The following is a 112,458-nucleotide window of genomic DNA, read 5'->3' on the forward strand; positions in this document are numbered from 1 at the left end:
CACCGGGAACGGTGCGGGGTCTTTTTGCGTTTAGGGTCGGTGTATGCGCTACGACCTGGTTGTCTTCGACAACGACGGTGTTCTCGTCGACAGTGAGCCGATTTCCAATCGATTGCTCGCCGGTTTTCTCACCGAGCTGGGGCACCCGACGTCGTACGAGGACTCCTTGCGGGACTACATGGGGGGCGCCATGCACCGCGTGCACGATCTCGTGCTGGAGCGGACCGGGCGGCGGCTGCCGGACGACTTCGACGAGGTCTTCCACCAGCGGGTGTTCGCGGCCTTCGAGCGGGAGCTGGAGCCCGTTCCCGGCGTCGTGGGTGTGCTGGAGAAGCTCGCCGGGGACGAGATGGCGTACTGCGTGGCGTCCTCCGGGAGCCACGAGCGGATTCGGGTGGGGCACCGGAGGACGGGGCTCGACCGGTGGTTCGACGACGGGCGGATCTTCAGTTCCCAGGACGTGGGGCGGGGCAAGCCGGCGCCGGACCTGTTCCTGCACGCGGCCGCACGGATGGGTGTGGCACCCGAGCGGTGTGCCGTGGTCGAGGACAGTCCGCTCGGCGTCCAGGCCGCCGTCGCCGCCGGGATGGACGTGTACGGCTTCACCGCGATGACGCCGGCCGAGAGGCTCGCCGGGGCCACCCGACTCTTCGCGGGCATGGGGGAGTTGGCCGACCTGCTGCGCGGCTGACACCCTGACATTTGTCATGCGCGGCTCTGGACGGTTGTTCCTACTGCGGGACCCCGTCCGGCGGCGAAGCTGAGTGCATGACCAAGCCTCGTAAGTCTCGTGCCTTCGTGTCGCTGCTCCTGGACGTGGGAGTGCCCCTCGGGTCGTACTACCTGCTGAAGGGCGGGTTCGGGATGAGCGCGGTCGCGGCGCTCGGCTGGAGCAGCGTCGTGCCCGTGGTGCGGACCGGGTGGGGGGTGTGGCGGCAGCGGGAGGTGAACGCGCTTCCCTTGCTCATCCTGCTCGCCAACCTGGTCGGCCTGCTGCTGGGCGTCGGTACGGGTGACGCCCGGCTGATGCTGGTCAAGGACAGCGCGGTCGGGAGCCTGGTCGGGTTCGCACTGCTGGGTTCGGTGGTGGCCGGGCGGCCCATGATGACGGCGACGCTGAAGCCGTGGCTGGTGAAGGGGGACGGTGGCCGGGAGGCCGCCTGGGCGCGGCTGAGGGCGGAGTCGCCGGCGTTCCGGCGGGCGGAGCTGCGGTTCTCGGCGGTGTGGGGGGCGGCCTTCGTCGCCGAGTGCGCGCTGCGGGTCGTGGGGGTCTACACGTTCCCGGTGGACACGATGGTCTGGCTCGGGACGGTCGTCATGATCGTGACGATGGTGTGCGCGTTCGCGGTCAGCGGTGCGCTGGGGGCGGGGCCCATGGTCCACATGATCGGGGCCGCCGTGGCCTCGGACCGTGCTCCCGAGAGCGGCACGGTCGTCGTCGGGGCCCAGGAACCTGAGCAGAATTCATCTTTGGCTGGATCTACCCACCGGTAGGCCGGGGCCCTACGCTCGCCGCCATGACTGATGTGCTGCGGCGCGGCAGGGCCTCGCTCGCGTTCGGTTTCTTCGCCCAGGGCGTCGCCTTCGCGCTGCTGGTGACGCGTATCCCGGCCATCCAGGACCGGTACGGCGTCTCCGACGCGCTGCTGCCCGTCTTCCTCGCCGCCGTGCCGGTGCTGGCCGGGGTCGGGAGCGTGGCGAGCGAGCGCCTGGTGCGGCGGGTACGGCCGAGCCGGCTGCTGCGCTGGTCCCAGCCGGTGGTGCTCCTGGCGCTGCTCGGCGTCGGAGCGGGGGACCGGGTGGCGGTCCTGGCGGTCGCGCTGGGCGTCTTCGGGCTGTCCGTGGGGGCGCTGGACGCGTCGATGAACATGCTCGGGGTGAGCCTGCAACGGGCGTACGGGCGCAGCATCATGCTCGGGTTCCACGCGACGTACAGCCTCGGCGGGATCCTGGGGGCCTCGCTGGCGTGGGTGGGGGCGCACTGGGAGCTGGCGCTGTGGGTGTCGTACCTGCCGGTGGTCGTCCTCCTGCTGCCGGCGGCGCTGGTGGGGAGCCGGTGGTACGTCGACGGGGACGGCGGTGGTGCCGCGGACCCCGCGGACAAGGGGGCGGGCGGGGCCGGTGCGGGAATCGGCTTCAAGGTGCTGTTGCCGCTGTGCCTGGTGATGACGTTCGCGTACATCGGGGACTCGACGGTCTCCAACTGGAGCGCGAAGTACTTGCAGGACGTGCTGGGGAGTTCGGAGCAGCTCGCCACGGTGCCGTACAACGTGTACATGGTGACCACGCTGGTGGGGCGGGCCGTCGGGGACTTCGGGGTGCGGCGGCTCGGGGCCGTGACGGTGGTGCGGGGCGGCGCCGTGGTCGCGGCGGGCGGGTTCGCCGTGGTGGCGTCGGCTCCGGGGCCCTGGGCGGGCATGCTCGGGTTCACGCTGCTGGGGTTCGGGCTGTGTGTGCTGGTGCCGCAGACGTTCGCGGCGGCGGGGCGGCTGGCGGCGGAGCGGGACGGCCGTCCGGGCGCCTCCGACGCGGCGGTGGCGCGGCTCAACGTGTTCAACTACGTCGGTTTCCTGGTCGGTTCGCCGTTGGTGGGTGCGCTGGGGGACGCCTGGAGCTACCGGGGGGCGATGCTGGTGCCGATGGTGTTGGTGCTGGTGACGGTCGTCTACGCCAGGTCGTTCGGGGACCGGGGGGACCGATACGGTGGCGGGCATGAGCGGCCGCGCACAGCTGATGTGGGACGAGGCAGTAACGGGCTATGACTTCGGGCCCGAGCACCCGATGGATCCGGTCCGGCTCGCCCTGACGCGCAGCCTGGTCGGTGCCCTCGGCCTCGACCGGGAGGTGGAGGTCGTGGCGGCGCGGCCGGCCGGGGAGTCGACCCTGCGGCTCGTCCACCGCGAGGACTACATCGACGCGGTGAAGGCGGCGTCGGCGGATCCGGGCGCGGCCGACGGGTCGTACGGGCTCGGGACGGTCGACGATCCCGCCTTCGCGGGGATGCACGAGGTGTCCGCGCTGATCGCCGGGCAGTCGGTGGGCGCGGCGGAGGCGGTGTGGCGCGGGGACGCGCTGCACGCGGTGAACTTCGCGGGCGGGCTGCACCACGCGATGCCGGGCGCGGCGTCCGGGTTCTGCGTGTACAACGACGCGGCGCTGGCGATCGCGCGGCTGCTGGAACTGGGGGCCGAGCGGGTCGCGTACGTGGACGTCGACGTGCACCACGGGGACGGGGTGCAGGCCGCGTTCTGGGAGGACCCGCGGGTCCTGACGGTGTCGCTGCACGAGCATCCGCGGACGCTGTTCCCGCAGACCGGCTGGCCGCAGGAGACGGGCGCGGACTGCGCCGAGGGGTCGGCGGTGAACGTCGCCCTGCCGGCGGGGACCGGGGACGCGGGGTGGCTGCGGGCGTTCCACGCGGTGGTGCCGGAGGTCCTGGCGGAGTTCCGGCCGCAGGTGCTGGTGACGCAGCACGGGGCCGACACGCACTTCGAGGATCCGCTGGCGCACCTGGCGGTGTCGCTGGACGCGCAGCGGGCGGTGCAGGTGGCGTGTCACGCGTTCGCGCACGAGTACGCCGGGGGCCGGTGGGTGGCGCTGGGCGGCGGCGGTTACGCCGTGGTGGACGTGGTGCCGCGGTCGTGGTCACACCTGGTGGGGATCGCGGCGGGGCGGCCGGTGGAGCCGGAGACGGTGATCCCGCAGGGGTGGCGGCAGGAGGTGTACGCGCGGACCCGGCAGTTGGGGCCGATGCGGATGACTGACGGGCGGTGGCCGGTGTCGTGGGCCTCGTGGGAGGCGGGGTACGACCCCGCGGACCGGTTGGATCAGGCGGTGCGGGCGGCTCGGCGGGCGGTGTTTCCGTTGCGGGGGCTGTTGCCGTAGGGGGTCTCCCGGGGCGGTGTGGGGTGTTACGCCGACCGTGCGTAGTTCCCGCGGTTTCCGGGGTGGCCGCGTGGCGGATCCGTCAGCATCGGTCGTGTGCTGACCCGTGGAGCTCTTCGGGCTCATCTTCTTGATGTGCGGCTGGCCGGGGCGGTGGCGACCTCCCGGGAGGTGAGTCTGCGGAGCTACCGGCTGTTCGCCGCGCGGGATCCCCGGGTGCTGATCGGGATCGATCCGGAGCGGGAGTGGGGGCAGCGGGAGCTGCTCGCGCTGATGGCCCGCAGGTGTGGGGTTTCGGCCGATCCGCGCGACACCACCGGCCAGGACGTGATCGATCCCGACCGGACCCTCGCGGCCCTGGACGCTTTCGCCGCCCGGCTCGCGGCGGTCGCCGAGCGGCGTGCTCCGGTGCTGCTCGGCACCGGGCACCCGCACCGGCTGCTCGGTTTCTACGTCGCCTTGGCCGAGGCGCTGTCGGCGGCGGGATGTGCCGTCCTCACCCCGGCGCAGGGTCGCTCTGTCGACATAACGACCCGGTTCGGTCTACGCACGTACCGCCTCGGCTACGTCCGCGGCGTCGCGTTGGTGCGGGAGCCCGGCGCCGGGCGCGCCGGTGGTGAGCCGGGCGCGCACACGCACTCGCCGCTGCCGGTTCGTACCGCGCTGGCGGCCGCGGCCGAGGGTGGCGGGCCGCTGCCCGAGTTGGTGATCGGGGACCACGGGTGGGCCTGCGGGGCAGGTCAGCTGGGGTTCGAGGCCATCGGGCCGGCCGATACGGACGATCCCGCGCTCTTCGTCGGGGAGGCCGAGGGGTCCGTGTCCGTCGCCGTCCCCCTGGATGACGCCGTGCGACCCGAGTACTACCGACCGCTTACCCGCTACGTACTCAATCGGGCGTGTCTGTCACGGTAGGGAAGTGATGGGTGCACCTCTTCCCCACTCGCATCACCCGCCCCTACATTGGGGAGTGAGCACGCAGCGACGAAGAGTCACCGGAAGGGGAAGCCGGTGGCCGTCGAGTGCGGAAGGTTCAGGTGTGTCATGGCTGCAGATGGCGAAAGGCCTCTGAACGAGGTTCAGTTCCTTACCGTGGCGGAGGTCGCCGCGGTGATGCGCGTGTCCAAGATGACCGTGTACCGGCTGGTGCACAGCGGTCATCTGCCCGCGATCCGGGTGGGACGGTCGTTCCGCGTCCCGGAGCAAGCGGTTCACGAGTACCTCCGCGAGAGTTACGTGGGGGTGGAAACGGCCTGACGGCCCTCGATTACGACCTCGGCGCTCGGACCGGTAGGCTGGCCCCTCGTAGGTCGTGTGGGCCCATGGCGCTCACCAACCGAGTGATGAGAAGTGAGCGAGGGTAGTCGTGGGCTCTGTTATCAAGAAGCGGCGCAAGCGGATGGCCAAGAAGAAGCACCGCAAGCTGCTGAAGCGCACGCGCGTTCAGCGTCGCAACAAGAAGTAGGCGACGCTGCGCCGTCGGCGTGGTCCGTGGCCCCCCACCGCATCCGGTGGGGGGCCACGGTCGTTTCGCGGCCGTTTTCCGTCATCCGCCGTGTCCGTCGGTCATCACCGCGCAACACCTACCGGCTAAGTTGGCCCCAGCAGGGACGGGGGCAGGGCTGGAGCAGGCGGAAGGAAGGCGCTGATCTTGGGCAAGGTCGTGCTCGTGACCGGAGTGGCCCGTCACCTGGGCGGCCGGTTCGTCCGGCGCGTCCAGCGTGATCCCGACGTGGAGCGGGTCGTCGGGGTGGACGCCGTCGCGCCCGAGCACCATCTGGGCGGTGCGGACTTCGTCCAGGCGGACATCAGGCAGTCGGCCATCGGGCGGGTGCTCGCCGAGACGCGGGCGGACACGGTCGTCCACCTGGACGTGACGGGGACACCGCTGGGCAGCGGCAGCCGCACGTCGGTGAAGGAGACCAACGTCATCGGCACGATGCAGCTGCTCGGCGCCTGCCAGAAGTCGCCGACGGTGCGGCGGCTGGTGGTGAAGTCCAGTACGAACGTCTACGGGTCCGCGCCGCGCGATCCGGCGGTGTGCACCGAGACCACCGCGCCCAAGTCCCTGCCCAGCGGCGGCTTCGCCAAGGACGCGGTCGAGGTCGAGGGGTACGTGCGGGGCTTCGCGCGCCGGCGGCCGGACGTGTCGGTGACCGTGCTGCGGTTCGCCAACATCCTCGGTCCGGCCGCGGACACGCCGCTGGCCTCGTACTTCGCACTGCCGGTGCTGCCCACGGTGTTCGGCTACGACCCCCGGCTGCAGTTCGTGCACGAGGACGACGTGATCGAGGTGCTGCGGGTCTGCGCGCACGAGCCGCGGCGGGGCACGCTGAACAGCGGGACGTTCAACATCGCCGGGGACGGTGTGCTGCTGCTCTCCCAGTGCTCACGGCGGCTCGGCCGCCCCACGGTGCCGCTGCTGCTGCCCGCGGTCACCTGGGCCGGTTCGCTCGTGCGTACGCTGGGGATGACGGACTTCTCCCCCGAGCAGATCCGGCTGCTCACCCACGGCCGGGTGGTGGACACCACGCAGATGCGCGAGACCCTGGGCTTCACGCCGACGTACTCGACGGCCGGTGCGTTCGCGGACTTCGCGCGCGGCCGGGACGCCGGGCTGCTGCCGCCCGAGGCCCTCGCGGGGGCCGTCGACCGGATCGCGGAGCTGTCCCTGCGGGGCAGCGGCCACCTCCCGACGCAGAGCGCCAACTGAGGAGCGCAGCAACGATGGCGGACGCCAAGGTCATTCCGTTCGACGACGACCGGTCGCGGGGGAACCGGCGCAGGACGAAGGCGGAGTCCGCGCCGGCGGGCGAGGTGCAGCCGCTGCCCCTGCGGGGAGCCGCCGCGTCCGAGGACGACCGCGAGGACGACCGCGAGGAGGACCCCGTGACGCCGCCCGCGGCGCCCGGACCGCAGACGGCGGCCGGGGACGACGGAGACGGAGACGGGGCCGGAGACGGCGGCCTGGAGCGGCGCGTCGCGGCCGGACTGTCCTTCCTGCGCCGCCGGCTCACCGGGGACTACGAGGTCGACGACTTCGGCTACGACGCCGAGCTGACCGACCAGGTGCTGATGTCCCTGCTGCGCCCGGTGTACGAGAAGTACTTCCGGGTCGAGGTGAAGGGCGTGGAGAACATCCCCGCCGAGGGCGGTGCGCTGATCGTCGCCAACCACTCCGGGACCCTGCCGCTGGACGGACTGATGATGCAGGTCGCCGTGCACGACCACCATCCGGCCGACCGGCACCTGCGGCTGCTGGCGGCGGACCTGGTGTTCGTGCTGCCCGTCGTCAACGAGCTGGCCCGCAAGCTCGGGCACACGCTGGCCTGCGCCGAGGACGCCGAGCGGCTGCTCGCCCAGGGCGAGCTGGTCGGCGTGATGCCGGAGGGCTTCAAGGGCATCGGGAAGCCCTTCGGGGAGCGCTACAAGCTCCAGCGGTTCGGGCGGGGCGGGTTCGTGTCCACGGCGCTGCGGCAGCGGGCGCCGATCGTGCCGTGCTCGATCGTCGGGGCGGAGGAGATCTACCCGATGATCGGCAACTCCAAGACCCTGGCGCGGCTGCTGGGCTTCCCGTACTTCCCCCTCACGCCGACCTTCCCGTGGCTGGGACCGCTGGGGGCGGTGCCCCTGCCGACGAAGTGGACGATCCAGTTCGGCGAGCCGATCCCGACGGACGGCTACGCACCGGAGGCGGCCGAGGATCCGGTGCTGATGTTCAACCTGACCGACCAGGTACGGGAGCAGATCCAGCACACGCTCTACAAGTTGCTGGTGCAGCGGCGGTCGGTGTTCTTCTGAGACGGCGACGGGGCGCCCCCCGGAACCGGGTGGGCGCCCCGTCGTGCTCAGTCCGCGTCCTCCGCCTCGATGCCCAGGCCGGGCAGGAGGCCCGGGAGGAGGGGCGGGAGGGTGACGTCCGGCTTGGCGGGCGGGGTGTTGCCGCCCGTGGGCGGGGAGGCCGTGCCGCTGTCGTCCTTGGGCGGGTCGAGCAGGCCGCCGGTGCCGCCGCCGAGCAGCCCGTCGTTCTCCGCGCCGGAGTCGGCGGACTCGCTGGGCCGGTCGGAGTGGGAGCGACCGCGCTCGGACGTGCCCTCGTCACCGGTGCGGGGCGCCGAGGAGTGACCGGAGCCGGGGGTGTCGGTGGTCGTCGAGCCGGAACGGCCCGGCCGGCCACCGGCGCCGCCGTCCTGATCCCGCTCTGGCGACGGCGGCAGCATGGACTCCAGCGGAGCCACGTCGTCGTCTATGGCGTCGAACACCGACGACACCTGCTCACTGACGTCCCCGAGCTGCAGGGGCAGCCGGTCGCGCAGGGCTCCCCAGGTCTCCCGGTGGGACTGGGAGAAGGCCGAGAGGGCCTGCATGGGAGCCAGCGAGTCGGGGTCGTGGGCGTAGGCCGCGCTGAGCAGGCGGTGGCCCTCGGAGGCGTCGTGACGCATGCCGGACAGGGCGCGCCGGATCTCGCCGAGCGACTCGTGGTCGAGGGATCCGCCGCGGTCGCGCTCCATCAGCCGGCGTGCCTCGCTCAGCCGGGTGGAGGCGAGGTTCAGATAGGCCCGGCCCCGCTCGTCGTTGCCGTCGGCGAGGCCGAGGCGGAAGTCCTCTATGCCGCGCTTGAGGCCGTAAAGCGAGTCTCCGGGCAGGGCGTCGGAACTGGCGGCGGCGACTCCGCCGAAGGCTCCCGCGGCCACGCTCACGCTCAGTCCGCCGGCGGTGAGGCCCTTGGCCAGCCGCGAACGGGGCCGGAACCTGCTCAGCGGGGCCGCGCGGTGGGTGCCGCGCGCCCGGCGCTGCTCCGGTACCGACGCGTCCGCCGCCCCGCCGCTCGCGGTGCCCTCCTGCAGCATGGCCTCGAAGGCGGCCACGAGCTGGGCCCGCTGGACGACCTTGACCTCGGGATCCAGCTCGGGCCGGGGCAGCGACTCCAGACCGCGGGCGAGGGTCGTCAGACGCCCCTGCTCGGTCGGTTCCGCGGTGGCCCCGGCGGGTGCCGGTCCTCCGGACTGCTCGGCCGCCGCCCCGGGATCGGACTGCTCCTCCAGAGCCTGGGCGAAGGCGTTCGCCCGCCGGTGTGCCGATACGTTCGCGATCACTGGCGGCACCTCCTCTCGTCATCACGGTCGACTCCCCAGGGGGTCCTGAGGGTTGCACGCCCTGATCGAAATCCTCCGATCGGGTGATCGAAGTCGGCCAGGGAGTGACCACAGGGAGCCTGCATCCCGCACAACGAGCGGCGCGGCACTTGGGTTACGGACGGCGGATGATCGGACCGCGGACTCAACAGACCCTCACCGAAGGTGACTTGGGGAATGCGGGAAGTGAACGCCTCAGCGGGCGTCGTCCGGGAGCAGCCGGGCGAGGGTGCGCACGGCCCGGTACTGGAGCGTCTTGATGGCACCCTCGTTCTTGCCCATGACACGGGCGGTCTCGGCGACCGAGAGGCCCTGGAGGAAGCGCAGGGTCACGCACTCCTGCTGCTGCGGGTTGAGCCGGCGTACGGCCTCCAGCAGGGCGGCGTTGGAGAGGGACTCGAGGACGGAGTCCTCGGGGGAGCGCTCGACCTCGTTGGCGTCGAGCATCTCGCCGGTGGTGACCTCGAGGCGGAAGCGGCTGGACTTGAAGTGGTCGGCGACCAGGTTGCGGGCGATGGTCACGAGCCAGGCGCCGAAGTCGCGTCCCTGCCAGGTGAAGGTGCCGATGCGCCTGAGGGCCCGCAGAAAGGTCTCGCTGGTGAGGTCCTCGGCGGTGGCCTTGCCGCCCACGCGGTAGTAGATGTACCGGTACACGGTGTCGCTGTACTGGTCGTAGAGCCGGCCGAAGGCGTCGGCCTCGCCGGCCTGGGCCCGCTCGACCAGGTCCATCATGCGGGCGCTGTCGCTGTCCGCGGCGGGGCGGCGGTGGGTGGTGGCGGCTCCGGAGGAGCGCGCGCGTCTGCCGACGGCGGCGCTTCCTTCGGCCAGTGCGTAGCACGGGCCGGCGGGCACGGCGGCCGCGGCGAGGGCGGGGACGGCATACGCGGTGGGGACGAAGCCGCGCAACAGGTCTTGGGCTGATTTGACCGTTGCGCGCAGCGTAGCCAGGCCCGAGGCGTCAACCCCGACGTGTGGGTACACGGGACTCCCAGAGGCAGAGCTTCCATCACGTGCAGTACGGAACCATTCACCCGTCGTAGCGAAGGTGGGGCACCGGAATGCGTCTGAGGAGAATAACGCTTCGTACAGGTGCTGCTACGCCCAGTTGCTCAAATCATCGATTACGTCGCTTCCGTGCCCGATTGACGCCCGATCAGGTGCGCCAAATTGATCACTTGGCGACCGGAACGGTTCGGATTCCTGGTGGCTACAGAGCGTGTTGTGGCCGATGTGGGTTAAGGGGACTGGCGGGCCCGCGCCGGGGGTACGTCATCCCGATTGGGCCGGTGCCGGCGGCTCCCGGTCAACGGCGGCGCCGGTGCAGGGCGATGGCCGCCGCCGTGCCGCCCGCCACCGCGCCGACGCCCGCGGCCGCGGGGATGCCGACCTTGGCCGCCTTGCGGCCGGTGCGGTAGTCGCGCAGTCGCCACTCCAGCTCGCGGGCGTGCTTGCGCAGCTTGGAGTCCGGGTTGATCGCGTACGGGTGTCCGACCAGCGACAGCATCGGGATGTCGTTGTGGGAGTCGCTGTAGGCGGCGCAGCGGGACAGGTCCAGGCTCTCCGCCGCCGCCAGCGCGCGCACCGCCTCGGCCTTCGCGGGGCCGTGCAGCGGTTCGCCGACCAGCCGGCCGGTGTAGACGCCGCCGACCGACTCGGCCACCGTGCCGAGCGCACCGGTCAGGCCCAGGCGGCGGGCGATCACCTGGGCGATCTCCACCGGGGCGGCCGTGACCAGCCAGACCTTCTGCCCGGCGTCCAGGTGGGCCTGGGCGAGGGCGCGGGTGCCGGGCCAGATCCGCTCGGCCATGTACTCGTCGTAGATCTCCTCGCCGATCGACTTCAGCTCGGAGACGCGGTGGCCCTTGACGATCGAGAGCGCGGAGTCGCGGGCGTCCTGCATGTGCTCCGGGTCCTCGAACCCGGCCAGCCGGAACCACGCCTGCTGCCAGGCGAAGCGGGCGAGGTCGCGGGTCTCGAAGAACTTCCGCTTGTACAGGCCGCGGCCGAAGTGGAAGATCGCGGCGCCCTGCATGACGGTGTTGTCGAGGTCGAAGAAGGCGGCGGCCCGGTCGTCGCCGTGCACCGGGAACTCCGGCTCCGCGCCGGAGTCCGCTTCCTGAGCGGTCTCTGCGGTCTCTGCGGTCTCGGCGGCCTCCGCGGACTTGCGCGCCGCCTCCGCCGAGGCCTCGCCTGCCAACACGCTCCGCGCCGTGGCGGAGCGCCTACGGGGAGTGAGCCATCGAAGAGCGGCCATGCCCGTGAGCATAGCCAGTGTGTTCGGGTGTTCCGGAGCCGAGAGGTTTGCGGGCCGTGAACTCCGGGCGACCGTGCCGTGCGACCGCCTCCGGCCGAGGGGGCGCCGGGGCGCGCGAGAATGGCCGGCATGAGTCCCCTGTTCCGCCGCCAGCCCGCGCGGCCCCAGACCTCTGAGCACTCCGAGAACCATCTCGTCACCCTCATCCGCAAACCCGGCTGTCATCTGTGTGATGACGCACAGCTCGTCGTCGAGAAGGTCTGTGCCGAACTCGGCGTCCCCTGGGAGGGGAAGGACATCACCGAGGACCGCCAACTCCATGACCAGTACTGGGAGCAGATTCCGGTCGTGCTGGTCGACGGACGGCAGCACACCTTCTGGCGTGTGAACGAGGAACGGCTGCGCAAGGCACTGACCGATCAGTACAAGTAGTCCGTATGGTCGCTTAGGATCGATGGTGACCAGGTCTCGGGGGCGTTGATCGTGAGGAGCGTGTGCGGCTTTGCCCCCGATGAGTGAGGGACGAAGGTGTCTGTGCGCCGGTTCCCGTTCCGGGCGCCGGGGGCGCGTGACCCCGGTCACGTTGGCCGGGCAAATCGGACACCATCTTTGTGCACGCGTTCACAAAGACATAGCCTGCATTCGACGGGGCGGTCATGTAGGGACGTATGACCGCCTACAGCCCCGCTCTACCCGCAGGAGCACCGTGGCAACTGGCCGAACACACCGACCGGCGACCCGCAGCCGAGGGATTCCCGAGGCCACCGTCGCCAGGCTTCCGCTGTACCTCCGCGCGCTGACCGCGCTCTCCGAGCGCTCGGTGCCCACGGTCTCCTCCGAGGAGCTGGCCGCCGCCGCGGGAGTCAACTCCGCGAAGCTGCGCAAGGACTTCTCCTACCTCGGCTCCTACGGGACGCGTGGTGTCGGTTACGACGTCGAGTATCTCGTGTACCAGATCTCGCGCGAACTCGGCCTCACCCAGGACTGGCCGGTTGTGATCGTAGGAATCGGCAACCTCGGTGCCGCGCTCGCCAACTACGGCGGGTTCGCCTCCCGCGGTTTCCGGGTCGCCGCGCTCATCGACGCCGATCCGGCAATGGCCGGAAAGCCCGTCGCCGGCATCCCGGTGCAGCACACCGACGAGCTGGAGAAGATCATCCAGGACGACGGTGTCTCCATCGGTGTGATCGCGACCCCCGCCGGTGCCGCCCAGCAGGTCTGCGACCGTCTCGTGGCCGCCGGCGTCACCTCCATCCTCAACTTCGCGCCGACCGTGCTGAACGTCCCCGAGGGCGTCGACGTGCGCAAGGTCGACCTCTCCATCGAGCTGCAGATCCTCGCCTTCCACGAGCAGCGCAAGGCGGGCGAGGAGGCCGCGGCCGACACCGTGGTGCCGCCCGTCGCCGCCCGCAAGCAGCAGCCCTCCACCGACCAGGGACCCGACGGGGACGTACCCGCCGTGATGCCGGCATGAGCCTCCTCGTCGTCGGGCTGAGCCACCGCAGCGCCCCCGTCAGCGTGCTGGAGCGCGCGTCCCTGAACGCGGACGCGCAGCTCAAGCTGCTCCAGGACACGGTCGCCGCCGAACCGGCCGCCGAGGCCGCGGTGCTGGCCACCTGCAACCGCATCGAGCTGTACGCCGACGTGGACAAGTTCCACGCCGGTGTCGCCGAGCTGTCCACACTGCTCGCCCAGCACAGCGGGGTCGGCCTGGAGGAGCTCACTCCCCACCTCTACGTGCACTACGAGGACCGGGCCGTGCACCACCTGTTCTCGGTGGCGTGCGGGCTGGACTCGATGGTGGTCGGCGAGGGGCAGATCCTCGGCCAGATAAAGGACTCCCTCGCCCGCGCCCAGGACCTGCACACCGCGGGGCGGCTCCTGAACGACCTGTTCCAGCAGGCGCTGCGGGTCGGCAAGCGCGCCCACTCCGAGACGGGGATCGACCGCGCAGGACAGTCCCTGGTCACCTTCGGCCTGGAGCAGTTGTCCGCCGGGGCCGACGTCCAGGGGTGGGCCCGGGGCAAGAAGGCCCTGGTCATCGGCGCCGGTTCGATGTCCTCGCTGGCCGCCGCGACGCTGGCGCGGTCCGGGGTCGCCGAGATCGTGGTCGCCAACCGCACCTTCGAGCGCGCCGAGCGCCTCGCACGGATCCTGACCGAGGGCGACGACACGGACGTGCTGGCCCGCGCGGTACCGATGGACGCGGTGCCGGTCGAGCTGACACGTGCCGACGTGGCCGTCTCCTGCACGGGTGCGACCGGGCTGGTCCTCACGGCCGACGCCGTGGCCGCGGCGGTGCAGGGGCGCACCGGCGCGCCCGTCGAGGCCGCCGCCGTCGCCGTACCGGAGGATCGGCGGGGTGCGGAAACGCCACTGCCGGTGGCCGGCGGCGACGAGAACTGCCCGCTGGACCTGTCCTCCGTGCCCTCCGGCTTCTCCGTCCTGGGCGAGGCCGCCGTGGCCGGCATGGACGCGGCGACGCTGGAGCAGCACGGGGCCTGGGCCGCGGGCGGCACGGCGGTGGACCGGCCGCGCGAGACGGGCCGGCCGGGACCGGAGGCGGAGGCCGAGCTGATCGGCGCGCTCGCCGCGACGGCGACCCGCGTCGGCCGCATCCCCGAGCGCCGCCGCCCGGAGCCCGTCGCCGAGACGCCGCGCCCCGCGCCGGTGCTCTTCCTCCTCGACCTGGCGATGCCGCGCGACGTCGACGCCGCCGCGCACCGGCTGGCCGGGGTGCGCCTGGTGGACATCGAGTCGCTCGCCGACGCCTCCGCCGACGCCCCGATGGCCGCCGACGTCGACATGGTCCGCCGGATCGTCGCCGACGAGGTCGCCGCCTTCGGCGCCGCCCAGCGCGCCGCGCGGATCACGCCCACCGTGGTCGCGCTGCGCAGCATGGCCGCCGAGGTCGTGGCCGGCGAGATCGCGCGGCTGGAGGGGCGCCTGCCGGGGCTCGACGACAAGCACCGCGCCGAGATCACCCAGACCGTCAAGCGTGTGGTCGACAAGCTGCTGCACGCGCCGACGGTACGGGTCAAGCAGCTCGCCGCCGAACCCGGTGGCGCCGGGTACGCGGACGCGCTGCGCACCCTGTTCGACCTCGACCAGGAGACGGTGGCCTCCGTCTCCCGCGCCGAGAACAGCACCACTGAGAAGAACCGAGGGCCGGCATGACTGAGAAGGCACTGAGGCTGGGCACCAGGCGGAGCAAGCTCGCCATGGCCCAGTCCGGGCAGGTGGCGGACGCCGTGAGCCAGGTGACCGGTCGGCCCGTTGAGCTGGTCGAGATCACCACGTACGGGGACACGTCGCGCGAGCACCTGGCGCAGATCGGCGGCACGGGCGTGTTCGTCGCCGCGCTGCGCGAGGCGCTGCTGCGGGGAGAGGTGGACTTCGCGGTTCACTCGCTCAAGGACCTCCCCACCGCGCAGCACGAGGGCCTGGTCGTGGCCGCGATCCCGGTGCGCGAGGACCCGCGGGACGTGGTCGTCGCCCGGGACGCGCGCAAGCTGACCGACCTCCCGCGCGGGGCGCGCGTCGGCACGGGTGCGCCGCGCCGCATGGCGCAGCTGAACGCGTACGCCCGCACCCACGGCATGGAGATCGAGACGGTCCCGATCCGGGGCAACGTCGACACGCGCATCGGATACGTCCGCAGCGGCGAGCTGGACGCGGTCGTGCTGGCCGCCGCCGGCCTGAACCGGGTGGGACGCATCGACGAGGTGACCGACTTCCTGTCGGTCGACACGGTTCTGCCGGCCCCCGGCCAGGGGGCACTGGCGATCGAATGCCCCGCGGACAACGCGGAGTTGGTCGCCGCGCTCGCCGAGCTCGACGACCCGTTCACGCGGGCCGCCGTGACGGCCGAGCGGTCACTGCTCGCCGCCCTGGAGGCCGGCTGCAGCGCCCCCGTGGGCGCGCTGGCCGACCTTCTGGCCGACGGGCAGACTGTCAAGGAAATGCGCCTGCGCGGCGTCGTCGGCACGACCGACGGCTCGACGCTGGTGCAGTTGTCCACCACCGGTCCCGTGCCCGAGACGCACGAGGCGGCGATGGCACTCGGTCGCGACATGGCCACCGAGATGCTCGCCCAGGGCGCGGCCGGTCTGATGGGGGAGCGAGCACAGTGAGCCCCACCACCTTTCCCGCCGGTCCGGAACACGGGCACGTCACCTTCCTGGGTGCCGGACCCGGAGATCCGGGACTGCTGACTCTGCGCGCCGTGGAGGCGCTGGCCCACGCGGACGTCCTCGTCGCCGAGCACGAGGTGCTCGACGTCGTGCGTACGCACGCGAGGCAGGGCGTGTCGGAGGTGCACACGGACGCCGATCCGTCGGATCCGGGCACAGGCGCGCCCCAGCTCACGGTTGTTGACGGTGCGTCAACGACCCTGGGCGCCCCCGCTGTGCGGGATGCCGCACATCTTGTCATGGAGGCCGCGCGGGGCGGCAGGCGGGTCGTGCGTGCGGTCACCGGTGACCCCGGGCTCGACACGTACGCCGCCGAGGAGATGCTGGCCTGCGCCGCGGCCGGGGTGCCCTTCGAGGTCGTCCCCGGCATCGCGAACGCCGTCGGCGTGCCCGCGTACGCCGGTGTGCCGCTGCGGGACGCGGAGGGCGCGGACGTGCGGTTCGTGGACGCCCGTACGGCGTCGGACCGGTGCTGGACCGAGGTGGGCGCCTCCGACGGCACGGTGGTCGTGTCGACGACGCTGGACTCGGTGGCCGCGGCGGCCGGCGAGCTGGTGTCGGCGGGCCGCAAGCCGGACACCCCGCTGACGGTGACGATCGCCGGTACGACGACCAGGCAGCGCACCTGGTCCGCGACGCTCGGCACGGTCGCGCAGACCCTGAAGCAGGCGAAGGTGCTGCCGTCCCCGGACGGCGGCCGCCCGGTGATAGCCGTGGTCGGCGAGCGCAGCGCATCCGCCCGGCGTGACCAGCTCTCGTGGTTCGAGTCCAAGCCGCTGTTCGGCTGGAAGGTCCTCGTGCCGCGCACCAAGGAGCAGGCGGCGTCGCTCTCCGACCAGCTGAGGTCCTACGGCGCGGTCCCGCACGAGGTCCCGACCATCGCGGTGGAGCCGCCGCGCACCCCGCAGCAGATGGAGCGGGCGGTCAAGGGCCTGGTCACGGGCCGCTACGAGTGGATCGCGTTCACGTCGGTCAACGCGGTGAAGGCGGTCCGCGAGAAGTTCGAGGAGTACGGGCTGGACGCCCGTGCCTTCGCGGGCATCAAGGTCGCGGCGGTCGGCGAGCAGACGGCCAACGCCCTCATCGCCTTCGGCGTGAAGCCGGACCTGGTGCCGAGCGGTGAGCAGTCGGCGGCGGGCCTGCTGGAGGACTGGCCGCCGTACGACCCTGTTTTCGATCCCATCGACCGGGTGTTCCTGCCCCGTGCCGACATCGCCACGGAGACCCTGGTCGCCGGTCTGATCGAGCTGGGCTGGGAGGTCGACGACGTCACGGCCTACCGCACGGTGCGCGCCTCGCCGCCCCCCGCCACGACCCGGGAGGCCATCAAGGGCGGCGGCTTCGACGCGGTGCTCTTCACGTCGTCGTCCACGGTCCGCAACCTGGTGGGCATCGCGGGCAAGCCGCACAACGTCACGGTGATCGCGTGCATCGGCCCGGCGACGGCCAAGACGGCCGAGGAGCACGGCCTGCGCGTCGACGTCATGGCCCCCGAACCGTCCGTCCACAAACTGGCGGAGGCCCTGGCCGACTTCGGCCTGCGGCGCCGGGCGGCGGCGCTGGAGGCGGGGGACCCGGTGACGCGGCCGAGCGAACGGCGGCCGGGGTCGCGGAGACGGCGGTCTTCGACCTGAGGCGAGAGGGGGCGCTCCCGGTAGGGGGCGCCCCGTCGTCGTTCTCCCTCCGACTCCCCGTGCATTGGTCTGGACCTGTCGGTGCGGGGCGGTCTAGGATGCGAGCGACATCGCACCACCTCCCCTGACATCCGGCGTTTTGTCAGGATGTCCATGGACAAACGGAGTTGGCACATGAAGCGACGTATCGCCCTGGCCGCTGCCGCCGTTGCCGCGGCCATCGCCCTGCCACTGTCCAGCGCCACCGCGGCGGAGGCCAGTACGTGGCGCATCGCCGGGTACTACACGACCGCGGCCGAGTGCGACCGCGCCGGGCAGGCCGGGGCGGTCCTGTGGGGGCCGCTGTACATGTGCAAGTACACGGGGCAGCAGAACGGGCACGACTGGTACGAGCTCTGGGTGCACTGACCGGGGCGTGGGACGAGCGCGTTGACAGTCCTGCGGGTCGGTGCGTGTAATGAGGGTGGTGCCGCGTGGCGCCGGTCAAAGAGCAGTGGGCCGGCCGGCGATCGGGCGAGCGCCCTTCCTCCAAGGGGTACGTGATGCGTTCCTGCTCCGCGCCCTGATCCCGGGATTCCCGACGCAGCGCTTCCGCGCGTCCCTCTCGTGCTCGTCCCTCATTCCTCCGCAGGCCGCGGCACGTGCCGTCGCCGCGGCCTGCCGTCCTGGAGACACAGAACTTCATGCCCACGTCGTTCCATCAGTCCGTCATCGACGAGTTCCGCGCCAACGAAGGCAAGGTCGGTGGCCCCTTCGCAGGCGGTGACCTGCTTCTGCTGACCACCACCGGTGCCCGGTCGGGCATCTCGCGGACCGTGCCGCTCGGTTACGTCCGTCACGAGGGGGCCCTGCTCGTCGTCGGGTCCAACCTCGGTGGCCCGCGGCATCCCGGCTGGTACCACAACCTGCTCGCCCGTCCCGTCGTCCGCGTGGAGGTGGGCACCGCCGACTTCGAGGCGCTCGCGGTGCCCGCCGAAGGGGAGCGGCGCGAGCAACTGTTCGCGCACGCCGTGCGGGTGGCGCCCGGCTACGGGGACTACCAGGCCCGCACCAGCCGGCTGCTGCCGGTCGTGGTGCTGGAGCGGGCCGAGCCCGAGGCGTACTTCGCGTCCCCGGGGGCGGCGGCCGGCGCGGCGCCCGGGCTCGGGCTGCAGATCCGGCAGCGGTGCCTGGCGTTCTGCCAGGCGCTGGAGTTCCATCACGCGAGCGAGGACGGGCATCTGTTCCCCGGCATCGCCCGTCACCATCCGCACCTGGGCGGCGTCTTCGACCGGCTCGCCGGCGAACACCGCACCGTCGCCCGCATCCAGGGGGAGCTGGCCGCCCTGCTGGTGCGGGTCACCGTCACCGAGCCGGAACGTTTCCGGCAGGAACTGGCCGCCATGTCCACCGAGTTGAACGCACATCTCGACTACGAGGAGGAGGTTCTGCTGCCCCTGCTGGCCGACGTGCCGTGGCCGCCGGCCGCGCCGCGGGTCACCTGATCGTGCGGATGAGCTTCTTGTTGACGAACTCCTCGATGCCCGCGCGGCCCAGTTCACGGCCGAAGCCGGAGCGCTTGATGCCGCCGAAGGGGAGTTCCGCGCCCTCCGCGCCGACGCCGTTGACGAAGACCATGCCGGCCTCGATGCGGTCGGCGACGCGGTCGGCCTGGGCGGGGTCGGTGGTGAAGACGTAGGAGCCGAGGCCGTAGGGGGTGTCGTTGGCGATGCGTACGGCGTCGTCCTCGTCGGCCGCCGGGAAGACCGTCGCCACCGGGCCGAACAGTTCCTGGCGGGCGGCGGTGTGCTCGGTGGTCAGGCCGGTGAGGACGCCGGGCGGGAAGTACGCCCCGTGCCGTTCGCCCTCGCTGTGCAGGGTGGCGCCCTGGGCGACGGCCTCGTCGACCTGGCGGGCCAGGTGCTCGGCGGCGGCGACGGACGACAGCGGCGCCCCCGTCGCACCCGCGAGGAGGCGGGCGGTGAACCGCTCGGTGAACGCCTCGTACCACTCCTCGACGACGATGAACCGCTTGGCCGCGTTGCACGCCTGGCCCGTGTTGTCGAGGCGGGCGGCGACGGCCGCCTCGACGACCGCGTCCAGGTCGTCGGTGGAGAGCAGGAGGAAGGGGTCCGAGCCGCCGAGTTCCAGGACGACCTTCTTCAGGTGCCGTCCGGCGATCTCGGCGACGGCGGCACCGGCCCGCTCCGAGCCGGTGAGCGAGACGCCCCGCACGCGCGGATCGGCGATGACCGTCGCGACCTGATCGTTGGTGGCGTACACGTTGACGTAGGCGCCGGCCGGGAAGCCCGCCTGGGCGAAGAGCCGCTCCAGCAGGGCGGCGGTGGCGGGGCACTGGGGCGCGTGCTTGAGCACGACCGTGTTGCCCAGGGCCAGGTTGGGGGCGGCGAAGCGGGCGACCTGGTAGGCCGGAAAGTTCCACGGCATGATGCCGAGCAGCACGCCGACGGGGGCGCGCCGGACGACGGCGCTGCCGGGACCCGAGGTGACGGGCAGCGGCTCGTCGGCGAGGAACTCCGCGGCGTGGTCGGCGTAGTAGTGGTAGATGTCGGCGCAGAAGCCGACCTCGCCCTCGGCCTCCGCCAGGGGTTTGCCCATCTCGCGGACGATGCTCGCGGCCAGCCGGTCGCGGTGCTCGGTGTGCAGGTCGCCCAGGCGGCGCAGCAGCGCGGCGCGTTCGGCCACCGTGCTCGTGCGCCCCCAGGCGGCGGCCTCGTGGGCGGCGGTCACGGCGGCGGCGACGTCCGCGTCGGAGGCGGTGGGGCAGGTCTCGGTGACTTCGCCGGTGGTGGGGTCGGTTACGGCGTACATCGGGTCTCCGGGGTGGGGTGGGGGAGGGCGGACGGCGTGGGTCAGGGCTCCAGGATGGTGCGGACGCCGGTGTTGGCCCTGAGGTCGTCGAAGGCCTCGGCCGCCTCCGTGAGGGGGCGGACCTTGCCGATCAGGTCGTCCAGCGGGAGCCGGCCGGCCAGGTGGAGGCGGGCGAGCTTCGGGATGTCGATCTCCCCGACGCTGGAGCCGTAGTTGCAGCCGAGTATGCGTTTGCCCTGGTCGGCGAGGTCGAACAGGTTGAAGGAGCCGGTCGCGCCGGTGGCCGCCATGCCGACGAGTACGGCGGCCCCGCCCGGGGCGAGCATGGCGGGGAGGGTCTCGATGACCCGCGGGCTGCCGATCGCCTCGAAGGCGTGGTCGACGCCGCCGAGGTGCTCCTGGCACCAGGCGGCCACGTCGGTCTCCGCGCCGTCCAGGGTGTGGGTGGCGCCGAAGCGCCGGGCCACGGCGAGGCGTTCGGGGGAGAGGTCGACGGCGACGACGGGATCGGCGCCCACCAGGCGCAGGCCCATGACGACGCTCAGGCCCACGCCGCCCGTGCCGACGACGACCGCGGACTCGCCGGGGCGGACCCCCGCGGTGTTCATGACCGCGCCGACTCCGGTGGTGATCGAGCAGCCGAGCAGCGCGCCGATGCCGAACGGCAGCTCGGCCGGCACCTTGACCGCCGCCGTCTCGGGGACGACCAGCCGGTCGGTGAAGGCGCCCAGCCCGAGGTAGGGCCAGACCGGCTCGCCCCGGGCGTCGGAGAAGGGGGTGCTTCCGTCGGGCAGGGTGTTGGCGACGGCCTTGGTGCCGGTGCACAGCCACGCCTGTCCGGCCACGCACTTGCGGCAGCGCCGGCACGGGGCGAACCAGGAGAGGACGACGTGGTCGCCGGGGCTCAGGGCGGTGACCCCGGGGCCCGTGCCGGTGACGACGCCGGCCGCTTCGTGGCCGAGGACGAGGGGACGGTCGGTGGGCCAGTCGCCGGTCACGATGTGGAGGTCCGAGTGGCACACGCCGGCCGCGCGGACGTCGATCTCGACCTCGCCCGGTCCGGCGGGGCGCAGCGCCACCTCACGGGTGCGCAGGCCCGAGCCGGGCTCGAAGACGACGGCGGGGGAGAGTTGCGACGACATCAGGACGCGTTCACCTCTTCGGGGTTCGGCCGGGGGCCGGTGTGGTGCGGGAGCCGGGTGTGGGGCCTGGCGAGGACGACGTAGGCGGCGCCGACGACGAAGAGCACGGAGAAGACGAGGATCACGGCCCACGTCTGGACCCAGCCGCCGTCGGCCGGTGCCAGTTCGGCACGCGGCCAGGCGATGTTGACCGCTTCGAAGAGCAGCCAGAGGACGGCGAGCACGTTGACGGCCAGGCCGAGCCGGCCCAGTCGCACCTGCCCGGCCGCCGGGTTCCACCGGCCGCTCAGGCGGGCGGCGAGCGCCACGAGGGCGACGGTGAGGAAGATGAAGTAGAAGCCGCCCGAGCCGAACGAGATCAGGGTCGCGGCGGCGTTGCCGTTCAGCCCCAGCAGGAGCCCGAGGACGGCCAGCACGGCGGTCGCGATGAGGGAGACGTACGGGATCTGGCGGGGGCCGACGGTGGCCAGGGTCGCGGAGAAGGGCAGTTGCCGGTCGCGGGCGAAGGCGAAGACGGCGCGGCCGATGTACGTCTGGATCGAGATGGCGCACGCCAGGAACGCGATCAGGACGACGACGATGAACGGCTTCTCGCTCCACCCGCCCAGTCCGTCGGTCACGGCGGTGAAGACGGGGTCGGCGATCGCCCCCGCCACGGCGTCGCGGGGGCGGCCGAGCGCCAGCGTCACCGCGAGGCCGGTGAGCAGCACGGTGAAGGCGACGAACAGGTAGGCGCGCAGCAGGGCCCGCGGCACGCTGCGGCGCGGCTGCTCGGTCTCCTCCGCGACCTGCGTGGTCGCGTCGAAGCCCAGGAAGGCCCAGCCCGCCACGGCCAGGCAGGTCAAAAAGCCCGCCAGGACCGACCCGCCGGAGGCCCGGCCCGCTCCGAGGGTCTCGAAGAGGATGCCGAAGCCGTTGTTGCGGACGAACAGCAGGAGGATCAGGCTGACCGCGATGGAGGCGAGGCCCTCGGCGATGATGCCCGCGTTGAGGAAGTGCTTCACCGGGTTGACGCCGAGCAGGTTGATGCCGAGCGCCACGGCGACGAAGACCACGCCGAGCAGGACGTGGGTCAGCGGCGAGGGGGTGCCGTCGGCCACGAGCATGTGCAGCCAGCTCGCCCCCAGGTAGGCCACGGTGGTCAGGGAGGCGACGGCGGAGGCCAGGTAGAGCCAGCCGACCAGCCAGCCGAGCCGGGGACCGCCCAGCCGGCGCACCCACTGGTAGACGCCGCCCGTCATCGGGAACTGGGAGGACAGTTCGGCGTAGACGGTGGCCACCAGGAGCTGGCCGAGGAAGGCCACGACGACCGCCCAGATCCACGCGGGGCCGGCGAAGACGAAGCCGAGCTGGACGACGGCGTAGATCCCGACGACCGGTGAGATGGTCGCGAAGCCGATCGCGAACACCGCCCAGGCGGACAGGGTGCGCTTCAGTTCCTGCTGGTAGCCGTAGTCGGCGAGGTCACCGGCATCGGTGCGAGTGTCGTTCACGTGCGTCCCCTGACCGTGGTGCGTGCCGGAGCGGCGCTATTGGTCGCCTGACCAATTGCTTAATTGGTCGCACACTCAATAACATTCCCCCCATGACGTCAAGGGGTCCGGGAAAACGCGTGCGCAAAACGCCGGTCGAGCGCCGCCACGAGATCGTCACCACCGCGGCGCGGATCGGGCTCACGGAAGGGCTGGAATGCATCACGCTGCGCCGGGTCGCCGAGGAACTGGGCGTCCAGTCCGGCCTGGTCGGCCACTACTTCCCGGCGGCCGACAAACTCGTGGCCGAGGCCTTCACGAGCGCCACGATGACGGAGCTGGACGGGTTGCTCCCCGAGTGGCCCGCGCGGCCCGGGACGACCGGCGCGCAGGACGGCGCGGAGGACGGCGCGCAGGACGGCGCGGAGGACCCGGGCGGGGGCGCCGCGCGTGGTCCGCTGGGCGCCCTGCGGCGCTTCTTCGGCCTCATCTCCAGCGACGACTTCGACGACGTCAGCCGGCTGTGGCTGAACGCGCGGCACCTCTCCCGGTACCGCCCGGTGCTCCGCGAGCACGTGGTGGAGCAGGAACTGCTGTGGTGCCGGCGCATCGAGCGGGTCGTCGCGGCCGGGGTGGAAACGGCGGACTTCCGCTGCGGCGACCCCTGGGCGGCGGCCGTGCGCATCCTCGTCGCCATCGACGGCACCAGCGCGTACATCAACACCAGCGAGGGGCACCGGGCCGGCCCGCTGACCGGTGTGGCCCGCGCTGTCGCGGAGACGGAACTGGGGCTGCCGGCGGGGGCGCTGGAGGCGGCCGCCGGGTGACGGCCGGGAGCCCCCGCGGTGCCCTACGCGGACTCCAGCACCTCCTTCAGCCGGGTCAGGTCGGCGGTGACCATGGCCGCGTCGCGTTCGAAGTCCGCGTCGGCCGTGCCCGGTTGCCGGCGGAGCGTGAAGACGACCTCGCTCGCCGTGCCGTCGGCGATGACGCGGACCGGGTTGTGGACGGTCTCGCCGGAGGGGAGCGTGACGTCGTGGTCGAGGACGCCGAGGTCGTTGCGGGGGACGAAGGCGACCTTGACCCGGCCGAGGGGGGAGGAGTCCGCGATCCACTCGCCCCCGATCCTCTCGACGGTGGCGCCGAGGCCGTGGGCCCACGCGGGCAGGTTGGCCGGGTCCGAGGCGTAGGCGTAGACGTCGTCCACGCCGCGGTCGATGCGGATGCTCAGGTGGCGGGAGTCGCTGCCGGTGCTGTTCATGGCGGCGACGGTAGCGGGCCGTCGGCACCGTTCTCTTGAACGGATCGGACAGTCGCCGGGCCGACTCCCCGTCGGCAAAGGCACGGGCGGGGCGGGCGTAGCGTAGGTGGTATGACGACGTACGGATCCTTTCCCGGCACCCGGCCCCGGCGGCTGAGGACCACCCCCGTGATGCGTCGGATGGTCGCCGAGACCCGGCTGCACCCCGCCGACTTCATCCTCCCCGCCTTCGTCCGGGAGGGCGTGAGCGAGCCGGTGCCGATCGCGGCCATGCCCGGCGTCGTGCAGCACACCCGGGACACGCTGAAGAAGGCCGCCGCGGAGGCGGTGGAGGCCGGGATCTCCGGGATCATGCTCTTCGGGGTGCCGGAGGAGGGGAACAAGGACGCCCTCGGGACGGCCGGTACCGACCCCGACGGGATCCTCCAGGTCGCGCTGCGCGACGTACGGGCCGAGGTCGGGGACGAGCTGCTCGTCATGTCCGACCTCTGCCTCGACGAGTTCACCGACCACGGGCACTGCGGGGTCCTCGACGACCAGGGGCGGGTCGACAACGACGCCACCCTGGAGCGGTACGCCGAGATGGCGCAGGTCCAGGCCGACGCGGGCGCCCATGTCGTGGGGCCCAGCGGGATGATGGACGGGCAGATCGGTGTCGTCCGTGATGCCCTCGACCAGATCGGGCGGGAGGACGTCGCGATCCTCGCGTACACCGCCAAGTACGCCTCCGCCTTCTACGGGCCCTTCCGCGAGGCCGTCGGCTCGTCGCTCAAGGGCGACCGGAAGACCTACCAGCAGGACGCCGCCAACGTGCGCGAGTCGCTGCGGGAGCTGGCGCTGGATCTGGAGGAGGGCGCCGACATGGTGATGGTCAAGCCGGCCGGGCCCTACCTCGACATCCTCGCCAAGGTCGCCGAGGCCAGCGACGTGCCCGTCGCCGCCTACCAGATCTCCGGCGAGTACTCGATGATCGAGGCCGCCGCCGAGAAGGGCTGGATCGACCGCGACCGGGCCGTCCTGGAGAGCCTCACCGGGATCAAGCGGGCGGGCGCGCGCAACATCCTGACGTACTGGGCGACCGAGGTCGCCCGCACGCTGCGCTGAGCGACCTGTGCCGGCCCTTCGTGCAGGGGGTCCGGGTGCGCGGACCCCTTCAGTACTCGAGGGCGTTGGACACGTCGGTCTGCCAGTAGGTGACCATCAGCGCGGTGTCCACGTACACGCCGCCCGAGGGCAGCGTGACCCGGGCGATGGAGCCGTCCTCGAAGGGGACGGTGAGGGCGGTCGTCGTGTAGCCGTTCTCGCCGCTGCCGTCGCCGGACGACAGGCGCACGCCCGCGTACCCCGACTCGCCGGGGGCCAGCGTCGTCAGCGACTGCGGCTTGCTGGACTCCGCGACCGGCGGCACCGCCTGGGCCTCGCCGAAGCGTGCCGCCGGGTACTGCGGCAGCGCACACGTCTTCGAGCCGGTGTTCGTGGCGGTCAGCAGCAGGTGGTTGATCGGGCGGGGGGCCTTGGCCGCGGTGATGCGGACGTCGCTCGCGGAGCACTTGCCGGGGAGGGCCGCGTCGGAGCCGCCGGAGCCCTTGCCGGAGCCGGAGTCCGAGCCCGACGCGTTGCCCTGCTTCCCGGCGGAGCCGTTCGACCCGGAGCCCGTGGAGCCGGTCTTCCCCGTGTCGCCCGTGTCACCCGTGGCTCCCGTGTCGCCCGTCTGATGGGCGTCGCCCTTTGCGCCGCCCGCCGGCCGGCTGTCGTTCCCGTCCGCCGACGCGGAGGAGGAGGACTCGGGGGACGGGCTGCCCGTGAGTGCGTCGCCCTCGCAGGCCGTCAGGGAGAGCGCGGCCAGCGCGACCGTGGTCGCGGCGAACAGGCGGGTACGGGTGAGGCGGCGTGCGGACATGGAAGTTCTCCTTCGGAAAAGGGGAGTTGGGGCGAGCCGCTCGACCGTTCACCGGGAGCGGCTGCTTTGATGACCACAGCTTGCGGTCGTGCTCGTCCCGGCCGCCAGCACGGGGGGAACATGCGGGACGATGGGACGCCAGGAACGCCCTGACCTGCGGGAACGGTGTCCTTCTGGGACGCGGTACGGGGATGCGAGAAGAGGGAGGAACGGTGGCGGGGGACGACTTCGCGGGACTGCTTCGGGAGCTGAAGGAGCGGTCCGGGCTCAGTTACGGGGCACTCGGCAAGCGGCTGCACATGAGCGGCTCGACCCTGCACCGGTACGTCAGCGGGGAGGTGGTCCCGGTCGAGTTCGCCCCCGTCGAACGCCTCGCCCGCGTGTGCCGGGCGACGCCCGAGGAACTGCTCGAACTGCACCGCCGCTGGATCCGCGCGGACGCGCTGCGGGGAGTGAAGAAGGGCGGGCCGGAAGGCGGCGGCGCCGGTGCCGAGGGCGCCCGGGGTGACGGGGGCTCCGGGGAGTCCGGGGGCGCGGACGGTGCCGACGGTGCGGTCGCGGAGGGCGCCCCGCGGGTACCGTCGGCACATCCGGCTCCGGCCGCAGCCCCCGCACCGCGGACTCCGTCGGCACCGGAGATTCCGTCGGCGCCGGACGCCCCGTCGGCCCAGGAGGCGCCGCCCGTCCTCGACACCCCCGCCCCGCCCCGCCGCCGGGTCCCGCGCGCCGCGCTCTACGCCGCGTCCGGGGTCGTCGCCGTCAGTGCCGCCGTGGCGCTCGTGGCCAACCTCGTCTCCAGCCCGGACGACGACGGCGGGCGCGGTCCCGCCGGGGCCGTCGCGCAGACCTCCACGCGGGTGTCCGGCACCGCCACCGGGTCGCCCTCACCGAGCGCGAGCGCCTCCCGGTCCGCCACGGCCTCCCCGTCCGCGACCGCGTCGTCCCCGTCCGGGACCCCCTCCACGGCACCGTCGCGTCCGGGCACCGCCACGCCGGGCCGCAAGGCACCCGCCGACGGGCCGCCGCTCACCGTGTCGACCACCCCGTACTACTGGGACCTCCCCTGCGACCACGCCTTCCTGGTCGACCGCAGCCCCAAGAACGTGCCGGAGCCGCCCCCGCTGCAGGGCGCCGTGGGATGGGCCGTCCCGCTCAAGGCGGTCTCCGCGAACCGGCAGATGGCCGTCCTCACCGTGCAGGGCACCGGCCCGGAGACGGTCGTCCTGAACGACCTGCACGTCCGGGTGGTCAGCAGCGGGCAGCCGCTGGACTGGAACCAGTACGTGATGGGCAACGGCTGCGGCGGCCAGGTGGACACCAAGGCCTTCGACGTGTCGCTCGACCTGGGCACCCCGCCGGCGACGCCGATCGGCGGACAGCGCGACTTCCCCTACAGCGTCAGCGAGTCCGACCCCGAGGTGTTCTACGTCAACGCGCACACCAGCGGACACGACGTGAGCTGGTACCTGGAGCTGGAGTGGACCAGCGGCGGCCGGCACGGCACGACCCGCGTCGACGACCACGGAAAGCCCTTCCGCACCAGCGCCTCCCGGGACGACTCCTACTACGCGTACCCCCTCGGCGGCCACGGCTGGGAGCTGGTCGAGGGCGGCTGAGCCGAGCGGGGGGGGCGCCCGCGGTCCGCGCGGCCGTCCCCGCGTACGGCACCACCGCGCCTCGCACGGGTGTCCGGATCGCGGAAAGCCGTGTGTAGGCGGCACGTACTTCTTTACGCTGCGCGCATGACCGTGACTGAGACCGCGCCCGCCGCCCCCGCCGGGTCCGCCGCCGTGCCCGCTCCGCCGCCGTCCCTCGCCGCGCGGGTCCGCTCGGTCGGCGGTTCGCCCGTACGGGACATCCTCGCCGTCACCGCCCGCCCCGAGGTGATCAACTTCGCGGGCGGGCTGCCGGCCCCCGAGCTGTTCGACGCCGAGGGCATCGCCGCCGCGTACCGTGACGTGCTCGCGGAGGAGCCCGCGCGGGCCCTCCAGTACTCCACCACCGAGGGCGAGCCCACCCTGCGGGCCGCGCTCGCCGCCCGCACCTCGGAGCGCGGGCTGGCCACCGACGCCGACGACGTCCTCGTCACGACCGGTTCGCAGCAGGCCCTGTCGCTGCTGGCCACCGCCCTGCTCGAACCCGGCGACACGGTCCTCGTCGAACGTCCGTGCTATCTGGCCGCGCTCCAGGCCTTCGGGTTCGCGGGTGCGCGCGTGGTGGCCGTGCCCGGGGACGAGGACGGGATCGACCCCGGGGCCCTGGAGGAGCTGGTGGTGCGCGAACGCCCCAGGCTGCTCTACACGGTCCCCACCTTCTCCAACCCCACCGGCCGCACCATGCCCGCCGCCCGCCGTGCCGCCGTCGCCGAGGTCGCCGGGCGGTGCGGGCTGTGGATCGTCGAGGACGATCCGTACGGCGAGCTGCGCTTCGAGGGCGAACGGGTGCCGTGGATCGCCTCCTACGAGGGCGCCCGGGACCGGACCGTGCTGCTGGGCTCCTTCTCCAAGGTCATGGCGCCCGGCCTGCGCCTGGGCTGGCTGCGGGCGCCCGCCGCGCTGCTCCGGGCGTGCGCGGTCGCCAAGCAGGCCGCCGACCTGCACACCCCGACCGTCAACCAGCTCGCCGCCGCCCGCTACCTCGCCGACCGGGACCTGGACACCCACGTCGCCCGCGTCGCCGCCGCCTACGGCACCCGCCGGGACGCCATGCTCGCGGGCCTCGCGGACGCGCTGCCGCAGGGGTCGCGGTGGACCCGCCCCGAGGGCGGCATGTTCCTGTGGGTCCGGCTGCCGGACGGCTACGACACCACCGCCCTGCTCCCCGACGTCGTCCGGCACGACGTCGCCTACGTCCCCGGCGCGCCCTTCCACGCCGACGAGCCCGACCGCGCCACGCTGCGGCTCTGCTACGTGACGCAGACCCCGGACGAGATCGCGGAGGGGCTGCGGAGGCTGGCGGAGGGGCTGGGACAGGCGGTGCGCCCGAGGGCCTAGGACCCGCGCCGGAGCCCGGGGCAGGTCCAACGGACGAGGGCGCGGGCGTCGGTGCCGCACGTACGGTGAGGGCATGGCTGACAGCACACGGACGACGGCTCCCTTCTCCCTGGACGCCTACCTGGAACGCATCGGCTGGGAGGGCGCCCGCCGGCCCGACGCGGCCACGCTGGGCGGCGTGCAGCTCGCCCACCTGCGGGCCGTCCCCTTCGAGAACCTCGACGCCCTGGGCGGCCGTGCCCCCTCCCTCGACCTGGCCGACCTGACGGCGAAGCTGGTCCACGGCCGCCGGCGCGGCGGGTACTGCTACGAGCACAACACGCTGTTCGCGGCGGCCCTGGAGGCGCTCGGCGTCCGGGTGACCCGGCTGACCGCACGGGTCGTCCTCGGCGCCGACCGCTTCGAGGACCGGCCGCGCACGCACATGGCGCTGCTCGCCGAACTGCCCGGCGACCCGCGGCCGTACCTGGTCGACGTCGGCTTCGGCGCCCTCGGCTCGCTGCTGGCACCGGTGCCGCTGGTCGCGGACACCGAGTTCCACGACGCCGGACGCCGGCACCGGCTGGTGCACGCGCCGCAGCGGGGCCCCTTGGAGACATGGGTGCTGCAGGCGTACGCCGCGGACGGCTGGCAGGCGCAGTACGCGTTCACCGTGGAGCCGTTCGAGCCGGCCGACTACGAGGTGATCAACTGGCACGTCGCCACGAACCCGCGTTCCCCCTTCTCCCGCCGCCCCTACGTCCAGCGCCTCGCCCCGGACGCCCACCTGCTCCTGGACGGCGACCGGCTCACCGTGACGCACACCGCCGACGGCACGGTCACCGAGCGGAAGCTGTCCGACGAGGCGGAGGCCCGCCGGGTGCTGGCGGAGGAGTTCGGCATCGACGCCCCCGAGGGGCTGACGCTGCTCGGGGACTGACGCCGCCGGGGGCTCGCCGCTACCGGGGCGGGGACGACCGGGCGGCGCCGTGCACGCGGGCGTCGACGCACTCCCGCTCGGCGTGGGCCGACGCCGACCGGAAGCAGGCCCGGACGACGGCCCCGGGCCGGGCCGCGGTCATGACCGTGTAGACGTAGGACTCCGTGTCGACCTCGTCCTCGGTCTGCGCCCGCCGGGTCGGGCCGCCCGCCGTCATCTCCAGCCGGTCCCCGACCCGCGTCCCCCACATCCGGGCCCAGCCGGCCTCGCACCCGGGGCTGTAGCGCACCTCCACCCGGGCCCCCGTGGTGGTGCGCTCGGTGGTGAGGGTGTCGGGGCCGGCTCCGCAGTACATCTGCATCGGGTCCTGGCCCTCGCAGGCGGCGCCCCGGCAGCGGGGGCCGGGCGCGGCCGGTGCGGCGGAGGGCGACGCCTGGGCCTTCCGGTCGCCCTGCCGGTGCGGCAGCAGCAGGAACGCCGAGAGGGCGCTGCCGGCGGCGAGGGCGCACACCGAGGCGAGCACCGTCACCAGGCGCCCGTGGCGCAGGGGCGGCCGGGCCGGGAGCCCGGGAGGCCGTTGGGGCGGCCCCGGTTCCGGCGGCGGTGCCGCCGGCGCGGATGCGGGTCCTGGCGGTTCCGGTTCCGCGGGTGCCGGTTCCGTGCGGGGCGGGGCGGCCCGCGCCGCACGGTTGCTCCACTCCGCCTCCGCGATCTCCCACAGGGCCAGCAGCCGCCCCTCCGGTTCCCGGGCGAGCCGGCACAGGTCCCGCACGGCCCGGCGCGGCGGCACGGCCTTGCCGTTGAGGTAGCGCTCCCAGGACGACTTGCTGTACGGGGTGCGCTCCGCGAGCGCCGCCAGGCTCAGGCCCGTACGGGTGCGCAACTCCCGCAGTGCCGTGGTCAGCCGCTCGCGTTCCGGCGTCACGTCGGCGCCTTCCCCCGCAGCGCCCTCCAGGTGTGCGGACCGACGATGCCGTCCACGACGAGTCCGTTGCGCTTCTGGACGCGCTTGACCGCGCGCTGCGTCAACGGGCCGAAGATGCCGTCGATCTCCCCCGGGGACAGCCCCGCCCGCTGCAGCAGGCACTGCACCTCGGCCACCTCGGGACCGGCCTCGCCGTAGGCCACGATGGCCTCCCCGGTGCGGCTGTTGCCCGCGTACCAGCGGCCGTCGGTCTCCTCCATCCGGCAGGTGTACGCGGCCGGCGAGCCGGACGCCGACGCGGTGACCCGGGCCGGGCCCGCCGTCGTCGCACCGACCGCCCTGCCGTCGTCGTCGGAGCCGGAGGTGCCGGTGAACCGCACGGCCAGCAGGACGGCGGCGGCAAGGGCCAGGACCAGGACCGCCGCACCCGCCGTCACGGCGAAGCGCGGGAGACGCCCCTCGGGCTCCCCGCCACGGGGCGGCACGGGCGCGGCGCCGTCCGTCGCTCCCCCCGCGCCGTCCGCCCCGGTCGCCGCCGCCCCCGGCCGGTCGCCGACGCCGCCTCGGGTCCGCGCCCAGTGCGCGGCCGCGACCTCGTGCAGGGCGAGCAGCCGGGTCGGGTCCTCACCGGTGATCCGCGCCATCGCCTCGACGGCGTCCCGGGGCGGCAGCGACCGCCCGCCGAGATAGCGCTCCCACGACTTGGCGCTGTACCCCGTCTTCGCGGCCAGTTGCCGCATGCTCAGTCCGCCGTGGTCCTTCAGCCCCCGTAATCGCACGACCAACCGGGCCACGCGCGGGTCGAGTTCGGCGGGCAGCTCTTTCCAACGCGACATGTTCCCCCACTCGCGTCCGGGTTCGCCGGTCAAGGTCCCGTTCCCCGGGCCTCATTCTGCATCAGCGGCACGGCACCCACCCGGCCATGGTTCTCCTGTTCGTACGGAATCGGCCACCGTCCGCACCCCGGGGCGTCCCGCCGTGCCGTCTCCCCGCGCGGCATCCCCGCAGGTCGGAGGGCGGGACGTCCCGCGTGCACGTCAGGTGGGCGGCAACCGTCGCCAGGCGTGCCGCCCAGGCCGCAGGATCGTCGTCGACAGCACCGCGAACGCATCGGAGGGAAACCATGCGCGCTTTGACCAGGGCACTCGTGAGTGTGAGCACCGCGGCCGGGATCGCCGTCGGCTCACTGGCGGTGGCGGCCACCGCGACGGCCGCGCCCGCGCCGGCCCGGCAGCAGACGGTGAGCGCCGGGGCGGTGTCCGTGCTCGCCGTGAACAACCTGGGGCTGGACACCCGGCACGCCAAGAACTGGCAGTGCTACCTGAAGTTCATGGGCTACAACCCCGGCTCGTCCGACGGGCTGCTGGGCACCAACAGCTGGAAGGCGGGGCAGCGCCTGTTCGCGTCCGAGGGGTTCTACCCCAAGGACGAGATCGACGGAATCGTCGGCCCCAAGACGATCCGGGGACTGCAGCGCTACCTGAACGCCCACGGCTACAACGCCGGCACGGCCGACGGGATCGCCGGGCCGCAGACCAAGGCGGCGTTCTGGGAGTTCAACGAGACCTGCTGAGCCGGACCCCGGCACCGCACCACCGGGCGCGGCCCGTCCTCCCACGGGGGAGAGGACGGGCCGCGTGCCGTGGCGCGGCGGTGCTCAGAGCCGCTCGGGCGTCCGGATGCCCAGCAGGGCCATGCCCCGGTGCAGGGTGCGGGCCGTGACGTCGCACAGGAACAGGCGGTTCTCCACCTGCGCCGGCGTCTCGGCCTTCAGGACCGGGCACTTGTCGTAGAACGCCGTGTACAGCGACGCCAACTGGTACAGGTACGCGGCCAGCTTGTGCGGGGCGTACTCCGCGGCCGCCTCGAAGACCGTGTCCCCGAACGCGTCCAGGTGCAGGCCCAGCGCGCGCTCCGCCTCGTGCAGCTCCAGCTCCGGGTGGGCGGCGGGGCGGACCTCGCCGGACTTGCGGAGGATGGACTGGATCCGGGCGTAGGCGTACTGGAGGTACACGCTGGTGTCGCCGTTGAGCGAGACCATCTGGTCCAGGTCGAACTTGTAGTCGCGGTTGGGCGACGTCGACAGGTCCGCGTACTTCACGGCCCCGATGCCGACCTGCGCGGCCCGCTCCCGGATCTCGTCCTCGGTCAGGTCCCGCGCCTTCTCCCGCACGACCTCGGCGGCCCGCTGCACGGCCTCGTCCAGCAGGTCCTCGAGGCGTACGGAGGCGCCCGCGCGCGTCTTGAAGGGCTTGCCGTCGGCGCCGAGCACCGTGCCGTAGGCCATGTTGTGCGCGGTGACCTCGTCACCGAGCCAGCCGGCCCGGCGGGCGGTCTCGAAGACCATCTTGAAGTGCAGGGACTGGCGCACGTCGACGACGTACAGCAGCGTGGTGGCGTGCAGGTCCTGGACGCGGTTGCGGATCGCGGTCAGGTCGGAGGCCGCGTAGCCGAAGCCGCCGTCCGCCTTCTGCACGATCAGCGGGACCGGCTGGTCGTCCTTGCCGCGGATCTCGTCGAAGAACACCACGAGCGCGCCCTCGGAGCGCACCGCGACCCCCATCTCCTCCAGGAGGCGGGCGGTCTCCGGCATGCCGTCGTTGTACGCGGACTCGCCGACGATCTCCTCGTCGCGGATCTCCATGTCCAGCTTCTCGAAGACCGAGTAGAAGTAGACCTTCGACTCGTCCACGAAGTGCTGCCACAGCTCCAGCGTCTCCTTGTCGCCGGACTGCAGGGCGACGACCCGCTTGCGGGCCCGCTCCTTGAACTCCTCGTCCGAGTCGAAGAGGGCGCGGGAGGCCTTGTACACCCGGTTCAGGTTCGACATGGCCTGCTCGCCGTCGACGTCCTCGGCCGGGGCCAGCTCGCCGGGGTGCTCGAAGAGGTACTGGATGAGCATGCCGAACTGGGTGCCCCAGTCGCCGATGTGGTGCCGGCCGATCGTCTTCTCGCCCGTGAAGTCGAGCATGCCGCGCAGGGCGTCGCCGATCACCGCGGACCGCAGGTGGCCGACGTGCATCTCCTTCGCCACGTTCGGCTGGGCGTAGTCGACGACCGTGGTGCCCGCGTCCTGCTTCAGCGGCACGCCCAGGCGCTCGCCGTCCGCGAGGCGCGCGGCGAGGTTCGCGGTGATCGCCCGGTCGGCGACGGTGATGTTGAGGAAGCCCGGCCCGGAGACCTCGACGTCCTTGATCAGCTCGTCACCGGTGGTGATCCGCGCGACGACCTCGGCCGCCAGCTCCCGCGGATTGGCCTTCGCCTTCTTGGCCAGGGCGAGGATTCCGTTGGCCTGGTAGTCCGCCCGGTCGCTGCGTCGCAGCAGCGGGTCGGCGCCGGCGGCCTCCGGCCGGGTGGCCGTGAGGGCGGACGCGAGCTGCTGCTGGACGGAGTCGGTGAGGGACGTGACCGAGGCCATGGAGTGGCTGCCGTTCTGCTCGGGTTCGTGGAAGGAGTACAGAAACCGAGTATCCCATGCGGTGAAAAGCGGTTTTCGCGGATGCGGGCCGGGCTGGGAGAATGGAGCGGACAGCCGTGCGACCGCGCGGCTGTCTCCGGAACAGTTCCAGAGAAGTTTCAGGGAAGAGGACGTGCCGATCGTGGCTCAGAGCACAGAGACCACCGACTGGGTCTCCCGTTTCGCGGACGAGGTCATCGCCGAGTCGGAGCGTCGTGCCCCGGGCAAACCAGCGGTCGTCGTCGCGTCCGGACTCTCCCCCTCCGGCCCCATCCACCTGGGCAACCTGCGCGAGGTCATGACCCCGCACCTGGTCGCCGACGAGATCCGCCGCCGCGGGTACACGGTGCGGCACCTGATCTCCTGGGACGACTACGACCGCTACCGCAAGGTCCCGGCCGGTGTCCCCGGGGTGGACGAGAGCTGGGCCGAGCACATCGGCAAGCCCCTGACCTCGGTCCCGGCCCCCAAGGGCTCCCCGCACCCGAACTGGGCGGAGCACTTCAAGGCCGCGATGACCGCCTCCCTCGCCGAGCTGGGCGTGGAGTTCGACGGGATCAGCCAGACCGCGCAGTACACCTCCGGCGTCTACCGCGAGCAGATCCTGCACGCCATGAAGCACCGGCGGGACATCGACGCGATCCTCGCCCAGTACCGGACCAAGCCGAAGACCGCCGGCAAGAAGTCGCAGAAGCCCGTCGACGAGGCCGAGCTGGAGGCCGCCGAGGGCTCCGGTGCCGCCGCCGAGGACGACGGCAGCTCCGGCTCCGCCGGGTACTTCCCGTACAAGCCGTACTGCGGCAACTGCGAGAAGGACCTGACCACGGTCACCGCGTACGACGACGACTCCACCGAGCTGACGTACGCCTGCACCGACTGCGGCTTCTCCGAGACCGTGCGGCTGAGCGAGTTCAACCGCGGCAAGCTGGTCTGGAAGGTCGACTGGCCCATGCGCTGGGCCTACGAGGGCGTCGTCTTCGAGCCCAGCGGCGTGGACCACTCCTCGCCCGGCTCCTCGTTCCAGGTCGGCGGGCAGATCGTCGGCATCTTCGGCGGCAAGCAGCCGATCGGGCCGATGTACGCCTTCGTCGGCATCAGCGGCATGGCCAAGATGTCCTCGTCCAAGGGCGGGGTGCCCACCCCGGCCGACGCGCTGCAGATCATGGAGCCGCAGCTCCTGCGCTGGCTGTACGCCCGCCGCCGCCCCAACCAGTCCTTCAAGATCGCCTTCGACCAGGAGATCCAGCGGCTGTACGACGAGTGGGACCGCCTCGACGCCAAGGTCGCCGACGGCAGCGCCCTGCCCGCCGACGTCGCCGCCCACTCGCGCGCCGTCCGCACCGCCGCCGGTGAGCTGCCGGCGACGCCCAGGCCGCTGCCGTACCGCACGCTGGCCTCCGTGGCCGACATCACCGCCGGCCACGAGGACCAGGCGCTGCGCATCCTCGGCGAGCTGGACCCGGCGAACCCGATCGCGTCGCTGGACGAGGCCCGGCCGCGCTACGACAAGGCCGAGGCGTGGATCAACACCCACGTCCCCGCCGACCAGCGCACCATCGTCCGCCAGGAGCCCGACGCCGAGCTGCTGAAGTCCCTCGACGAGCCGAGCCGGCAGTCGCTGCGGCTGCTGCTCGACGGGCTGGCCGACCACTGGTCCCTGGACGGCCTCACCCACCACGTCTACGGCGTCCCCAAGGTCCAGGCGGGCTTCCCCGCCGACGCCACGCCCAAGGAACTGCCGCCGGAGATCAAGACCGCCCAGCGGACGTTCTTCGCCCTCCTCTACCACCTGCTCGTCGGCCGCGACACCGGCCCGCGCCTGCCCACGCTGCTCCTCGCGGTGGGCCAGGACCGGGTGCGGACCCTGCTCGGGGAGTAGGGCGGCGGCACGAGGTACGCGGAAGGGGGCGCCCGGTGTTCGCCGGGCGCCCCCTTCGCCGTACCGCCGTCAGGCGATGTGGTCCTCCTCCAGCTCCGCGCTGTGGCGGTTGGTGAACTGGGTGACCAGTCGCTTGGCCTCGTGGTCGGCCAGCGGCGTGCCGTAGGTCGCCTCCACGTTGTCGCCGAACTCGCGCGGCGTGGGATAGCTGCCGTTGATCGACTGCTTGAAGACCTGGTAGTACGCGTCCTCGTCCGGGCCCTGCGGCTGCTGCGCGGGCCCGCCGCCCTCGCCCAGCTCACGGGTGCGGCCCGGCACGACCGGTATGGGGAAGCTGCCCGTCTCCTCCGGCGAGGGCTCCTGGAGCGGCGGCTCCTCCTCGTACTGGTCCCGGTACTGGTCGGCCTGCCGCTGCTCCTCGTACCACTGCGCGTACTGCTCGGCCGGGTCGTAGGTGGGGTCGTAACCGCCCTGGTAGGCGACCTGGCGGGTGTTGAACCAGGGGCTCTGCTCGGGCTCGGGCTCGGGCTCCTCCTCGGGGGCCTGCCGCTGCCCGGCACGCCGCTGGGCCTCCAGCTCCAGGCGCTGCTCCCCGGCGGGCGCCTCCTTCCGCAGGGCGGGAGCCGCACCGGCGTCGGCCCGGCCCACCGCGGCCGTCTCCGGCTCGGGCGCCGGCGGGAGCAGGGCCGGTTCGATGCCCGCGGCCGCCAGGCCGGAGGGGGCGGTCTCGGCCAGCGGGACGCCGTAGCGGGCCAGCCGCAGGGGCATCAGGGACTCCACGGGCGCCTTGCGCCGCCAGGCGCGGCCGAAGCGGGAACGCAGCCGGGCCTGGTAGACCAGCCGCTCCTGCTCCAGCTTGATCACCTGCTCGTAGGAGCGCAGCTCCCACAGCTTCATGCGCCGCCACAGCAGGAACGTCGGCACCGGCGACAGCAGCCAGCGGGTGAGGCGGACGCCCTCCATGTGCTTGTCGGCGGTGATGTCGGCGATCCGGCCGATCGCGTGCCGGGCGGCCTCCACCGACACCACGAACAGGATCGGGATCACGCCGTGCATGCCCACGCCCAGCGGATCCGGCCAGGCGGCGGCGCCGTTGAACGCGATCGTCGCGGCCGTCAGCAGCCACGCCGTCTGCCGCAGCAACGGGAACGGGATGCGGATCCAGGTCAGCAGCAGGTCCAGCGCCAGCAGCACGCAGATGCCCGCGTCGATGCCGATCGGGAAGACGTAGCTGAAGTTGCCGAAGCCCTTCTGCAGGGCCAGCTCCCGCACCGCCGCGTACGACCCCGCGAACCCGATCCCGGCGATGACGACGGCACCGAAGACGACCATGCCGATGAGAACGCGATGCGCCCGTGTCAGCGGAAGTGGCGCGGCCACCCGTACTCCCCTCCCAGTGCGTGTTGTTGCGCGCAACAGAGTGGCACATGTGTACGGGGAACGGGTGGCCGGAGGGTCTAAGAGGCCGTCAGCCCGACTTCGCCGGGGACGCCGTGGCCGACTGGGAGGCCGCGTCGGAGGGGGACGTGGGGGCCGACGGACTGCCGCTCGACGTGCCGCCCTGCGCCGGGGCGTTGGCCTTCCTCACCGCGGCCACCGCCTCCTTGGCGGCCTTCTGCGCGTCCTTCGCCAGGTCGTCGGCGTCCGGGGTCTTGTCGCCCGCCAGGCCCGCGCCGTTGTAGTCGAGGGTGACGACGACGTTCTCGACGCGCGCCACGACCGTCTGCTGCTTGAAGGTGCCTTCCTTCTTCTTCAGGTCGTAGCGCACCACCGACGCCTCGTCGCCCGTGCCGCTCACCGGCGTCGTCTTGAGGTCCTTCGCGCCCTCGGCGGCCTGCGCGTCCTTGAGCTGCTTCTGGTAGTGGTCACGCGCCAGCTTGTCGCCCTCGCCGCGCGTCACGTCCGACTCGAACCGCAGCATCGACACGCTCAGCCAGCGGAACTGGGAACCCTTCACCCCGTTGTCGTCGAGGCTGTCCCAGGAGCAACTGGCCCGCACCGCCGTGTCGTTGGACGAGCCCTCCTTGCCGGAACCGGCCTTCGGCACCAGGTCGTCCAGCGTCTTCTTCGTCACGGCCGCGCACGGCTCGGGAAGCTTGCCGAACGCCGCCTCCCGCACCGTCGGGGACGGACTCGCGGACGTGGCCGCGGCGGACTCCTCCGCGGCCTTGTCCTTGCCGTCGCCCGAGCCGGAGTCCGAGGAGCAGCCGGCGGCCACCAGCATCACGGGTACGGCGGCCGCGCCCACAAGGACGCGGGTGAGTCGCTTCTCTCGCTTCGCTCGCTGGTCTCGCTGGTCACGCTGGGCTCGTAGCTGCATGGTTCCTTCACTCATGGCACTCGTGGTTCCTGCGTTCGGAACGGGTCCGAGGGGCCACCGTACGCGGTGGGGAAATCACCCGGCCCCGCTGCGGGCGCGCCGTGCGCGGGTGCGCCGGAGCCGCGGCGGGGCTCAGCCGCCGAGGGAATCCGCCAGCCGGGACGCCAGTTTCCGGGCCATGTCCTGCATTTCCTCGCTGTCCGGCACGACGCCGAGCGTCGCCGACTGCTCCGCGTACTCGACGGTCACCACGACGTTCGACGTGCGGAACGCCACAGTCACGGTGCGCCGCTTCGCCGTCGAACCGGAGCTGCTGAGCGCGTCGTCGACGAACGCCTCGTCGCCCAGGTCGTCCAGGAGCCGGGGCTGGACCTCCGCGGTCGACGAGGCCGAGGGCGAGGGGGAGGAGGACGAAGACGAGGAGGACGAGGAGGACGACGAAGACGGGGACGACGAAGACGCGGACGACGAGGCGGACGAGGGCGTGCCGCCCGCGCCGGCGGCGGGGGTGCCGGAGGACGGGGAGCCGTCGGCGGAACCGGACTCCGAGACGACCGGTTCGGGCAGGTCGGCCGCCTCGACCTGCTTCGCGAACAACTGCTCGGCCTCGCTGTCGTCGCTCACGGCGCCGTCGTACGACACCACCCGCTCGAAGTCGACGAAGAGGTGGTCGGTGGCCTCGGCCGACTCCACCTTCCAGCGGCAGCCCACCTTGCGGTCGGTGTCGTACGCGAGGGTCGGCTCACCCGCGTACGCCTTCTCGCGCTGCTCCTCGTCGGCGATCTCCTCGATGCCGGGCAGGAGGGAGTCGAGCATCTTGTGGCCGACCGCGTCGCACGGCTCGGGCAGGGTGCGGTACTTGCCGGGCTCGGCCGCCTCGGTCGCGACGCCGGGCTGCCCCGGGTTCGAGTCGTCCGCCGTGGCACCGCCGCCCGAGCCGCCGGTGCAGCCGGCCAGCACCGCCGCGAGGACGGCGGCGACGCCGGGTACGTAGGCCTTCCGCTGCACGGTGCGGCTCCTCTCGCCGGGGTGGCTGTGATGTCGGGACTCCAGTGTCCCCGCTGGTTATTCGCTTGCCGCACGGGGGCGCTGCCTGCAGACAATGTGTATCGCACGCGCTGCCGTGAACGCCGGTCGGTCGTCCCTTTGGCCGACGTCGGCGCCGGTTCTGCGCTTTGAGACTTCTGTGTGTTTTCCGGGGGAAAGAGGACGTTATGTCGTACGTGGAGATACCGGGCGCCAAGGTGCCGATCCGGATGTGGGCCGACCCGGCGACGGTCGAGGAGGGCGCGCTCCAGCAGTTGCGCAACGTCGCGACCCTGCCGTGGATCAAGGGCCTCGCGGTCATGCCGGACGTCCACTACGGCAAGGGGGCCACGGTCGGTTCCGTGATCGCGATGCGGGGCGCGGTGTGCCCGGCGGCGGTGGGGGTCGACATCGGCTGCGGCATGTCGGCGGTGAAGACGTCCCTGACGGCGAACGACCTCCCGGGCGACCTGTCCCGGCTGCGCTCGAAGATCGAGCAGGCGATTCCGGTGGGCCGGGGCATGCACGACAGCCCGGTCGACCCGGGCCGCTTCCACGGGCTGGCGACGGCCGGGTGGGACGACTTCTGGGGGCGGTTCGACGGGGTGGCGGAGGCGGTCAAGTTCCGTCACGAACGGGCCGGAAAGCAGATGGGAACGCTCGGGTCCGGCAATCATTTCGTCGAAGTGTGTACGGATACGACCGGTTCGGTATGGCTGATGCTCCACTCCGGATCCCGCAACATCGGCAAGGAACTGGCCGAGCACCACATCGGCGTCGCCCAGAAGCTCCCGCACAACCAGGGCCTGGTCGACCGCGACCTCGCGGTGTTCGTCGCGGACACCCCGCAGATGGCGGCGTACCGCAACGACCTGTTCTGGGCGCAGGAGTACGCCCGGTACAACCGCACCCTCATGATGGCGCTCCTGAAGGACGTGGTCCGCAAGGAGTTCAAGAAGGCCAGGCCGGTCTTCGAGGAGGAGATCAGCGCCCACCACAACTACGTGGCCGAGGAGCGGTACGAGGGGATGGACCTGCTCGTCACCCGCAAGGGCGCGATCCGGGCCGGCTCCGGCGAGTACGGCATCATCCCCGGCTCCATGGGCACGGGCTCGTACATCGTCAAGGGCCTCGGCAACGCGGCGTCCTTCAACTCCGCCTCCCACGGCGCGGGCCGGCGCATGAGCCGGAACGCCGCCAAGCGCCGCTTCTCCACCAAGGACCTGGAGGAGCAGACCCGGGGCGTGGAGTGCCGCAAGGACTCCGGTGTCGTGGACGAGATCCCAGGCGCCTACAAGCCGATCGAGCAGGTCATCGACCAGCAGCGCGACCTCGTGGAGGTCGTGGCGAAGCTGAAGCAGGTCGTCTGCGTGAAGGGCTGACGGGCCCGGCCCCCGTCCCGGGGCCTACGCCTCCCGGTGCACCTTGGTGTTCGACGCCTGGGCGCGGGGGCGGACGACCAGGAGGTCGATGTTGACGTGGGCGGGGCGGGTGACCGCCCAGGTGATGGTGTCGGCGACGTCGTCGGCGGTCAGCGGGGCGGCGACGCCCTGGTAGACCTTGGCCGCCTTGTCCCGGTCGCCGCCGAAGCGGGTCAGGGCGAACTCGTCGGTCTTGACCATGCCCGGCGCGATCTCGACGACGCGGACCGGGCGGCCGACGATCTCCAGGCGGAGGGTCTCGGCGAGGACGTGCTCGCCGTGCTTGGCGGCGACGTAGCCCGCCCCGCCCTCGTAGGTGGACAGGCCCGCGGTCGAGGAGACGACCACGACCGTGCCGTCGCCGCTCGCCTCCAGCTTGGGGAGCAGGGCCTGGGTGAGGTTGAGGGTGCCGATGACGTTCGTCTCGTACATGCGGCGCCAGTCGTCCGGGTCGCCGGTGGCCACCGGGTCGGCGCCGAGCGCGCCGCCCGCGTTGTTGACCAGGACGCCGACGGTCTTGAACGCGGTCGCGAACTCGTCGACCGCCTCGCGGTCCGTGACGTCCAGGGGGTAGGCCGTCGCCTGGTGGCCGGCCGCCCGGATCTCCTCCGTCAGCGCCTCGATGCGGTCCTTGCGGCGCGCGGTGAGGACGACGCGGTAACCGGCCGCGGCGAGCTGCCGGGCCGTGGCGGCGCCGATGCCGCTGCTCGCGCCGGTGACGACGGCGATGCGGGAGGCGGCGGACGGGGCGGCTGCGGGGGCCATGGGCTGCTCCTCGGTCGGTGGTGCGGGTCGCCGCCCAGGGTAGTCAGCGCGGTGGTCAGCCGCCGTTGCGCGGGGCCCACATGATCACGGCCATCCCGGCGAGGCAGACCAGGGCCCCGGTGACGTCCCAGCGGTCGGGGCGGTAGCCGTCGGCGGCCATGCCCCACAGGATCGAGCCGGCCACGAAGATCCCCCCGTACGCGGCGAGGATGCGGCCGAAGTGGGCGTCGGGCTGGAAGGTGGCGACGAAGCCGTAGGCGCCGAGGGCGAGGACCCCGCCCGCCGCCCACAGCCAGCCGCGCTGCTCGCGCACCCCCTGCCACACCAGCCAGGCGCCGCCGATCTCGAACAGGGCGGCGACGACGAAGAGGGCGGCGGAGCGGAGGACGAGCATGCGGGCAGCTTCCCACGCGCCGCGTGCGCGCCGGACGGCGGACCTGCGGAATAACGGCGGGGGGCGCTCCGTTCCAGGGTATAGTTGAAACGTAAACAACCTGGAGGTTGAGCGATCATGCAGTTCGGCATCTTCACCGTCGGCGACGTCACGCCCGACCCGACCACGGGCCGTACGCCGACCGAGCGTGAGCGCATCAAGGCCATGGTCGCCATCGCGCTCAAGGCCGAAGAGGTCGGGCTCGACGTCTTCGCGACCGGCGAGCACCACAACCCGCCCTTCGTGCCCTCGTCGCCGACGACCATGCTCGGCTACATCGCGGCCCGCACCGAGCGGCTGCTCCTCTCCACCTCCACCACCCTGATCACCACGAACGACCCGGTGAAGATCGCCGAGGACTTCGCGATGCTCCAGCACCTGGCCGACGGCCGGACGGACCTGATGATGGGCCGCGGCAACACCGGGCCGGTCTACCCCTGGTTCGGCAAGGACATCCGCGAGGGCATCAACCTGGCGATCGAGAACTACGCCCTGCTGCACCGCCTGTGGCGCGAGGACGTCGTGAACTGGGAGGGGAAGTTCCGCACGCCGCTGCAGGGCTTCACGTCCACCCCGCGCCCGCTGGACGGCGTCGCGCCGTTCGTGTGGCACGGCTCCATCCGTTCCCCGGAGATCGCGGAGCAGGCCGCGTACTACGGCGACGGCTTCTTCCACAACAACATCTTCTGGCCCGCCGACCACACCAAGCGCATGGTCGAGCTGTACCGGGCCCGGTACGCCCACTACGGGCACGGCACGCCCGAGCAGGCGATCGTCGGCCTCGGCGGCCAGGTGTTCATGCGGAAGAACAGCCAGGACGCGGTGCGCGAGTTCCGCCCGTACTTCGACGTCGCCCCGGTCTACGGGCACGGGCCGTCGCTGGAGGACTTCACCGCGCAGACGCCGCTCACCGTCGGCTCGCCGCAGCAGGTGATCGAGAAGACGCTCGCCTTCCGCGACTACGCCGGTGACTACCAGCGCCAGTTGTTCCTGATGGACCACGCCGGGCTGCCCCTGAAGACGGTGCTGGAGCAGCTCGACCTGCTCGGCGAGGAGGTCGTGCCGGTGCTGCGCGAGGAGTTCGCCAAGGGCCGTCCGGCGAACGTGCCGGACGCGCCGACCCACGCCTCGCTGCTGGCCGCGAAGAACGCCGGCCGTGAGGACCAGGAGAAGGAAGGAGCGCGCGCATGAAGCTCGTCGTCGTCTCCGCGGGGCTGAGCGTCCCGTCGTCCACCCGGCTGCTCGGCGACCGGCTGGCCGCGGTCGCCGCCCCGGCCGCCACCGCGCCCGAGCCCGCCCCGGCCGACGTCCGGGTGATCGAGCTGCGCGACCTCGCCGTGGAGATCGCGCACACCTTCACCAACGGCTTCCCGGCGCCCGCCCTCGCGGACGCGTTCGCCGAGGTCGCGTCGGCCGACGGGCTGATCGTCGTCACGCCGGTGTTCTCGGCGTCCTACAGCGGGCTGTTCAAGTCGTTCTTCGACGCGCTGAGCGTCACCGACGAGGACGCCCTCGCCGGGAAGCCGGTGCTGATCGCCGCGACCGGCGGCACCGCCCGGCACTCCCTGGTGCTGGACCACGCGCTGCGGCCGCTCTTCGCCTACCTGAAGGCCGTCGTCGTGCCCACCGGCGTGTACGCCGCCTCCGAGGACTGGGGCGCCGAGGGGCTCGACGCCCGGATCGGGCGGGCCGCGACCGAGCTGGCCGCGCTGGTGGCGGGGCCGGCGGGGACGGCGGGGCGCCCGGCGGGCCGTCCGCTGCCCAAGCGGGACTCCTTCGAGGAGGTCACGCCCTTCGCGGAGCGGCTGGCCGCGCTGAGCGTTCCGGGCCCGAGCCCGGCGCCCTGAGCGCCGTACCGCCGCACGACGCGCCGCCGTACCGCCGCGCAACACGCCGCCGCCCCAGGCACCGCCGTACAGCACGACGCACCGCCGTACAACCGCACAACGCACCGCCGTGGCGCCGCAGCGCACCGTGAGCCGTCGGCCGGGTCGTCCGAACCCGGTCGGCGGCTCACCGGCATTCAAGCCCTGGTGAACACTTCCGGAAACCGGCAATGCGCACCAGTGGCACCTGCACGCATCATGGGGACACGGGGAGCACTGCGGAAGGGGGCGGACGATGACGACGACGGTGACGAGGAACAGTCCCTTTGTCCGTCCGCTCCATCCGCTCCACCGGCTCCGACCGGACGAACCCGGCTCCGCCCCGCGCGTCGCCGGTGCCGCGGCACAGGACCGCCGCGCCGTCTGACATCCGCTTTCCGCCCCTGCCGGGGCCCCGGCGCGGGCGCGGCGAAGGACTGCCGCGCCCCCCGGAACCACGCCTGTCCGCACGGGCGTCACCACACCAACAGCCGCGGCGGCCGGCCGCGCTCGACCGGCCCTCGTGACAGCCGTCTCATTGCCGTAAGGACGTGTCCCATGGAAGTCATCGGTGTCCTCGCCGTCGTATGCCTGGTCCTGGTCGTCGTCGTGCTGTTCGGCGTCTCGCGCCTCTTCCGCAAGGTCGAGCAGGGCAAGGCGCTGATCGTCTCCAAGATGCGCAAGGTGGACGTGACCTTCACGGGTCAGGTGGTCCTGCCGGTGCTGCACAAGGCCGAGGTCATGGACATCTCGGTGAAGACGATCGAGATCACGCGGGCCGGGAAGGAGGGGCTGATCTGCCGCGACAACATCCGCGCGGACATCCGCATCTCCTTCTTCGTCAAGGTCAACAAGACCGTCGAGGACGTCGTCAAGGTCGCCCAGGCGGTCGGCACGGCCCGCGCCAGCGACCGGAACACGCTGCAGGAGCTGTTCCACGCGAAGTTCTCCGAGGCACTGAAGACCGTCGGCAAGCAGATGGACTTCACCGACCTCTACACCAAGCGCGAGGAGCTGCGGTACCGGATCATCGAGGTCATCGGCGTCGACCTCAGCGGGTACCACCTCGAGGACGCGGCCATCGACTACCTGGAGCAGACGCCGCTGACCCAGCTCGACCCGGCCAACGTCCTCGACGCCCAGGGCATCCGGAAGATCACCGAGCTGACGGCCGTGGAGCACGTGCGCACCAACGAGGCGCGGCGCACGGAGGAGAAGGAGATCACCCGGCAGAACGTCGACGCGCGCGAGGCCGTACTGGAGCTGGAGCGCCGGCAGGCCGACGCCGAGATCAAGCAGAAGCGCGAGATCGACACCACCCGTGCCCGCGAGGAGGCCGAGACGGCGCGGGTCGTGGAGGAGGAGCGGCTGCGGGCGCAGACGGCGTTCCTGCGCACCGAGGAGCAGCTCGGCGTGCAGCGCGAGAACCAGGCCCGTGAGGTCGCGGTCGCCGCGAAGAACCGCGAGCGGGTCATCGCCGTCGAGAACGAGCGCATCGAGAAGGACCGCATGCTGGAGGCCATCGGCCGCGAGCGGGAGACCCAGCTGACGCGGATCGCCGCCGAGAAGGAGGTCGAGGCGGAGAAGCGGAACATCGCCGAGGTCGTCCGCGAGCGCGTCGCCGTGGACCGGACGGTCGCCGAGCAGGAGGAGTCCATCAAGAAGCTGCGCGCGGTGGAGGAGGCCGAGCGGCAGCGGCAGGCCGTCATCATCGCCGCCGAGGCGGAGGCGCAGGAGCGGCTGGTCAAGGACATCAAGGCCGCCGAGGCCGCGGAGGCGGCGGCCACCCACCGTGCCGCCGAGGAACTCACCATGGCCGAGGCCCGGTTGAAGAGCGCCGACCTGGAGGCGCAGGCCAAGCTGCGGATGGCCGAGGGCATCCAGGCCGAGGCGGCCGCGGCGGGCCTGGCGGCGGTCCAGGTCCGCGACAAGGAGGCCGACGTCATCGAGAAGGCCGGCCGTGCCGAGGCGGAGGCCACGGAGGCCCGGATGCGTGCCGAGGCCGAGGGCGCGCGGGCCAAGGCGCTCGCCGAGGCCGAGGCGATCGGCGGCAAGCTGAAGGCGGAGGCCGCCGGGCTCACCGAGAAGGCCGCGGCGATGGCCGCCCTGGACGACGCCTCGCGCGGTCACGAGGAGTACCGGCTGCGCCTGGAGGCGGAGAAGGACATCCGGCTGGCCGGGCTCGACGTGCAGCGGCAGGTCGCCGAGGCCCAGGCCACGGTGCTCGCGACCGGTCTGGAGAACGCGGACATCGACATCGTGGGCGGCGACTCGGTCTTCTTCGACCGCCTGGTGTCCTCGGTCTCGCTCGGCAAGGGCGTCGACGGGTTCGTCAAGCACTCCGAGACGGCGCAGGCCCTCGCCGGGCCCTGGCTGGACGGCTCGTCTAGCTTCACCGACGACCTGACGCGGGTGCTCGGCTCGGTCTCCACCGGCGACGTGCAGAACCTGACGGTCTCGGCGCTGCTGATGAAGCTGATGAAGTCGGGCGGCCCGGACGCCGGGCAGGTGCAGCGGCTGCTGGACCGCGCCGGTGAACTGGGGCTCGCCGACACGCCGCTGACCGCGCTGAACGGCAAGACCAGGGTCTGACCGGCCACCACCACCGGCCATCACAGACCGGGTGCCGAGGCCGCCGCACGGGGGTCGGCGGCTTCGGCACCCCTCGCATCCTGGAAGGGACCAACCGCTCATGGCCACCGCTGCGGAGACGGCTACGACCAGCACGACGGGCACACCGGGTACGGCGACCACGGCGGACGGTGCGTACGACACCGCCGACGCCGGCGCGTACGAGGTACTGCGCGACCGCCTCGCAGCGCAGTCCGCCGACCTCGCCCACCGGGCCGGACTCCTCAACGCCCGCCGCATCGAGGAGTTCGGGTCGGCGCGGCTCGAACTGGCCTCCACCGAGCGGCTGCGCACCGAGCACCCGGTCGTGCCCTGCGACGTCGCCGCCGTCGGCGACGTCCTGCTGCTCGGTTCCACCGGCCGTCCGGGCCGGCGCGACCGGGTCGCCGTGGCCGACGTCTTCACCCTGTACGACCGCGACCTGAACCCGCTGCCGGAGTCGGCCGTGCCGGGCCTGCTCGACGACCCGGCCTTCGTGCGGGAGTTCACCGACCTGCACCGCTACTACCGGCAGGCCCGGCTGCTGCGGCTGCGCCCGGTGGACGGGCGGCTGCTGGCCGTCTTCCGCACCGGTGAGAAGGCCGACGACATCCGCGTCCTGCGCTGGGAACTGACCGAGGACGGACGGACCGCCTTCCTGGACGCACGGGGCGAACGCGACGACGTGTTCCCGCCGCCGCACGACTTCGAGTGGACCGCCGCCACCCGCGAGGACCACGTCCTGGGCCGCCACCCGCACGTGTCCGTGCGCGGCGAGTTCTACGTCAGCGCGGTGGGCGGCACCCTCACCGTCAAGCTGGAGGACGACACCGAGACGGCCGAGGGCATCCACTCCGAGCCCGTCGACGAACCCCTCCAGTCCCTGGCCGACGCGGACATCGCCCACGCCCGGGTCGGTGCCCTGATCCTGCTGCGCGTGCGCCCCTACAAGGAGGACACCGACCGCCACCTGGTCTTCAACACCCTCACCAAGTCGGTGGTCCGCCTGGACGGCATCGGCGCGGCCTGCCGCCGCCTGCCCGACGACCAGGGCATCGTCTTCCCCGGCGGCTACTGCCTGGCCACGGGTGCCCACAAGACGTACGAACTCGACGCGGGCGGCCTGGAGTTCGAGCGGGAGGTGCGCTCGCCCAACGGCGAGGACGTGCTGTACGCCTTCCACGCGCGCGGCGAGAGCCGGCGGCTGCTGCTGTCGTACAACACCATCCGCAAGGAGGTCGCCAACCCGCTGCCCTGCCGCGGCTGGGCCCTGTCCGGGGACGGCACCTTCGCGGTGCTGCGCGCGGACGGCGACGAACCGGCCCAGGTGCACCCGGTGCAGCTGTGGCACTCGCCGTACCTCTCCGACACCTTCGCCGCGGCCGCGCCCACGGGCAGCGGCCCGCTGGCCCGCGTCGGCAACGCCGACCTCGTGCGCGGCATCTCCGCCTGCCTGTCGGTCGCCTCCGCGGTCGGCGAGGGGATCACCACCGCCGAGGGCTACCAGGCGCTCGCCGCGTCCTGCGTGCGCGCCGCCGACGCCCACCACTGGCTGGACGAGGAGGACCTGGGCGACCTGGCCGGGGCGCTGGCCGCCGTACGGGAGACGGCCGAGCAGGTGCTGGCCGAGTTCGAGACGGTGCGGGACCTGACCCGGCGGGCGGCCGAGGCCCGCGACGAGGCCGCCGAGCGGATCGCCGCGGTGGTGCGGCGGCTGCGCGGCGAGGCGCCCAAGGAGGCCGCCGCCTGGGTGCGGGGCCTGACCGAACTGCGGCACGCCCACGGGCACCTGCTGAACGTCAAGGAGATGCGGTACGCCGACGTCCCCGGCATCGACGCCCTCGCCGAGGAGGCCGAGGCGTCCCTCGCCGGCCTCGGGCGGCGGGCCGTCGCCTTCCTCGCCCGCGAGGACGCCTTCGACGCCCAGCGCGAGGACGTCGAACGCCTCGTCGCCGACGCGGAGGCCATCGCCACCGTCGCCGAGGCGGAGCCCGTCGCCGCCCGGCTCGACGAACTCGCCGACGGGCTGCGCACGGTCACAGACGTCGTCGCCGAACTCGACATGGGCGACGCCACCGTCCGCACCGCCCTGCTGGAGCGCGTCGCCGGTGTCCTGGGCGGCGTCAACCGCGCCCGCGCCACCCTCGACGCCCGCCGCCGTGCCCTCCTCGACCACGAGGGCCGCGCCGAGTTCACCGCCGAGACGGCCCTGCTCGGCCAGGCGGTCACCGCCGCCCTCGCCGCCGCCGACACCCCCGAGCGCTGCGACGACCAACTGGCGCGGCTGCTGGCCCGCCTGGAGGACCTGGAGTCCCGCTTCGCGGAGTTCGACGGCTTCCTGACCGAACTCGCCGACAAGCGCACCGAGATCTACGACGCGCTCGCCGCCCGCAAGCAGGCCCTCTCCGACACCCGCGCCCGCCGTGCCGAGCAGCTCGCCGCCTCCGCCGCACGGATCCTGGAGACGATCACCCGCCGGTGCGCCGCCCTCGCCGACGCCGACGCGGTCAGCACGTACTTCGCCTCCGACCCGATGCCGGCCAAGGTCCGCCGCACCGCCGACGAACTGCGCGCCCTCGGCGACACCGTCCGCGCGGAGGAACTGGACGGGCGCCTCAAGTCGGCCCGCCAGGAGGCCGCCCGCGCCCTGCGCGACCGCACCGACCTGTACGCCGACGACGGCCGCACCCTGCGCCTGGGCGCCCACCGCTTCGCGGTCAACACCCAGCCCCTGGACCTCACTCTCGTCCCCGACGGCGACGGACTCGCCTTCGCCCTCACCGGCACCGACTACCGCTCGCCGGTCACCGACCCGGCCTTCGCGGCCACGCGCCCCTACTGGGACCGCACCCTGCCCTCGGAGTCCCCCGGCGTCTACCGCGCCGAGCACCTGGCCGCCCGCCTGCTCCGCGAGCACGGCGCGGGCGCCCTCGCCGCCGCCGACGACCTGTCCGCCCTCGTCCGCGAGGCCGCGCAGGAGGCGTACGACGAGGGCTACGAGCGGGGCGTGCACGACCATGACGCCACGGTCGTCCTGAGGGCCCTGCTGCCCCTGTACGAGAGCGCCGGGACGCTCGTACACGAGCCCGCCGCCCGGGCCGCCGCCCAGCTCTTCTGGGCCCACGGCACCACCTCCGGGGCCCGCGAGGCGTGGACCCGGCGCGCCCGCTCCCTGGCCCGCGCCCGGGACACCTTCGGCCTCTCCGGTGCGATCGCGGACCTGGAGGCGGAGCTCGCGGAGGCCGTGGGCGCGTGGACGCGGGCGGGCCGGGGGCCGGGGGCGACGGCGCCCGGCCGTGCGGACACCGGAACCGGCCTCGCGCGCACGGAGGCCGCCGCCCCGGCGGAGGACGGCCCCGCGGGCGGGGGGACGGGACCGGCCGGCGGGGGCGCCCGTCCGGCGACGGGCACGGCCGCCCCGACGGCGGACGCGGCCGGTTCGCCCGCGGGGGCGGGCGGCTCCGGCACCGGGGGAGCCGCCGGCCGGGCGGCGGGCGCGGCCCGGCCCGCCGAGGGCGTCGCCGACGCCGCCGGGAGCGCCCGCGCGGCCGCCGCCTACCTCTTCCACGAACTGACCTGCGCCCCCGACGGCTTCGTCCTCGGCGCGGGCACCCGCACGCTCCTGGACAAGTTCCGCCGCACCGTGGGCACCCCCGCCTACGACGAGGACCTGGCCGCGCTCGACGACCTGGCCGCCCGCGGACAGCTCGCCGAGGCGTGGATCTCGTCGTACGCCGCCGCCTCCGGCACCGACCTCACCCCCGGCGACCTGGCCGAGGCGGTCGCCGCCGAGCTCTGCCCGGACCTGCCCCGCTACGACGGGGACAACCCGCCCACGGCCACCGCGGAGGGCCTGCTCGGCACCCACCCGCGCGTCACGGGCGGGCGGCTGCCGCTGCGCCTGGACGAGTTCCTCGCCCGCACCGCCCGTTTCGCCGCCGAGGACGTTCCCGCGTTCCGCGCCTACCAGCGGCGCCGCACCCGTCTGGTGGACGCCGAGCGCGAGCGCCTGCGCCTGGACGACCACCGCCCGCGCGTCATGTCCGCCTTCGTCCGCAACCGGCTCGTGGACGAGGTCTACCTCCCGCTCGTCGGCGACAGCCTCGCCAAGCAGCTCGGCACCACCGGAGACGGCAAGCGCACCGACACCGGCGGCCTCCTGCTGCTCCTCTCCCCGCCCGGCTACGGCAAGACGACGCTGGTCGAGTACGTCGCCGAGCGCCTCGGCCTGATGCTGGTGAAGGTCAGCGGCCCCGCGCTCGGCCACACCGTCACCTCGCTCGACCCGGCCGACGCCCCCGACGCCACCGCACGCCGGGAGATCGAGAAGGTCAACTTCGCGCTGGCGTCCGCGAACAACACCCTGCTCTACCTGGACGACATCCAGCACACGTCCCCCGAACTCCTGCAGAAGTTCATCCCGCTGTGCGACGCCACCCGCCGCGTGGACGGCGTGTGGGACGGCCGCCCCCGCACCTACGACCTGCGCGGCAAGCGCTTCGCCGTCTGCATGGCCGGCAACCCCTACACCGAGTCCGGCGCCCGCTTCCAGGTCCCCGACATGCTCGCCAACCGGGCCGACGTGTGGAACCTGGGCGACGTCCTGACCGGCAAGGAGGAGGCCTTCGCGCTGAGCTTCCTGGAGAACGCGCTCACCGCGAACCCGGTCCTGGCCCCGCTCGCCGGCCGCGACCGGGCCGACCTGGAGCTGCTCGTCCGCCTCGCCGCCGGCGACCCCACCGCCCGCGCCGACCGCCTCGGCCACGCCTACCCGCCGGCCGAGCTGGAGCGGATCCAGTCCGTCCTGCGCCACCTCGTGGCCGCCCGCGAGACGGTGCTCGCCGTCAACGCCGCCTACATCGCCTCCGCGGCCCAGTCGGACGACACCCGTACGGAACCGCCCTTCCGGCTCCAGGGCTCCTACCGCAACATGAACAAGATCGCCCAGCGCATCCGCCCCGTCATGAACGACGCCGAACGCGCCGCCGTCCTCGACGACCACTACACCGCCGAGGCGCAGACCCTCACCCACGGGGCCGAGGCCAACCTCCTCAAGCTCGCCGAGCTGCGCGGCACGCTCACCCCGGAGCAGGCCGACCGCTGGGCCGAGGTGCGCGCCGCCCACGTCCGCGCCCGCACCCTCGGCGGTGCCGACGACGACCCGGTGGTGCGTGCCGTGGCCGCCCTGGGGCTGCTCGCGGACCGGGTCGCCGCCGTGGAGTCCGCCATCACCCGCGCCGCCGATCCCCGCCACCTGCTGGCCAACCCCCACGCACGGCACGCGGCGGACGGAACGGGGCGGTGATGCCGACGGCCGGGTGTGGTTGAGTCGAGCCACCCGGGAGAGCCACGGGAGCCGTGGGAACCATGGGAACCACGGGAACCACGGAGAGGAAGGGGGCCGCCGTGCACGTCCTGCTTCTCGGCGGCACCACGGAGGCCCGCCGCCTCGCCGAACTGCTGGCGGCCGGGCCGTCGCCGGGACTGCGCGTGACGAACTCCCTGGCGGGCCGCGTCTCCGCTCCCCGGACCCCGCCGGGCGAGATGCGCGTCGGCGGCTTCGGCGGCGCCGAGGGGCTCGCCGCCTGGCTCCGCGAGCACGCGGTGGACCTCCTCGTCGACGCCACCCATCCCTTCGCCGACACCATCACCCGCAACGCGGCACACGCCGCCGCCACCGTCCGGGTCCCCCTCCTCGTGCTGCGCCGCCCCGGCTGGCGGCGCGTCGAGGGGGACGTCTGGCACGACGCCGCTTCCCTCACGGAGGCCGCCGCGCTCCTGCCCGCCCTCGCCGCCCGACGGGTCTTCCTGACCACCGGCCGGCTGGGCCTGGCCGCCTTCGCCGGCCTGACGGACCCCTGGTTCCTCGTACGGTCGGTGGACGCGCCCGAGGAGCCCTGCCCGCCCCGCGCCCAGGTCCTGCTGGACCGCGGCCCCTTCACCCTCGACGGGGAACGCGAGCTGCTGCGCCGGCACCGGATCGACGTCCTGGTCACCAAGGACAGCGGGGGAGCGGCCACCGCCCCGAAACTGACGGCCGCCCGGGAGGCGGGGCTGCCCGTGGTCGTGGTGCGCAGGCCGCCGGCGCCCCGGGGAGTGCCGGTCGTCGGCGGACCCGAGGAGGCGGCGCGATGGATCGGCGCGGCACGCGGGAAGCGGGTCCCCTAGCTCTCCCCTGGCTCACGTCCGCACGCCGGTCCCGCCGCTCACTCCTCCTCGCTGGCGATCGCGTTGATCGCGGCGGCGGCCATCGCGCTGCCCCCGCGGCGCCCCCGCACGACGAGGTGTTCCAGGCCCGAGGGGTGGGCGGCCAGCGCGTCCTTGGACTCGGCGGCGCCGACGAAACCGACCGGGACACCGATGACGGCGGCGGGGCGGGGCGCCCCCGCGTCGATCATCTCCAGCAGCCGGAACAGCGCGGTGGGCGCGTTGCCGACGGCGACGACGGCCCCGTCGAGGCGGTCGCGCCACAGTTCGAGGGCGGCGGCGCTGCGCGTGGTGCCGAGCCGGGCCGCCAGCTCGGGGACGGCGGGGTCGGACAGGGTGCACAGGACCTCGTTGTCCGCGGGCAGCCGTTTGCGCGTCACCCCGCTGGCCACCATCCGCACGTCGCACAGGACCGGCGCACCGGCCCGCAGGGCCTCGCGTGCGCGGGCCACGACGCCGGGCGACCAGGACAGGTCACGGACCAGGTCGACCATCCCGCAGGCGTGGATCATCCGGACCGCGACCCGGCCGACGTCCGCGGGCAGCCCGGAGAGGTCGGCCTCCGCGCGGATGGTCGCGAACGACTGGCGGTAGATGGCCGCGCCGTCCTTCTCGTACTCGTACTCGTTCGGGGAGTCGTACGGGCTCACGGTGCTCTTCTCGCTGCTCTCGGTCGGCTGACGGCCACGGCCGGGAGCATACCGACAGGGCACCGGCGGCGGTTTGCCGTGCGCCGCGCGGTGAAACCCGGCAGGCACCGACGCAAGGCACACAGCGGAAGACCAGCGGAAGACCAGCGGAACAACAGCGGAAGAGGAGCGGCCACCATGACGACCACCGTGAACGACCTACTCCGTACCTACCCCGCCGACCTGGGCGGCGTGGACCGGGACGCCATGGCCACGTGCATCGAGGAGTGCCTCAGGTGCGCCCAGGCGTGCACCGCGTGCGCCGACGCCTGCCTGTCCGAGGAGGCGGTCGCCGATCTGACCAAGTGCATCCGCACCAACATGGACTGCGCCGACGTCTGCAGCGCCACGGCCTCGGTCCTGTCCCGGCACACGGGCTACGACGCCAACGTCACCCGCGCCGTGCTGCAGGCCTGCGCGACCGTGTGCCGGGCCTGCGCCGACGAGTGCGGCCGCCACGCCGGCATGCACGAGCACTGCCGGGTCTGCGCGGAGGCGTGCCGAAGCTGCGTGCAGGCGTGCGACGAACTGCTCGCCGGCCTGGGCTGAGGCCGGCGGGCAGTTCCGTGCCGGGGGCGGTCAGTGGTAGGCGTGCACGACGGCGTGGCCCTTGCCGCGGCCGATCATCCACTTGTTGACCGGCGTCGTGATCACGAACGCCAGGGCGAGGCCGCCGAGCAGGGCGTACCAGAACAGCCCGTCCGACAGGTGCGCGTCCAGCGCGCCCGGTACGAGGGCGACGATGCCGTTGTCGATCAGCTCCATCACGGCGATGGAGACGGTGTCGGCGGCCAGCGCCACCTTCAGGGCGGCCTTCAGGGACACCCCGGCACGCACCACCGCGAACAGCGTGAAGGAGTAGCCGAAGACGAACGCCAGGGCGATGGCCAGCACCATGGTCGGCGCGTTGCCCCACATCAGGGCGGTGCCGACGACCATGCCGAGGATCTCGCCGACGGCACACCCGGTGAGGCAGTGCAGCGTCGCCCGCATCGCGGTCGCCCAGGTGGCGCCGTGAGCGTGGTGGCCGTGTCCGTCGCCCGCGGGGGCGGTGTGGTGGTGCCCGGTGCCCGAGTGGTGCGTGCTGTGGTCCATGAGCCTCACTGTATACCCCCCTGGGGTATGTGGGCCAGTGTTGCAGGGTTCCGCGGACGGAGCGGAGACGGGGGCGGAAGCGGGGGGTGGACGCGCCGGCGGGCGCCCGGCCCTGCTGGCCCGCCTGGCCGCGGCGTACGGGCCGCCTTCGACCCGTCCGTCCTGCTGTCGTACACGCTGCTGCACGTGTACAGCGATCTCCCCTGGTACCTGCGGGAGGTGGGTGCTCCCGCGCGGGAGACCCTGCCCGCGCTCGCGGAGGCGTGGTTCGGCGCGGCGGGGTGACGCGGCGGGGGCGGGACCTCCGCCGCCCGTTCCGGCTGCACCGCCGGCGAGGCCGTCGCCGTCACGGGCGGCATCACCACTACGCGTCCCTCCCCGCCGGCCTCGCAGCGTCGGCCGTCCGGCGGGAGGCGGTCCGGACCGCTCCGGCCCCGCCCACGCCCGCGGGTCACCTCCGGTACCGCTGCGCCACTGTCGCGAAGGCGGCCTTGGGTTCCCACTCCATGTCCGGGTAGGTCCGCCCCCGTTGGCCTTCGAGGAGTGCGACGATGCCCAGCCCGGCCCGGTCCAGGTCGTCCCGGGGGTCGCCGTCCGGACGGTGCGGGTAGCCGGGCAGGGCGAAGAGGAACACGAACGCGCTGTCCACGCCCTCGGTCTCGAAGATCTCCAGCAGTTCGCCCAGATACGCGGCCTGGCCGGCCTCGTCGCGTTCGTACACGCCGTCGAGTCGCACCGGGACCCTGGTCTCCGGGTCGTGCTCGACCACCTCCAGCACCCGACCGCCGCGGTCCCCCGCGCCGCGGTAGGCCGCGGTGCCGAAGCCGGTGACGGCGAGCGGCTTCGGGCCCCCGGCCAGGGTGCGCACCGCGTCCCGGAACCGGTCGGCGACCTCGGCGGAGCGGAGCAGCTCGAACGTCATGATGTCGAAGGGGGCCCAGTCGACCTGCTCGAACTGGATGGACGCGTAGGTGAGCCGGCCCTGGAAGTGCCGGCGGACCGTGGCCACGGCGTCGCGGAGGAACGCGTTGAGGCGCACGCCGAGTTCGCGCATCGCCTCGGCCCGTCGCCCGGGTCGGCTCATCAACCGCCCGACCCGCTCCTCGGGGCTCTCTCCGGGCAGGAACCCGCGGTTCATCACGCTCAGTTCGACGCCCGCGACGAACACGACCTCGGCCCCCTGCCGCCGGAGCCGCTCCGCCCGCGCGGCGCAGTCGCCGAAGAGGGTGAGGATCTGCTCCGGATCCAGCTCCAGCGGATACGGCGAGAACCAGACCTCCAGGCCGAGTTCGGCGGCGGCGACGGCGGCCAGCTCCAGCCGGTCCGGATCGCCGCCGATGATCTGGACCGCGTTGCAGTGCAGGTCGTCGCGGATGATGCCCAGCTCGCGCCGGACCACCGAGGGGTCGAAGTGCGCGCGGGACGTCCGGCCGTGCACGACGAATCCGGTGTCGTAGGTCATTCCTCTTGCTCGCACGGGGACGTCCTCTCTGCCGGTTCCGGTCGGGCCGAGCCTGGCAGGAAAGATGCGTGCACGCAAGTTTGCGTCCACGCAGGTTGTCGTGCGCGCAATTTTGCGGACACGCACGCCCGTGTGGAACGCTGGCCCCGTGACGGCGACACCACCAGGGCTGCGGGAGCGGAAGAAGCAGGCCACGCGCGAGGCGCTGCGTGAGGCGGCCCTGCGCCTGGCCGTCGAACGCGGGCCGGACCGGGTGCGGGTCGAGGACATCGCGGAAGCGGCCGGGGTCTCGCCGCGCACCTACAACAACTACTTCGCCAGCCGAGAGCAGGCGATCGTCTCCGCCGTCACCGCGGACCGGGAGGCGCGCATCGCCGCGGCGGTCGCGGCCCGGACCGCGGACGTGCGCCTGGCCGACGCCGTGACCGAGGCAGTGGTCGAGCAGTACACGAACACCGGCGAGCGCGCGCACGAGGCGCTGCTGCTGATCACCACCCGGCCCGCACTGCGCGACGCCTTCCTCGACACCACCGCCGGCATCGAGCCCCCTCTCGCGGCGGTGATCGCCGAACGCCTGGACGACACCGGAGCACACACGGCCCGCGTCCTCGCCGCAAGCGTCGCCGCGGCGGTCCGCATCGCCCTGGAAACCTGGCTCCGTCCGACCGGCGACGCGGACACCGCCGGAACCCTGGTCGTGCCCTCCGGCCCCCTGCCAGACCAACTCCGCACGGCCCTGGCCCCCTTGGCACCCGCATTCGACGCCGCGGAGCAACGGACGCAGACGTAAAGGCGATTCCGGCCGCCCCGGAACATGCCGACGCACTCGATCCCCGCCGCTCCGCGAGGCCGGCCCCACCGGCGGAGGGCGCGCCACGGGGCCGACCGCTACCGCCGGGAGACGGTGCCGGAGCCACCCGCTCCCTGACTCAGGGCCACACCAAGCAATACGGCTGATGCCCCGCCTCATGCAGCCGGTGGCTGAAGTCCTGCCACTCGTGCAGCAACTGGTACACGTTGAACGCGTCCCGCGGGCCGCCCCGGTCCGGGACCGTGGACCAGATGAAGGCCGCCGCGCCGACCGCCTCCTCGCCGATGCCGCGCAGGGGGTCGACGACGGTCATCGGGAGCTTCACGACCGCGTAGTCGGGGTGCAGGACGACCAGTTCCAGCGGGGGCACCCGGTGCAGGGGGACGCCCTCGATGCCGGTGAGGACCATCGCGGCCATCGTCTCCGGCTTGATCTTGGTGAACATGCCGTTCATCCCGAGCTCGTCGCCGCCCAGTTCCTCGGGGCGCATCGAGATCGGGACGCGGGCCGCGGTCGCGCCGTCGGGCGCGCCGAAGTACTTGTAGGTCACCCCCACCCGACCACCATTCCTGCTCCCCGCCCCCAGCCGGTCGGCCCGCCTCGCGAGCCGGTCGGGCTCGCCCGGGGTGCCGTGTGCCTGACGTGCTTCGGACGCTTCCTCCGCCTCGCGTCGGTGCCTTCCCCGCCGGGCACGTCGAGGACCCAGGTCGTCGGTCCCCTCGCCCAGTCCGCCACCGCGATGCATATCTCCACCCGACTGCTTTTCTAGGACGCGTGGCCCCCGCCGCGCAACCCGATCATCGTGTCAGTGACCTCCCCCACGGCCGCTCGCCGAAACGTGCGGTGAAACATCTGGCCGTCATGCCGCCGTCGTACGACCGCCATGTGTCCGGCCCGCGATCCCGGGACGGCCCTCGGCCGTGCCCGCGTCGCTCCGGTGAGCTGCGTGGATGGGCTCCAGTCTGGCAGACGGCACGGCATTCGGGGCGGTTGTCTACCCTTGACCAAGTCACCCTGGGCAACCAGCGGCCGAGCGGGGCCCGTACGGGGTCCGATACGTCGGAGAAGGTCGAGAAGGTCGGAGAAGTCGCAGGTCATGAGCGAACTGGCATATCCATACGAAGCACCGGCCTCGCAGGCTCTGTTCGACCGCGCGGCGGCCGTCACGCCCGGCGGGGTGAACTCCCCGGTGCGCGCCTTCGGCGCCGTCGGCGGCAGCCCCCGGTTCATGGTGTCCGGCACCGGGCCGTACCTGACCGACGCGGACGGGCGCGAGTACGTCGACCTGGTCTGCTCCTGGGGGCCGATGATCCTCGGGCACGCGCACCCCGAGGTGGTGGCCGCCGTGCAGGAGGCGGTCGCGCGCGGGACGTCGTTCGGCACGCCGGCCGAGGGCGAGGTCGCGCTCGCCGAGGCGATGGTGGAGCGCGTCGCGCCGCTGGAGGAGGTGCGGCTCGTGTCGAGCGGGACCGAGGCCACCATGTCGGCCATCCGGCTCGCCCGCGGGTTCACGCGGCGCACCAAGGTGATCAAGTTCGCCGGCTGTTACCACGGTCACGTCGACTCGCTGCTCGCCGCGGCCGGTTCCGGCGTCGCCACCTTCGCGCTGCCCGACACCCCCGGTGTCACCGGCGCCCAGGCGAGCGACACGATCGTGCTGCCGTACAACGACCTGGAGGCCGTGCACGCCGCCTTCGCCGCGCACCCCGGCGAGATCGCCTGCGTGATCACGGAGGCCTCGCCCGGCAACATGGGCGTCGTGCCGCCGCTGCCCGGGTTCAACCAGGGACTGAAGGACGCCTGTGCCGCCAACGGCGCGCTGTTCGTGTCCGACGAGGTCATGACCGGGTTCCGCACCAGCCGTGCCGGGTGGTACGGCGTGGAGGGGGTCGTGCCCGACCTCATGACCTTCGGGAAGGTGATGGGCGGCGGATTCCCCGCCGCGGCCTTCGGCGGGCGGGCCGACGTCATGGCGCACCTCGCTCCGGCCGGCCCGGTCTACCAGGCCGGCACCCTCTCCGGGAACCCGGTCGCCACCGCCGCCGGGCTCGCCCAGCTGCGGCTCCTCGACGACGCGGCGTACGAGACCGTCAACGCCGCGTCCGCGCAGATCCAGGCGCTGGTGACCGAGGCGCTCGCCAAGGAGGGCGTCGCGCACACGGTGCAGACCGCCTCCAACATGTTCTCCGTCTTCTTCACCGACCGTCCGGTGCGGAACTACGAGGACGCCAAGGCGCAGGAGTCCTTCCGGTTCACCGCCTTCTTCCACTCCCTCCTCTCCCACGGCGTCTACCTGCCGCCGTCCTCCTTCGAGTCCTGGTTCGTCTCCACCGCCCACGACGAGCGGGCCGTCCAGCGCATCGCCGACGCCCTCCCGGCGGCGGCCCGCGCGGCTGCGGAGGCGACGGCATGAGCCACGACAACGACGAGGAGCTGACCGTCGTCCACGTCATGCGGCACGGCGAGGTCGACAACCCCACCGGCGTCCTGTACGGGCGGCTGCCCGGCTACCACCTCTCCGAGCTGGGCCGGCGCATGGCCGAGCGGGTCGCCGAGCACCTGGAGTCCCGGGACGTGACGTACGTCGTGGCCTCCCCGCTGGAGCGGGCGCAGGAGACCGCCACGCCGATCGCCAAGACGCACGGGCTCGACCTCGACACCGACACGCGGCTCATCGAGGCCGGGAACGTCTTCCAGGGCAAGACCTTCGGCATCGGCGACGGCGCGCTGCGCCGGCCCGCGAACTGGAAGCACGTGGTCAACCCGTTCAAGCCGTCCTGGGGCGAGCCGTACGTCGACCAGGTCGTGCGGATGAAGGGCGCGATCGACGCCGCCCGGGACCGGGCCCGCGGTCACGAGGCCGTGGTCGTCAGCCACCAGTTGCCGATCTGGATCCTGCGGTCGTACGTCGAGCGGCGGCGGCTGTGGCACGACCCGCGCAAGCGGCAGTGCACGCTGGCGTCCCTGACGACGTTCACCTACCGCGGCGACCGGATCGTCTCCGTCGGCTACACCGAGCCCGCCCGCGACCTCGTCCCGGCCCACCTCCTCGCGGGGGCCAAGCCGGTGAAGGGGCAGGGGAAGGCCTTCGGGGCCTGACGGACGGCTCCACGGCTCCACGGCTCCACGGCTCCACGGCCCCACGGCCCCAAGGCCCCACGGCGGCCTGGCGGCCCGACGGCCCAACGGCCTGGCGGCCCCACGGCCCGGGCGACGCGACGGTCGTCCGGGCCCCTGCCCCGTGCCGCCCGGTCCCGCCGCCGCGGGACCGTTCCTGTGGGTTCGCTGTTACCCAACCCGCACATATTTCCGGAACCCGCTCGTTCGTCGCGTCCTCTCACCTAGTGACCACCCAAGGACGCGACGAACGAGGTTGCGATGCGCACTACCAACCGCACTCTCACCCGCAGGGGGATACTCGGACTCGGCGCGGGGGCCGCGGCGGCGGTCGGACTCGCGGGCTGCGGAACCGGTTCCCACTCCTCGGCGGAGGGCTCGCACCAGGCCGGTGACGCCGGGAAACCATCGCCCTCCGGCAGCAGCAAGGCCCCGGCGAAGCTCATCGGCGACGGCTCCACGTCGTACACCGGCAAGCAGCCGCACCAGCCGGACACCCCCGTGCCGCTGGAGCCGGGGCAGACGCCGCCGCAGTTCGTCGTCTTCTCCTGGGACGGGGCCGGCGAGGTCGGCAACGGGCTCTTCCCGCGCTTCCTGGACCTCGCCCGGGAGCACGGCGCACACATGACCTTCTTCCTCTCGGGCCTGTACCTGCTGCCCGAGTCGAAGAAGCGCCTCTACGACCCGCCGAACAACCCGCGCGGCGCCTCCGACATCGGCTACCTCACCGACGAGCACATCAAGGCGACCCTGGAGAACGTCCGACGCGCCTGGCTCGACGGGCACGAGATCGGCACCCACTTCAACGGCCACTTCTGCGGGGGCGGCGGCAGCGTCGGCAACTGGACGCCCGCGCAGTGGCGCAGCGAGATCGACCAGGCGAAGTCCTTCGTCAAGGAGTGGAGGACCAACAGCGGCTGGACCGACCTGCCCGCCCTGCCCTTCGACTACGACAAGGAACTCGTCGGCGGCCGCACGCCCTGCCTGCTCGGCCAGGACAGCCTGCTGCCCACCGCCCGGGAGCTGGGCTGGCGCTACGACGCCTCCTCGCCCGGCGGGCGCCAGGTGTGGCCGGTGAAGAAGGACGGGATCTGGGACCTGCCGCTGCAGCAGATACCGTTCCCCGGCCACTCCTTCGAAGTGCTCTCGATGGACTACAACATCCTCGCCAACCAGTCGGTCAACTCGACCAAGGCCCCGGCGCACAACTACCCGGGCTGGCGCGAACAGGCCACGAAGGCGTACATATCAGGCTTCAAGCGGGCGTACGAGACGAACCGGGCGCCCTTCTTCATCGGCAACCACTTCGAGGAGTGGAACGGCGGCATCTACATGGACGCCGTCGAGAACGCCCTCAAGCACATCGCGCGGGAGAAGGAGAAGGGCGAGGACATCCGCCTCGTCTCCTTCCGGCAGTTCGCCGACTGGCTGGACGTGCAGAAGCCCGAGGTGCTCGCCAAGCTCCGCACGGTCGAGGTCGGACAGCGGCCCGCCGGAGGCTGGAACGCCTTCCTCAAGGGCACCTCCGCGACGGGCTCCACACCCCCCGGGAACGCCGCCTGAAATGCGGGTTTCCGCCCGTGAGGGGGGTGCGCAAGATCCCCGGAACGGACATGCGAAACTTTTCACATGAGTGCCGCCAGCCGCGCCCCCCTGCGCTCGACCCGCTCGACCCGCACCGCCGTCCGCGTCCGTAGCCGGGCCGCCCTCGCCCTCGGCGCAGCCGCCGCGGCGCTCCTCGTGTCCGCGTGCAGCTCCGGCGGCACCTCGGGCGGCGGCGGCCAGACCGGCTTCATCACCGGCTCGGACGGCATCGCGACCGCGAAGGAGGGCGAGCGCGCCGACGCCCCCGAGCTGTCCGGCGAGACCGTCGACGGCGGACAGGCCGACGTCGCCGACTACAAGGGCAAGGTCGTCGTCCTCAACGTCTGGGGCTCCTGGTGCCCGCCCTGCCGGGCCGAGGCCAAGAACTTCGAGAAGGTCTACCAGGACGTCAAGGACCAGGGCGTCCAGTTCGTCGGCATCAACACCCGCGACACCTCCCCCGGACCGGCCCGCGCCTTCGAGAAGGACTACGGGGTCACCTACCCGAGCCTGTACGACCCGAGCGGCAAGCTCCTGCTCCGCTTCGAGAAGGGCACCCTCAACCCGCAGGCCGTCCCCTCCACGCTCGTCATCGACCGCGAGGGCAAGGTCGCCGCGCGCACCCTCCAGGCGCTCAGCGAGGAGAAGCTGCGCAAGATGCTCGCCCCCTACCTCGCCGACGGGTCCGCCGACTCCGCCAAGCCGGGGAAGTGACGTGTCGGCCACGGTCACCCTCGCCGAGACGGCGGGCTACAACGGCACGGTGCTCAACGGCGCCCTGCTGGTGTCCCTCCCCATCGCCCTGCTCGGCGGCCTCGTCTCCTTCTTCTCGCCCTGCGTCCTGCCCCTGGTCCCCGGCTACCTCTCCTACGTGACCGGGGTCACCGGCACCGACCTCGGCGAGGCCCGGCGCGGCCGCATGGTCGCCGGCGCGTCCCTGTTCGTCCTCGGCTTCACCGCCGTGTTCGTCTCCAGCGGCGCGCTGTTCGGCTACTTCGGCCAGACGCTCCAGGAGAACCGGAGCGTGCTGACCAACATCCTGGGCGCGTTCATGATCCTCATGGGCGTCTTCTTCATGGGCCTGATGCCCTGGCTCACCCAGCGCGAGTTCCGCTTCCACAAGAAGCCGGTGAACGGCCTGGTCGGCGCCCCGATACTGGGCGCCCTGTTCGGCATCGGCTGGACGCCCTGCATCGGCCCGACCCTCGCCTCCGTGCTGGCGCTCTCCGCCGACCAGGGCACCGCCGGGCGCGGCGCCGTCCTGACCGTCGCCTACTGCCTCGGCCTCGGCGTGCCCTTCGTCCTCGCCGCGGTCGCCTTCCGCAAGGCGCTCGGCGCCTTCGGCTGGGTCAAGCGGCACTATGTCTGGGTGATGCGCGTCGGCGGCGTCATGATGATCGCGACCGGCCTCCTGCTCCTGACCGGTGCGTGGGACAGCCTCGTGCAGGACATGCAGACCTGGTCCAACGGCTTCACTGTGGGGATCTGACCGATGAGCACCACCTCGAACACCACCCCCGGGACCGACCCCGGCAAGCAGCCGAAGGCCGACGGCGACCAGCAGGACCTCGGCGCCGCCGGCTCCCAGTTGTCCACCGCGCCCGCGGAGGAGGCCCCGAACCTCCCCTCGCTCGGCGTGATCGGCTGGGCCCGCTGGTTCTGGCGCCAGCTCACCTCGATGCGCGTCGCGCTGCTCCTGCTCCTGCTGGTGTCGCTGGGCGCCATCCCGGGGTCGCTGATCCCGCAGGACGGCATCGACGCCGTGAAGGTCGAGGAGTTCCGCCAGAACCACGACCTCCTGGCGCCGGTCTACGACAAGCTCGGGCTCTTCCACGTCTACAGCTCGGTGTGGTTCTCCGCGATCTACATCCTTCTGTTCGTCTCCCTCATCGGCTGCATCGTCCCGCGCACCTGGCAGTTCGTCGGCCAGCTCCGCGGCCGCCCGCCCCGCGCCCCCCGGCGCCTGGACCGGCTGCCCGCCTACACCACCTGGCGCACCGCGGCCGAGCCCGAGGAGGTCCGCGAGGCCGCGCTGACGCTGCTGAAGAAGCGCCGCTTCCGCGCGGACGCCGCCGGGGACGCCGTCGCCGCAGAGAAGGGCTACCTGCGGGAGGTCGGCAACCTCGCCTTCCACATCGCGCTGATCGTGCTCCTGGTCGCCTTCGCCTGGGGCCAGCTCTTCAAGTACGAGGGCAACAAGCTGATCCTGGAGGGCGACGGCTTCGCCAACACCCTCACCCAGTACGACGACTTCAAGTCCGGCAACCTCTTCGACCCGGACCACGACCTGGCCCCCTTCAGCTTCACCCTGAAGGACTTCCACGGCACCTACGAGGCGACCGGCCCCAACCGCGGCACCCCGCGCGTCTACGAGGCCGAGGTCACCTACAGCGAGGGCGCCCACGGCGCCGAGAAGTCGAAGACCGTCGAGGTCAACAAGCCGCTGAACATCGACGGCTCCAAGGTGTACCTGGTCAGCCACGGCTACGCCCCCATCCTCACCGTCAAGGACGCCAAGGGCGACGTGGTGATGGACAAGCAGGCGGTGGCGCTGCTGCCGCTGGACGGCAACGTCACCTCCTCCGGCGCCGTCAAGGTCATGGACGGCTACCGCAACGCCAAGGGCGAGAAGGAGCAGCTCGGCTTCAACGCGTTCTTCCTGCCGACCTACGGCGGCAAGGACAGCGGCATGCGCTCCACCTTCCCGGCGCTGCTCAACCCGATGCTCGCCCTGTCCGCCTACCACGGCGACCTCGGCGTCGACGCGGGCATCCCGCAGAGCATCTACCAGCTCGACAAGACCAACCTGAAGGAGTTCAAGGACTCCGACGGCGAGCTGTTCAAGAAGCAGCTCAAGGTCGGCGACACCATGACCCTCCCGAACGGCGCCGGCACGGTCACCTTCGACGGCGTCCAGGAGTGGGCCGGCTTCCAGGTCACGCGGCAGCCCGGCAGCGGGTGGGCGCTCGGCGGCGCCGTCGTCGCCATCTTCGGCCTGGCCGGTTCCCTGTTCATCCAGCGCCGCCGCGTCTGGGTGCGGGCCGTGCGCGGCGCCGACGGCGTCACCGTCGTCGAGATGGCCGGCCTCGGCCGCAGCGAGTCCGCGAAGGTCCCCGAGGAACTGGGCGACCTCGCCGGAGTCCTGTACGACCAGGCGCCCGGCGCGCCCGACGCCCCCGAGACCGACGACACCCCCGATTCCTCCCCCGACACCCACGTCGTACCTGCCGAAGGGGCTGAGAAGTGACTCTCGCCGCCGCAACCGAGCTGGCCGCCGCGACCAACGAACATCTCGCGAACGTCAGCAACACGCTGATCTACTCCGCGATGGCCGTCTACACCCTGGCCTTCTTCGCGCACATCGCCGAGTGGCTCTTCGGCAGCCGCAGCAAGGTCGGCCGCACCGCCGCCGCGCTCACCGCCGCGGGCCAGTCCAAGGCGGGCGCCAAGGCCGGTCCGGCCGTCACCGTGAAGAAGGCCGGCGGCACCGCCGTGCTGGAGCGGCCCGAGGTCGTCGTACGCGCCGCCTCCGGCTCCCGCGACGTGCCCGACGGGCCGGGCGCGCACGGCGGCACCGAGAAGGGCGACCTCTACGGCCGCATCGCCGTCTCGCTCACCGTCCTCGCCTTCGCCATCGAGGCGGGCGGCGTCCTCACCCGCGCGTTGTCGGTGAAGCGGGCGCCGTGGGGCAACATGTACGAGTTCAACATCACGTTCACGACGGTCGCTGTCGGCGTGTACCTGCTCCTGCTCCTGCTGAAGAAGAACGTCCGCTGGCTCGGCCTGCCGCTGGCCACCACCGTCCTGCTCGACCTCGGCCTCGCCGTCACGGTCCTGTACACGGCGAGCGACCAGCTGGTGCCCGCGCTCCACTCGTACTGGCTGTACATCCACGTCTCGACCGCCATCTTCTGCGGCGCGGTCTTCTACGTCGGCGCGGTCGGCACGATCCTGTACCTCTTCAAGGACAGCTTCGAGAGCAAGCTCGCCTCCGGCGGCACCCCCGGCCGGTTCGCCAGCTCCGTCCTGGACCGGCTGCCCGCCGCCGCCTCCCTCGACAAGTTCGCCTACCGCGTCAACGCCGCCGTCTTCCCGCTGTGGACGTTCACGATCATCGCGGGCGCCATCTGGGCGGGCGACGCCTGGGGCCGGTACTGGGGCTGGGACCCCAAGGAGGTCTGGTCCTTCATCACCTGGGTCGCCTACGCCTGCTACCTGCACGCCCGCGCCACCGCCGGCTGGAAGGGCCGCAAGGCGGCCTACCTGGCCCTGGTCGCCTTCGGCTGCTGGCTGTTCAACTACTACGGCGTCAACATCTTCGTCTCCGGCAAGCACTCCTACGCGGACGTGGGCCTGGGCGCCCTTCAGTCGGTGGGCTTCTGACCGACCGAGGTGACGATGTCCCGCAGCCGCTCGACGTACAGCCGCAGGTTCTTGTGGGCGACGTCGGTGTCCGGGTAGCGGCTGGCGAACCACAGGCCCTCCGGGAGCCGGGTGACCCAGGCGCACACCTGGTCGCCGTAGGAGACCCGCAGCAGCGCGTACGCGGTCTGGTCCGGCCAGCCGTCGGCGCCCGGGACGTCGCGGGCGTCGACGTACGACACGATCGAGTACAGGTCGGGTGAGGTCGGCCGGAAGTCCGTGCCGAGCAGGCGCAGCACCCGGTCGATCGGCATGCGGGACATCCGCCGGTTGGCCTGGAGTTCGGCGCGGACGGCGCGCAGGGCGGCGGGGAAGTCGCGGGCCCGGTCCACCGGGACCTCGATCGGCGCGCCGCCCACGTACCAGCCGACGGACTCCGTCCACTGGGACCGCGACCGGGTGTGGAAGGGGACGACGGTGCGGTAGACGGGCTCGCCGCCGATCTCGTGGACGATCAGCGCGGTCGCGGCCAGGACGCCGACGAGGCTGCCGCCGTAGGGGCGGCAGTACGCCTCGAACGCGGCGGCGTCGGCCGCGTCCACCAGCGGCTCGCGCAGCAGCCGCTGTTCGGGCAGCGGGCCGCCCGGCCGCAGGCCCAGGTCGACGGGGAAGGACGGCAGCCGGCCGTCGCAGCGCCGGATGAACTCCCGCCAGCGGGCGACGACGTCGTGGCTCGCGTCGATCCGGTCGGCGTCCGCCCGCTCGGCCTCGCAGAAGTCGACGTAGGAGGCGACCCGCGGCCGCGGCACGCTCCGCCCGGCCGCGCCGGCGGCGTACAGCTCGCTCACCTCGGCGGGGATGCGGTAGATGGAGTAGGCGTCGACGTTGCTGTGGTCGAAGGCCATATAGACGCCGACGCCGTCGTCGCGGACGACCGCCGTGTAGATGAGGTTGGGCCAGCGCAGCGCGTCGGCGACCCGGTCGAAGCGGTCCTGGAGGTGCCGGGCGAGGTCGGCGGCGTCCGTGAACTCGCCGACGTCCTCGCGGTGCAGGGCCACGGCGTCCGCGTCGAGCGTGAACCGCCGCATCGTCTCGCCGCCCTCGCCGCCCTCGCCGCCCTCGCCGCTCCACCGGAAGCCGCTGCGCAGCGTCTCGTGCCGCAGGGTCCAGGCGCGCAGGGCCTCCTGGAGCACGTCGAGGTCGACCGGGCCGGGGATGTCGAAGGCGGCGCCGAGCCAGGTCGGCACGAACAGGCCGTCCTCGCGCACCGACCGGGCCGTGCGGATGTGCGACTCCTGGATGTACGCGGGCGGACGCGTGTCCTCGGGCAGCGCCGCCGCGAGGTCGAGCGTGCCGGGGCTCAGCGTCCACTCGACGAGGCGCCCGGGCCGGATCTCGCAGCGCTGGATGTCGGTCATTCGCACGAGAGGGTCTCCGTTCGCAGATGTACAGACCCGACCAAGGGAATGCCGTCTCCGCGACCGTGCACCGGGTGTGTCGACACTGTTCAACGAAACGGATGGCCTCTCGAACGCCGATCCGCCCCCGGGCCGGGGCGCCCTTCACCCTTCCCCCGTGCCTTCTCTGTGCGGCCTTCACCCCCTGCGTCAAGTGCGCGTGGTCAGGGGCCGGGGTGGCCGCCTCCGGGCTCGGCCAATCCGCTCCGGGCGGTGGCCACGACGGAGGCGAGGAGGGTGTAGTACGCCGCGGGCCTGGTGTCGAAGTCGACCCGTGCGGAGATGCCTTCCGGATCGTGGTCCCCGCCGCGCAACAGGTCGACCGAGGCCTGGGCGAACCGCTCGGCCAGGCCCTCCCGCTCGGCCGTGGCCAGCAGCGCGCGCAGCTCGGCCACCGCTGCCGGCATCCGTGCCCGTTCCTCGCGTCCCGCCCGCAGCATGTGCTTCCACCCGGCGGCGGGGGCGGCGTCGGCCAGCTTCCGGTCCAGCGTCGCGGCGAGCCGGCCTCCCGCCTCCGCCGCGCCGCGGGCGCCCGGCCCGGCCTCCACGAGGACCCGCAGGGCTCTCAGCAGTGCCGCGGTCCGCGGACCGGTGCCGTCCGCGTCCAGCCGTACCACCGCGTCCCGGGCCACGAGATCGGCGGTCTGCCGTGCGGCCGCCCACGCTCTCTCGCCCTCGTGCCGCCCCACTCCCGCGGCGTGGGCCACGCCCCAGGCCCCGGCCTCCAACACGTCGCGCACGCTGCGGATGCCACCGTCGGTGAGCCGCTTCGTGGGCAGGCGCCTGCGGTACGTGGTCCGGAGCCGCGTGACCGGCAGCCGCGCCAGCCGCTCACGCACCAGCTCCTCGTGCAGCGGTGCCCATGCCTCGCGCACCGACGCCTCGGCCCGCGCATGGTCCTCGGCCACCCGGGCGGCCGCCTCCCGCAGCCGCCGTGCCCGGCGGAGGACGCCGGGGCTCATGCCGTACAGGCGGGAGACCGAACGGATGTTGCCGCCGACGAGACCGACGATCGTCACGAGCAGACCGACGGCCAGCAGGCCGTCGGTCACCTCGACCGACGCCTCGATGTCCTCGTCCTCGTCCAACGAGGACAGGTCGCCCTTGTGCGGCCCCTCGGCCAGGACGTATCCGACGTCCCAGCCCAGGTCGGTTCCCGGTTCGTAGGCCGGTGCCTTCAGCCTGGCGGACCGGTACGGGTCGCACCGGTACGACCCCGTGTGCTCGGCGCCGTCGTACGGGTCGGTCCACCGGACTTCGCACGTGCCGTCGGGTTCCTCGTGGAGGACGGTCAGGTCGACGGTCTCCCGCTCGGGGTAGTCCGGCGTCGCCAGGTAGCCGGCCACCGAACACCCGATCAGCACCAGACCCAGCAGGACGACCCACCTGAAAATGGGAACGTGCTTCATCCCGGACCCCCCCCGCCGCTCGTCCGTCACGGACATGACCGCCGGTCGAGTCTGTCCGTGCCCGTGCCCCGTCGACAAGGGCGGAGACCGGCAACCGCGGCACCGGACGGGTTTCCGGAACCACGACAGGAACCACGACCGGAACCCGGGGGAGCGGGCGCCGTCCTACGGCCCCTTCGCGCTGATCGAGCGCCAGATGCGCTCCGGCAGGATCCGCGCCGCCTCGTCCAGGTCGAGGTCCCGTATCCCGGACAGGTGGCGCCGGGCGACGGCGACCACCGGGCCCAGGACCAGGGCCTCCAGCAACGGCCCGGGGAGCGGGGCGACTTCGCCGGCGTCGATGCGGGGCTGGATCCACAGCGCCATCGCCGAGACGACCGGGGCCTGCGCGTCCCGCACCTCCCGGCCCCGCGCCATCAGGTGCCGGTCGGCGCGCGGGGAGTGGACGAGGAGCGCGGCGCCGGGGTGGTCGCGGACGAAGGCCAGATAGGCCCCGACCACCGCCCGGATCCCCTCGCGGGCCGTCCCGTTCCGGGGCAGTGCGCCGACCAGTTGCTCGAACAGCCGACCGGTCCAGCGCTCGGTGAGCGCCGTGAGCAGGCCGTCGAGGCTGCCGAAGTGGTGGTAGAGGCTGCCGAGGCTGACCCCGCTGGTCCGGGTGACGGCGGTGACGGTGACGCCCTGCTCACCCGACTCCGTGTAGAGGCGGAGCGCGGCGTCCAGGAGGAGGTCGGAGGTGACCTCGCCGCGGTGTTGTTTGGGGCTCATGGGCAGGTGCGCTCTCGTCGGTCTTCGTCCGGGGCGGTGCTCGTGGCCTTCCGGTTTCTAGAACTATTTTCTAGAAGTTCCTTCCAATCCTATGCCCGTCTGACTCAGACTGACTCCTGCGGGACACGCGCGTCCGCCCGGACTTCGGAGGGGAGCGGGCGGGCCGCGGGCCCCGGTCGTCGGGACAACGGGGAGACGGGGCTGACGTGTTGAAGCTGGAGGGCAGCGGAGCGGAGCCGCTGGAGGACGGGGACCCGCGGTGGATCGGCCCCGTCCCGCTGATCGGACGCCTCGGCTCCGGCGGCATGGGCCGGGTCTATCTCGGCGTCCACGAGGGCCGGTACGCGGCCGTCAAACAACTCCTGCCCTCGGTCGTCGCCGAGGACGAGGACTTCCTGCGCCGGTTCGGACACGAGCTGGACAACCTCGCCCGCTTACCCACGGAGGCGACGGCGCCCCTGCTCGTGGGGGACAGGGAGGCCCGGCCGCCGTGGTTCGCCACCGCCTACGTGCCCGGCATCACCCTGACCGAGGCGTTGGAGGCCCACGGCGGTCCGCTGCCCGCCCGGGCGCTGTGGCTGGTCCTGCGGGAGGCCGCCAGGGGGCTGGCGGCGGTGCACGCGCTGGACATGGTGCACCGGGACCTGAAGCCGTCCAACGTGATGCTGACCCTGGAGGGCCTGACCCTCATCGACTTCGGGGTGGCGCGGGCGGCGGAGCAGAGCCAGCTGACGCGCACGGGCATGGTGGTGGGCACGCCCGCCTACATGTCGCCCGAGCAGGCCTCGGGGAAGTGGGCGTCCAGCGGGGTCGTCGACGTCTTCGCGCTGGGGTCCGTGCTCGCGTACGCGGCGTCGGGCCGTCCGCCGTTCGGGGACGAGTCGGGGCACGCCGTGCTGTACCGGATCGTGCACGAGGAGCCCGACCTCGGGCCGCTCAGGGACCTCGATCCCGAACTCGCCGGCCTGGTCGCGTCCTGCCTGGACAAGGACCACGAGGGCCGCCCCACCGCCGCCGAACTGCTCGACGCGGCCGAGCGCCACGGACCCTACGAACCCCTGCTGTGGCCGCGGGCCGTCACCGAACCGCTGGCCGAACGCGCCGCCTTCGTCGGCACGTTGCCGGAGGCGGCGGACCTGCCCGAGCCCGAACCCGAGCCGGCCGCGACGGGCGGCCCGGTGCCCGAACGGCGTGGCCACCGGCGCCGTAACCGTGTCTTCCTCGGCGTCGTCCCGATCGTGGTGGCGACCGGCGCGACCCTCGCCTTCCAGCTCCTGCCGTACGCCTCCGGCCCCGACAGGGCCGAGGCGGGCACCCCTCCGACCCCGTCCGCCTCGGCGGCCCCGGACCCGACGGGACCGTCCTCGCCCTCGGCGTCGTCCTCGGCGTCCGGCAGGCCGTCCCCGAGCCCGTCACCGTCGAAGAGCGGGACGGACCAGGACACCGGCAAGGGCAGGGGCGAGGACGACGGCAACGGCGCCGGGGCGGACGGCACCGAGGGTGACGGCGGAGGGGGCGCCGACCGAGCCGGAGGCGCGGGCACCACGCGGAACGGGGGCTCCGGGCGCGCGGGCGCGGGCGGCGACTCGTCCGGCGACTCCGGCAGCGCCGGGGACTCGTCCGGTTCCGGGTCCGGGGCCGGGTCCGGTTCCGGGGGATCGTCCGGGACGGGCGGCCCGTCCACCGGCGGCGGCTCCAAGGACGGCGGTACCCCCTCGTCCGGCACGTTCGCCCTGAAGAACGGGGAGAACGGCAAGTGCCTGGTGATCGGCGCCGGCGGGTGGGTGCAGTTCGGTTCCTGCGGGGGCCCGGCCGCGGCCTGGACGTTCCGCGACGGGGCCGACGGCGCCGTGAAGATCGTCAGCCAGTCGGCCGGCGTCTGTCTGAGCGCCAACATGATCGGCCAGAACGTGGTCACCCAGGACTGCACCGACTACCTCGGGGCACGGCTGTGGATCCCGGGCTCCGGATCCACCCTGAAGAGCGTCTTCAACGACGGCTGTCTGGCCCTGGGATTCGGCGGCAACATCACCTCCCAGCCCTGCGAGCCGGGAACGGCCGCCCAACGCTGGACGCGGCTCTAGGGACAGAGGAGGACACGGGGGCTCGGACACGGGGACGTACGGGACGTCCGGTCACCGAGGGCGCGGCCGGGCCGGTCACTCCGCCGCCGGCCGGTGCCGCGCCGCGTCCCTGAGCAGGTCCGCGAGGTCCGCGACGAGGTCGCGCAGCTCGTCCGGCCGCTCCACGACGAACGGGCGGCCCAGCGACGCGAGCAGTCCCGGCAGCCAGTCCAGGCGCTCGGCGCGGATGTCCACCCGGCACCAGGGCCCGGCCCCGCCGCCGGGCGCGGTGCCGCCCCCGTCCGCCTCGGCGGCCACGACCGCCACGCTGCCCGGCAGCAGGGCGCGGACCTCCCCGGCCGTCCCCCGCACCCGTACCGTCACCTCGTGCCGGTGGGGAGCGGTGGCCAGCGCCGTCAGCACCCGCTCCGCCGGACCGGGCCCCGGCGGCGGCTCGAACGTGCCCGGCAGCACCCGCGCGGAGGCGATGCGGTCGAGGCGGAACGTGCGGTCCGCGGCGACCGAGAGGTCCCTGCCCGTCACGTACCACCGGCCCCGGTGCGCGACGAGCCCGTACGGGTACAGGGTCCGTTCGCCGCCCCGGCCGCTGCCGCCGGTGTACCGCACCGACACCGGCCGGTGATGGCGCACCGCGTCGGCGACCGGGAGCAGGACGGCGGCCTCGGGCGCGGCGGCCTCGGCCGGAGCGGTCGTGAAGGTGAGGGAGTCGAGCACCGCGTCCAGACGCCGGCGCAGCCGCTCCGGCAGCACCCGCCGGATCTTCGCCGCCGCCGTCTCGCCCGCCGTGCCCGCCGCCGCCGTGATCCCGGTCCGCCGCCCGGCGACCAGGCCCAGCAGGACGGCCAGCGCCTCGTCGTCGCTCAGCATCAGCGGGGGCATGCGGTGGCCGGGGGCGAGCCGGTAGCCGCCGTAGCGGCCGCGCACCGACTCCACGGGGACGTCGAGGTCGACGAGGTGGCCGACGTACCGGCGCACCGTGCGCTCGCCGACGCCGAGCCGGTCGGCGAGTTCGGCCACGGTCCGCACTCCGCCCGCCTGGAGCAGTTCGAGCAGGGTGAGCACACGGGACACGGGACGGGACATGCCCCAAGTCTGCCGCCGGTACCGGCCGGAAAGTGACCGGTATCGCGCCTAGCGTGCGAAGGGACGGCACCGAACAGGAGTGAACCGATGAATCTCGTCTCGATCCGCGTCATCACGGACGACGTCGCCCGCCTCGTCGCCTTCTACGAGCGCGCCACCGGCCTGCACGCGACCTGGGCCACCGAGGACTTCGCCGAACTGCGCACCCCCTCCGGCACGCTCGCGATCGGCAGCACCCGCACCGTGCCGCTGTTCGCCCCCGGCTCCGCCCGCCCCGCCGACAACCGCAGCGTGATCATCGAGTTCCTCGTCGACGACGTGGACGCCGTGCACCGGAACCTGACCGGGTTCGTCGCGGACTTCGTGAAGGAACCCACGACCATGCCCTGGGGCAACCGCGCGCTCCTCTTCCGCGACCCCGACGGCAACCTGGTCAACTTCTTCACCCCGGTCACCCCGGCCGCCGTCGAGAAGTTCGCCGGCGTCGCCCGCTGACGGCCCCCCTATGCTGGACCCGCCCGCAGGGGCGAGTACCGCACGCCGGGAGGGATCTGTGTCAGCGCTGGAGCCGGACGACCCGCGCTCCGTCGGGGAGTACCGGCTGCTGGGCCGGCTGGGCGTGGGCGGCATGGGCCGGGTCTTCCTCGGCCGGTCCCCGGGAGGACGGCTCGTCGCGGTCAAGGTGGTCCACGCCGAGCTGCTGCGCAGGCCGGAGTTCCGCGACCGCTTCCGTCGCGAGGTGCGGGCGGCCCGCATGGTCAGCGGCGCCTTCACCGCGCCCGTCGTCGACGCCGACCCGGACGCGCCGCTGCCCTGGCTGGTCACCAGCTACATCGCCGGACCGTCGCTGGACCAGGCGGTGGCCGAAGGCGGGCCGTTCGAACCGCAGGCGGTGCTCACGCTGGCCGCCGGGCTGGCCGAGGCGCTGGTGTCCATCCACGCCGCCCACCTCGTCCACCGCGACCTCAAGCCCTCCAACGTGCTGCTCGCCGAGGACGGGCCGCGCGTCATCGACTTCGGCATCGCCCGCAGCGTCGACGCCGACTCCCTCACCGGCAGCGGGCACATGGCGGGCTCCCCGGGCTTCATGTCCCCCGAGCAGGTCAACGGGGACGAGGTCACCTGGGCCAGCGACGTGTTCTGCCTGGGCACGGTACTGGCCTTCGCGGCGACCGGCGCCAACCCCTTCGGCGCCGGTCCCACGCCCGCGCTGCTCTACCGCGTCGTGCACCACGCCCCCGACGTGGACGCCGTCGCCGACCCGGCCCTGCGGTCCCTGATCGCCGACTGCCTCGCCAAGGACCCGGCCCGCCGTCCCGCCCCGCGCGAGATCCTCGCCCGGATCGGCCCGCTGGGCGGCGAGAGCGCGACGGCCCTGCCGCACGCCCACCAGTGGACGCCGGCCGTCCGCCCGACCCGCGCGGACGCCGTGCCCACCCGGATCGTCCCGCCGCCCGCCGCACCCCCGGCCGCTCCGCGGACCCGGGTCGACACCGCGGTCGTGCCGACGCCCGCACCGGCGGACCCGCGCCCGGCGCCGGCCGGGGGCGCCGGCCGCCGCAGCCGGCGCACCTTCCTGCTCTCCGGCGCGGGCGCGCTCGCCGCCCTGGGCGTCGGGACCGGGTTCTGGCTCAACCGCCCGGCCGGCGCGGACCCCGGGGAGGGCTCCGCGCCCGCACCGTCGCCCTCACCCTCCGCCGCGGCACCGCGGCCCCCGCGGCCGGTCGGGCACTGGCCGCTCGACGAGGGCGCGGGCCAGGTCGCGCGGGACACCGCGGGCGGCCACGACGGCACCGCGACCGGCGTCGCCTGGCAGGACTCCGCCGCCCTCTTCGACGGGACCGGCAGTCAGATCGTGACCGACGGCCCCGTGCTGAAGACCGGCGCGGGCCGCAGTTTCACCGTCGCCGCCTGGGTCCGCCTCTCCGTCGTGCCGGGCACCTTCGCCACCGCCGTCAGCCAGGACAGCGCCGACGCCAGCGGCTTCTACCTCCAGTACTCCGGCGAGGACCAGGGCTGGGCGTTCTCCCGCCCCGGCCTGCGCGCCGTCGGCCGTACGGCGCCCGCCGCGCACGTGTGGACCCACCTGACCGGCGTCTGCGACGGCCCCGGCCGCAGGCTGAGCCTGTACGTCAACGGCGTCCAGGAGGCGGAGGTCGAGGACACCGGCCCCGCCCCCGCCACCGGCGCCTTCATCATCGGCCGGGCCTCCTACGGCGGACAGCCCCGCGACTTCTTCCCCGGCGCCGTGCGCGACGTACGGGCCTTCGACCGGGCCCTCGCCCCGGCGCTGGTCGCGCGGCTCGCCTGAACGGGTGACGGCCGCTCATCAGCGTTCCGTGGCGCAGCAGTTGGGGCGGCCGTGCTAAAGATGTAGCTTCCGAGGAGTGGCCGCAGCTCCCGCACGGAGCGCGCGGACCCGGCGAACGGGGAGAGAGTTGAACGGGGAAGCCGGATCCGGCCTCACGGGCAGTGGCGCCGAGCCGTTGGAGGACGACGACCCGCGCAGGATCGGACCGGTCCCGCTGCTGGGCCGCCTGGGCGCCGGCGGCATGGGCCGGGTCTATCTCGGCGTCCACGAGGGCCGGTACGCGGCCGTCAAGCAGGTCCTGCCGTCCGTCGCCGGCGAGGACAAGGAGTTCCTGCGCCGCTTCGGACACGAGCTGGCCAACCTCGCCCGGCTGCCCGCGGAGGCGACGGCGCCCCTGCTCGTGGGGGACGGGCAGGCCCGGCCGCCGTGGTTCGCCACCGCCTACGTGCCCGGCATCACCCTGCGCGAGGCCGTCGACCTGCACGGTCCGCTGCCCGCCCGGGCGCTGTGGCTGGTCCTGCGGGAGGCCGCCAGGGGGCTGGCGGCGGTGCACGCGCTGGACATGGTGCACCGGGACCTGAAGCCGTCCAACGTGATGCTGACCCTCGACGGGCTCACCCTCATCGACTTCGGCGTCGCCCGGGCCGTCGACCAGAGCGAGTTGACGCGCACGGGCATGGTGGTGGGCACGCCCGCCTACATGTCGCCCGAGCAGGCTTCCGGGAAGCGGGCGTCCAGTGGCGTGGTCGACGTCTTCGCGCTGGGGTCCGTGCTCGCGTACGCGGCGTCGGGCCGTCCGCCGTTCGGGGACGAGTCGGGGCACGCCGTGCTGTACCGGATCGTGCACGAGGAGCCCGACCTCGGGCCGCTCAGGGACCTGGATCCCGAACTCGCCGACGTGGTCGCGTCCTGCCTGGACAAGGACCACGAGGGCCGCCCCACCGCCGCCGAACTGCTCGACGCGGCCGAGCGCCACGGACCCTTCGAACCCCCGCTGTGGCCGGACGACGTGACCGAGCGGCTGGCCGAACGCGCCGCCTTCGCGGCACGCACCCCCGATCCCGCCGACCTGCCGCCGCCGGCGCCCACGACGGCACCGACGGCACCGGGCGCGACGCCGGATCCCGAGCCGGCCCGGGATCCCGAGCCCGTGGTGGCACGCAAGCCCGAGCCCGCCGCCGGGGCCAAGCCCGACAAGCCCCGCAAGGAGCGCCGCCGCAACCGCGTCCTGCCCGTCTTCGTGCCCGTCGTGGTCGTCGTCGCGGGAGGAACCCTCGCCTTCCAGCTCCTGCCCCACGTCACCGACGCCGACGACGCCGCGGGGCCCGGACCTTCCGCCTCCGTCACGGTCTCCGCACCCGCGACCCCCACGGGATCCGCCGACCCGGGCTCGGCGAAGCCGTCCGCGTCCACCAGCGCGTCCTCCTCCCCGTCGAAGAAGCCGAAGCCGGAGGGGCAGGAGTCGGCGACCGCCCCCGGTGCGGCCGACGCGGAGGACGGGAAGGGCGCCGGCGGTCCGGACGCCGGGGGCGGAAGGGGGCCGGGCGCCGTCGACTCCGGCAGCGGTGACGGCAGCGGCGACGGTGGCGGTCGCGCGGACGACTCCTCGTCCGGCACGGGATCAGGGACCAAGGCTCCCGCGACGGGCGGTGTCACCCTGCGCAACGCGTCGAGCGGCCAGTGCCTCGTCGCCTCGGACACCGCTTCGTACGGCAACGTCTCCGGCGGCGGGTGCGGTGCCGCGACCGCCCGCTGGAGCCTGCGGAGCGTCTCGTCGGGCACGTACCGCATCGTCCACCAGGCGTCCGGCACCTGCCTGTCCGGCTACGGCTCGATGCACAGCGCGACCTGCGGCGCGGACAACGCCCAGGAGTGGCGCCTGGGTTCGGGCGGCACCGTGATCCTCACGAACCACGACCTGTGCCTGGAGCACGCCTCCCCGAGCGGCATGATCATGCGCCGGGCCTGCTCCGGCTCGGCGTCCCAGAGCTGGACCAGGTCCTAGCCCCAGCCCCAGCCCTAGTCCTTGTCCTTGTCTCCGTCCTTCTCGTCGTCCTTCTCCAGGGACTTCAGGAACTCGGGGTTGTCGTCCGGCGCCACCCACTGGCGCCGCCCGCCGCCCTGCCGGGGGGAGGAGCCGGCGGGCTGCCGCTTCTTGCCGGCGATGATCCAGGAGAGGGATCCGACCAGCGGGAAGAGCAGCACGAGGATCGCCCACAGCGGCTTGGGCATGTGGCGGATGTCGGCGTCCTTCGTGCTGATGCAGTCGATGAACGCGTAGACGCTCAAGGCCAGTGGCACGAGGAACATCAGCACCCGGAGCATGGGGCCTCTCCAGCGGGAAGCGAGGGGTAGGGGACGCGTCACGGCCCCCAGGTACAGGGCCAGGGTAGCCGCTCGGGGATACTGGACGGCATGGCTTACGACGATCTTCGTTCCCTGCTCAGGGCACTGGAGCGCGAGGGCGACCTCAAGCGCATCAAGGCCGAGGTGGACCCGTACCTGGAGATCGGGGAGATCGTCGACCGGGTCAACAAGGCCGGCGGCCCGGCGCTGCTCTTCGAGAACGTGAAGGGCTCCGACCTGCCGCTGGCGATGAACGTCTTCGGCACCGACCGCCGCCTGCTCAAGGCCCTCGGTCTCACGTCGTACTCCGACATCTCGGACAAGATCGGCGGGCTGCTCAAGCCCGAGCTGCCCCAGGGCTTCGTCGGCGTGCGCGAGGCCTTCGGCAAGCTCGGCTCGATGACGCACGTACCGCCGAAGAAGGTGAAGCCGGGCAGCGCGCCCGTCCAGGAGGTCGTCCTCACCGGGGACGACGTGGACCTGGAGCGCCTCCCCGCCCTCTTCACCTGGCCGGACGACGGCGGCTCCTTCTTCAACCTGGGCCTGACCCACACCAAGGACCCGGAGACGGGCATCCGCAACCTCGGCCTCTACCGCCTCCAGCGCCACGACAAGCGCACCATCGGCATGCACTGGCAGATCCACAAGGACAGCCGCAACCACTACCAGGTCGCCGCCCGCCGCGGTGAGCGCCTGCCGGTCGCGATCGCCTTCGGCTGCCCGCCCGCCGTGACCTACGCCTCCACCGCCCCGCTCCCCGGCGACATCGACGAGTACCTGTTCGCCGGGTTCCTGCAGGGCAAGCGCATCGAGATGGTCGACTGCAAGACGGTCCCGCTCCAGGTCCCCGCACAGGCGGAGGTGGTCGTCGAGGGCTGGCTGGAGCCGGGCGAGATGCTCCCCGAGGGCCCCTTCGGCGACCACACCGGCTTCTACACCCCGCAGGAGCCCTTCCCCGCCCTGAGGATCGACTGCGTGACGATGCGGAAGCGCCCGCTGCTCCAGTCGATCGTGGTCGGCCGCCCGCCGACGGAGGACGGCCCCCTCGGCCGGGCCACGGAGCGCTTCTTCCTCCCGCTCCTCAAGATCATCGTCCCGGACATCGTGGACTACCACCTCCCCGAGGCCGGCGGCTTCCACAACTGCGCGATCGTCTCGATCGACAAGAAGTACCCCAAGCACGCGCAGAAGGTCATGCACGCCATCTGGGGCGCGCACATGATGTCCCTGACCAAGCTGATCGTGGTCGTCGACTCCGACTGCGACGTCCACGACCTGCACGAGGTCGCCTGGCGGGCGCTCGGCAACACCGACTACGCCCGCGACCTCACCGTCGTCGAAGGCCCGGTCGACCACCTCGACCACGCCTCCTACCAGCAGTTCTGGGGCGGCAAGGCGGGCATCGACGCGACGAAGAAGCTGCCCGAGGAGGGGTACACCCGCGACGGGGGCTGGCCGGACATGGTGCTGTCCGACCCGGATACGGCGGCGAAGGTCGACCGCCGCTGGAAGGAGTACGGACTGTGACGTCGGCTTCCGCCGCCCTGCCCCGGCAGCCGGGGCGCACCAAGGCCTTCTTGCGCCTGGTGATGATCGAACACTCGGTGTTCGCGCTGCCCTTCGCCTACATCGCCGCGCTGACCGCGATGTTCCTGTGGGACGGGAACATCCACTGGGGCCGGCTGCTCCTGGTCACGATCGCCATGGTGGGCCTGCGCACCTTCGCGATGGCGGTCAACCGGATCATCGACCGCGAGATCGACGCCCGCAACCCCCGCACCGCCCACCGCGAACTGGTCACCGGCGCCATGTCGGTCAGGCACGCCTGGACCGGCGCGCTGATCGCCCTGGTCGTCTTCCTCGGCGCCGCGGCCCTGCTCAACCCCCTCTGTCTGGCCCTCGCCCCGGTGGCCGTCGTGCCGATGGTGGTCTACCCGTACGGCAAGCGGTTCACGAACTTCCCCCAGGCCATCCTCGGCCTCGCCCAGGCCATGGGCCCGATCGGCGGCTGGCTGGCGATCACCGGCGAGTGGTCCTGGGAGGCGGTGATCCTCGGCCTCGCGGTCGGCATCTGGATCGGCGGCTTCGACCTGATCTACGCCTGCCAGGACATCGAGACCGACCGGCAGGTCGGCGTGAAGTCCGTCCCGGCCCGCTTCGGCGTCCCGGCCGCCATCTGGAGCGCCCGCGCCTGCCACACGCTCACCACGGCCCTGTTCGTCTGGTACGCCCTCGCCACCGACGCCGGCGCCTTCTTCTGGCTCGGCCTGGTGATCGTCGCGGGCGCCTTCGTCTACGAGCACACCCTCGTCCGCCCCACCGACCTGACCCGCCTCAACAGGGCGTTCTTCTCGGTCAACGGCTTCATCGGCATCGCGCTGTTCGTGTGCGCGCTGCTGGATCTGCTGGTGCGGGGCCTCACGGTCTGAAAACCCTGAGCCTACGACTAGGCTCGACACCATGAACCCAGGACAGACGCAGCGCGTGCCTTGGATCGTGGGGGTGTCCGGGGCGTCCGGCACCCCGTACGCCGCCGCCGTGCTGCGTGCGCTGCTCGCCGCCGGTGAGAGCGTCGACCTGGTGGTCAGCCGGGCCTCGCGGCTCACCCTGCTCGACGAGACCGGCATCTCCTTCCGCGACGCCCACTGGCAGCAGGACCTGCGTGAGTGGCTGGCCCGCGGAGCCGACGGCAAGCCGGACACGTTCGACGCGGACGTCTCCGGCGTACGGCACTGGAGCGCGGGCGACCTCGCGGCCGGGCCGTCCTCGGGGTCGTACCGGACGAAGGGCATGATCATCGTGCCCGCGTCGACGGCCTGTGTCGCGGGCGTCGCCCTCGGGCTGTCGAAGGACCTGCTCCAGCGCACCGCGAGCGTGACGCTCAAGGAAGGGCGCAGGCTCGTCGTGGCCGTACGGGAGACCCCGCTGGACGGCCGGACGCTGCGGCACCTGGTGACCCTGGACGACGCCGGCGCGAGCGTCGTGCCCGCCTCCCCCGCCTTCTACGCCGGGGCGACGCACATCCAGGACCTGGTGGACTTCGTCGCCGGACGCGTCCTCGACGCGGCGGGCGTCGGGCACGGCCTCTACCGCCGCTGGCGCGGCGACCTCGGCGGGGCCCGCCCCACCGGCTGAGCGCCGCCGCAGCACCACTTCCCCCACATGCTCGTGACTCACCCGTTTGTTACTCACATCTTCAGAACTCTTCAGTGGAAGGCTTCGATCGCATGGACGCGGTGGACAGGCAGCTCATCCAGGCTTTGAGGGAGAACGGCCGGGCCTCCTACGCGGAGCTGGGGCGCCTGGTCGGACTCTCGGGCCCCAGCGTCACCGACCGCATCAACCGGCTGGAGGCGGCCGGTGTCATCACCGGCTACCGGGCCACCGTCGACGCCGCCTCGCTCGGCCTCGGCGTCACCGCCCTGATCGGCGTCTCGCTCTCCGACGCCGCCGACCACGAGGACGTGGCCCAGCGCCTCAAGGAGCTGCGGGAGATCGAGGACTGCTGGTTCATCGCCGGCGACGACTCCTACATGCTCAAGGTGCGCGCCGCCGACGTGGACGGCCTGGAGAGCATCATCCGGCGGCTGTCGGGCACGAAGGGCGTGTCCCGGACCCGCACCACCATCGTTCTCTCCACCAAGTGGGAGAACCGGGTGGGCGAGCTGCCCGAAGAGGTCTAGTCACCGAGGCGTACGGTTGGTCCGTCTGTCTCAGAAAGAGGTATCGCATGGACGCCGGGCTCAAGCGCGAGCTGGAGCAGAAGGTCCGCTCCGGAGAGCGGGTGACCCGCGAGGACGGCATCGCGCTGTACGAGTCGGACGATCTCGCCTGGCTCGGCGGCCTCGCGCACGAGGTGCGGACGCGGAAGAACGGCGACGTGGTCCACTTCAACGTCAACCGCCACCTCAACATGACCAACGTGTGCACCGCCTCCTGCGCGTACTGCTCCTTCCAGCGCAAGCCGGGGGAGAAGGACGCGTACACGATGCGCATCGAGGAGGCGGTGAAGCTCGCCAAGGAGATGGAGGGCGAGAACCTCACCGAGCTGCACATCGTCAACGGCCTGCACCCCAACCTGCCGTGGCGCTACTACCCGCGCTCGCTGCGCGAACTGAAGGCCGCGCTGCCGGACGTCGCGCTCAAGGCCTTCACGGCGACGGAGATCCACCACTTCGAGACCATCTCCGGGATGTCCGCCTCCGACATCCTCGACGAACTGATCGACGCCGGTCTGGAGTCCCTGACCGGCGGCGGCGCGGAGATCTTCGACTGGGAGGTGCGGCAGCACATCGTCGACCACCGCACCCACTGGGAGGACTGGTCCCGCATCCACCGCCTGGCCCACGAGAAGGGCCTGAAGACCCCGTGCACCATGCTCTACGGCCACATCGAGGAGCCGCGCCACCGCGTGGACCACGTGCTGCGCCTGCGTGAGCTGCAGGACGAGACGGGCGGCTTCCAGGTCTTCATCCCGCTGCGCTACCAGCACGACTTCGTGGACATGAAGGACGGCAAGATCCGCAACCGCCTCCAGGCGCGTACGCAGATGGCGACCGGCGCGGAGGCCCTGAAGACCTTCGCGGTCTCGCGTCTCCTGTTCGACAACGTCCCGCACGTCAAGGTCTTCTGGGTCATGCACGGCGTCCAGACCGCCCAGCTCGCCCTGCAGCACGGCGCGGACGACATGGACGGCTCGGTCGTCGAGTACAAGATCACGCACGACGCGGACGACTTCGGCACGCCGAACAAGCTGACGCGGGAGGACCTGCTGGACCTCATCCGCGACGCGGGGTTCCGGCCGGTCGAGCGCAACACGCGGTACGAGATCCTCCGGGAGTACGAGGGTCCCGACCCGGCGCGCCGGGAGGCGCCGCAGCCGATGCGGGTGTGAGTCTCCGGCTGTCGCCCGGGTCCGGGTGCGCGGGGGGCCGGTCGCGCGGCTCCCCGCGCACCTGACACGGGACCGTCCCGGTGCCGTGCCGGCAGGCGCGAGGTCGCGTCCCGAAGGGCCGCGGGGCACTGCGCGACCGGCCACCTGCGACCCGCACCCGGCACGGGTCCGCAGGAGAACGGCGGGTACCCGCACCGCATGGCCGGTACCGAGGACGCCTACACCGCCGAACCCTTCGTTCCACGGCGCGGCGGCCTTCCCGCCCTGCGCGAGGCGGCAGCCGGATGTCGCGGCTGCCCCCTGCACCGGGACGCCACCCGGACCGTCTTCGGCGCCGGCGAGGCCACCGCCCGCGTCATGCTCGTCGGCGAGCAGCCCGGCGACCAGGAGGACCGCCAGGGCAAGCCCTTCGTCGGCCCCGCCGGCAGGCTCCTCGACCGGGCGCTCGCGGACGCCGGCATCGACCCGGCGGACGCCTACGTCACCAACGCCGTCAAGCACTTCAAGTTCACGCGGGCCGAACCCCGCAAGCGCCGTATCCACAAGGCGCCCACCCTGCGCGAGACGGCGGCCTGCGGTCCCTGGCTGGCCGCCGAACTGGACCGGGTGGCGCCCGAGCTGATCGTGGTGCTGGGCGCCACGGCGGGCAAGGCGCTGCTCGGCTCGTCGTTCCGGGTCACGCGGGTGCGCGGCACGGTGCTGGAGGAGGAGATCCACGGGCGTCCGCAGCGGCTCGTGCCGACCGTGCACCCTTCGGCCGTCCTGCGGGCCGACGACCGGGACGGGGCGTACCAGGGGCTGGTCTCCGACCTGAAAATCGCCGCACGGGAAATCGGGTAATAGCTACTATGGGTCGGTGTCCCTTACTTTCACTTTCGATCCGCCCCTCACCCGCGACCTCCGCGACGGCGTCCTCGACCTGTGGACCGACGTCTCCAACGCCGGCGGCTCCGTGGGCTTCGTACCGCCCGTGACGCGCGAGGACATCCGCCCCGAGCTGGTCAGACACCTGGTGGGCATGGCCGAGGGGCGTACCCGGCTGCTCGTCGGTCACGACGAGGAGGGGCGAGTGGCCGCCACCGCCTTCCTCGCCCTCAACACCCACCGGCTGATGCGGCACTGGCTGTGGCTCTACACGGTCATGGTCCACCCGCGCCACCAGGGCCGCGGCTACGGCCGGGACCTGATGGGCGCCGCCGCGGAGGCCGCCCGCACCTGCGAGGGCATCGAGGCGATCCGGCTCACCTGCCGGGGCGGGCTCGGCCTGGAGCGGTTCTACGAGTCCTGCGGCTACAAGGAGGTCGGCCGCGTCCCCGGCGCCATCCGGGTCGCCCCCGGCGACGACCGGGACGACGTCTTCCTGCTGCTGCCCCTCGGGTGACCCCCGGCCGGTCCCGGCCGACCCCCCTGCAGGACCGGCGGCACGGCATGTTTCACTGGACAGTGCCTCTTTGTGCCAGAAACGGAAGAGTGGATTGAGATGCTCCGCTACACGCTGATGCGCCTCGGGATCTTCGCAGGCTGCCTCGTGGTCGTCTGGGGGCTCGTCTACGCCGGAGTGTTCCCACGCGGCCTCGGCGACTCCAACGGCATGTGGATCCTCCTGCTCTCCCTGCTGGTCTCCGCCCCCATCAGCTACGTCGCGCTGCGCAAGGAGCGGGACCGGGCCTCGGAGCAGGTCGCGGGCCGGGTCACCCGCATGAAGGCCAACCTGGAGGCCAACCGCGGCCAGGAGGACAGCGCCGACGACGCCGCACGGGCCCAGGGCCAGACCTCGTAACGTCCGTCACGCACCCGCACGCCCCGGCTTCCGAATTCACCGGAAACCGGGGCGCTTTGGGTTCTGAGGGCGGGGTCCCGCCCCGACCTCTCAAAGTATGGCTTTGAGTGTCTCAAAGCGCTGGTGTTAAAGTCGTGCGCATGAAGCAAGCAGCCGCGCCCCTCACACCGCAGCGCCTCGCGCTCGTGGCGCGCCTGCACGTGGACCTCTGCCGGAACGCGTCCGCGAACTGTCGCCCCTGACGTTCCCCCCTCATCCAGTCGTTCCCACGTCAGCTCAGCGCATCCCGCACCCCGTCCCGCGTGCCGTCCCCTACGGAGCATGTCCGTGTCCTCAGAGTCCTCTGCGTCTTCCGCCGCGAAGCCCACGCAGCCCGCCAAGTCCCCGAAGCTCCCGAAGTACCTCAAGGTCCCCTTCTGGGCCCAGATACTCGCCGGCCTCGTCCTCGGTGTCCTGCTGGGCTGGCTGGCCCGCAGCCAGGACATATCCTGGCTCGTCACCACCCTGGAGAAGGTCGGTGACACCTTCATCGGCCTGCTGAAGCTGGCCGTCGCCCCGCTGGTCTTCTTCGCGATCCTCGTCTCGATCACCAACCTGCGGAAGGTCAACAACGCGGCCCGCCTGGCGACCCGCACCCTCCTCTGGTTCATGATCACGTCGCTGATCGCGGTGGCCATCGGCCTCGTCATCGGCCTGGTCACCAACCCCGGCTCCGGCACCGGCCTCACCCCGGCCGACGGCGCCCGGCCCGAGCACACCGGTTCCTGGATCGACTTCCTGACCGGCATCGTGCCGACCGACGTCATCACGCCGTTCACCGAGCTGAACGTCCTGCAGATCGTCTTCATGGCCGCCGTCGCCGGCATCGCCGCCCTCCAGCTCGGCGAGCGGGCCCAGCCGATCCTCAACCTGAGCGAGTCCGTCCTCGAACTCCTCCAGAAGGCCCTGTGGTGGGTCATCCGCCTCGCCCCGCTCGGCACCGTCGGCCTCATCGGCAAGGCCATCGCCACCTACGGCTGGGACCTCATCGGCAAGTACGCCACCTTCACCGCCGACATCTACGTCGGCTGCGCGATCGTGCTGTTCGTGGTCTACCCGGCGCTGCTCGCCACCGTCGCCAAGGCCAGCCCGCTCCAGTTCTTCAAGGGCGCCTGGCCCGCCATCCAGCTGGCCTTCGTCTCCCGCTCCTCGGTCGGCACCATGCCGCTGACCCAGAAGGTCACCGAGCGCCTCGGCGTCCCGAAGGAGTACGCCTCCTTCGCCGTGCCGTTCGGCGCGACGACCAAGATGGACGGCTGCGCCGCGATCTACCCGGCGATCGCCGCGATCTTCGTCGCGCAGATCTTCGGCATCGACCTCGGGGTCGGCGACTACCTGCTGATCGCCTTCGTCTCGGTGGTCGGCTCCGCCGCCACGGCCGGCCTCACCGGCGCCACGGTCATGCTCACCCTGACCCTCTCCACCCTGGGCCTGCCCATGGAGGGCGTCGGCCTCCTCCTCGCCATCGACCCGATCCTGGACATGATGCGCACGGCGACGAACGTTGCGGGCCAGGCGCTCGTTCCGGTGATCGTCTCCGCCCGCGAGGGGCTGCTCGACCGCGAGGCGTACGACCAGGCGCACGCCTCGCCGATCGACGAGCCGGACCGGGACAAGCAGGACGCGGAGCCGGTCCCGGTCGCCGCCTGACCACCGGGTCCCGGGCGTCGGCGTCCGGGACACGGCCGCACGGACCGTACGCTGAACCGCATGGGTGCAGGGAAGACCAAGCGGATGCCGCGTGCGGTCCGTGAGCAGCAGATGCTGGACGCCGCCGTGGGCGTCTTCGGCCGGCGCGGGTACATGGCGGCGTCGATGGACGAGATCGCCGAACTGGCGGGCGTGTCCAAGCCGCTGGTGTACCTGTACCTGAACTCGAAGGACGACCTCTTCAGCGCCTGCATCGGCCGCGAGGCCCGCGCCCTCACCGAGGCGGTGCGGGCCGGGGTGCGTCCGGGGCTGTCCGCCGACGGGCAACTCTGGTCGGGGCTGCGGGCGTTCTTCACCCACACCGCGCGTCATCCGGACGCCTGGCGGATGCTGCATCTGCACGCCCGTACGCACGGCGAGCGGTTCGCCGCCGAGGTCGCGGCGATGCGCGAGGAGATCGTCGCCTTCGTGACCCACCTGATCGCCGCCGCGGCGCGGGACGCGCACCGGGACCCGCATCTGGCCGAGGGCGAGGTCGCCGGGCTGGCCGAGGCGCTGGTCGGCGCCGCCGAGTCGCTCGCCGACTGGGCGGGCGCCACCGAGGGGGTCACCGCCAAGCAGGCGGCGGCGACCCTGATGAACTTCGCCTGGGCCGGTCTGGGCGACCTGATGGCGGGCCGCCCGTGGGCCGCGCCGGAGGAGCCCGAGGCGGAGGAGTCCCCGCCGGAGGAGCCCGCGCCGGAGCCGGGCAAGGCGCCGGGCGGGGCGGTCCCGGTTCAGGCCGGGTAGGGCCCGACCTCTCCCCGGACGTGCAGCCGCCCGTCGCGGGCGCCGCGCAGTTCGAACCGCCCGCACGTGCCCTCCTCGGCGCCGTACGCCACCGTCCCCGGCAGCAGCACCGGTGCCCGGAACTCCGCCCGCACCACGGCCGCGTCCGGTGTCCCGTGCTCGGCCAGGCACCGGGCCACGGTCCACATGCCGTGCGCGACGGCCCGCGGGAAGCCGAACGTGCGGGCGGTGAGCGGGTGCAGGTGGATCGGGTTGCGGTCCCCGGACGCGGCACCGTAGCGGCGTCCGACGTCCCCGGCGAGCCGCCACTCGGCGCGGGCGGGGAGGGGGTCGCGAGGACCGGACGGGGCTTCGGAGGTGCGGTCGGCGGCGTCGGTGCGGTGCCGGGCCAGGTAGGTGCTGCGCGACTCCCACACGAGGTCGGCGCCGGCGCGCGCCTCCGTGACCACCGTCGCCTCGGTGCCCCGCCGGTGCGGGGCGAGTCCCTCGACGTGCACCGCGAGCCGGTAGGCGGCGTGCGCGGGCATGGCGGCGTGCCGGGTGATGTCGAGGGAGGTGTGGACGAGCCCGAGCAGGGGCAGCGGGAAGTCCCGGGCGCTCATCAGGCGCATGGCCAGCGGGAACCCCAGCACGTGCGGATAGGTCACCGGAAGCGCGTCCGCGCCGGTCGCGAACCCGCACACCCGCTCGTACGCCGAAAGACGCGCGAGGTCCACGCGCAGGTGGGGCAGGACCAGCCGGGTGCGGGGGAAGTCCGCGTCCGGGCGGGGCCGCTTGAGGGGCGACAGGAGCGCGCCGCGGGCGAGGAGCGGGGGGAGCGCGGGGACGCCGGTCAGGGTGCGGGTGGTGGGGGCCGCCGTGGTCATCAGGCCCCCAACAGGCTCTGGCCGCAGACCCGTACGACCTGGCCGTTGACCGCTCCGGAGGCCGGGTGGGCGAGCCAGGCGGTGGTCCGGGCGACGTCGACGGGCAGGCCGCCCTGGGCGAGGGAGTTCATGCGGCGGCCGGCCTCGCGGATGAGGAGCGGTACCGCCGCCGTCATCTTCGTCTCGATGAACCCGGGTGCCACCGCGTTCACCGTCACCCCGTGCTCGTCGAGCGCGCGCGGCGCGAGCGAGCGGACCAGGCCGACGATGCCCGCCTTGCTGGCGCCGTAGTTGGTCTGTCCCGCGTTGCCGGCGAGCCCGGCGATGGAGGCCGTCGCCACGATCCGTCCGCCCCGGTTGACCGCGCCCGCGGCGAGCAGCGCGTCGGTGGTGCGCAGGACGCCGGCGAGGTTGACGTCGAGGACGGAACTCCAGCGTTCGGCGGGCATGTTGACCAGGCGCCGGTCGCGGGTGATGCCCGCGTTGTGGACGAGGACGTCGAGTCCGCCGGGCAGGGCCTCGGCGATGCGCTCGCCCGCGTCGGCGGCGGTGATGTCGAGCGCGAGGGCGGTGCCGCCCAGGCGTTCGGCGGCGCGGCGGGCCGCGTCCTCGGCCTGCGGCACGTCGAGGACGACGACCTGGGCGCCCTGCCCGGCCAGCGTCTCGGCGACGGCGGCGCCGATGCCCCGGGCGGCTCCGGTGACCAGGGCGGTGCGCCCGGCGAGGGGCAGGTCCCCGTCGTCGGGTTCCTGCTCCCCACCGGTCGTCCCGACCTCGATGACCTGGCCGCTGACGTAGGCGGAGGCGGGGGAGAGGAGGAAGCGGAGGGTGGACTCGGCGGGGGCCGCCTCGGTGAGCCGTACGAGGTTGACCGTCCTGCCCCGCCCGATCTCCTTGCCCAGCGAGCGGGTGAACCCCTCCAACGCCTGCTGGGCGGCGGCCTGGTGGTGGTCGTCGGCGGCGAGCGGGGCGCCGAGCACGACCACGCGGCCGCTCGCGGCGACGGACCCTGCGACGGGGTGCAGGGCGGCGTGCACGTCGGCGAGCGCGGCGACGTCGCGTACGCCGGTGGCGTCGAGGACGACGGCGGCGGGGCGGCCGTTCACGTCGGCGGGGAGGCCGGTGCGGGCCAGGACCGGCGCGAGGTCGAGGTCGGACTTCCCGGCCGTGAGATGGAGCAGTCCGCCGTCGAGCGCGTCCCGCCGCAGCTCGGCGGGTTGGGGCAGACCCAGCCGGCGGGTGAGGAAACGGCCGGGTGCGGTGCCGGTGAAGCTGAGATAGCGGTCGGCCATGTCTGTCTCCCAGGCGGCTGCGACGTGGTCCAGAGGCCGGTCGTGGGCGCTCCCCGCGCACGCCGTGCCCACAACTGCTTACTCTGGAGTAAGGTTACCGGAGGTAAGCCTATGTCACGGGTGAGGAGCAGGTCGAGATGAGCCCTCTGGCAGCGCAGCCCGCGCGCCGCGTCGCGGTCCTCGGCGGCGCACGCGTCCCCTTCGCCCGTTCCGACGGGCCCTACGCCACCGCCTCCAACCAGGAGATGCTCACCGCGGCCCTCGACGCGCTGGTCGAGCGGCACGGCCTCCAGGAGCCGGGCGCGGTCGGCGAGTTCGTGGCCGGCGCGGTCCTCAAGCACAGCCGCGACTTCAACCTCGCCCGCGAGACGGTCCTCGGTTCGGCCCTCGACCCGCGCACCCCCGCCTACGACATCCAGCAGGCCTGCGGCACCGGGCTCCAGGCCGTGATCGCCGCCGCCAACAAGATCGCCCTCGGCCAGACCGAGTCGGCGGTCGCGGGCGGCGCCGACACCGCGAGCGACGCCCCGCTCGGCGTCAACGACCGCCTGCGCCGCATCCTGCTGGAGGCCCGCCGGGCGAAGACCGCCGGTGCGCGGCTGAAGGCACTGGCGAGGATCCGCCCGGGACACCTGGTCCCCGACATCCCGCGCAACGCCGAGCCGCGCACCGGCCTGTCGATGGGCGAGCACGCCGCGGTCACCGCGCGCGCCTGGGGCATCACCCGTGAGGACCAGGACGCGCTGGCCGCCGCGAGCCACCAGCGGCTGGCCGCCGCCTACGAACGCGGTTTCTTCCAGGACCTGGTGGTCCCCTTCCGGGGCCTGGCGCGCGACCAGAACCTGCGCCCCGGCTCGACGGTGGAGAAACTGGCCGCGCTCCGGCCGGTGTTCGGCCTCGACGCCCCGGACCCCACGATGACGGCGGGCAACTCCACGCCCCTGACCGACGGCGCCGCCACCGTGCTGCTGGCGAGCGAGGAGTGGGCGCGGGCCCGGGGCGTCGAACCCCTCGCCTACCTCACGGCGTACGAGACGGCGGCCGTGGACTTCGCCGGCGGGGACGTCGCGGGCGGCGAGGACGGGCTGCTGATGGCCCCGGCGTACGCGGTCCCGCGGATGCTGGAGCGGGCCGGTCTCGGGATGGGGGACTTCGACCTCGTCGAGATCCACGAGGCGTTCGCCTCCCAGGTGCTGGCCACGCTGGCCGCCTGGGAGAAGCGCGGCCTGGAACCGGTGGACCGGGCCCGCCTGAACGTGGTAGGCTCCTCCCTCGCCACCGGTCACCCCTTCGCCGCGACCGGCGCCCGGATCGTGGCGACCCTGGCCACCCTGCTCGCCGAGCGGGAGGGACCGGGGCGCGGCCTGATCTCCGTCTGCGCGGCGGGCGGTCAGGGCGTCACGGCCATACTGGAACGAACGTGACTTACCCTCAGGTAACCCCCAACACTGCACAGGTCCGGCCCGGGACCGTCCCCGAACGCGCACCAAGTCCCCACGCGGACGCCGTACGATCCCGGGACTGACCGTCGGTAACCCCTGCCCGCGGAACCGGCGGTGAACGCCTCGGCACCCGAGGCACGTACGTCATGCAGCAGAGCAGCGACCGCAGGAGCGGTGTCTTTGCCGCACGTCCCAGGAGCCGCCCGTGTCCACCCCGCTTCCCTCCTTCGCCCCGTCCGCCGCCTACGCCGACGCGCCCGGCCCCACCCTCGTGGCGCCCGAGACGCGGAAGCTGGACGGGGCCGTACGGGAGGCGTACGTACCGCCGTTCGCGCCCCCGGTGCGCCGCGGATCCCTCGCGGACCTGCCCTTCGACAACGCGGCGGCCGTCCCGGGACAGGTCGTCCTCAGCCGCCGCTCACCGGAGGGGGACTGGTCCGACGTGACGGCGGCCGAGTTCGCCGGGCAGGTGCTGGCGGTCGCCAAGGGCATGATCGCGGAAGGGCTGGCGCCGGGCGACCGGGTCGCGATCATGGCGCGGACGACCTACGAGTGGACGCTGCTGGACTTCGCCGCCTGGGCCGCGGGGCTGGTCACCGTCCCGGTCTACCCGACCTCCTCCCTCTTCCAGACCCGCTGGATCCTCCAGGACTCCGGCGCCGTCACCCTGGTCACCGAGACCACCGCGCAGGCCGCCGCCCTCGGCCCCGAGCTGGACCGCATACCCGACCTCAAGCACCTGTGGGTCATGGAGAAGGGCCACGTGGAGCGGCTCGCGGAGCTGGGCGCACGGGTGCCCGACGCGGAGGTGGAGGTGCGTCGCGGCATGCTCGGCCCGAGCACCCTGGCCACCCTGATCTACACCTCGGGCACCACCGGCCGTCCCAAGGGCTGCGCGCTCACCCACGGCAACTTCTTCGCCGAGGTCGACAACGCGATCGAGCTGCTCTACCCCGTCTTCAAGGCGGAGACCGGCGAGGAGCCCTCGATCCTGCTCTTCCTCCCGATGTCCCACGTCTTCGGCCGCATGGTCGCCGTGGCCTGCGTCCGTGCCCGGGTGCGCCTGGGCCACGCGCCGAGCCTGAAGCCCCAGGACCTGCTGCCCGACCTGGCGGCCTTCCGCCCGACCTGCCTGCTGACCATCCCGTACATGCTGGAGAAGGTCTTCAACAGCGCCCGCGCCAAGGCCGAGTCCGGCGGCCGGGCCCCGGCCTTCGACCGCGCGGTCTCGGTGGCGGTGCGCTACGGCGAGGCCAAGGAGGCCCGCCAGACCGGCACCGGAGGCGGCCCCCGCCGCGGCCTGAGGACCGCCCGCTCCCTCTACGACCCGCTGGTCTACCGGAAGATACGCAACGCCATGGGCGGCCGGGTCAAGTACGCCATCTGCGGCGGCTCCCCCCTCGGCCGCCGCCTGGCCGCCTTCTACGCCGGCGCCGGCATCGAGATCTTCGAGGGCTACGGCCTCACCGAGACCACCGCCGCGGCCACCGTCACGCCCCCGCTCAAGCCGCGCCTGGGCACCGTCGGCTGGCCGCTGCCCGGCACCCGCATCCGCATCGCCGCCGACGGCGAGGTCCTCGTCTCGGGCGAGCAGGTCCTGCACGGCTACTGGGACCCGCAGGCCGGCGGCGTCGTCCCGGCCGCCCCCGACGGCTGGTTCGCCACCGGAGACATCGGCAGCCTGGACGACGAGGGCTACCTGACGATCACCGGCCGCAAGAAGGAACTGCTGATCACCGCGGGCGGCAAGAGCGTCGCCCCGGCCCCGCTGGAGAACTGGCTGCGCTCCCACCCCCTGATCTCCCAGTGCATCGTGCTGGGCGACCGCCGCCCCTACGTCTCCGCCCTGTTCACCCTCGACCCCGACGGCCTCACCCACTGGCGCCGCATGAACGGCAAGCACCCGGTGCCGCCCGAGCTGCTCGTGGACGACGAGGAGGTGCACGCGGTGCTCCAGCGGGCGGTCGACGAGGCCAACAAGCTGGTCTCCCGCCCGGAGTCCATCCGCCGCTTCGCGATCCTGCCCAGGGACTTCACCGAGTGGGAGGGCCACCTGACGCCCTCCATGAAACTGCGCCGCGACGTGATCATGCGGGACTTCGCGGCGGCCGTGGAGGGGCTGTACGAGGGGCAGGACGGCGCGGGGATCAGCGGCGGGCGATGAGACAGGCGGCCTGCGGGAGCGGTGCGGACGGATCCGCCTCCTGAACGCGCACCGTCCGCGACAGCACGGTGAACCCGGCCCGCTCCAGCAGCTCCGCCATCCGGTCCGGCTGCCGCCGTTGGAAGTCCAGGGCGACCGGGTGGCCCCACGGCCGGTCGTGACGGCGGGGCTCGTCGCCGGCCTGGAAGCCGAGCAACAGGTGTCCGCCCGGTGCCAGCACCCGCCCGATCTCGCCGAAGAGGTCCGGCAGCCGCTCCCACGGCGTGTGGATCGAGGAGTACCAGGAGACGGCCCCCGCCAGGGCGCCGTCCGGCAGGTCCAGCTCCAGCATGGACCCCTGCTCGAAGCGCAGCCCCGGGTTCTCGCGGCGCGCGATGGCGAGCATCGAGGCCGACAGGTCGAGGCCGAAGACGCGCAGCCCCAGCGAGGCGAGGTGCGCGGTGAGCAGCCCGGGCCCGCAGCCCAGGTCGGCCACCTCGCCCTCCGGTCCCACCAGCTCGGCGAAGGCGCCCAGCAGCGCCCGGTCCAGCGGGGAGTCGTCCAGCACGGTGCGGAAGCGGGCGTGGTAGTCCTCGGCGACGGCGTCGTAGAAGGTCCTGGTGGTGGCCACGAAGGCGGGGTCGGCGGTCATGGCGGGACCCTACGGGCAGCCACTGACAGCGGGCCCCGGAAGCCCGGCGGGGAATGCACGGAGCATTCATGGACGGCGGAATCCGCACAAGGCAGGAGCCCCGTCGCCGAAACCGGCGCGGGGCTCCTTGGGTACTGCTGTCAATCAGACAGGAGTGACATTCTCCGCCTGCGGACCCTTGGGGCCCTGCGTGACGTCGAAGGACACCTGCTGGTTCTCCTCGAGGGACCGGAAGCCGGTCGCGTTGATCGCGGAGTAGTGGACGAAGACGTCGGGGCCGCCGCCTTCCTGGGCGATGAAACCAAAGCCCTTTTCGGCGTTGAACCACTTCACGGTTCCGGTAGCCATAAGCCCTCCTTGGGCTCAAAGGGTTGCCCTGCTCCAGAACCAGCAAGTGTGAAGACTTTGAATGTCGCACAACTGCATACGTCTGAGAACGACGAGAGCCCGCGGTCACATGCTCCGCAGGCTCTGTACTGCAAGGGAAACCAAACTGCAACTTGCTGTGAGCCTAGCACGCAGGCCCCCCCGCGCAACAGAGGTCAAGATCACTTCACCCGAACGTTTGAACCGGTGCGCCGTTCGGCTGACGCCGGGGGTCGGCGACGGGCGGAACCCGGGGGAGGGCTAGCCTCGCGATGTGGACAATTCTCGCACCCGGCCGCGCGTCGGCCACATCCAGTTCCTGAACTGCCTGCCCCTCTACTGGGGGCTCGCGAGAACAGGGACGCTCCTCGACTTCGAGCTGACGAAGGACACCCCGGAGAAGCTCAGCGAGCAACTGGTGCGCGGTGATCTCGACATCGGTCCCGTCACCCTGGTCGAATTCCTCAAGAACGCCGACGACCTCGTCGCCCTTCCCGACATCGCCGTCGGCTGCGACGGCCCGGTGATGTCCTGCGTGATCGTCTCGCAGGTTCCGCTGGAGCGGCTCGACGGCGCCCGGGTCGCCCTGGGCTCGACCTCGCGCACGTCCGTCCGGCTCGCCCAGCTCCTCCTGGCGGAACGGTTCGGCGTACAGCCGGACTACTACACCTGCCCCCCGGACCTGAGCCTGATGATGCAGGAGGCCGACGCGGCCGTCCTCATCGGGGACGCGGCCCTGCGCGCCAACATGATCGACGGCCCGCGCTACGGCCTCCAGGTGCACGACCTGGGTGCCCTGTGGAAGGAGTGGACGGGTCTGCCGTTCGTCTTCGCGGTCTGGGCGGCCCGGCGGGACTACGCGGAGCGCGAGCCGGTCATCGCCCGCAAGGTGCACGAGGCCTTCCTCTCCTCCCGCGACCTCTCCCTGGAAGAGGTGGACAAGGTCGCCGAGCAGGCCGCGCGCTGGGAGGCCTTCGACGAGGAGACCCTCGCCAAGTACTTCACCACGCTCGACTTCCGCTTCGGCGGCCCGCAGCTGGAGGCGGTCACCGAGTTCGCCCGCCGCGTCGGCCCCACCACGGGCTTCCCGGCGGACGTGAAGGTCGAGCTGCTCCAGCCCCTGCGGCCCTGACACGACCGGGGTCCCGGCCCGGGCGGCCCACTACCCTGCTGGCAGGTACCGGCGTACGGGGGAGGGGTGGACGCCATGCGGCCGCTCGACAGCGACGAACCCACCGCCGTGGGGCCCTACCGGCTGCTCGGCCGCCTGGGCTCCGGCGGCATGGGCCGGGTCTACCTGGGCCGCAGCGCCGGGGGCCGCACCGTCGCGGTGAAGATCGTGCACCCGCACTTCGCGCTGGACGAGGAGTTCCGGGCCCGGTTCCGGCGCGAGGTGGACGCCGCGCGCCGGGTGGGCGGCGCCTGGACCGCGCCCGTCCTGGACGCGGACCCCGAGGCGCGCGTGCCGTGGGTCGCCACGGCGTACGCGGCCGGTCCCTCCCTCACGACGGCCGTCGGGGACGGCGGCCCGCTGCCCGCCCACTCGGTACGGGCGCTCGGCGCGGGCCTCGGCGAGGCGCTGGCGGCGGTGCACGAGCTGGGCCTGGTCCACCGCGACGTCAAGCCCTCCAACGTCCTCCTCACCCTCGACGGGCCCCTCCTGATCGACTTCGGCATCGCCCGCGCCGTCGACGGCACCTCCCGGACGGAGTCCGGGGGCGGCACCGCCTCCCTGACCTCGACCGGCGTGTCGATCGGCTCGCCCGGCTACATGTCGCCCGAGCAGATCCTCGGCACGGGCGTCACGGGGGCGGCGGACGTCTTCTCGCTGGGCGCCGTACTGGCCTACGCGGCGACCGGGCTGTCGCCCTTCCCCGGGGACTCCTCTGCCGCGCTGCTGTACAAGGTCGTCCACGAGGAGCCCCGGCTCGACGACCTGGACGGGCCGCTGCGCGAGCTGGTCGCCTCCTGCCTGGCGAAGGACCCGGCCGCCCGCCCCGCCCCCGGTGAGGTCGCCCGGCACCTGGCCCCCGAGGGCGCGGCCCGCCTGGTGAGCGGCGGCTGGCTGCCGGGGGCGCTCGTGGAGCGGGTCAGCCGCAGCGCCGTACAGCTCCTCAACCTGGAGGCGGCGGAGCCGGAACCGGGGGCGCGGGCGGGGGAGGCGTCGGGACCGGTCGGCTTCAGCCGCCCCTCGGTCACGGCGGACGGCGGCGCGGAGCCCGTGGCCGCCGGTGCCTTCGGGCCCCCGCCGGCGATGCCTCCGCCGTCGTCGTCACCCCCGCCCCCGCCTCCGCTCCCGCCCTCGCACTGGCCCGCCTCGCCCGTGGCCGCCTCGGCCCCGTCGCCTTCGCCTTCGCCTTCGTCCTCGCCTTCGTCCTCGCCCTCGCCCTCGCCGGTGCCCGGGCCGCGTGGCCCGGGGTCCGGTGCGGACCCGGGGTACGGCGCGGATGCCGGGTCCGGGTCCGGGTCCGGTCCGGGTCCGGCGCGCCCTCCGGGCCGGCTCGCGCTCTCCGTCGCGGCCACCTCGACGCGGGGCACCGGAGGCCGGGGCCGACGGCTGAGCTGCACGGTGGCCTTGGCGGTGGCGGGCGCGCTGGCGGCGGTGACGGTCGGATCGGTGTTCCTCCGCGACCTGCTGCCGGGCTCGGGAAGCGACGCGAACGACGCGGGCGGCGCCGACCGCTCCCCCGGACCGCCCGCCGCCACCGCCGGCCTCCTGCCCGGGCGCTACGTCGGCACCTGGGAGGGCCAGGCCGCCGCGCTGGGCGGCAAGCTGCCGCTGGGCACCTTCCGCATCACCATCGAGCAGGCGGACGTCGGCGAGGAGCTGGGCAGACTCCGCCAGACCGACGCGCTGGGCGGTGTCTGCGTCGACGTCATCACCCTCAAGAAGGTGACGGAGAAGCAGATCGTCGCCGGGTCCGTCGGCGCGGAGGACAACCACGACGGCTGCAACCCCGCCCCCACGACGGTCACGTTCACCCCGGTCGGCGACGACCTCGACTACGCGTCGCAGAGCGAGGAGTCGGGGCGGCCGCAGGCACGGCTGTCGAAGATCAAGTAGCGGGGCCGGGAGCGGGTGGCGCGGACTGTCCGCGCACGAGATGGCGCACGAGCAGGGCGATCAGGACGGCCGACACGAGCACGGTGGCCGCCAGCCCGACGGTCCCGAGGTAGGGGAACCGCTCGTGCACCCAGCAGGCGCCGCCCTCGCGGTAGCAGTCGCCGTCCCAGTCCCGGCGTTCCCTGGGCCGCCAGGATGCGCCGATGACGCCGAGGACCAGCCAGCCGGCCGCGAGGCCGGGCAGTGCGGCGAGGGCCCAGGCGAGCGAACGGAGCCTGCTCCTGCGCCATTTCATCCGGGTCAGCGGCGCCACGAGCGCGGCGGCGGTCAAGGGCAGCAGGACCCCGAGGGTCGCGCCGAACGCGTACCCGCCGCCGGGCCAGGCGGGGGCCAGGCCGCCCCACACCCGGTGGCCCCACCGCATGTCGATGAAGACGAGCGGAGAGATGAGGGCCAGGAACGCGGCGACCGAACCGACGACCAGCAGGCAGCCGGACAGCACGCCCACCACACCCCCACGCGGGGACGCGGACGGCGGGACGGACGACCGCCCGTCCCGCCGGTGCTCGTAGCGCAGGGCCGGTCTTGCCGCCCGCCGCCGCTTCGGCCGTGCCGAGCCACCGCCCGTCGGCCGTGCCGGTCCGCCGCGCACCGGCTCAGCCCGGCACCACGACCGTGCGCAGTTCCCCGTCGCCGAGGTGCAGCATGCCCTTGCCCGGTGTGACCTGGCCGCCGACCATCTGGCGCGAGATGCGCAGGCCGATGAGGTCCCCGCTGGAGGACTCCTGCGGGGAGAGCAGGATGCCGCGGCGGGCCTTCTTGGCGTCGACCTGCCAGCCGGAGAAGCCGCTGCACACGTCCTCCTCGTCACCGGCGATGACGAGGGCGAGGCCGCGTTCGGCGCCCCGGGAGACGATCTTCTTCATCTGGCTCTCCGCGTCGCAGTCCTCGAGGATCTCGCCGTCGTCGACGAGCACGGCGATGGGCTCCTCCGGGCTCGCCCCGTCGATCAGCTCCTCGAATTCGTCCTCGTCGATGTCGTCACCGGTGAAGACCTTCAGTACGCCCTCCGCGCCGTCCAGTTGACGCACCGGCGACTGGCGCGGCGCCGCCACGACCAGGCGGGTGCCCTGGGCGAGGAGGGACTGGGCGACGTTCATCAGCACCGTGGAGCGGCCCGACTTGGCCGGTCCCGCGATGACGAAGGACGGCACGCCGTCGGCGAGGTCGGGCCCGAAGCCGACGATCTCGTCGCCGCCGATGCCGATCAGCGCCCACAGCTTGGAGCGGGACGCCTCCGGGTCGCGCATCTCCCAGGCCTCCGGGAAGGAGATCCGGCTGGGCAGGCTGTCGACGCGGAACGGGCGCCGGGCCCGGGGCACGCCGGCGTCGCGTGCCGTGGCGGCCTCGCCGATCGCGGAGATCGCGGCGGCCTGGCCCTGGCCGGTGGTGTCCTCGGAGAGCAGCGCGAACTGCGTCTCCGTGCCGGCCTCGTTGCGGAAGGCGCGGCCCGGCGGGATCTCCTCGGGCACCTTGCGGGACGGGATGCCGAGCGAGGCGAAGTCGCTGCGGTCGGCCAGCCGCAGGCCGTACTTGTCCTCGGTAAGGGTCGCGATGCGGCCCACGAGCAGCGTGCGGTCACCGGTGAGGATCAGGTGGATGCCGACGCTGGCGCCCTCGCGCATCATCGTCTGCAACTCGTCGGTCAGCGACCCGTGGTCGACCTCGCCGAGGGTGGGCACCCAGCCCTCCCACCGGTCCAGGAGCACGACGATGTGCGGCAGCCGCTCCTCCTCCGTCACCGAGGCCCGTTGCTCGCCGATGTCCGCGAATCCGGCGTCGGCCAGCAGGTCCTGACGGCGCGACAGTTCGCCCTTGAGCCGGTTGACGAGCCGCACGACCCGTTCCGTCTGGTTGCGGCCCACGACCGCACCGCAGTGCGGCAGCCGGGTCAGCGCGTTCAGCGCGCCGTTGCCGCAGTCGATGCCGTACAGGTGGACGTCGGCGGTGGAGTGGGTGCGGGCCAGCGAACCCGCGATGGTGCGCAGCACCTGGGAACGGCCGCTGCGCGGGGCGCCGCCGATCATCAGGTGGCCGAAGCTCGAGAAGTCGACGACGACCGGGCGGCGGGCCTGGTCGGCGGGCAGGTCCTCGATACCGTACGGCGCGGGCGGGAGCTTGCCCGGGGCGGCGCCCACGAGGGCCGGGACCTCGATCTCGTCCAGCAGCAGCGTCTCGTCCAGGGCCGGCAGCCAGGGGCTGTGCTGGGCGGGGATGCCCATCGCCCGGTTGGCGTCCCGCACCGCGTCGACCAGCACCTTGAGGTCGGTGATCTCGTCATCCTCGCGGGACTCGGTCTTGGGCTTGGTCAGCGCCGCCCGGCCCAGGTCCTCCCAGCTCAGCGGTCCGACCCAGGGCGCGAGCGCGGCGGGGTCGGCGGCGCCGGGCCGACGTCCGCCGACGCGCCCCGACTGGAAGGGGACGAGGGAGGAGTGGCCGAGGCGCACGTAGGCACGGCCCGGGGTGTTCTTGGAGATGTGCCCGGCCTCGGGCGAGTCGATGACGTCGGACGACTCGCCGCCGTCGGTCACGCGCAGAGCGATGCGGAGGTTGGTGTTGGCGCGGATCTCGGGGGAGACGACGCCGCTGGGCCGCTGCGTGGCGAGCAGCAGGTGGATGCCGAGGGAACGCCCTCGCTGGGCGATGTTGACGAGCCCGGTCACGAAGTCGGGCAGGTCCCGCACCATGGAGGCGAACTCGTCGATGACGATGAGCAGTCGGGGCACCGGAGCGTGCGAGGGATCTCTCCTCACCAGATCCTGGTAGTCCTCGATGTCCTTGGCGTCGGCGGCGGCGAGGATGTGCTCGCGCCGCTTCAGCTCGGCCCCCAGCGACTCCAGGGCGCGCTCGACCAGGTGCGCGTCGAGGTCGGTCACCATGCCGACGGTGTGTGGCAGCTTCACGCAGTCCTTGAACGCGGAGCCGCCCTTGTAGTCGACGAGGACGAAGGTCATGTTCTCCGGCGTGTTCGCGACGGCGAGGGCCGCCACGATGGTCTGCAGCAGCTCGGACTTGCCGGAACCGGTCGTACCGGCGATGAGCCCGTGCGGACCGTCCTTGCGCATGTCGATGCCGAACGGCCCGTCGTATGACTCACCGATCACGGCCATCGTCGACTGGCCGCCCATCCGCCACCGCGCGATGATCGCGTCGGCCGTCGGCGGCTCCAGCTGGAGCACGTCGAGCAGCCGGCTGGCGCCGGGCAGTGCGGAGTCCTCGGTCTCGCCGCTGATGTCGCGCAGCGCGGACAGCGAACGCGCCAGCCGCAGGCACCAGGCGGGCGTGACGAAGTCGGGGCGCACGTCGGTGATCCGCTCGACTCCTGCCTCCTCGACCCGCAGCCGCAGCTTCTCGGCGCGGGCCCGCTGCTCGGGCTCGGCCGGGGCGTTGGTGTGCCACGCCTGGAAGGACGGAAAGCCCCCTGCGGCCTGGTGCGCGGGACGCGCCTGCTCGTCCCGTTGCTGTCCGCGCTCCTCGGCCTTGGGCTCGGCGACGACGAACGCCTGGCACTCGCCCGGCAGGAAGCGCTCCTCGGCGTCGAGACAGACCGCGAAGATCGACACGGCGGGACCTTCCCGCAACAGTCGTACGACGCCGGGCAACGACCGCAGCCTGCGCGAGCCGTCCCACACCACCACGATGTCCGGGTCGGTGAAACTGGACCCCTGGGCGCCGCCGCCCTTCTGCTCGGCGGCCTTCTTGCGGGCGTCGAGGATCTGCGTCAGCTCGCCGATGCGGGCGCCGACCGTCTCGGCGTCGGTGCCGATCAGGACGTTGACGTCCTGGCCCCCGGAGGGCCGCGCATGTGGCAGCCACCGCACCCAGTCCCATTCACGCTGCGCGGAGTTCTCGCTCAGCACGTAGAACTGCACGTCCATCGGGCTGTGCAGCGCGGCGGTCTGCGCGACGGCCCACCGCCCCAGCGAGCGCGCCGAGTCCCCGGGGCCAGCCATGCCGACGACCCCGAGGCCGCGCAGGGACAGTGCGACGGGCGCGTCCTCGATCTTCCAGGTGACCTGTCGCCGGTGGTCGTCCTGTTCGGGGTCGTCGAGCACGACTTCGGACAGCAGCCGGCCGGTCCCCACCCGCAGCAGCAGGTGGTCGCGGTCGGTCCGCCGGCGTTCCCACAGCCGGGTCCGCGGCCCGGTCGCGATGGACAGCACGACCGCCGGGTCGGGAATGGCCTGCCGCCGGTCGTCCCGCTCGGCGACCAGTGCGTCCTGCGCGTCCTTCTCGATCCGCGCCTTCTGCTCCTCGTACTCCTTGACCTGCTTGGCGTGGGACTTGCGCCCGTGCTTCTTGTCGTTGAAGTAGTTGGCGAACAGCAGGATCGGGCTGAGCCCGGCCATGATCAGGTAGTACCAGCGCTGGAACACCAGCACGGCGACCACGGCGCCCACGAGTGGTGTCAGCGCCATCAGCCAGGGCAGCGGCCGTGCCTCGTAGTCACGGGGCCGCGAGGGCAGGCGGAAGCTGGTCTGCCGCTCGGGCGGACGCAGCCGGGGCGGCCGGTTGTAGTCCAGTCCCACCCCGTCCTCGGACCACTTGAGCGCGGCGTTGGGCGGCGCGTACCGGACCAGCTCGACCAGCGAGTTGCCGACCGCTATCTGCCCTCCGAACGGCCAGTCGTCCTCGTCCCGGTCCTTGACGGACTCTCCGTCGAGGGTGACGCCCTCCTTGTCGGAGTGCACGGCGACCTTGCAGGTGCCGTCCGTGGCGACGGAGAGGGTGAGGGCACGGGCGTCGACTTCCGGGTCCTCGATGCGGACGTAGGCGGCCGGACCGCTGCCGATGTCGTACTTCCCGACGCCGAGTCGGTGCACGACCCCCGCTCCCGGACCGCCGACGACCCGCAACTCCACGAGCCCGCTGGGCTCCCCGGGCAGACATCCGGAGGGATCCTGCAGACTGACGACAGCTCCCTCGCGCAACGGCGACCCGATGACCGTGGCGGACGGATCGACGGCGTACCCGTCGACGTAGACCAGCGGCGCACCACCGGCCCCCGCCTGGCCCTGGTGCCCGATCGGAATGACCTGCGCCCCGGCGACCCCGACCTGCTTGGCCAGCTCCGCGGCGATGTCCCCGACGGTGGACTCGGGATCGGCGTCGAGCACGACGTCGGCGGTGCCACCGCCGTACGGATCGACGACGGTCAGGGTCAGTCGCACGCTTGTCCTCCCCGGGCGAGCCACTGCGGCCGCTTCCACACCACGGTTCACAGTTCAGGCGACGATATCCGCTGGGTGTCGCGGTCGGGCAACAGGGCGGTGACCGGTCGTTCCCGTTGGCAACGCAGGGCTGCGACACCAATGGCCTCCCCCGTAAGCTGCTGCCTCAAGAGCGGACGATCACACCGGTCGCCACGTGCGACCGGCCCGACCGGTGCGCCGGTTCGGTCCGCAAACGAGGAGCCACGGGGGTTGGCCCTGCGGCATTGTGAGAGGAAGCGGCTTCATGCCCAAAGACCTTGACATCACATATCAGGACATGCGGGATGCCGCCAAGCATGTCGTGAAGGAGAAGGAAAAGCTCCAGGAGAAGCTCGACGGCCTCCGCAAGTACATCGCGAACCTGGTTGAGTCGGGCTACGTCACGAAGTCCTCCTCCAAGGCCTTCGACGACAACTTCGACGAGTTCACCCGCGGTGCCAAGGACACCCTCGACGGCCTCGACGGCATGGGCGACTACCTCACCACGGCCGCCGACAAGTTCGAGCAGATCGACGACGAGCTGGCGAAGCAGGCGCGGAGCAAGTAGCGCCTCCTCGATGCCCGGCGCGCCGGCACAAGCCCCTGCGCCGGGCATCCGTCAGGACGGAGCGGCGTCGGCGGGGGCGTCAGTTGTCGGCCAGGGGCTGGCGGAGCAGATAGGTGTGGAGGCTGCTGCGAGGCTCCTCCGTGTCGAGGCGCAGCCAGGAGCCGTCCCGGTAGCGGATCAGTACCATGCGTGTGTCGAACTCGCCGTTGAAGGGGTCCACCAGCTTGGCTTCGGCCGCCGGGAGACGAGCGACGATTTCCATCCGCTTCTCCCTGCCCGTGGTGACACGCTGAGGCGGAGCCGCGAGGACGATGCCGTCCTCGGTCGCGACGACCAGTCGTTGGTGGTGGGTGGAGTTCCCGTACCAACGCAGCAGGAACTGACCCGCTGCGCCGTGCCAGTTCCCGTCGAAGACCTGGTCGAGTCCACGTTCGGCGGTGATGGCGTCGCGGCGTCTGTCATCGTCGTCCTTGACGCGCAGTCGCTCCTTCTCCTCCTTGGTGGCGAGTGCCCGCTTGAGCGCTTCCTCCGCATTGGACAGGAGGGTCAACAGCAAGACGAGGGGCGTGAACAACACGGCCAGGGCCGCCCCGACCATGCCCAACGGCCGTAGCCTTCCGGGCCGGAGCCGGGGGTTCTCCGCGGCCTCGAGCACGTCCGTCGGCGGTTGCGGGATTCTGTCGATCGTGCACCACTCGCAGGCCTCGGCGTGAACACCGAGGCGGTCCGCGATCACGCGCTGCTCGCTCCTGGATGTCACGACGCGGTCTCCTTAAGCTCTACGCGGGACGGACCCACTTTCACGAGAGCGTATCGGCTCCCAGTTGTCACGAGCAGTGTGAGCAGTAAGACCGCACCCCTACTTGGGGCATTTCGCCGATATCACCACAGAGAGGGAGAGGTCATGGGGGACCATATCAAGGCAGACCTTGCCACGATCAAGAAGTGTTCGCGGGATTTGGGTAAGATTCATGGTGAGTTCGAGCGTAACGGCAACCCCGCGGCGGAATACGGTCATGCGGTTGGTCATGGCGGGCTGAAGAACGCCTTCGAGGAATTCGGCGACACCTGGAAGAAGACGCGGAAGAAGCTCATGAAGGAACTCGAGTCGCTGGCCGAGTTCACGGCCACCGCCGCGAAGGCGTACGACCAGATAGACCAGGAACTGGCGAAGGCCATCAGGGAAGCCAAGGCCAAGAGCAAGGGGAAGAAGTGAGCAGGACCGACGCCGACTGGCCCCCGCTGTGGCACGACGACCCGACGCCCGGCGACCCGGAGGAAGTGGCTGAACTCGGTCGCAAGTTGCGCAAGATGGCCGAGATGATCGATGAGCAGTCCCGCGTCATCGACGCCCTGGCCTCCGTGGAGGGATGGGACAGTGAAGCCGGCAAGGGGTTCCATGAACTGGCCGGAGGCACCGCGGACAAGCTGAAAAAGTCTTTCGAGCGCTATGACGAGGCCGCCAAAGCCGTCGGCGAGGAGGTGAGTGAGGGCAGTTCTGACAAGTTCGCGAGTGAAATGCGGCGCGCTCAGCGGAAGGCGGACAAGGCGCTGAGCGACTATCGCGCGGCCAAGGGGGAGCACGACCTGGCCGACCGAGAAGTCAAGAAGATCACAGAGAAGCATCCCCTCGGCGACATACCCGCGGCGGAGAAGGAAGAATATGACCGGTGGGTGAAGAAACGAGCCGATGCCCTGCATGACATCGGAAGCGCACGCAAGGCAGTGAAAGACGCACGGGACATCTATGACGACGCGGGTGACAAGGCTGCTCGTCATATCAAGAACATCGTGCATCATGATTCCGTTCGAGATCCTGGCGGATTCATGAACTTCCTTGCGGACTGGGCGGACATGCTGTCGAACATCTCGGCCGTGCTGTCGGTTCTCGCAGTGATATGTGCCTTTGTTCCGCCCCTGCAGTTCCTGGTTCCCATCTTCGCCGCGCTCGCCGTACTGACCAGTGCCGCTGCTCTTGCAGGGCACGCGTACGACATGAGCGTGCGCGGGGGAAAGGTCGACTGGCTCAAGCTGGGGGCTGATGCACTCGGCGTGCTGCCCGGCCTGGGGGCTCTGAAGGGATTCCGGGCCCTCACCGGCCTCAAGGGGCTGGCGAAACTCAAGGCGTTCGGGAAACTGAAGACCTGGGGGTCCTTCAAGGGGTTGGCCGCGGTCGATGGTATTGGGCACAACTTCCTGAACGGAGTTGCGGTGTCGCTGGTCAACAAGGTACTCGGCAGGACCGCCCGAAGTGAGCTGTTGGACGGCAGGAAGATCACAGCCGTGATCAAGGGAACCGGACTCGCGAGCGCATTGAACAGGATGCTCAGTGGTGAGAACGGCGAGAGGACGGGCTACCACGGGCCAGCACCGGTCGGACCCACGCCATCGCCGTCGCCAGGTCCCGCACCGAGCGTTTCGCCGAAGGCGTTCAAGGCGGCGTTGGCCGCATAGTGAGTGAACGGTAGGGAGCCATATGGATACGGGTGAGAATCGGGACCTGGGGGAGTGGCAGTTCATAGGTCGCAGGGGCAGTGACGTCGTCACCCTGGTCGGCGGATCGGTGATCGCCGCCGTACCGGAGGCCAGGCAGGCGGCCGACAAGGCCCGGGACGAGCTTCGTTTCGACTTCTTGGACGACCACGCCGTGCTCGCGCTTCTGCGGCGGCGCCACGAAGACGAGGAGGACATGTTCAAGGCGGGGTTCGCGCAAGGCGTCCCCCTGGCGTTTGTGGGCCTGGGCGCCATCCTGTACTGGGGCGGCGTGGCACAGTATTGGGAGACGGCTGTACACCGCACTGCCTATCTGGCGGTCGCGGCGGCCGTCGTGGGCACCCAGTTCTTCTTCTTTGTGCGCAGCGCCATGGCCCTCTGGGGCGATCCGGTGCGACAGAACCTGCGGGCGAGGGCGCGAAAGTACCGCGAGATCGCCCACATCGCGCGACGACGGGGAGCCGAGATACCCCCGCACTACCCGCATTACGGACCCTACCCCTTCGCGGCGAGGTTCCGCCCGGAAGCAGACACTGCGGTACCGTCCGAGAGCCGGGGTGGAGATGAGTACTGACGCCGTCGAAGAAGACCGGCGCAGCATCACTGGAGCCGGCGGAGTGGAAGTTCGCTGGATCATGCCCGAGGGCTTCCTGGAATTGCCTTTCGAGGCGGAGGACCTGGACGAACTAGCCGAACGAATAGTCGAGTTGGCGAGACGAGCGCTCCCGGGCGCAGACGAGGAAGTGCATCGCCAATGGGCTGCCATGTGCGCCGCGAGCTACGACGACTTCATCGATGCGGGTGTGCAGTACGCGGGCTTCGTCACGACGGAGGTCGACGGAGTTCGATGTACGGCCACCGTGAACGTCAGCATCATGGATCTGGATGACAGGGCCGGCAGCAATCCCGCCGGTTTCATAGCGTCCACGCTGCGGCACTTGGAACTGGGCCAGATCGAGGAAGTGGCCTTGCCCTGTGGACCGGCCGTGCTCTGCGTCGGCAACCGATCCGCAGAGGTCGACGGCAGCCTGACGCAAACGGGACGCCCCGAGCCGATCTGGACCTCGTTCCTGCAGGTCCACATTCCACTGGTCAACGGAACCGTTGTGGTGCTGGAGATGGGCACACCGACCGTGGAGGGGTGGGACGTCTTCTCCGCCATGTTCGCCGGTGTCACCAAGAGCGTCCGCCTATTCGACGACCAGGGGGCACCCCTGGTGATGCCCGGGTGAAGGGAATGCCGGACACGGACGCCGGACCTACGGAATGCAGCCCGAGGGACTACAGACTCCTCGTCCCCCGTGAGTGGTTCCGGATCGACCTCACACGGGATCGATGGCGCACCCAGCTCAAGACGTTCGTGGATCGGCAGGCCCGGGGCAGGCAGGTCTCCGCGGAGCTGACCCGGAGCGTGTGGGCCGCCCTGCGCAATACCGCGGAAGCCGGTCGGGCGCGAGGTGCCATGGAGTTCTTCCTCCTGACAACCGCGGAGAACGGGAGTATGCCCGCCTCCCTCCTCGTCTCGTCGATGCCCATGCGCGGGATGCGGGCCGATCCGGAGAAGTATGCGGCGTGGCTGGGACTGCGCGAAGGAGAGGGGCGGGACCGAAGGGAGGTGTCGTTGGTCGCACTCGCCGCAGGGCCGGCCGTGCGGGTGGCCGGCAGCACGAAGCTTGACTTTCATGTCGGCATGCCTGGCGGAACGGGCTATCTGATCCTCAGCTTCTCGGCCCCCCTGACGGGGATGTCCGGCCCGATGGAGCAGTTGTGCAATGCGGTCGCGGGCTCCCTGCGGTGGGTCAAGTGATCGCGCCTCCTGCTCTGCCTGGCTCGCCCGGCTTCCGCGGCTCCAGTCAAGTGAGGGACCGGCGGTCAGTCGACGCCGGAGTCCCGGAGCAGGCGGCTGTACTTCGCGTACCGGCGTCGTGCGAGGGAGAGGCCCGTCAGCCACAGTCCGGCGAAGAACAGCCAGACGGCGCCGCACACCAGCGGTGACGGCCCGCTGAAGCCGATCTGGGACAGGGGGATGAGCATGGCGACCAGGAGGACCAGCAGGGCGGTCAGTCCGCGGCGCCGGTGGGTGAGGCTGTAGTCGACCATGATGCGGGCGTGCAGGAGGTCGACGTCGCGCTGCGTCTCGGGCAGTCGGCCGCCTTCCGGTGCGGTGGCGTAGTGCTGGGCGCTCCATGCCGCTCGATGCGGCGCGTCCGGCAGCCGGCGGAAGGCGAAGTACGGGTTCGGGCTGCCCTTGGGGGAGAGCGGGGACAGCCCGTCGTACCGGTATCCGTACTGCTCGGCGACGTAGGCGAAGGCGGAGAATCTGCGCCAAGACCGTTGGAGATTGCGGGCGTCGTGCCGTTCCAAGGCCTGCGAGCTGTCCCTCAACAACGCTGTCAGCTGTGGTTACGGCACCATTGCTGTCCCGGATGCGAGTCTCGGAGGGCGGGGCGGGGGCATCGGGGTGGTCGTTTGCTCATTCGGTGTCCTCGGGCGGCTCGCCGAACCGGAGCGTGCGGCCGATGTGGGCCAGGCGGGCGCTGTAGGAGTCGAGCAGGAAGACGGACGGAGTGGAGATGGTGACGTAGACGCAGTAGCTGTGCGGCGCCGGGACGATCAGTTGCAGGGCTGCCATCGGAAGGGGCGGTACGGCGATCCCGGCCTCGATGTCCGGCAGTCGGAGCGTGCGCAGGGACGTCGACATCACCCCCGGACCACACGGAAGTTTCGTGGCGAGCAGCATGTCCTGCGGGCCCTGCAAACCTTCTCCGAGCGGGAAGCTGATCTCTTCCAGACGGTCCTCGGCGACGTCGGAGAAGAACTTCTTTGCCGTTGCCTGATAGATGCCCTCGGCGGTGAACAGACGTTGGGCGGGGCTGTGCCCGCTGGGGCGGACGGTGACCGCGAGCAGGCCCATGGACAGGCGCTCCCCGCCGTCCACCTCCTCCGTGCCGACGCACATGGCGGTGAGGAGCACGTTCTCCCGGGCGCTCAACAGCGGCAGCTGGCGGCGCAGTCCCTCGCTGGCAGCGTCCCGTGCCTCCGCGTCCGCCCCCGGCAGCAGTTCCGCCATGGCCTCGCGCCAGCCGTCGGACTCCGTGGGCTCCGGGAGCCGGACGAACTCGTCCGGGACGTCGTGGTGGAAGGCGTAGTGAAAGGGAGCGGTCGTGCTGCGTTCGATGTCACCGGTCGGGCTGTGGGACAGGGTGCTCATGCGGCCACACCCACCTGCGAGGGATCGAGGTGCTTGGTGAAGGCAACGCCCGATGAGCTCAGGGCGCTCTGCGCGTCGAAGGTGGGGGACGCCGGCCCGGGTGCCATGACCTTGCCGTCGTCGGTGGCGCCGAAATAGTCCATGAACGGACCGACGACCGGAATGTCGCCGATCTTGAACTCGCCGTCCGTCCACCGGCCCTGGTCCCAGGTGCCGTTGTGCATGTTGGAGCCGATGCCCAGCGCGGCACCGGTCCACGTCGCAGCCTTGTCGACAGCGGTACCGGCGGCGACGAAGGACCATCCCTTGCCGGCCATGCCCAGACCTCGCGCGGAGTTGGCGACGCCGCTGGGAAGCCCGCGCAGGCCGTTGAGGATGTTGCCGAACCGCACGTTGCCGAGGGCCTTCATGAAGCCGGAAGACAGCCGCAGTTCGCGCCCGGCGGTGACGAGGGCGCGGCCGGACTGAGCGAGCCGTGCTCCGGCCAGGCTGAGACCACCGGCGAACACGCCGACGGCGTCCCAAGCGATGGTCTCCCACGTCACGTCGGCCCCGCCGGCCTTGGCGGCCAGGTGGAAGGCGAGCGCGAGCCCCGCGATGACGAACGCGGCCACCCCCAGGCCGGAGAAGAAGATCGCGAGAACGCCGACGACCATGGCGATGTCCGCCAGTATGTCGCCGATCAGCTTCCAGAAGTTCGGGTCCGTGATGGTGTCCCAGGCGTCCGAGAGCAGATCGCCCACCGCGTCCAGAGCCTCCTCGAACCAGCCCGGCTCTGGAGGCGCGTCGTCGGCGGCGCCCTTGACCAGGCGCGTCACGTCGGCCGCCGCCTGCCCGTGCTCGCTCTGGAGCGAGTACGCGCGGCTGCGGACCGCAGACAGCTCACCGGTGGCGGTCTCCAGGGACTGCTTGTTCTTCTTGGCCTCCTTCTCGTGCTTCTTCTCTTCCTCGTCCGACAGACCCGCGGTGGAGGAGGGCAGCGAATCCACCGCACTCTGGGCTGAGTTGACCCTGCCCACGGCCTCCGCAGCTTCTTCTTCCAGCTTCCTCGCCCTGGACTGGAATCCGTCCAGTTGCCTTTCCCAGCTACTGAGGGCCCGGTGAGCCGCGTCCAGGGACCCCAGGGCCTTCTTCAGATACGGGGGGACGGGCGCGTAGGTGTCCTGGAACACCGTGGCGGCCTTGCCCGCCCAAATGCCGTCCGCGGTTCCCATCTTGTTCAGCTCCGTCTGGGCCGTGTCGCTGCCGCTGGTGACACGGCCCACCGCCTTCACCAGATCCCGGACGGCCTCGAGATCGCCCGGTGCTGGATCGAACCCCAGATTCGGGTATTTTTCGGAACTCATCGGACTTCTCCCCGTGCTTTTGTGCTAGCTGAGCCGGTAAGTTACCAGCGGCGCCCGTATGTCACGATGGGGCCGCCCCACGTACGAGCCGAGAAGGAGGCGGTCATGGACGAACGGCATCTCCTCAACGAGCTGATGAAGGCTGTCGCGCAGGAGGCGGGCGAGTTCGTGGTCAGGCCGCATGTCCCCGGCCTGAAGAAGTTCGCGGCCTTCGCGTACGTGGCGGAGAGCTACGGATATCGCTATTCCGGACACGCCCCTGGGAACGCGGCCCTGAACAATCCCTTCTTCCTGTTCGTCCGCATGCCGGACGCCCGTGAGCGGGCCGCCGCTCTCCAGGCGGCCCCGCGGGATGCTCATGGCGGGTTCCCTCTCCCCGGCATGCGGCCGGGGCTCGGTCTCACACCTGTCCCGGAAGCGCGCCCCCACGTAGGGCTTCTCTACTCACAGATGGTCGTGGAGGCGAGTGGCCGGTACAACCCGCGAGTCCTGAGCAACATCCTCATCCTGCCGGTCGTCATGGCGATCTTCCTGATCTTCCCGGGGTACTCGGTGAAGAACGTACTCATCGCGGTGGGAATCTGGGTGGTCTTCTTCGTCTTCTACCTCGTCGGCCTCGGTGTGACGCGACAGCGTAGACGCACACATCTCGGCCGCCTGGCCGCCGCGGGCGTGCAGTGGCCGCCGCAGGTCGGGACGTGAGCGTTCACTTCTTGGCCTGCGCCGCCGATTTCTTGAGTTCGTCGTAGAGCGCCTGATCCATCTTGAGGAATTCTTCGGACGCCTTGTTGGCGAACTTGGAGACGCCCTTCGTGAGCTTCGACAACTGCCCGAATCCGTAGTCCCACGAATCGGCAAAGTCGTCGCAGGCTGACTGCAAGTCGGAGTGGCCGACCTGGCTGGAGTCCGCCCGCTTCATTTCCTGCGACGCCTCCTTCATGCGGCCGCCGCTGTTCTCGAGGGTTTTCGCCATCTCCTTGACCTCGTCGGAGAAGAATTTCAGGAAGGACATGCGTCTGCTCCGTGTGGTGTTCAGCGGTTGACCGACTGGATCTCCTGGACGGTGACGGCCTGCGCGTTCTCGAAGGTGCCGTCGGGCAGGTCGCCGCCCGCGCCGCCGGTTCCGGTCCAGGCGATGTCCCAGGTGATGGTGGCCTTGAGGCTGAAGGTGCCGTCACCCGAGGAGCGGAGGTACTTGATGCCACAGGGCGGGGTGCGGTCGGCCTTGCCCTGGGCGTAGGGCTCGCCGACGGCGCCGCCGTCGATCGTGCACTCGCCGGAAGCGGGGTAGGTCTCGGCGTCCGGGGTGCCCGGCTCCAGCTTGAGCGACACCGGCTTGGCCGTGGTCGTCGCCGACAGGTTGAGGCCGGGGGCATTGAGGGTCGCCGTGGCCTGGACCTCGTGGAAGTCGGCCTGGTCGAGCCAGGCCCAGGTCGGCAGGTTCACCTTGGTGGCTGCGGCGGGGGCGAGGGTGACCTCGGTGCCGGGGAGTTCCATGTGCTGGTAGGCGAGGGCCGCGAGTATCTCCGGGGTGATGGCTTCCTCGTACTGGGGTGGCGGGGCGTCGCCGTTGTCGACCCAGAAGGGGAGTTCGGTGCAGGAGTTCCGCTTGAGGAAGTCGGGTTCGTCGGGATTCGCGACGCCGGCCCAGAACATTCCCTCGCCGTCCTTGTCGACGTTGTAGTCCTCGTACCCGGGGTGGTCCTCCCAGCCGAATCCGTCCTCGTAATGGGACTTCGTCTGAGCGATCGCCGCACCCGGCGTCCCCGTCATACCGGGCGCGCTCGCCGCCTCCTTGATCTCGGCGGACATCTTCTTCTTGAAGTCCTCGGCACCGAGGTAGGGGGCGTACCAGCAGGGCGGCGGGGACCAGTTCACGTTCGCGGACTTCACGTTGCCGCGCCCGCCGCCGGGGGCTACGGAGCCGGAGTACTGGATGCGGGCGGCGGCGTAGATGCCGGTCTTGTCGGTGCCGCCCGACTGCTCCGTGCTGGAGCCCTCGGTATTGCTCGGCTGTTCTCCCGCGTAGGCAGGAGTCGCGAGGGAGATACTCAAGGCCAACAACAGGCCCGTCGCGCAGGTGTGAAGAGCTGCTCGTCGTGACCTGGTCACTGGCACTTGGCTGCCTTCCCCTCGACGAACACCTTCGACGCCTGCCACAGTTCATCCCCGGTGGGAACCTTGACCATGATGATCTTGAAGTAGTCGTAATCCGTGATGCTGGGTGCGCCCTTCAGGATCTTTCCGGTCTTGATCTCCTTAGAATAGAACTTGCTCGAGTCCACGCAGAAGGCGACCTCGACCGAATTCCCGTTGGGGGCGGACCGGGTGGTCGCCTGGTAGTGGCGCCGGGTGCCGGTCGATGTCCAGTCCCCTTCGAGCCTGGCGTTGATCTGCGTTCGCGCGTACTTCAGGCCGTCATCGGTGGCATAGGCGGCCAAGGATGCGTCCTTGGCCGTGCGCTTGTCGACGCCCCGATAGATCGCGCGGATGAAGTTCGCCGCATCCTCCATGGCGGCTGCTTCATTCTTGTCCTTGGGGGTCTTCCAGTCGAAGACCAAGTTCATGTCCTTGGGCAGCGACAGGTCCACACCGTCCGGCTTGTCCTCCGCCGGCGCCGTCGAGGGTGTCGCGGACTCCTTCGGGGTCTCCGTCGACTGGTCGGCCCCCGCGATCTTGTCGTTGTCGCTGGACTTGTCGTCCCCGCCCCCGCAGGCCGTCAGCAGCAGGGCTGCTGAGGCGACGAGCGCGGCAGCAACGGGCAAAGAGCGGCGCTTCACAGTGGACTCCCCGTGAGACAGAAGTGCGGTCGAGACCAACGACGGTATCCAGGGGGTTCCTGGTTTCGCCAGGGTGAATGGCCGAAGGGCCGTCAACCGTGCTAACCGAGCCGCGCCTTCACCACCGCCGACGGCAGCCTCGCGTCTCCCGCGCCCACCGCGTGCCCGCCCCGTCACCGGTCCGAGCGAAGATCATGGCACGGGTGGCCGGCTCCCTCGTGAGTGAATCGTGCAGGGGTGATGGGCGCAGCGTGACGAAGGGCACGCGGACGGCGTCCGGCTCTGGTCGTCCGTGATTCGCGCGAGCACAGTAGAGGTGGCCGCTCGGCGGGCGGTGCTCAAGGGGCCTGCCAGGGTGCGAAGTTGCAGATGAGTAATGGTGCGCGGGGTGAGGGGGCAAGGGGTGGGCGTGCCTTGAGGGGCTTATGTGCGGCTGATACGGTGCGATGGCTTGACACTCGCCGTACTGCCGGTTATTCGCCCGGGTCGGGTGGGTGCGTCAGGGGATGTCCCGGGACGCCACCGGTCGGGCGGGCGCGGGCGAAGTGTCCGAAATGGCAGATGATTCCGCTTACTTGGGCGATAGGCGCCCGAGTGGGTACGGGGCAGACAATTCTCTTGGTTGTACGGGGAGCGGTTGCGTGAAGATCCAGGAGCGTACGGGGGCGGGCGCGGGACGTTCCGCGGCTCCGGCTCAGCCGTCGGTCGGTGACCGGCTTCCCAGCCCTCCTCGCGAGCGCAAACCGGCG

The 112,458-nt window shown here is 72.3% G+C and carries 103 protein-coding genes (1 of these 103 only partly in view); 65 read left to right on the forward strand and 38 right to left on the reverse strand.

The features are described from left to right. Positions 1-43: 43 nt before the first annotated feature. The 9 genes from Sdi02f_RS06905 to Sdi02f_RS06945 all read left to right on the forward strand — a co-directional run bounded on the left by Sdi02f_RS06905 (position 44) and on the right by Sdi02f_RS06945 (position 7,683). On the forward strand, positions 44-691 hold the full coding sequence (locus Sdi02f_RS06905) for an HAD family hydrolase (protein ID WP_031086852.1): 648 nt from the start codon (positions 44-46) through the stop codon (positions 689-691). A 77-nt stretch (positions 692-768) separates the two neighbouring features. Further along, the gene (locus Sdi02f_RS06910) at positions 769-1,494 is read left to right on the forward strand and encodes a VC0807 family protein (protein ID WP_031086850.1); all 726 of its coding nucleotides are present in this window, start codon (positions 769-771) and stop codon (positions 1,492-1,494) included. A gap of 23 nt (positions 1,495-1,517) precedes the next feature. Further along, positions 1,518-2,762 (forward strand): MFS transporter, encoded by a 1,245-nt coding sequence (locus Sdi02f_RS06915; protein ID WP_108932947.1) that lies wholly within the window; start codon positions 1,518-1,520, stop codon positions 2,760-2,762. Continuing rightward, the gene (locus Sdi02f_RS06920; RefSeq protein ID WP_108932948.1) at positions 2,713-3,885 is read left to right on the forward strand and encodes an acetoin utilization protein AcuC; all 1,173 of its coding nucleotides are present in this window, start codon (positions 2,713-2,715) and stop codon (positions 3,883-3,885) included. Before Sdi02f_RS06915 ends, Sdi02f_RS06920 begins: the two co-directional genes overlap by 50 nt. 96 nt (positions 3,886-3,981) lie before the next feature. Then, positions 3,982-4,797 (forward strand): phosphatase, encoded by an 816-nt coding sequence (locus tag Sdi02f_RS06925; RefSeq protein WP_031185209.1) that lies wholly within the window; start codon positions 3,982-3,984, stop codon positions 4,795-4,797. A 129-nt stretch (positions 4,798-4,926) separates the two neighbouring features. After that, a complete protein-coding gene (locus tag Sdi02f_RS06930; protein WP_158716725.1) occupies positions 4,927-5,139 on the forward strand; it encodes a helix-turn-helix domain-containing protein in 213 nt (70 codons plus the stop codon). Between the two features lie 109 nt (positions 5,140-5,248). Further along, entirely contained in the window at positions 5,249-5,347 is a 99-nt protein-coding gene (locus Sdi02f_RS06935; protein ID WP_003948845.1) for a 30S ribosomal protein bS22, read from the forward strand. 186 nt (positions 5,348-5,533) lie between these two features. Next, the gene (locus tag Sdi02f_RS06940) at positions 5,534-6,595 is read left to right on the forward strand and encodes an NAD-dependent epimerase/dehydratase family protein (RefSeq protein ID WP_030401575.1); all 1,062 of its coding nucleotides are present in this window, start codon (positions 5,534-5,536) and stop codon (positions 6,593-6,595) included. Between the two features lie 14 nt (positions 6,596-6,609). Then, the gene (locus Sdi02f_RS06945) at positions 6,610-7,683 is read left to right on the forward strand and encodes a lysophospholipid acyltransferase family protein (RefSeq protein WP_108932949.1); all 1,074 of its coding nucleotides are present in this window, start codon (positions 6,610-6,612) and stop codon (positions 7,681-7,683) included. Positions 7,684-7,730: 47 nt separating this feature from the next. Here Sdi02f_RS06945 and Sdi02f_RS06950 read toward each other — a convergent pair whose 3' ends face one another. The 3 genes from Sdi02f_RS06950 to Sdi02f_RS06960 form a co-directional block, all read right to left on the reverse strand. Next, complete coding sequence (locus tag Sdi02f_RS06950; protein WP_055467547.1) at positions 7,731-8,978, reverse strand: DUF5667 domain-containing protein; 1,248 nt, start codon at positions 8,976-8,978, stop codon at positions 7,731-7,733. Positions 8,979-9,212: 234 nt separating this feature from the next. Continuing rightward, positions 9,213-9,998: an ECF subfamily RNA polymerase sigma factor, BldN family gene (locus Sdi02f_RS06955; protein ID WP_030401578.1), complete on the reverse strand. Its 786-nt coding sequence runs from the start codon at positions 9,996-9,998 to the stop codon at positions 9,213-9,215. Between the two features lie 322 nt (positions 9,999-10,320). After that, positions 10,321-11,271: an HAD family hydrolase gene (locus Sdi02f_RS06960; RefSeq protein WP_167458138.1), complete on the reverse strand. Its 951-nt coding sequence runs from the start codon at positions 11,269-11,271 to the stop codon at positions 10,321-10,323. Positions 11,272-11,400: 129 nt separating this feature from the next. Between Sdi02f_RS06960 and Sdi02f_RS06965 the strand changes: the two genes are divergently transcribed. The 7 genes from Sdi02f_RS06965 (at position 11,401) to Sdi02f_RS06995 (ending at position 18,582) form a co-directional block, all read left to right on the forward strand. After that, on the forward strand, positions 11,401-11,703 hold the full coding sequence (locus Sdi02f_RS06965; protein ID WP_030401580.1) for a glutaredoxin family protein: 303 nt from the start codon (positions 11,401-11,403) through the stop codon (positions 11,701-11,703). A gap of 274 nt (positions 11,704-11,977) precedes the next feature. Next, positions 11,978-12,745 carry a redox-sensing transcriptional repressor Rex gene (locus Sdi02f_RS06970; protein WP_030401581.1) on the forward strand — a complete coding sequence of 256 codons (768 nt, stop codon included), beginning with the start codon at positions 11,978-11,980 and terminating at the stop codon, positions 12,743-12,745. Beyond that, positions 12,742-14,448: a glutamyl-tRNA reductase gene (locus Sdi02f_RS06975; protein ID WP_031086839.1), complete on the forward strand. Its 1,707-nt coding sequence runs from the start codon at positions 12,742-12,744 to the stop codon at positions 14,446-14,448. The genes Sdi02f_RS06970 and Sdi02f_RS06975 overlap by 4 nt, the downstream gene beginning before the upstream one ends. Continuing rightward, on the forward strand, positions 14,445-15,404 hold the full coding sequence (gene hemC / locus Sdi02f_RS06980) for a hydroxymethylbilane synthase (protein ID WP_030401583.1): 960 nt from the start codon (positions 14,445-14,447) through the stop codon (positions 15,402-15,404). Before Sdi02f_RS06975 ends, hemC begins: the two co-directional genes overlap by 4 nt. Next, positions 15,401-17,098, forward strand: coding sequence for a bifunctional uroporphyrinogen-III C-methyltransferase/uroporphyrinogen-III synthase (locus Sdi02f_RS06985; protein ID WP_030401584.1), 1,698 nt, complete (start codon positions 15,401-15,403; stop codon positions 17,096-17,098). The genes hemC and Sdi02f_RS06985 overlap by 4 nt, the downstream gene beginning before the upstream one ends. Before the next feature lie 174 nt (positions 17,099-17,272). Further along, positions 17,273-17,506, forward strand: a complete 234-nt coding sequence (locus Sdi02f_RS06990) for a hypothetical protein (protein ID WP_053664576.1) — start codon at positions 17,273-17,275, stop codon at positions 17,504-17,506. 275 nt (positions 17,507-17,781) lie between these two features. Beyond that, positions 17,782-18,582 carry a nitroreductase/quinone reductase family protein gene (locus tag Sdi02f_RS06995; protein ID WP_053639113.1) on the forward strand — a complete coding sequence of 267 codons (801 nt, stop codon included), beginning with the start codon at positions 17,782-17,784 and terminating at the stop codon, positions 18,580-18,582. On the opposite strand, the gene Sdi02f_RS07000 is transcribed toward Sdi02f_RS06995, so the two are convergent. Genes Sdi02f_RS07000 through Sdi02f_RS07010 form a run of 3 tightly spaced genes read right to left on the reverse strand, consistent with a single transcriptional unit; the run spans position 18,575 to position 22,544 of the window. Next, a complete protein-coding gene (locus Sdi02f_RS07000) occupies positions 18,575-19,909 on the reverse strand; it encodes an NAD-dependent succinate-semialdehyde dehydrogenase (protein ID WP_108932951.1) in 1,335 nt (444 codons plus the stop codon). The two genes, Sdi02f_RS06995 and Sdi02f_RS07000, sit on opposite strands and share 8 nt — an antisense overlap. A 41-nt stretch (positions 19,910-19,950) precedes the next feature. Continuing rightward, positions 19,951-21,051, reverse strand: a complete 1,101-nt coding sequence (locus Sdi02f_RS07005) for a zinc-binding dehydrogenase (protein ID WP_053664572.1) — start codon at positions 21,049-21,051, stop codon at positions 19,951-19,953. Beyond that, entirely contained in the window at positions 21,051-22,544 is a 1,494-nt protein-coding gene (locus tag Sdi02f_RS07010; protein WP_030401589.1) for an APC family permease, read from the reverse strand. The genes Sdi02f_RS07005 and Sdi02f_RS07010 overlap by 1 nt, the downstream gene beginning before the upstream one ends. Before the next feature lie 92 nt (positions 22,545-22,636). Between Sdi02f_RS07010 and Sdi02f_RS07015 the strand changes: the two genes are divergently transcribed. Next, positions 22,637-23,350, forward strand: a complete 714-nt coding sequence (locus Sdi02f_RS07015; RefSeq protein WP_053639116.1) for a TetR/AcrR family transcriptional regulator — start codon at positions 22,637-22,639, stop codon at positions 23,348-23,350. A gap of 23 nt (positions 23,351-23,373) precedes the next feature. On the opposite strand, the gene Sdi02f_RS07020 is transcribed toward Sdi02f_RS07015, so the two are convergent. Beyond that, positions 23,374-23,784, reverse strand: a complete 411-nt coding sequence (locus Sdi02f_RS07020) for an SRPBCC family protein (RefSeq protein ID WP_031086830.1) — start codon at positions 23,782-23,784, stop codon at positions 23,374-23,376. 111 nt (positions 23,785-23,895) lie between these two features. Here Sdi02f_RS07020 and hemB point away from each other — a divergent pair, with 111 nt between their 5' ends. Continuing rightward, positions 23,896-24,888 carry a porphobilinogen synthase gene (hemB, locus tag Sdi02f_RS07025; protein ID WP_030401592.1) on the forward strand — a complete coding sequence of 331 codons (993 nt, stop codon included), beginning with the start codon at positions 23,896-23,898 and terminating at the stop codon, positions 24,886-24,888. Between the two features lie 49 nt (positions 24,889-24,937). Here the strand turns inward: hemB and Sdi02f_RS07030 are convergent, their stop codons facing one another. Further along, complete coding sequence (locus Sdi02f_RS07030; RefSeq protein ID WP_108932952.1) at positions 24,938-25,684, reverse strand: DUF4232 domain-containing protein; 747 nt, start codon at positions 25,682-25,684, stop codon at positions 24,938-24,940. Positions 25,685-25,896: 212 nt separating this feature from the next. On the opposite strand from Sdi02f_RS07030, the gene Sdi02f_RS07035 reads away from it, so the two are divergent. The 3 genes from Sdi02f_RS07035 (at position 25,897) to Sdi02f_RS07045 (ending at position 29,596) form a co-directional block, all read left to right on the forward strand. After that, complete coding sequence (locus tag Sdi02f_RS07035; protein WP_108932953.1) at positions 25,897-27,300, forward strand: XRE family transcriptional regulator; 1,404 nt, start codon at positions 25,897-25,899, stop codon at positions 27,298-27,300. 126 nt (positions 27,301-27,426) lie between these two features. Further along, entirely contained in the window at positions 27,427-28,677 is a 1,251-nt protein-coding gene (locus tag Sdi02f_RS07040; RefSeq protein ID WP_108932954.1) for an aminotransferase-like domain-containing protein, read from the forward strand. Positions 28,678-28,750: 73 nt separating this feature from the next. Continuing rightward, positions 28,751-29,596: an arylamine N-acetyltransferase family protein gene (locus Sdi02f_RS07045; RefSeq protein WP_030401596.1), complete on the forward strand. Its 846-nt coding sequence runs from the start codon at positions 28,751-28,753 to the stop codon at positions 29,594-29,596. Positions 29,597-29,615: 19 nt separating this feature from the next. On the opposite strand, the gene Sdi02f_RS07050 is transcribed toward Sdi02f_RS07045, so the two are convergent. Together Sdi02f_RS07050 and Sdi02f_RS07055 are read right to left on the reverse strand one after the other, a co-directional pair. Continuing rightward, entirely contained in the window at positions 29,616-30,521 is a 906-nt protein-coding gene (locus Sdi02f_RS07050) for a helix-turn-helix domain-containing protein (RefSeq protein WP_030401597.1), read from the reverse strand. Further along, positions 30,518-31,357 carry a peptidoglycan-binding protein gene (locus Sdi02f_RS07055; protein ID WP_037799368.1) on the reverse strand — a complete coding sequence of 280 codons (840 nt, stop codon included), beginning with the start codon at positions 31,355-31,357 and terminating at the stop codon, positions 30,518-30,520. The genes Sdi02f_RS07050 and Sdi02f_RS07055 overlap by 4 nt, the downstream gene beginning before the upstream one ends. Positions 31,358-31,668: 311 nt before the next feature. Here Sdi02f_RS07055 and Sdi02f_RS07060 point away from each other — a divergent pair, with 311 nt between their 5' ends. After that, complete coding sequence (locus tag Sdi02f_RS07060) at positions 31,669-32,094, forward strand: peptidoglycan-binding domain-containing protein (RefSeq protein ID WP_372503597.1); 426 nt, start codon at positions 31,669-31,671, stop codon at positions 32,092-32,094. An 84-nt stretch (positions 32,095-32,178) separates the two neighbouring features. Here Sdi02f_RS07060 and argS read toward each other — a convergent pair whose 3' ends face one another. Continuing rightward, complete coding sequence (argS, locus tag Sdi02f_RS07065; protein WP_030401600.1) at positions 32,179-33,939, reverse strand: arginine--tRNA ligase; 1,761 nt, start codon at positions 33,937-33,939, stop codon at positions 32,179-32,181. Between the two features lie 172 nt (positions 33,940-34,111). Here argS and lysS point away from each other — a divergent pair, with 172 nt between their 5' ends. Next, complete coding sequence (lysS, locus tag Sdi02f_RS07070) at positions 34,112-35,857, forward strand: lysine--tRNA ligase (RefSeq protein ID WP_031086811.1); 1,746 nt, start codon at positions 34,112-34,114, stop codon at positions 35,855-35,857. Positions 35,858-35,926: 69 nt separating this feature from the next. Here the strand turns inward: lysS and Sdi02f_RS07075 are convergent, their stop codons facing one another. The 3 genes from Sdi02f_RS07075 to Sdi02f_RS07085 all read right to left on the reverse strand — a co-directional run bounded on the left by Sdi02f_RS07075 (position 35,927) and on the right by Sdi02f_RS07085 (position 39,185). Then, positions 35,927-37,237: a DUF2637 domain-containing protein gene (locus Sdi02f_RS07075; RefSeq protein WP_031086809.1), complete on the reverse strand. Its 1,311-nt coding sequence runs from the start codon at positions 37,235-37,237 to the stop codon at positions 35,927-35,929. 88 nt (positions 37,238-37,325) lie between these two features. Then, positions 37,326-38,177, reverse strand: coding sequence for a DUF3558 family protein (locus tag Sdi02f_RS07080; protein ID WP_031086807.1), 852 nt, complete (start codon positions 38,175-38,177; stop codon positions 37,326-37,328). Between the two features lie 132 nt (positions 38,178-38,309). Then, positions 38,310-39,185: a hypothetical protein gene (locus Sdi02f_RS07085; RefSeq protein WP_108932955.1), complete on the reverse strand. Its 876-nt coding sequence runs from the start codon at positions 39,183-39,185 to the stop codon at positions 38,310-38,312. A gap of 206 nt (positions 39,186-39,391) precedes the next feature. Between Sdi02f_RS07085 and Sdi02f_RS07090 the strand changes: the two genes are divergently transcribed. After that, complete coding sequence (locus tag Sdi02f_RS07090) at positions 39,392-40,585, forward strand: RtcB family protein (RefSeq protein WP_030401605.1); 1,194 nt, start codon at positions 39,392-39,394, stop codon at positions 40,583-40,585. A gap of 24 nt (positions 40,586-40,609) precedes the next feature. Here the strand turns inward: Sdi02f_RS07090 and Sdi02f_RS07095 are convergent, their stop codons facing one another. Together Sdi02f_RS07095 and Sdi02f_RS07100 are read right to left on the reverse strand one after the other, a co-directional pair. After that, on the reverse strand, positions 40,610-41,389 hold the full coding sequence (locus Sdi02f_RS07095; RefSeq protein WP_030401606.1) for an SDR family NAD(P)-dependent oxidoreductase: 780 nt from the start codon (positions 41,387-41,389) through the stop codon (positions 40,610-40,612). 55 nt (positions 41,390-41,444) lie between these two features. Beyond that, a complete protein-coding gene (locus Sdi02f_RS07100) occupies positions 41,445-41,783 on the reverse strand; it encodes a YnfA family protein (protein ID WP_030401607.1) in 339 nt (112 codons plus the stop codon). Positions 41,784-41,900: 117 nt separating this feature from the next. On the opposite strand from Sdi02f_RS07100, the gene Sdi02f_RS07105 reads away from it, so the two are divergent. The 5 genes from Sdi02f_RS07105 to Sdi02f_RS07125 all read left to right on the forward strand — a co-directional run bounded on the left by Sdi02f_RS07105 (position 41,901) and on the right by Sdi02f_RS07125 (position 52,465). Further along, positions 41,901-43,013: an LLM class flavin-dependent oxidoreductase gene (locus Sdi02f_RS07105; RefSeq protein WP_030401608.1), complete on the forward strand. Its 1,113-nt coding sequence runs from the start codon at positions 41,901-41,903 to the stop codon at positions 43,011-43,013. Next, positions 43,010-43,669 carry an FMN reductase gene (locus Sdi02f_RS07110; protein WP_030401609.1) on the forward strand — a complete coding sequence of 220 codons (660 nt, stop codon included), beginning with the start codon at positions 43,010-43,012 and terminating at the stop codon, positions 43,667-43,669. The genes Sdi02f_RS07105 and Sdi02f_RS07110 overlap by 4 nt, the downstream gene beginning before the upstream one ends. Before the next feature lie 576 nt (positions 43,670-44,245). Next, positions 44,246-46,279 carry an SPFH domain-containing protein gene (locus Sdi02f_RS07115; RefSeq protein WP_053664551.1) on the forward strand — a complete coding sequence of 678 codons (2,034 nt, stop codon included), beginning with the start codon at positions 44,246-44,248 and terminating at the stop codon, positions 46,277-46,279. A 100-nt stretch (positions 46,280-46,379) separates the two neighbouring features. Beyond that, positions 46,380-51,602, forward strand: a complete 5,223-nt coding sequence (locus Sdi02f_RS07120; RefSeq protein WP_108932956.1) for a DNA repair ATPase — start codon at positions 46,380-46,382, stop codon at positions 51,600-51,602. Between the two features lie 101 nt (positions 51,603-51,703). Continuing rightward, complete coding sequence (locus tag Sdi02f_RS07125; RefSeq protein WP_055467537.1) at positions 51,704-52,465, forward strand: cobalt-precorrin-6A reductase; 762 nt, start codon at positions 51,704-51,706, stop codon at positions 52,463-52,465. A 38-nt stretch (positions 52,466-52,503) separates the two neighbouring features. On the opposite strand, the gene Sdi02f_RS07130 is transcribed toward Sdi02f_RS07125, so the two are convergent. Then, the gene (locus Sdi02f_RS07130) at positions 52,504-53,154 is read right to left on the reverse strand and encodes a precorrin-8X methylmutase (RefSeq protein WP_053664545.1); all 651 of its coding nucleotides are present in this window, start codon (positions 53,152-53,154) and stop codon (positions 52,504-52,506) included. A gap of 177 nt (positions 53,155-53,331) precedes the next feature. Here Sdi02f_RS07130 and Sdi02f_RS07135 point away from each other — a divergent pair, with 177 nt between their 5' ends. Continuing rightward, positions 53,332-53,742: a four-helix bundle copper-binding protein gene (locus Sdi02f_RS07135; protein ID WP_108932957.1), complete on the forward strand. Its 411-nt coding sequence runs from the start codon at positions 53,332-53,334 to the stop codon at positions 53,740-53,742. A 30-nt stretch (positions 53,743-53,772) separates the two neighbouring features. Here the strand turns inward: Sdi02f_RS07135 and Sdi02f_RS07140 are convergent, their stop codons facing one another. Both Sdi02f_RS07140 and Sdi02f_RS07150 read right to left on the reverse strand, forming a co-directional pair. Beyond that, positions 53,773-54,288, reverse strand: a complete 516-nt coding sequence (locus Sdi02f_RS07140) for a DUF4396 domain-containing protein (protein ID WP_030401615.1) — start codon at positions 54,286-54,288, stop codon at positions 53,773-53,775. Between the two features lie 451 nt (positions 54,289-54,739). Further along, the gene (locus tag Sdi02f_RS07150; protein ID WP_055467533.1) at positions 54,740-55,750 is read right to left on the reverse strand and encodes a hypothetical protein; all 1,011 of its coding nucleotides are present in this window, start codon (positions 55,748-55,750) and stop codon (positions 54,740-54,742) included. A gap of 148 nt (positions 55,751-55,898) precedes the next feature. On the opposite strand from Sdi02f_RS07150, the gene Sdi02f_RS07155 reads away from it, so the two are divergent. Continuing rightward, entirely contained in the window at positions 55,899-56,540 is a 642-nt protein-coding gene (locus Sdi02f_RS07155; RefSeq protein WP_108932958.1) for a TetR/AcrR family transcriptional regulator, read from the forward strand. A gap of 139 nt (positions 56,541-56,679) precedes the next feature. On the opposite strand, the gene Sdi02f_RS07160 is transcribed toward Sdi02f_RS07155, so the two are convergent. Further along, the gene (locus Sdi02f_RS07160; RefSeq protein WP_174843317.1) at positions 56,680-57,306 is read right to left on the reverse strand and encodes a hypothetical protein; all 627 of its coding nucleotides are present in this window, start codon (positions 57,304-57,306) and stop codon (positions 56,680-56,682) included. Positions 57,307-57,657: 351 nt separating this feature from the next. Between Sdi02f_RS07160 and hemL the strand changes: the two genes are divergently transcribed. From hemL to ccsB, 7 genes are all read left to right on the forward strand, one after another. After that, complete coding sequence (gene hemL / locus Sdi02f_RS07170) at positions 57,658-58,974, forward strand: glutamate-1-semialdehyde 2,1-aminomutase (RefSeq protein ID WP_108932959.1); 1,317 nt, start codon at positions 57,658-57,660, stop codon at positions 58,972-58,974. Then, entirely contained in the window at positions 58,971-59,660 is a 690-nt protein-coding gene (locus Sdi02f_RS07175) for a histidine phosphatase family protein (protein WP_030401651.1), read from the forward strand. The genes hemL and Sdi02f_RS07175 overlap by 4 nt, the downstream gene beginning before the upstream one ends. Positions 59,661-59,939: 279 nt before the next feature. Next, positions 59,940-61,241, forward strand: a complete 1,302-nt coding sequence (locus Sdi02f_RS07180) for a polysaccharide deacetylase family protein (RefSeq protein ID WP_108932960.1) — start codon at positions 59,940-59,942, stop codon at positions 61,239-61,241. A gap of 66 nt (positions 61,242-61,307) precedes the next feature. Continuing rightward, positions 61,308-61,976: a TlpA family protein disulfide reductase gene (locus tag Sdi02f_RS07185; protein WP_053664534.1), complete on the forward strand. Its 669-nt coding sequence runs from the start codon at positions 61,308-61,310 to the stop codon at positions 61,974-61,976. Between the two features lies 1 nt (position 61,977). Beyond that, the gene (locus tag Sdi02f_RS07190; RefSeq protein WP_030401654.1) at positions 61,978-62,751 is read left to right on the forward strand and encodes a cytochrome c biogenesis CcdA family protein; all 774 of its coding nucleotides are present in this window, start codon (positions 61,978-61,980) and stop codon (positions 62,749-62,751) included. A 3-nt stretch (positions 62,752-62,754) separates the two neighbouring features. Next, positions 62,755-64,509 carry a cytochrome c biogenesis protein ResB gene (gene resB / locus Sdi02f_RS07195; protein ID WP_031086770.1) on the forward strand — a complete coding sequence of 585 codons (1,755 nt, stop codon included), beginning with the start codon at positions 62,755-62,757 and terminating at the stop codon, positions 64,507-64,509. Next, positions 64,506-65,645, forward strand: a complete 1,140-nt coding sequence (ccsB, locus tag Sdi02f_RS07200; RefSeq protein ID WP_030401656.1) for a c-type cytochrome biogenesis protein CcsB — start codon at positions 64,506-64,508, stop codon at positions 65,643-65,645. Before resB ends, ccsB begins: the two co-directional genes overlap by 4 nt. On the opposite strand, the gene Sdi02f_RS07205 is transcribed toward ccsB, so the two are convergent. From Sdi02f_RS07205 to Sdi02f_RS07215, 3 genes are all read right to left on the reverse strand, one after another. Further along, positions 65,627-67,048: a condensation domain-containing protein gene (locus Sdi02f_RS07205; RefSeq protein ID WP_055467530.1), complete on the reverse strand. Its 1,422-nt coding sequence runs from the start codon at positions 67,046-67,048 to the stop codon at positions 65,627-65,629. The genes ccsB and Sdi02f_RS07205 overlap by 19 nt on opposite strands. A gap of 197 nt (positions 67,049-67,245) precedes the next feature. Then, on the reverse strand, positions 67,246-68,490 hold the full coding sequence (locus Sdi02f_RS07210; protein WP_108932961.1) for a hypothetical protein: 1,245 nt from the start codon (positions 68,488-68,490) through the stop codon (positions 67,246-67,248). Positions 68,491-68,655: 165 nt separating this feature from the next. Further along, complete coding sequence (locus tag Sdi02f_RS07215; RefSeq protein ID WP_030401659.1) at positions 68,656-69,258, reverse strand: TetR/AcrR family transcriptional regulator; 603 nt, start codon at positions 69,256-69,258, stop codon at positions 68,656-68,658. A gap of 206 nt (positions 69,259-69,464) precedes the next feature. On the opposite strand from Sdi02f_RS07215, the gene Sdi02f_RS07220 reads away from it, so the two are divergent. Then, positions 69,465-71,342 (forward strand): serine/threonine-protein kinase, encoded by a 1,878-nt coding sequence (locus Sdi02f_RS07220; RefSeq protein ID WP_108932962.1) that lies wholly within the window; start codon positions 69,465-69,467, stop codon positions 71,340-71,342. Between the two features lie 75 nt (positions 71,343-71,417). On the opposite strand, the gene Sdi02f_RS07225 is transcribed toward Sdi02f_RS07220, so the two are convergent. Further along, entirely contained in the window at positions 71,418-72,425 is a 1,008-nt protein-coding gene (locus Sdi02f_RS07225) for a helix-turn-helix transcriptional regulator (protein ID WP_030401661.1), read from the reverse strand. An 87-nt stretch (positions 72,426-72,512) separates the two neighbouring features. Between Sdi02f_RS07225 and Sdi02f_RS07230 the strand changes: the two genes are divergently transcribed. From Sdi02f_RS07230 to Sdi02f_RS07240, 3 genes are all read left to right on the forward strand, one after another. Next, positions 72,513-72,920 carry a VOC family protein gene (locus Sdi02f_RS07230; protein ID WP_030401662.1) on the forward strand — a complete coding sequence of 136 codons (408 nt, stop codon included), beginning with the start codon at positions 72,513-72,515 and terminating at the stop codon, positions 72,918-72,920. A 58-nt stretch (positions 72,921-72,978) separates the two neighbouring features. Beyond that, positions 72,979-74,736: a protein kinase domain-containing protein gene (locus tag Sdi02f_RS07235; protein ID WP_108932963.1), complete on the forward strand. Its 1,758-nt coding sequence runs from the start codon at positions 72,979-72,981 to the stop codon at positions 74,734-74,736. Between the two features lie 127 nt (positions 74,737-74,863). After that, positions 74,864-76,741 carry a serine/threonine-protein kinase gene (locus tag Sdi02f_RS07240; protein ID WP_108932964.1) on the forward strand — a complete coding sequence of 626 codons (1,878 nt, stop codon included), beginning with the start codon at positions 74,864-74,866 and terminating at the stop codon, positions 76,739-76,741. A 14-nt stretch (positions 76,742-76,755) separates the two neighbouring features. On the opposite strand, the gene Sdi02f_RS07245 is transcribed toward Sdi02f_RS07240, so the two are convergent. Further along, complete coding sequence (locus tag Sdi02f_RS07245; RefSeq protein WP_108932965.1) at positions 76,756-77,061, reverse strand: PLD nuclease N-terminal domain-containing protein; 306 nt, start codon at positions 77,059-77,061, stop codon at positions 76,756-76,758. Between the two features lie 90 nt (positions 77,062-77,151). Here Sdi02f_RS07245 and Sdi02f_RS07250 point away from each other — a divergent pair, with 90 nt between their 5' ends. From Sdi02f_RS07250 to Sdi02f_RS07295, 11 genes are all read left to right on the forward strand, one after another. Then, positions 77,152-78,609 (forward strand): menaquinone biosynthesis decarboxylase, encoded by a 1,458-nt coding sequence (locus Sdi02f_RS07250; RefSeq protein WP_030401666.1) that lies wholly within the window; start codon positions 77,152-77,154, stop codon positions 78,607-78,609. Continuing rightward, positions 78,606-79,511, forward strand: a complete 906-nt coding sequence (gene mqnP / locus Sdi02f_RS07255; protein WP_108932966.1) for a menaquinone biosynthesis prenyltransferase MqnP — start codon at positions 78,606-78,608, stop codon at positions 79,509-79,511. Before Sdi02f_RS07250 ends, mqnP begins: the two co-directional genes overlap by 4 nt. A 55-nt stretch (positions 79,512-79,566) precedes the next feature. Then, on the forward strand, positions 79,567-80,217 hold the full coding sequence (locus Sdi02f_RS07260) for a UbiX family flavin prenyltransferase (protein ID WP_031083445.1): 651 nt from the start codon (positions 79,567-79,569) through the stop codon (positions 80,215-80,217). 92 nt (positions 80,218-80,309) lie between these two features. Next, positions 80,310-80,765 carry an Lrp/AsnC family transcriptional regulator gene (locus Sdi02f_RS07265; RefSeq protein WP_030401669.1) on the forward strand — a complete coding sequence of 152 codons (456 nt, stop codon included), beginning with the start codon at positions 80,310-80,312 and terminating at the stop codon, positions 80,763-80,765. Between the two features lie 47 nt (positions 80,766-80,812). Beyond that, positions 80,813-81,976 carry an aminofutalosine synthase MqnE gene (mqnE, locus tag Sdi02f_RS07270; protein ID WP_108932967.1) on the forward strand — a complete coding sequence of 388 codons (1,164 nt, stop codon included), beginning with the start codon at positions 80,813-80,815 and terminating at the stop codon, positions 81,974-81,976. Positions 81,977-82,174: 198 nt separating this feature from the next. Continuing rightward, complete coding sequence (locus Sdi02f_RS07275; RefSeq protein WP_031185231.1) at positions 82,175-82,816, forward strand: UdgX family uracil-DNA binding protein; 642 nt, start codon at positions 82,175-82,177, stop codon at positions 82,814-82,816. 16 nt (positions 82,817-82,832) lie between these two features. Beyond that, the gene (locus Sdi02f_RS07280; RefSeq protein WP_108932968.1) at positions 82,833-83,357 is read left to right on the forward strand and encodes a GNAT family N-acetyltransferase; all 525 of its coding nucleotides are present in this window, start codon (positions 82,833-82,835) and stop codon (positions 83,355-83,357) included. Positions 83,358-83,456: 99 nt separating this feature from the next. Beyond that, entirely contained in the window at positions 83,457-83,756 is a 300-nt protein-coding gene (locus Sdi02f_RS07285) for a DUF4229 domain-containing protein (protein WP_030401673.1), read from the forward strand. Positions 83,757-83,896: 140 nt separating this feature from the next. Continuing rightward, entirely contained in the window at positions 83,897-83,998 is a 102-nt protein-coding gene (locus tag Sdi02f_RS36825; RefSeq protein WP_324603977.1) for a putative leader peptide, read from the forward strand. 79 nt (positions 83,999-84,077) lie between these two features. Then, positions 84,078-85,445: a dicarboxylate/amino acid:cation symporter gene (locus Sdi02f_RS07290; RefSeq protein ID WP_031083441.1), complete on the forward strand. Its 1,368-nt coding sequence runs from the start codon at positions 84,078-84,080 to the stop codon at positions 85,443-85,445. 60 nt (positions 85,446-85,505) lie between these two features. Continuing rightward, positions 85,506-86,234, forward strand: a complete 729-nt coding sequence (locus Sdi02f_RS07295; RefSeq protein WP_053638128.1) for a TetR/AcrR family transcriptional regulator — start codon at positions 85,506-85,508, stop codon at positions 86,232-86,234. Here Sdi02f_RS07295 and Sdi02f_RS07300 read toward each other — a convergent pair. Together Sdi02f_RS07300 and Sdi02f_RS07305 are read right to left on the reverse strand one after the other, a co-directional pair. Then, a complete protein-coding gene (locus tag Sdi02f_RS07300) occupies positions 86,222-87,100 on the reverse strand; it encodes a MaoC/PaaZ C-terminal domain-containing protein (RefSeq protein WP_108932969.1) in 879 nt (292 codons plus the stop codon). The two genes, Sdi02f_RS07295 and Sdi02f_RS07300, sit on opposite strands and share 13 nt — an antisense overlap. Continuing rightward, complete coding sequence (locus Sdi02f_RS07305) at positions 87,100-88,392, reverse strand: 3-oxoacyl-ACP reductase (RefSeq protein ID WP_031083435.1); 1,293 nt, start codon at positions 88,390-88,392, stop codon at positions 87,100-87,102. Before Sdi02f_RS07305 ends, Sdi02f_RS07300 begins: the two co-directional genes overlap by 1 nt. A 137-nt stretch (positions 88,393-88,529) precedes the next feature. Between Sdi02f_RS07305 and Sdi02f_RS07310 the strand changes: the two genes are divergently transcribed. Both Sdi02f_RS07310 and Sdi02f_RS07315 read left to right on the forward strand, forming a co-directional pair. Continuing rightward, the gene (locus Sdi02f_RS07310; RefSeq protein WP_108932970.1) at positions 88,530-89,816 is read left to right on the forward strand and encodes an acetyl-CoA C-acetyltransferase; all 1,287 of its coding nucleotides are present in this window, start codon (positions 88,530-88,532) and stop codon (positions 89,814-89,816) included. A gap of 223 nt (positions 89,817-90,039) precedes the next feature. Next, positions 90,040-91,998, forward strand: coding sequence for an AMP-dependent synthetase/ligase (locus tag Sdi02f_RS07315; protein WP_030401679.1), 1,959 nt, complete (start codon positions 90,040-90,042; stop codon positions 91,996-91,998). Here Sdi02f_RS07315 and Sdi02f_RS07320 read toward each other — a convergent pair. After that, the gene (locus tag Sdi02f_RS07320; RefSeq protein WP_108932971.1) at positions 91,982-92,629 is read right to left on the reverse strand and encodes a class I SAM-dependent DNA methyltransferase; all 648 of its coding nucleotides are present in this window, start codon (positions 92,627-92,629) and stop codon (positions 91,982-91,984) included. The two genes, Sdi02f_RS07315 and Sdi02f_RS07320, sit on opposite strands and share 17 nt — an antisense overlap. Before the next feature lie 144 nt (positions 92,630-92,773). Beyond that, on the reverse strand, positions 92,774-92,977 hold the full coding sequence (locus tag Sdi02f_RS07325; RefSeq protein ID WP_004984723.1) for a cold-shock protein: 204 nt from the start codon (positions 92,975-92,977) through the stop codon (positions 92,774-92,776). Positions 92,978-93,269: 292 nt separating this feature from the next. On the opposite strand from Sdi02f_RS07325, the gene Sdi02f_RS07330 reads away from it, so the two are divergent. Next, positions 93,270-94,127, forward strand: a complete 858-nt coding sequence (locus tag Sdi02f_RS07330) for a menaquinone biosynthetic enzyme MqnA/MqnD family protein (protein ID WP_030401681.1) — start codon at positions 93,270-93,272, stop codon at positions 94,125-94,127. A gap of 75 nt (positions 94,128-94,202) precedes the next feature. Continuing rightward, positions 94,203-96,059 (forward strand): serine/threonine-protein kinase, encoded by a 1,857-nt coding sequence (locus tag Sdi02f_RS07335; protein WP_108933265.1) that lies wholly within the window; start codon positions 94,203-94,205, stop codon positions 96,057-96,059. Here Sdi02f_RS07335 and Sdi02f_RS07340 read toward each other — a convergent pair. Beyond that, positions 96,052-96,567: a hypothetical protein gene (locus tag Sdi02f_RS07340; protein WP_031083430.1), complete on the reverse strand. Its 516-nt coding sequence runs from the start codon at positions 96,565-96,567 to the stop codon at positions 96,052-96,054. The two genes, Sdi02f_RS07335 and Sdi02f_RS07340, sit on opposite strands and share 8 nt — an antisense overlap. A 148-nt stretch (positions 96,568-96,715) precedes the next feature. Beyond that, a complete protein-coding gene (locus Sdi02f_RS07345) occupies positions 96,716-101,290 on the reverse strand; it encodes an FtsK/SpoIIIE domain-containing protein (protein ID WP_108932972.1) in 4,575 nt (1,524 codons plus the stop codon). A 286-nt stretch (positions 101,291-101,576) separates the two neighbouring features. Here Sdi02f_RS07345 and Sdi02f_RS07350 point away from each other — a divergent pair, with 286 nt between their 5' ends. Beyond that, the gene (locus Sdi02f_RS07350; protein ID WP_030401685.1) at positions 101,577-101,879 is read left to right on the forward strand and encodes a WXG100 family type VII secretion target; all 303 of its coding nucleotides are present in this window, start codon (positions 101,577-101,579) and stop codon (positions 101,877-101,879) included. A 79-nt stretch (positions 101,880-101,958) separates the two neighbouring features. On the opposite strand, the gene Sdi02f_RS07355 is transcribed toward Sdi02f_RS07350, so the two are convergent. Then, a complete protein-coding gene (locus Sdi02f_RS07355; RefSeq protein WP_053638125.1) occupies positions 101,959-102,639 on the reverse strand; it encodes a hypothetical protein in 681 nt (226 codons plus the stop codon). A 144-nt stretch (positions 102,640-102,783) separates the two neighbouring features. Here Sdi02f_RS07355 and Sdi02f_RS07360 point away from each other — a divergent pair, with 144 nt between their 5' ends. From Sdi02f_RS07360 to Sdi02f_RS36325, 5 genes are all read left to right on the forward strand, one after another. Next, positions 102,784-103,095 (forward strand): DUF6317 family protein, encoded by a 312-nt coding sequence (locus Sdi02f_RS07360; protein ID WP_030401687.1) that lies wholly within the window; start codon positions 102,784-102,786, stop codon positions 103,093-103,095. Beyond that, complete coding sequence (locus tag Sdi02f_RS07365; RefSeq protein WP_030401688.1) at positions 103,092-104,333, forward strand: putative T7SS-secreted protein; 1,242 nt, start codon at positions 103,092-103,094, stop codon at positions 104,331-104,333. Before Sdi02f_RS07360 ends, Sdi02f_RS07365 begins: the two co-directional genes overlap by 4 nt. Before the next feature lie 22 nt (positions 104,334-104,355). Beyond that, complete coding sequence (locus tag Sdi02f_RS07370) at positions 104,356-104,946, forward strand: hypothetical protein (protein WP_030401689.1); 591 nt, start codon at positions 104,356-104,358, stop codon at positions 104,944-104,946. Then, a complete protein-coding gene (locus Sdi02f_RS07375; RefSeq protein ID WP_030401690.1) occupies positions 104,936-105,604 on the forward strand; it encodes a hypothetical protein in 669 nt (222 codons plus the stop codon). Before Sdi02f_RS07370 ends, Sdi02f_RS07375 begins: the two co-directional genes overlap by 11 nt. Before the next feature lie 230 nt (positions 105,605-105,834). Beyond that, positions 105,835-106,179: a hypothetical protein gene (locus Sdi02f_RS36325; protein WP_245962162.1), complete on the forward strand. Its 345-nt coding sequence runs from the start codon at positions 105,835-105,837 to the stop codon at positions 106,177-106,179. Positions 106,180-106,244: 65 nt separating this feature from the next. Here the strand turns inward: Sdi02f_RS36325 and Sdi02f_RS07385 are convergent, their stop codons facing one another. The 3 genes from Sdi02f_RS07385 to Sdi02f_RS07395 all read right to left on the reverse strand — a co-directional run bounded on the left by Sdi02f_RS07385 (position 106,245) and on the right by Sdi02f_RS07395 (position 108,929). Continuing rightward, positions 106,245-106,736: a hypothetical protein gene (locus tag Sdi02f_RS07385; protein WP_234328434.1), complete on the reverse strand. Its 492-nt coding sequence runs from the start codon at positions 106,734-106,736 to the stop codon at positions 106,245-106,247. A gap of 109 nt (positions 106,737-106,845) precedes the next feature. After that, entirely contained in the window at positions 106,846-107,583 is a 738-nt protein-coding gene (locus Sdi02f_RS07390) for a hypothetical protein (RefSeq protein ID WP_030401693.1), read from the reverse strand. After that, positions 107,580-108,929 carry an AAA family ATPase gene (locus Sdi02f_RS07395; protein ID WP_108932974.1) on the reverse strand — a complete coding sequence of 450 codons (1,350 nt, stop codon included), beginning with the start codon at positions 108,927-108,929 and terminating at the stop codon, positions 107,580-107,582. The genes Sdi02f_RS07390 and Sdi02f_RS07395 overlap by 4 nt, the downstream gene beginning before the upstream one ends. A 105-nt stretch (positions 108,930-109,034) precedes the next feature. Between Sdi02f_RS07395 and Sdi02f_RS07400 the strand changes: the two genes are divergently transcribed. Then, the gene (locus Sdi02f_RS07400; protein WP_108932975.1) at positions 109,035-109,631 is read left to right on the forward strand and encodes a hypothetical protein; all 597 of its coding nucleotides are present in this window, start codon (positions 109,035-109,037) and stop codon (positions 109,629-109,631) included. Positions 109,632-109,635: 4 nt separating this feature from the next. Here Sdi02f_RS07400 and Sdi02f_RS07405 read toward each other — a convergent pair whose 3' ends face one another. Genes Sdi02f_RS07405 through Sdi02f_RS07415 form a run of 3 tightly spaced genes read right to left on the reverse strand, consistent with a single transcriptional unit; the run spans position 109,636 to position 111,709 of the window. Further along, complete coding sequence (locus Sdi02f_RS07405; RefSeq protein ID WP_030401696.1) at positions 109,636-109,941, reverse strand: DUF6317 family protein; 306 nt, start codon at positions 109,939-109,941, stop codon at positions 109,636-109,638. Between the two features lie 20 nt (positions 109,942-109,961). After that, entirely contained in the window at positions 109,962-110,990 is a 1,029-nt protein-coding gene (locus Sdi02f_RS07410; RefSeq protein ID WP_438363739.1) for a hypothetical protein, read from the reverse strand. 47 nt (positions 110,991-111,037) lie between these two features. Continuing rightward, entirely contained in the window at positions 111,038-111,709 is a 672-nt protein-coding gene (locus tag Sdi02f_RS07415) for a hypothetical protein (RefSeq protein WP_167458139.1), read from the reverse strand. A gap of 641 nt (positions 111,710-112,350) precedes the next feature. Between Sdi02f_RS07415 and Sdi02f_RS07420 the strand changes: the two genes are divergently transcribed. Next, positions 112,351-112,458: the start of a hypothetical protein gene (locus tag Sdi02f_RS07420; protein WP_053638121.1), read on the forward strand. Its footprint extends 618 nt past the window's final position; the window shows 108 of its 726 coding nt (coding positions 1-108); its start codon is at positions 112,351-112,353; its stop codon lies off the right edge, out of view.

The organism is Streptomyces ardesiacus, from assembly GCF_003112575.1.
Taxonomy (GTDB): Bacteria; Actinomycetota; Actinomycetes; order Streptomycetales; family Streptomycetaceae; genus Streptomyces; species Streptomyces ardesiacus.

What these genes read in the sequence shown, in the direction of transcription:
- Sdi02f_RS06920 (WP_108932948.1), top strand. Translation starts at nt 2,713, where the DNA reads ATGAGCGGCCGCGCACAGCTGATGTGGGACGAGGCAGTAACGGGCTAT.
- Sdi02f_RS07360 (WP_030401687.1), top strand. Translation starts at nt 102,784, where the DNA reads ATGGGGGACCATATCAAGGCAGACCTTGCCACGATCAAGAAGTGTTCG.
- Sdi02f_RS07390 (WP_030401693.1), bottom strand. Translation starts at nt 107,583, where the DNA reads ATGAGCACCCTGTCCCACAGCCCGACCGGTGACATCGAACGCAGCACG.
- Sdi02f_RS07335 (WP_108933265.1), top strand. Translation starts at nt 94,203, where the DNA reads ATGCGGCCGCTCGACAGCGACGAACCCACCGCCGTGGGGCCCTACCGG.
- Sdi02f_RS07100 (WP_030401607.1), bottom strand. Translation starts at nt 41,783, where the DNA reads ATGCTCGTCCTCCGCTCCGCCGCCCTCTTCGTCGTCGCCGCCCTGTTC.
- Sdi02f_RS07245 (WP_108932965.1), bottom strand. Translation starts at nt 77,061, where the DNA reads ATGCTCCGGGTGCTGATGTTCCTCGTGCCACTGGCCTTGAGCGTCTAC.
- Sdi02f_RS06965 (WP_030401580.1), top strand. Translation starts at nt 11,401, where the DNA reads ATGAGTCCCCTGTTCCGCCGCCAGCCCGCGCGGCCCCAGACCTCTGAG.
- Sdi02f_RS07110 (WP_030401609.1), top strand. Translation starts at nt 43,010, where the DNA reads ATGAAGCTCGTCGTCGTCTCCGCGGGGCTGAGCGTCCCGTCGTCCACC.
- mqnE (WP_108932967.1), top strand. Translation starts at nt 80,813, where the DNA reads ATGGACGCCGGGCTCAAGCGCGAGCTGGAGCAGAAGGTCCGCTCCGGA.
- Sdi02f_RS07290 (WP_031083441.1), top strand. Translation starts at nt 84,078, where the DNA reads ATGTCCGTGTCCTCAGAGTCCTCTGCGTCTTCCGCCGCGAAGCCCACG.
- Sdi02f_RS07250 (WP_030401666.1), top strand. Translation starts at nt 77,152, where the DNA reads ATGGCTTACGACGATCTTCGTTCCCTGCTCAGGGCACTGGAGCGCGAG.
- Sdi02f_RS07140 (WP_030401615.1), bottom strand. Translation starts at nt 54,288, where the DNA reads ATGGACCACAGCACGCACCACTCGGGCACCGGGCACCACCACACCGCC.
- Sdi02f_RS07230 (WP_030401662.1), top strand. Translation starts at nt 72,513, where the DNA reads ATGAATCTCGTCTCGATCCGCGTCATCACGGACGACGTCGCCCGCCTC.
- Sdi02f_RS07325 (WP_004984723.1), bottom strand. Translation starts at nt 92,977, where the DNA reads ATGGCTACCGGAACCGTGAAGTGGTTCAACGCCGAAAAGGGCTTTGGT.
- Sdi02f_RS07000 (WP_108932951.1), bottom strand. Translation starts at nt 19,909, where the DNA reads ATGTACGCCGTAACCGACCCCACCACCGGCGAAGTCACCGAGACCTGC.
- Sdi02f_RS07405 (WP_030401696.1), bottom strand. Translation starts at nt 109,941, where the DNA reads ATGTCCTTCCTGAAATTCTTCTCCGACGAGGTCAAGGAGATGGCGAAA.
- Sdi02f_RS07210 (WP_108932961.1), bottom strand. Translation starts at nt 68,490, where the DNA reads ATGAAGCACGTTCCCATTTTCAGGTGGGTCGTCCTGCTGGGTCTGGTG.
- Sdi02f_RS07320 (WP_108932971.1), bottom strand. Translation starts at nt 92,629, where the DNA reads ATGACCGCCGACCCCGCCTTCGTGGCCACCACCAGGACCTTCTACGAC.
- Sdi02f_RS07095 (WP_030401606.1), bottom strand. Translation starts at nt 41,389, where the DNA reads ATGGCCCCCGCAGCCGCCCCGTCCGCCGCCTCCCGCATCGCCGTCGTC.
- Sdi02f_RS06995 (WP_053639113.1), top strand. Translation starts at nt 17,782, where the DNA reads ATGCCCACGTCGTTCCATCAGTCCGTCATCGACGAGTTCCGCGCCAAC.
- Sdi02f_RS07020 (WP_031086830.1), bottom strand. Translation starts at nt 23,784, where the DNA reads ATGAACAGCACCGGCAGCGACTCCCGCCACCTGAGCATCCGCATCGAC.
- Sdi02f_RS07005 (WP_053664572.1), bottom strand. Translation starts at nt 21,051, where the DNA reads ATGTCGTCGCAACTCTCCCCCGCCGTCGTCTTCGAGCCCGGCTCGGGC.
- Sdi02f_RS07400 (WP_108932975.1), top strand. Translation starts at nt 109,035, where the DNA reads ATGGACGAACGGCATCTCCTCAACGAGCTGATGAAGGCTGTCGCGCAG.
- argS (WP_030401600.1), bottom strand. Translation starts at nt 33,939, where the DNA reads ATGGCCTCGGTCACGTCCCTCACCGACTCCGTCCAGCAGCAGCTCGCG.
- Sdi02f_RS07115 (WP_053664551.1), top strand. Translation starts at nt 44,246, where the DNA reads ATGGAAGTCATCGGTGTCCTCGCCGTCGTATGCCTGGTCCTGGTCGTC.
- Sdi02f_RS07305 (WP_031083435.1), bottom strand. Translation starts at nt 88,392, where the DNA reads ATGGCCGACCGCTATCTCAGCTTCACCGGCACCGCACCCGGCCGTTTC.
- Sdi02f_RS07090 (WP_030401605.1), top strand. Translation starts at nt 39,392, where the DNA reads ATGTCGTACGTGGAGATACCGGGCGCCAAGGTGCCGATCCGGATGTGG.
- Sdi02f_RS06910 (WP_031086850.1), top strand. Translation starts at nt 769, where the DNA reads ATGACCAAGCCTCGTAAGTCTCGTGCCTTCGTGTCGCTGCTCCTGGAC.
- Sdi02f_RS07175 (WP_030401651.1), top strand. Translation starts at nt 58,971, where the DNA reads ATGAGCCACGACAACGACGAGGAGCTGACCGTCGTCCACGTCATGCGG.
- Sdi02f_RS07275 (WP_031185231.1), top strand. Translation starts at nt 82,175, where the DNA reads ATGGCCGGTACCGAGGACGCCTACACCGCCGAACCCTTCGTTCCACGG.
- Sdi02f_RS06990 (WP_053664576.1), top strand. Translation starts at nt 17,273, where the DNA reads ATGAAGCGACGTATCGCCCTGGCCGCTGCCGCCGTTGCCGCGGCCATC.
- Sdi02f_RS07015 (WP_053639116.1), top strand. Translation starts at nt 22,637, where the DNA reads ATGACGTCAAGGGGTCCGGGAAAACGCGTGCGCAAAACGCCGGTCGAG.
- Sdi02f_RS07185 (WP_053664534.1), top strand. Translation starts at nt 61,308, where the DNA reads ATGAGTGCCGCCAGCCGCGCCCCCCTGCGCTCGACCCGCTCGACCCGC.
- Sdi02f_RS06915 (WP_108932947.1), top strand. Translation starts at nt 1,518, where the DNA reads ATGACTGATGTGCTGCGGCGCGGCAGGGCCTCGCTCGCGTTCGGTTTC.
- Sdi02f_RS07395 (WP_108932974.1), bottom strand. Translation starts at nt 108,929, where the DNA reads ATGAGTTCCGAAAAATACCCGAATCTGGGGTTCGATCCAGCACCGGGC.
- Sdi02f_RS06905 (WP_031086852.1), top strand. Translation starts at nt 44, where the DNA reads ATGCGCTACGACCTGGTTGTCTTCGACAACGACGGTGTTCTCGTCGAC.
- Sdi02f_RS07030 (WP_108932952.1), bottom strand. Translation starts at nt 25,684, where the DNA reads ATGTCCGCACGCCGCCTCACCCGTACCCGCCTGTTCGCCGCGACCACG.
- hemL (WP_108932959.1), top strand. Translation starts at nt 57,658, where the DNA reads ATGAGCGAACTGGCATATCCATACGAAGCACCGGCCTCGCAGGCTCTG.
- hemB (WP_030401592.1), top strand. Translation starts at nt 23,896, where the DNA reads ATGACGACGTACGGATCCTTTCCCGGCACCCGGCCCCGGCGGCTGAGG.
- Sdi02f_RS07225 (WP_030401661.1), bottom strand. Translation starts at nt 72,425, where the DNA reads ATGTCCCGTCCCGTGTCCCGTGTGCTCACCCTGCTCGAACTGCTCCAG.
- Sdi02f_RS06930 (WP_158716725.1), top strand. Translation starts at nt 4,927, where the DNA reads ATGGCTGCAGATGGCGAAAGGCCTCTGAACGAGGTTCAGTTCCTTACC.
- Sdi02f_RS07040 (WP_108932954.1), top strand. Translation starts at nt 27,427, where the DNA reads ATGACCGTGACTGAGACCGCGCCCGCCGCCCCCGCCGGGTCCGCCGCC.
- Sdi02f_RS06945 (WP_108932949.1), top strand. Translation starts at nt 6,610, where the DNA reads ATGGCGGACGCCAAGGTCATTCCGTTCGACGACGACCGGTCGCGGGGG.
- Sdi02f_RS07370 (WP_030401689.1), top strand. Translation starts at nt 104,356, where the DNA reads ATGGATACGGGTGAGAATCGGGACCTGGGGGAGTGGCAGTTCATAGGT.
- Sdi02f_RS07285 (WP_030401673.1), top strand. Translation starts at nt 83,457, where the DNA reads ATGCTCCGCTACACGCTGATGCGCCTCGGGATCTTCGCAGGCTGCCTC.
- Sdi02f_RS07295 (WP_053638128.1), top strand. Translation starts at nt 85,506, where the DNA reads ATGGGTGCAGGGAAGACCAAGCGGATGCCGCGTGCGGTCCGTGAGCAG.
- Sdi02f_RS07105 (WP_030401608.1), top strand. Translation starts at nt 41,901, where the DNA reads ATGCAGTTCGGCATCTTCACCGTCGGCGACGTCACGCCCGACCCGACC.
- Sdi02f_RS07055 (WP_037799368.1), bottom strand. Translation starts at nt 31,357, where the DNA reads ATGTCGCGTTGGAAAGAGCTGCCCGCCGAACTCGACCCGCGCGTGGCC.
- Sdi02f_RS07310 (WP_108932970.1), top strand. Translation starts at nt 88,530, where the DNA reads ATGAGCCCTCTGGCAGCGCAGCCCGCGCGCCGCGTCGCGGTCCTCGGC.
- Sdi02f_RS07215 (WP_030401659.1), bottom strand. Translation starts at nt 69,258, where the DNA reads ATGAGCCCCAAACAACACCGCGGCGAGGTCACCTCCGACCTCCTCCTG.
- Sdi02f_RS07135 (WP_108932957.1), top strand. Translation starts at nt 53,332, where the DNA reads ATGACGACCACCGTGAACGACCTACTCCGTACCTACCCCGCCGACCTG.
- Sdi02f_RS07150 (WP_055467533.1), bottom strand. Translation starts at nt 55,750, where the DNA reads ATGACCTACGACACCGGATTCGTCGTGCACGGCCGGACGTCCCGCGCG.
- Sdi02f_RS07180 (WP_108932960.1), top strand. Translation starts at nt 59,940, where the DNA reads ATGCGCACTACCAACCGCACTCTCACCCGCAGGGGGATACTCGGACTC.
- Sdi02f_RS36325 (WP_245962162.1), top strand. Translation starts at nt 105,835, where the DNA reads ATGGAGTTCTTCCTCCTGACAACCGCGGAGAACGGGAGTATGCCCGCC.
- Sdi02f_RS07045 (WP_030401596.1), top strand. Translation starts at nt 28,751, where the DNA reads ATGGCTGACAGCACACGGACGACGGCTCCCTTCTCCCTGGACGCCTAC.
- Sdi02f_RS07350 (WP_030401685.1), top strand. Translation starts at nt 101,577, where the DNA reads ATGCCCAAAGACCTTGACATCACATATCAGGACATGCGGGATGCCGCC.
- Sdi02f_RS06960 (WP_167458138.1), bottom strand. Translation starts at nt 11,271, where the DNA reads ATGGCCGCTCTTCGATGGCTCACTCCCCGTAGGCGCTCCGCCACGGCG.
- Sdi02f_RS06975 (WP_031086839.1), top strand. Translation starts at nt 12,742, where the DNA reads ATGAGCCTCCTCGTCGTCGGGCTGAGCCACCGCAGCGCCCCCGTCAGC.
- Sdi02f_RS07160 (WP_174843317.1), bottom strand. Translation starts at nt 57,306, where the DNA reads ATGCATCGCGGTGGCGGACTGGGCGAGGGGACCGACGACCTGGGTCCT.
- Sdi02f_RS07120 (WP_108932956.1), top strand. Translation starts at nt 46,380, where the DNA reads ATGGCCACCGCTGCGGAGACGGCTACGACCAGCACGACGGGCACACCG.
- Sdi02f_RS07265 (WP_030401669.1), top strand. Translation starts at nt 80,310, where the DNA reads ATGGACGCGGTGGACAGGCAGCTCATCCAGGCTTTGAGGGAGAACGGC.
- Sdi02f_RS36825 (WP_324603977.1), top strand. Translation starts at nt 83,897, where the DNA reads ATGAAGCAAGCAGCCGCGCCCCTCACACCGCAGCGCCTCGCGCTCGTG.
- resB (WP_031086770.1), top strand. Translation starts at nt 62,755, where the DNA reads ATGAGCACCACCTCGAACACCACCCCCGGGACCGACCCCGGCAAGCAG.
- Sdi02f_RS07300 (WP_108932969.1), bottom strand. Translation starts at nt 87,100, where the DNA reads ATGACCACGGCGGCCCCCACCACCCGCACCCTGACCGGCGTCCCCGCG.
- hemC (WP_030401583.1), top strand. Translation starts at nt 14,445, where the DNA reads ATGACTGAGAAGGCACTGAGGCTGGGCACCAGGCGGAGCAAGCTCGCC.
- Sdi02f_RS07080 (WP_031086807.1), bottom strand. Translation starts at nt 38,177, where the DNA reads ATGCAGCTACGAGCCCAGCGTGACCAGCGAGACCAGCGAGCGAAGCGA.
- Sdi02f_RS07375 (WP_030401690.1), top strand. Translation starts at nt 104,936, where the DNA reads ATGAGTACTGACGCCGTCGAAGAAGACCGGCGCAGCATCACTGGAGCC.